We start from the raw sequence: 108,017 nt of genomic DNA, 5'->3' as shown, positions 1-108,017 counted from the left end.
CTCAGCCCGTGAGCGAGTCACTCACCACCGGCTGTGAATCCCTCGACGGGCTGCTGGCGGGGGGGCTCGAACGCGGCACCGTCACCCAGGTGTACGGACCGCCCGCCGCGGGCAAGACGAACCTGGCGCTGACGGCCGCCGTCGAGGCCGCCGTCGACGGCCGATCCGCCGTCTACATCGACACCGAAGGGCTGTCGATCGACCGCTTCCGCCAGCTCATCGAGGCGCGCGTCGACGGCGACGAGGGCGCGTTCGAGGAGGTCGCCTCCCGGCTCATCGTCACCGAGGCGTACGACTTCGAAGAGCAGGAGGAGGCCGTCCGCGACGCCGCCGAGTTCGCCCCGGAGGTCGACCTCATCGTCCTCGACAGCGCGACGGGCTTTTACCGCCTGGAGCGGACGGCGGAGGGCGACGACGGGGAGGCGCTCCGCCGGGTCGCCCGCCAGGTGACGCACCTTCTGTCTCTCGCGCGGAAGCACGACCTCGCGGTCGTCGTCACGAACCAGGTGTTCACCGATCCGGACAGCGACCGCACCAGGCCGCTGGGCGGGCACACGCTCCAACACTGGACCGGGGCCGTGGTGCGCCTCGATCGGTTCCGCGGCGGCAACCGCCGCGCGACGCTGGAGAAACACCGCGCCAAGCCCGCGGGGGAGATCACCACGTTCCGGATCACCGGGTCGGGGATGGAAGACGCGGACGAGATCTGACGGGGTCGAAGCCGGCGGGGACGGTGGCCCGGCGAGGCGTCGACCGTCGCGCTCAGAGTTCGCCGAGCTTCCGGAGGAGCTGTCCGCGGTACTCCTCGTCGCTGTTGATGCCCTTCAGTTCGAGGACGTTGCGCTCGAGCTTGTCGAGCGCGACGCGGAACGCGTGCTCCGCGCCGTACCCCTCGCCGGAGCCCGCGACCTGGCCGTGGCTCGTGCGGATTCGTATCTGACACTGGATCAGCGGCGTCCCGCGGAGCTTCTCCTTGTGCTCGTGGAAGCGCACGTGAGCGTGGTGGACCCGCATCTCCTGGTACTTGTCGACGACCTGGAGGATGCTCTCGACGAGCTCCTCGCGGGACATCGTGTCGAGCAGCCCGATGTTCGTGATCTGCACGTCCATCGTGTCCCGCTCGGTGTACGTGAGCGCGCGGAGCACGTCGGTCTTCGTGAGGACGCCGATGACCTCCGCGTCGCTGTCTGCCGGGGTGACGACGAGACCGGCGATGTCCTTCTCGAACATCCGTTCGACCGCCTCGCGGACCGACTCGCCGGGGTTCGTCGTGAAGACGGGGCTCCGCATCAGGTCGTAGACGGGGAGATCGAGCATCCGGTCGATGTCGCCGGAGCGGTCGCCCTTGCCCTGGCGGTGCATCTTGCGCGTCACGAAGTCGACGATGTCGTGGGTCGTGAGGATGCCCGTGAGCTTGCCGTTCTCGTTGAGCACGGGGAGCCGAGAGATGCCGTGTTCCCGGAGCCGGTTGATCGCCTGGCCGAGGCGGTCCTCTTCGCCGATCGTGACCACGTCGGCGGTGTAGATCTGCTCGACGGTGAGCGCGTCGAGGTTCTCCAGGACGGCTTCGAGGATGGCGTCGGTGGTGACGATCCCCCACAGGTTGTCGCCCTCGAACACCGGGGCGATCTGGGTGTCGCCCTCGATGAGCATCCGGGCGGTCTCGCGGACGTCCTCGTACCGGTCCACGCGCGGAGCGGACTTCATGAACGCGGCCGCCTTGGTCTGGTCCTCGATGTGGGACTGGATAAGCTGCTTCTCCGCGATGACGCCCGCGTACTCGCCATCGTTCAGAACGACCAGCCCCTTCGGGTTCTCCCGCTCGAAGATCGAGCGGACTTTCCCCAGGCGCTGGTCGGCGTCGACCGTGACGAACTCCGGGATGGCGATCTCAGTGATGTCCATAGTCCAAGTTCCACCTACTCTCTCGGCCGTCTTGAAAGTTGTTTCCGTCCAGGCCCGCGGAGTCGGTTGATTCGCCCGATCCGGACGGACGCGGGCGGCGAACGAAAAACGCGGAGAACTATGGTCCGTCCCGTCCGAAGAATCAACGACACCGCCGTCGCCCTCGACGGCGGGGAGGCACGGTCCATGCACTACGTCGACGCGGTTCCACTCCTGCACGGGGCCGATTTCGGTCACGCCGCGTACCTCGCGGCGGCGATCGCCACGCACGGCCTGATAGGGTACACGCTCGCGACCGTCGCGACGGACGCGCCGCCCGCGGTCGGCGCTCTCGCCGGCGTCGCCGCCGACGTCGACCTCCTCTTCCCCCACGCGTGGCCGTTCCCGCTCGTCCACCGGGGGGTCACGCACACGCCCGCGGTCCTCCTTTTGGCGCTCGCGGCGCTGTACGTCGGCGGCGTCGGGCGCGACGCCCGGACCGCCGTCGGCCTCGGCTACCTCTCGCAGCTCGTCGTCGACTCGTTCACGAAGAGCGGCGTGATGTGGCACTACCCGATCGTCCCGTCGTCATACGGCGTCGCGCTCGGGATCCACTCCCCGGCGCAGACAGCGGCGGTGTGGGCGGTCGCGCTCGGCGCGCTGGTCGCGCGGCGGCGGAGTTCGGCCGGGAGCGATCCCGCGGAGCGGATCCACCGGTGAGCGACGCGCGCGGAGATTTGGGTCAGAATCGGGTGAAAGTTCGAAAAATCGTCTTGAGTGCGTTCGACGAACAGCCGGTGTCCGCCGAACGGCGGAAGCGCACCCATGCCCGAACACGACACCGCAGACGACACGGGACGCACAGCGCGCGAATCAGTCGGTACTTCCGTCGACCGCACGTCGCGGCGGCGGTTCCTCACGGTGGCCGCGTCGGCCGGCGCGGCGCTCGCGTTGGGCGGCACGGCGATCGCCCAGGAGGACGCGCCGTCGGCGGACGTGACCTTCGAGGACCAGACGACGGACGGGAAGACCGTCGCGGTCGCGTCGGTGACGCTGTCCGAGGGCGGCTTCGTGGCGATCCACGACGAGCGGCTCCTCGACGGCGACGCGCTCGGAAGCGTCGTGGGCGTCTCGGAGTACCTCGACGCCGGGGCCCACGAGGACGTCGAGGTCCACCTGTTCGACGTGAAGGGCGCGGAGTTCGAGACGACGATGCTGGAGGGGGATCAGACGCTCATCGCCATGCCGCACCTCGACTCGAACGGGAACGGCGAGTACGACTTCGTCGCCACCGGGGGCGCGGAGGACGGCCCGTACACCGCCGACGGCGAGGCGGTGATCGACGACGCGAAGGTCGCGGTCGAGGCCGGCTCGTCGGCAGAGCCGACGGCGGAGGTCTGCTTCCGGGACCAGGAGTCCGACGGAAAGACGGTCGTGGTTCACGAGGCGATGCTGTCCGACGGCGGCTTCGTCACCATCCACGACGCGACGCTGCTCGACGGCGAAGTGTTCCAGAGCGTCGTCGGCGTTTCGGAGGCGCTCGACGCCGGAACCCACGAGGACGTCGAGATCCACCTGTTCGAGGGCGTCCCCGGCAGGGAGTTCGAGACGGAGATGCTGGAAGAGGACGCGACGCTCATCGCCATGCCGCACTTCGACTCGAACGGGAACGGCGAGTACGACTTCGTCACCTCCGAAGGCGCGGAGGACGGTCCGTACGCGGCGGACGGCGAACCGGTCGTGGACGACGCGACGATCGCGGTGACGCACGGCTGCTGAGGGGCGGTCGGATCGCCGTTCGGGAGGGAGGGCCGTCGCTCGCGGACGAAGTGGGAAGCCGGCTACGGGGTTACAACGCGTTCGAAGCGGCCTCCTCCTTCCACTCGTTCCACTTCCGGAGCTCTCTCTCGCCCCGATCGGTGATCGAGTAGGAGTTCGTCCGCCGGTCGATCGTCCCCTTTTCGATGTACCCCCGGTCGAGAAGCGTGTCGAGGTTCGGGTACAACCGACCGTGGTTGATCTCCCCCGAGTACACGGTTTCGAGCTCCTCCTTTACGTCCTGGCCCGACGGTTCTTCTGATCCCGCGATCACGACGAGGAGATCGCGCTGAAACCCGCTGAGTTCGAACATTGAAATAGAATAAGAAACCCGCGTAGCTATTGTTATTCACCCGTTTTTCGCCGTATCCCGGTCGTACTCCGCGTGAAAAAGTCGCGAACGCCACACCCGGACCGCGGACGACCGTCGGTATCGCCTGCGCCCGGACCGACGGCGAGCCGTCGGGGGATGATTCGGTCGACGTCATCGGCCCACGGCGCTGGGATCGCTCCCGGAGCGATCACGGGCGGAACCGACGGAATCCGAGCGCGAATTGGCTCGGATTAAATCGATTAAACTAAGATAATTTGTCCTTAATTTCTTTGTTATGGTCGAGAACCAATACGGCGAGTGCGACGTGTGCGGCGGCAGCGAGGAGAACGCGAGCGACATCTACGTCCACGAGATTCGACGAACCCTCACCGTCTGCTATCACTGTCACATCACCTCGGCGTGGCGGCGCGACCGCGCGTGACGTCGGTAGTCCGATAGAGAGCATCGCCGGAAAGCCGGCGATTCCCGACCTCAGTACGCCTCTTTCGCGACGAGGTCGCCGCTGTCGTCGCGGACGTAGATCGTGTCTCCGCCGTTGTTCCAGACCGCCGATCCGGAACCCCAGTACAGTTCCGTGGCCGAGTCGGTTCCGCTCCCCGTGTAGAGCGTCACTTCGGCACCGGGTTCCAGGGTGAAGCCTTGCGGGAAGCGGTACGTGTGGTCGGCCTCGTCCGAGACGGACCAGCCGCTCAGGGCGAGCGTCGAATCGCCGGTGTTCTCGAAGACGACGTACTCCCCGTTCAGATTGTCGTGGTCGTTTCCGGGCGCGTCCTCGCGGATTTCGGACACAGTCAGCTCGCCGGCCGATCCGCCATCGGGAATCGGCGTGGACGTCGGCGCTGGCGTCGGGGTCGGCGTTCCGACGTCGCGGCACTCCCAGACCCCGGCTCCCCGCTCCTGCGCCTTCGCTTCGGCCGCGTAGAATCGGTCGCGCTCCTCGAACTGGCTGTCGTACACCCGCGCGTAGCCCTCGTCGACGAGCCGGTAGTTGAACGACCGGCCGTCGTGCTCGACGTACACGAGCAGGCGGCCGTAGTATCCGCGCTTCCCCTCGTTCTCGTCGTAGGAGATCGTCGCCTCCTCGCCGAGCAGCCGCTCGCGAGCGAACGCCGTCGCGGCCTCGCCGCGCTCTCGAAGGCACCGCTCGCCGGCGTCGGTGTTCGGGACGCCCTCGAACTCCTCGGGGTCGTTCTCGCCGTACGTCTCGGGGGTGTCGACGCCGAGGAGGCGGGCCGTCTCCCGCGTTCCGTCCGCGAACCGGAGCTTCAACGTGTCCCCGTCGACGACCTCGACGACCGTCGCCCGGCGCGCGTCCGCGCCGCTCGACGGCGGCGCTTCGTCGCTCGACGCGTCGGAGTCGGCGGCGGTCTGCGTCTCCTCCGTCGGGGGTGCGGACTCCGTCTCGGAGCCGGACGCCCCCGCCGACGGCCCCCTCGTCTCCGTCGACGCGGCCGTCGACTGCGGGGAGCTGGCGTCGTTCGGCGACGGCGGTCCCTCCGACGATGACGACGTCTCGGATCGGTCCGCCGCCGGCGTACCGGAGGCCGACGAGTCCGACGCCGACTGATCCGATACCGACCGATCCGACGCCGGGGCGCTCGAAGAGGACGGGGTCCCCGTCGACGACAGCGTCGACGTACCGGCGGCGTTCCGGTCGGAGGCTTCGGCCGTCCCGGTCTCCGGCGCGTCCGAAGCCGGCGTTTCGGCTCCCGTCCCGTCCGACGGAAGCCCGGCGGCGAGAACCGCGAGCGCGACGGCGACGTACGCGAAGGCGACGACGCCGGTTTTCAGCCCGCCGCCCCTGCTGATCCCGGGCGCGCGGGCGAGCCGATCGGCGAGTCCGTACCGGTTCGTCCCGATCGCCCACGCGAGCGCGAACGGGAAGAGTAACAGATACCCGATCGCGACGGCGGCGTTCCGTCCGGTCGCCCCGGGTTTCATCCCGGGGATCCGCTCGGCGAAATTCACGGTCGCAACCAGACAACCACGGTGGATAAACACTTTTCATATTTTAACTGGTAGTTTGAAGTATACGTAATAAGACCTGATACGAGTAGTTCACGTCCGGCGGCCGCGGTCGGGATGCCTGATAGACCCCGTTCTCCGATCGCACCTACGGACCCGTCTCCGACGGGCGACGCGGTCCGAGCGATCGGCCGGGTGCGGCCGAACCGCGGCTTTCGAGCGCCCCGGCGCCCGGGCTACGGCTCCTCCGTGACGTCCAGGATCACCTCGTCGGCTTCGAAATCCTCGACGAACGCGCCGCCGCCCCCGACGGTGACGACGCCGTCGGCGGTTTCGAGAACCAGGGAGTTCTCGACCGGAAAGGAGTTGTTCGCCGGAGCGAGCAGCCCCTGGCGCACGTCCACGAGTCGCCCGCCCAGTTCGGCGGGATCGCCCTCGGGGAGTCGCCTCCCGCGCACGCGAACGAAAAGCGGTGTCTCCGATCGATGGTGGAGCGTCGCCTGCAGTACCGCGTGTCGGAAGTTGCGGTACGTTCGCGGGAGCGACGCCGCCTCGGTCGCGTACACCTCCTCGGCCATCGGCCAGTAGTTCCCGAGGAACGAGCCGACGATGACCGGACCCAGCCGTCGTTCGGAGAACAGGATCGCCCTCGCGTCGCTGTTCGTGCGAACGACCATCTCGGTCGGCGCAACCAGCCCCACGCGGCGATCGACGGTCAGCATCGTCGGCATCGGCTCCGTCCACGCGCGCACGACGCTCGCGATCCCGTCGAAGTCGAGTTCCGACTGCGGACCGACGCCGGTGACGACGAGCAACACGAGCACGCCGCGGTCGACCGCGGCCTCGAGCTCCTCTGCGACCTCGCCGAGGTGCGCGTTCGGGATCGACAGCGTCACCTCGTCGTCGGCGTCGTCGATGTGGCTCCGGATCCGCTTCAACACGGTCACGCGCGATTTGATGACTTCGAACCGATCGTCCGCCGGTTCGGTCTCCGAGTACCGCGCTTCGAGCGCCGGCTGCATCGTCTCGAGGTCGCGGCTCAGCGCGCCGACGACGTCCGCGGGCGGGTTCGCGCGGATGGTCGTCGGGACCACGTGATCGTTCACCGAGACGAAGCCCCGGTCCTCGAGCGTCTCGCTTATGCTGTACACGTAGCGCTTGGAGACGCCGGCGGCGTCGGCGATGGTGCTCGCCTTCGCTTCACCGTGCTCCAGGATAGTCAGATACGTGTCTATCGCTTTTCCGGAGAGCCCGAACTGCCGGAGAAGATCCGCGAGCGCCGTGTCGTTCATACGCGTACCAATTCAGGACTCTATTTACATCGGTCGGTCACGAGAGGCGCGCCGACCGGGGGAATCGGCGCACCGGCGTCGGGCGCGACGCCGGAAATCGCGCCGCGGCAGGGTCGTCGGGGATCGAACGGGGATCGAATGGGAACCGAACGGGGATCAAATTTGTGAACGACTTTTACATCACGCTTATATCCCTGCGGCGACGTTCGTCTCTCGATGCAATTGCGCGACGCCCTCGACGACTACAAGCGCAACGAGGGGCACGACACGCGGTTTCCGGGCGAGCGCCGGTCGACCCATGGGCTGTTTTCGGGGCTCGGCGGCCGGCTCGTCCACGTCGACCGAGACGGGTCGCTCCGCGACTTCGGGTATCCGCTGACGGGATTGAACGGCGTCGAACGCTCCCGATTCGGGCTTCGACGCGGCGGCGAGGTGACGTGGTTCGACGAGTTCGCGGTCGGCTCGCAGGCGTACCACGGCGACACCGCGCTCGTCGTGACGGAACACGTCGGCGAAGACGAGGCCGTGGTGCAGTACGATCTCGCGCTGGGCGACGCGCACCTGACGCGGTTCGAGTGCGGCGACGAGGCGCGCGACGCCGACGCGGAGCTCGTCGCGTACCTCGACCTCGCGCCGAACGCGCAGGACACCCGAATCGGGCAGCTTCGCCACGAGGACGCCATCGAGGTGTACCACACCGACGAGCACGACTTCGTCGGATCCGCCACCGGATTCGCGGAGGTTCGGGGACAGGTGCCGGCGCGGTTCGAGGAGGTGCTCGCCGCCGATCCCGTCCGCCTGCCGCGCCCGCTCTCGGAGGATCGCTACGAGGAGGACCGCCTCAGCGGCGGCCTCGTCGTCTTCCTCCCGCTCGAATCCGGCGGGTCGACGCTCGTGACGCTCCTCACGAACGAAACCGAGACGCCGCGCGAGCGGGCGCTGGCCCGGATCGCCGAGCTGACAGAGGCGTACGACGACGTCGACACGCTCCGGCGGGCCGCGGCCGCCGAGACGCCGGTCGAGGTACCGTCGGACCTTCCGTACGACGGCGCGTTGACGACCGATCTCAGGGTGTTGGGGCTGCTGTCGGCCGAAACCGGTCTCCGAATCGCCGGCCCCGACTTCGACCCGCACTTCGCTCACTCGGGCGGGTACGGCTACACCTGGTTCCGCGACGACGCCGAAATTTCGCTGTTCGTCCGCGACGCCGCCGAGCACTTCGGCCTCTCGCTCGACGGGTGGACCGCGCGTAGCGCCCGGGCGTACGTGGCGACCCAGCGCGACGACGGGACGTGGCCCCACCGCGTCTGGCCGTTCGACGGCAGTCTCGCGCCCGGCTGGGCGAACGGTCGCCTCGAAGCGGGTGACGATCTCGACTACCAGGCCGACCAGACCGGGAGCGTCATCGCGTTCCTCGCGGCGGTGCTCGACGACGTCGACGGCCGACTCGAAGCGGAGATCGAGGCGGCGCTCGTCGCGGCGCTCGACGGACTGGACGACACGCTCGCCGACGACGGTCGCCCGGTCGCCTGTCAGAACGCCTGGGAGGACATGATCGGCCGCTTTTCCCACACGACGGCGACGTTCCTCGAAGCGTACGCCGCGCTCGCGGCGACCGACCTCCGCGACGGCGACGCGGCGGCTCGGGCGGCCGATCGGGCCCACCAGGTGTACGAGAGCGTCGACGATCTGTGGGTTCCCGAACGGGGCGTCTACGCGCTCCGGGAGTACCACGAGGACGCCGAGAACGGCGCGTACGCGGCTGGAGACCTGGACGAGCGGTACGACTCCGCCGCGCTGGCGCTCGCGAGCGCGCACCTGACGTACGCGCGGGTCGGCGAGGTCGACGACGAGCGGATAGCGCGGCTCGTCTCGCACGTCCGTGAGACCGTCGACGGTCTGTGGCACGAGTCCGACGAGGGCGACGTGGCCGGGCTCGTCCGCTACGAGGGCGACGAGTGGAGACGGCGCGGGCAGGAAAGCGAGAAGGTGTGGACCGTCTCGACCGCCTGGGGCGCTCACGCCGCGGCGAGTCTCGCCGCGCTGCTCTCGGAGCGCGGCGACGACCGCGCCGCCGAGTTCGCCGGAATCGCCCGCGAACTGCTGGCGCTCGTCCTCCCCGACGGCCCGCTCTGCGCGGACACCGGCTACCTCCCCGAACAGCTGTTCGACGACGGCACGCCGGACAGCGCGACGCCGCTCGGGTGGCCGCACGCGCTCCGACTGGCGACGGTGGCGCTGATGGACGAGCGCGGAATGCTCGGCGGCACCGGCGGCACCGACGATATCGACGGCGTCGACGCCGACGAGGCGACCGTCCCGGCGACCGAGTAGCGTCGGTTACGCCGACGGCGCCGGCGTCGGCTCCCCGCGTTCGAACGCGAGCGACCCGCCGCTCCGAGCGTCGAAGAGGTGGACGTCCGACTCGTCAAAGCCGACGTAGATGACGTCGCCCGGGTCGGGTTCGACGTCGGAGTCGACGCGGGCGATGAAGTCGTCGCCGAGATCGAGGTAGAGGTAGTTGTCGCTGCCGACCGGTTCGACGACTTCGACGGCCGTCTCGATACCCGACGCCGGTTCGGCGGTGAACACGTCCTCGGGTCGGACGCCGAAAGTGAGCGCGTCGCCGTCCGATATCGACGGGTAGTCGGCCGCCGGGAGGCGGTACTCGAACCGCCCTGTCCCGTCGGAGAGGCGGACTTCGTCGCGCGTCACCGCCGCCCGAACGTCGACGAAGTTCATCGACGGCGAGCCGACGAAACCGCCGACGAAGCGGTTCGCCGGGTTCTCGTACACGTCCGTCGGCGCGCCGGTCTGCTGGAGTTCGCCGTCCTTCAGGATGACGATGCGGTCGCCCATCGTCATCGCCTCCTCCTGGTCGTGCGTCACGTAGATGGAGGTGATGCCGAGCTCGTTCTGCAGTCGCTGGATCTCGGTCCGCATCGTCGTCCGCAGCTTCGCGTCGAGGTTCGACAGCGGTTCGTCGAAGAGGAAGACGTCGGGTTCGCGGACGATGGCGCGCCCCAGCGCGACGCGCTGTTTCTGCCCGCCGGAGAGTTCGCCGGGCTTGTCGTCGAGCAGGTCCTCGATTCCCATCATCTCGGCCGTCTCGCGGACGAGTTCCTCCCGCTCGGCCCTGGGGAGGTCGGTGCTCATCCGAAGGCCGAACGCCATGTTCTGCCTGACGGTCTTGTGGGGGTACAGCGCGTAGTTCTGGAACACCATCGCCACGTCTCGCTTGCGGGCGTGGACGTCGGTGACGTCGTCGCCGTCGATGAGGATTCGCCCCGATGTCGGCTGTTCGAGGCCGGCTACCATCCGCAGCGTCGTCGACTTCCCGCAGCCGGACGGGCCGACGACCGTGACGAACTCCCCGTCTTCGACGTCCAACGAGAGGTCGTCGACGGCGACGATCCGGCCGTTGTCGAACTCCTTTCTGATACCATCGAGCGTGACAGTTCCCATTGTCTCCACGAGTGGAAATCCCGGAGTCTAATTCTTGCCCTCCCGATTCGATTTGTGAAGTACGATTTCGTACCGAATATACGACCGAGCGGCCAGACCGGTTTCCGAGAGCTCAACCGGTGTAATCCCGCGTCTCCGTTTTCCCGGTTGTCCACCCGTCCGGGAATAAAAACGGCGAATCGGCGCTTTCACGCCCTCAGCGCCCCGAAACGGAGCGTGACGAAAGATCGTGTCATACCCGAAGGTTTAATATGTGAACTAATTATTCATCCGATATTCACGCATGACAACGAATCGCAGAACGGTGCTCAAGAAGGTCGGCGTCGCGGGCGCGCTCGGCGCGCTCTCCGGGTGCGTCAGCGTACAGGAGCAGGGATCGGACGGTTCGTCCGGCGACGGAAGCGGCTCCGGTTCGTCCGGCCCGTCCGGCACCGCGACGGTGTGGTACTCGCTGTCCGAGTCGGAAAAGGACGAGCGCGAAGCGGCGATACGGCGGTTCGAGGACGAGACGGGCCACAGCGTCGACCACTCGGACATCTCGGACATGGCGAAGAAGACGACGAGCGCCATCCCCGCCGGACAGGGCCCGCACACCTTCGAGTGGGCCCACGACTGGGTCGGCGACTACTCCGAGCGCGGGTTTCTCGTCGACCGGAGCGACCAACTGAACGTCAGTCTCGACGAGTTCACCGAGGCGGCCGCGGACGCCGTCCAGTTCGAGGGGAACGTGTACGGCCTCCCGCACGACGCGGAGACGGTGGCGCTCATCTACAACGCGGACGTCGTCGACGAAGCGCCGGAGACGGTGGCGGAGATGAAATCGGCGATGGAGGAGTTCCACGACCCGGGGAGCAACCAGTACGGGCTGGGGTACCCCTTCGCCGACCCCTACTTCCTCAGTGGATGGCTACAGGCGTTCGACGGCTACCTCTTCGACCCGGAGCGCGACGACGAACTCGGCGTCGACAACCCGGCGACGATCCGGGGCGCGGAGTTCGCCGTGGAGAACTTCAACCCCTACATGCCGAACGATCCCGAGTACGAACCGCAGTCGTCCGCCTTCGCCGAGGGCAACGCCGCGTTCGCGTTCAACGGCCCGTGGTACCTCTCCACCCTCAACGAGAAGGACGTCAACTACGAGGTCGCGACGCTTCCGACTCCCGAGGGCGGAAGCCCCACCCCCTACACGGGCGTCACGATGTGGTACTTCGCCAAGGGGATGGAGGACGGCGGCGACGACGCGGCGGCCGCGTTCGACTTCGTCGAGTGGTACGCGACGAACGAGGACCTCATGCTGCGGAACGCCGAGGAGCAGGGGAGCATCCCGGTCCTCGAAAGCCTCGTCGAGGGCGACGAGCTCCCCGACTCGGTACAGGGGTTCTCCGAAACCGTCCAGCAGGGGGTCCCGATGCCGAGCGACCCGAAGATGAACAAGGTGTGGGACCCGGTGAAGAACGCGCTCACCAAGATGTTCAACGGCGACGCCGAGCCCGAATCGGCGATGAAGCAGGCCGCGAACGAAATCCGCAGTAACTGGGGGTGAGCGCGCTCGTGAGCACCGTTTCGCGCGTCGCCCGCCGCGTCGAGGAGGTCCCCTTCCTCGACAGACGAGACGCGTCCCTCCTGTTCGTCCTCCCCGGGTTGTTCGTCTTCTCGGCGTTCATGCTGTTCCCGGTGCTGTACCTCGTCGGCATCTCCTTTACGAACGCCGAGCCCGCGAACCTGTTCGCCGGCGAGGGTGCGCTGGCGGTGCTGACGTTCGGCGAGGCGACGTTCGTCGGGCTGGAGAACTACGTCAGCGTCCTCACCGATCCGACGTTCTGGAACTCCTTCGGCGTGACGTGGCTGATCGTCGCGACGAGCGTCACGCTGAAGCTGATTTTGAGCGTCGGCATCGCGCTCGTCGTCACTGGCGACCGGGTGCGCGGCAAGCGCCTCATGCGCTCTCTCATCATCCTCCCGATGGGGCTGCCGGCCATCTTCACCATCACGGTGTGGCGCGGCATCTTCAGCTCCGCGGAGTTCGGCCTCGCGAACCAGATACTCCGCTCGCTCGGGATGGGGACCGTCTCGTGGCTGAGCGAGCGCTGGATGGCGTTCGTCGCCTACAACGTCACCGAGGCGTGGCTCGCCTACCCGTTCATGGTCATCATCACCGTGAGCGCGCTGCAGGACGTCCCCGAGGAACTGCACGAGGCGGCGATGGTCGACGGCGCGGGCTACGTCTCGCGGTTCCTCCACGTGACGCTCCCCTCGATCAAGCGCCCGGTGCTTTTCGCCTCGATTCTGACGGCCGCGGCGTCGTTCCAGCAGTTCCTCATCCCGTACGTGTTCAACGAGGGGGGACCGGCGCGGCAGAACGAGCTCGTCGTCGTCTACGGGTACCGCGAGGCCTTCTCGTTCGCCGAGTACGGCGAGGGCGCGGCCATCTCCATCATCGCGGTCGCCTTCATCGGGGCGTTCATGTGGCTGAACGTCAAGCGCGGGAAGCTCGCCGACGGGGTGAGCGACTCGTGAGCCTCCTGAGCGGGGTCGGACGAAAGCTGAAGGAGGACGCCCGGAACGCCGCGTCGGCGCCCGTCGAGGTCGCGCGCGGTATCAGGTACACCGTCGGCGGCGTCCGCCGCGGCGAGATCCCCCCGTCGAAGCCGCTGAAGACGGTCGGCGCGACCCTCGGGGCGCTGCTGCTCGTCGCGGGGTTGATGTTCCCGATCTACTGGATCCTGATGGCCGCGCTCTCCGGTTCCGGCGGGTCGATCTACTCGTCGGGCGGGCTGCGGTTGCTGCCCGACGACCCGTCGCTGCGCCCGTTCCTCTGGGTCGTCGGCGACCTCGTCGTTCCGGCGTACGCCGTCGCCGTCAACGTCCCGCTGACCGACCTCGCGGTGGTGTTCGAAACCCCCGAGATCGTCTTCCTCGACGTCTCCGACTACGGCGTCGAGGGGGCCTCGGAGTTCAAGCGGTTCTTCTGGAACAGCCTCACCGTCTCGATTCCGACGGTCGCCATCGCGATGTGCCTCATCGTGCCGGCGTCGTACGCGCTGTCGCGGCGGAAGTTCATCTTCCGGCGGAAGATCCTGTTCACCTACGTCCTCCTGACGCAGGTCGGCGGCGGCCTCGGCATCGCGCTGCTCATCGGCCTCTACGCCGTGTACGTGCAGATCGGTCTCAACGACAGCAAACTCGCGCTCGCCGTCTACTACGCGGCGACGGCCGTCCCGTTCAACACGTGGCTGTTGAAGACGTACATGGACGGGATCCCGGTCTCCTACGAGGAGGCGGCCGTCGTCGACGGCGCGCCGCCGTGGCGCGTCGTCACGGAGGTCATCATCCCGCTGTCGGCGGCGGGGCTCGCGACGGTGTTCATCTTCACGTTCCTCACGGGGTGGACGGAGTTCGTCGTCGCCCAGACGCTGCTGTCGACGGAGAACTACACGCTCCCGGTGGGCCTGTTCTCGCTGGTCAGCGAGTACTCCATCCCCTGGGCGCGCTTTTCGGCGTTCGCCCTCACGTTCGCGGCCCCCATCGTGCTCGTCTACCTGTTCGCACAGCGGTACATCGAGGGGGGACTCTCCTTCAGCGGCATGGAGGGCTAGCGGCCGACGATCTCGACCGGCTCGCGGACGGTACGTCGCCCTCCTTCGGCCGCGACGGACCGGATGTCGGAGTGTTTCTCAAATTGGTCCGATTAATTAATACCTTATTTATTGGCTAGGAAATAGTTATAAACGTTGTACGAATTAGTTCTACATAGATTACGATGACATTCGATCGTCGAACGTTCCTCAAGGCACTCGGTCTGGGTACGGTCGGTCTCGTCGGCACGACGAGACCGCGGAAAAAGCGGATCTGGCGTTCGTCGCACAGACGGCGAGAGCGGCCGCGGCGGACCCCGGTAGCAGCGTCGACTACGCGGACGACGTCATCTACCAGATCGTCACTGACCGCTTTCTGGACGGCAACTCGGCCAACAATCCGGACGGAGAACTCTACAGCAGCGGCTGTTCGAACCTGCGGAAGTACTGCGGCGGCGACTGGCGGGGGATCGTCGAGAAGATCGAGGACGGGTACCTGACCGGGATGGGAATCACGGCCGTCTGGGTGTCCCCGCCGTTCGAGAACGTCACCTCGGTCGACTCCGACGCCGGAACGTCGTACCACGGCTACTGGGCGCGGGATTTCAAGGATCCGAACCCGTTCTTCGGTGACGCGGCCGCGTTCGAGGGGCTGATCGACGCGGCCCACGACAACGGCATCAAGGTCGTGATCGACTTCGTCCCGAACCACACCTCCCCGTCGACCGCCGACGGCGAACTCGAAGACGGGGTGCTCTACGACGACGACGCGTACGTCGCGTCCTACAGCGACGATCCGAACGGGTACTTCCACCACAACGGCGGGACCGATTACTCCAGCTACGAGGATCAGATCTACCGCAACCTGTACGACCTCGCCGACTTCGACCAGCAGGAGGCGTACGTCGACCGGTACCTGAAGGACGCGGTCAAGCAGTGGCTGGACGCGGGTATCGACGGAATTCGAGTCGACGCCGTCGCTCACATGCCGCCCAAGTGGCAGAAGACCCTGATGGACGTGATCTACGACCGCAGGCCGGTTTTCACCTTCGGCGAGTGGTTCCTCGGCGCGGACGAGTACAACCGGCGCTACTACGACTTCTCGAACGACAGCGGGATGAGCCTGCTCGACTTCCGATTCGGCCAGGAGATACGGCAGGTGCTGCGGGACTTCACCGACGACTGGTACGGGTTCTGGGACGTGCTCCGGGAGACGGCCGACGAGCACGACCAGGTCGTGGATCAGGTGCCGTTCATCGACAACCACGACATGGCGCGGTTCACGGTCGAGGGCGGAGAGACCGTCAACACCGACATGGCGCTGGCGGTGCTTTTGACTTCGAGGGGGACGCCGACCGTCTACTACGGGACGGAGCAGTACCTCACGGGCGGTGCCGACCCGGAGAACCGAAAGCCGATGCCGGCGTTCGACACCTCCACCACCGCCTACGAGGTGCTCTCGAAGCTCGCGCCGCTGCGTCAGTCGAACCCGGCCCTCGCCTACGGCGGTACCCGCCAGCGCTGGCTCAACGGCGACGTGTTCGTCTACGAACGCGAGTTCGGCGACAACGTCGCGCTGGTGGCGATCAACCGGAGTCGAGAGTGGTACGAGATAACCGACCTGTACACGTCGCTCCCCCCGGGCTCGTACGCCGACGTCCTGGACGGCGTGCTCGACGGGTTCGGCACGACCGTCAACGGCGACGGCTCGATCGACGCGTTCTCGTTCGGCCCCCAGACGGTGTGCGTGTGGGAGCACGCGGGGAACACGTCGGAACCCGCGCTCGGTCGCGTCGGACCGACGATGGGGCGGACGGGCCACACCGTCACCATCAGCGGCGAGGGGTTCGGCGACGTCGCCGGGACGGTCACGTTCGGCTCGACCGAGGCCGAGGTCGTCTCGTGGACCGACGCGCGAATCGAGGCGACCGTCCCGCCGCTCGCGGGAGGGTACTACGACGTCACCGTCGTCGACGCCGACGGCGCGCAGAGCGACGCCTTCGAGGGGTTCGAGGTGCTGACGGCCGAGCAGGTCTCCGTCCGGTTCGTCGTCGACAACGCGGAGACAGCGATCGGAGAGAACGTCTACCTAGCGGGGAACGTCCACGAGCTGGGCGAGTGGGACGCGGCTCGGGCCGTCGGGCCGTTCTTCAATCAGGTCGTCCACGAGTACCTGACCTGGTACTACGACGTCAACGTCCCCGCGGGGACGTCCATCGAGTTCAAGTTCGTCAAGATCGACGGCGACGGGACCGTGACGTGGGAATCCGGCTCCGACCGCCAGTACACGACGCCGAGCGACTCGACCGGCGAGTACGTCGGCGACTGGCGGACGTAGCGGCCGGGAGGGGGGGCGGCGGACCAGTCGGGTGACGCCGGACGGTCGAGAAGCGGCCGCGGGCGGAACGTTCGCCGCGGTCGCAACGCTCCCGCGCTCACCGAGGCGAGATCCGCGCCGTCTCTACCACGGCGGCGGAGTCGTCGACGGTCACGAGCAGCGTCTCGTCGCCGCGCCGGATCGGGACGCGGAGCCGCAGCGGGTCGTCCGAGGCGACGGTCACGTCGCCGTCGTCGAGGCAGAAGTCGAACTCCCAGAACGGGCGCTCGCCGAGGCGGACCCCGTGATCGTGGAAGAACGAGACGACGGCGGGATCGGCGAGCAGGCGGAGCCCGATCGTCGTGCCGATCGAGACGCCGCAGTCGCCGCACCGACTGACGGCCGGGTACGACAGGTACCAGTCCGGATCGACCTCGACGCGCGTCGCCGTTCGACCGCGGCAGTACGGACAGACGCCTTCGGAGGCCAGGGTGAAGTCCCGCCAGAGCTGCCTGGCGTACGCCCGAAAGAGGTCCGTCGGTTCGTGGGCGATCCGCGCGCGCGGCGGGAAGTAGCCCATGTGGACCGTCGTGGAGCAGCGCGGACACGCGACGAAGACGTTCTCGTCCTCGTATCGGGCGGAGAGCCCCTCGTCGCAGACCGGGCAGTCGGCGTCGATCGACGCCTCGACGGGCGACGGCGATTCGCCGAACCGCTCGTCGAAGACGATGTCGACGGCTTTCGCCCCGGCGGCCCGCAGCCGGTACGTCCCGTCGCGCTTCTCGACGAACCGCCCGAGAAGTTCCCCGAGGTGGTAGTTGAACCGGCCGCTGTCCTCGAACCCCGCTTTCTCCTGCAGGGCGGCGAACGGCAGCGTCTCGTGCTCCCAGAGCGCGAGGAGGATCGCGATCCGATTCTCGTCCGCGAGCGACCGGAACGCCGACGCCGCATGTCGGGCACTCGCGTCGTCGTCGGCGCTCGCGTCGGCCGTGAACTCGCCCATAGTTCGGATCGCGCGGCGCTCGGTAATGAGTGATGGTGTTCGACTCGAAGGCCCGGCCCGATCGCGTCCCGCGTCCGGTTGCGCCCCGCCGCCGGCGGCTTCGCGCCCCGCGCGCCGGCCGATCAGCACGGTGCCCCTCCCCAACGAGCGGCGGCAGAAAAAATCTTCGGCGGCTCGCCGCGCAGTAACGCCCCCGAGCGGCGGCCGTCGGACGCCGCACGGTCGTCCGCCGTTCCGGGCGCGTCCGCCCTCGCCGCCGCGGTCGGCCGAGCGCCGGCGATCGCGGAACGCCGCGGGCCGATCGCGGAGCGACCGCCGTCGATACCTGTCTTCCGGAGGACAGAACCGTTCTTCTGCTGATCCTTATGTGGCTGCCGCGGCTCCGACCCGATACCGTGCACCATCCCGGTCCTCCCCGATTCACGAGCGTCGGCGAACGGATCGAACTCGCCCCGCGCGACCCGAATCCCGACGCGACGTACGAGTGGCGGCTCGTCGACGCGCCCGCGGACAGCCGTGCCCTTCTCGGCGACGGCCCCGTCGTCCACCTCGCGCCCGACGTGCCCGGCACGTACGTCGCCGAACTGGACGCCCCCGACGGCACGCACGCAGTCACGGTGCGGGCGTTTCCGGACCCCCGACGGGAAGCCCGATTCCGCGTGGACGAGACCGACGCGAACGGCGACCTCGACGGCGTCGAACGCGCGACCGTCATCGGGGCGTTCAACGACTTCACGATGGGCGTCCACCGCGCCGAGCGCGAGGGCGACGCGTGGGCGCTCGACGTGCCGCTCCCGCCGGGCGAGCACGAGGCGATCTTCGTTTTCGACGACGAGTTCGAGCGGTACGCGACCGCGGAGGCCGTCGTCGAGGGGCCCGGCCGCCCCCGCGTCCGCCTCGACGGACGCCGCGACGGCGACGAGGTCGTCGTCGCCGCGACGGCCCGCGCCGCCCCCGACGGGAGCGATCCGACGGTCGAGTTTCACCTCGACGACAGGGACGCCCTCGGGCGCGACGACGCGACCGTGTACGAGATCTTCGTCCGCGAGTTCGCCGGCGAGTCGGTCGACGCGACGTTCGCGGAGATCGAACGTCGCGTCGACTACCTCGACTGGCTCGGGGTCGACGCCGTGTGGCTGACCCCCGTCTGCGAGAGCCCCACCCGCCACGGCTACCACATCACCGATCTGTTCGACACCGCTTCCGACCTCGGCACCCGCGAGGAGTTCGCGTCGCTGGTCGAGCGGCTCCACGAGGCCGACATCAGGGTGATCTTCGACCTCGTGATCAACCACACCTCGCGCGATCACCCCGCTTTCCAGCTCCACCGCGCGGGCGTTCCGGACTACGCCGACCGCTACGAGCGCGTCCCAGCCGAGCGGGACGCGTCGGGGGTGAACTGGGCCGGCGATGACGCGCCCGGCTACTACTTCAACTGGACGAGGATACCGAACCTGAACTACGACTCGCTGGCCGTCCGGCGGTGGATGCTCGACGTGATCGACGCGTGGGCGCCCCTGGTCGACGGCTTTCGCTGCGACGTGGCGTGGGGGGTCCCCCACGGCTTCTGGAAGGAAGTCCGCGAGCGCGTGAAAGCCGACGATCCGGACTTCCTCCTGCTCGACGAGACCGTCCCGCGGGACAGCGCCTTCCGCGAGAACGAGTTCGACCTCCACTACGACACCGACCTGTACTTCGCGCTGCGGGACGTGGGTACCGGCGACGCGCCGGCGCCGGCGCTCTTCGACGCGCTCGCGGACGCTCGACGCCGCGGCTACCCCGACGAGGCGGTCCACATGCGCTACGTCGAAAACCACGACGAGGAGCGGTACGCGACGGAGTGCGGCGACGGCAGCCTGCGGGCGGCCGCGGCCGCGACGTTCACCCTCCCGGGAGCGCCGCTGCTCTACTACGGGCAGGAGCGCGGCGTCCCCGAGCGGCGCGGGACGATGCGCTGGCACGACGGCGACGCCGGGCTGACCGCGTTCCACCGGCGGCTCGTCGAGCTTCGGAACGAGCAGCCGGCGCTCCGCGCCCCGAGCGTCGAACCGGTCGGACACGACGTGGCCGAGGGGGATCCCGATCGGGTCGTCGCGTACGAGCGCGCGAGCGGGGACGATCGGCTCGTCGTCGTCCTGAACTTCGGCGTCGACCCCGCGACGGTGACGCCGGCGCGGCCCGTCGACACCGAGAACCTGTTCGACGGGACCGACGCGAGCGACGACGACGGGGTTCGGGTCCGCGACGTCGCCGTGCTGCGCGCGCGATAGTCGGATCGGAACTCTCGACTGCGGCGGTCCGGCGGTCCGGCGGTCGTCTCGGTATCCTGCGATCGATGCAGTCGAGCGTCTCGATGAAGCAGAGTGACCCGACGCTATCCGATTGAGAGTCCCGTTCGGAACGAAGTGAGGAAGTGGGTTGGGGCAGATTTGAACTGCCGGCCTCCTCCATGTCAAGGAGGTGTCATAACCAGACTAGACCACCAACCCGGTTACGCGCTTTCCGAACGCACTCTAACGTATCGCAGCACAGTAATTGAACCTTTCGAAACGTCGTGCCGCCGGGTGGTTTCGACGAAACCGCCGCCTCCGGGTCGGAATCGTCGGTCCTTCCTCGACACCTGCGGCGTTTCCGAGTCCGGCCTCCGAACGGAGGAACGACGGTCCGACCGGCGACGCTTCGACTTCCCAACAGGCTTAAGTCGATGTACTCATTTGTACATTACAACTCGAATCCATACAACGGTGATACACAATGCAGGACTACATCGAACGCGTGGCGGACGGGGAGGATCTGACGCTCGCCGAGGCGCGCGAGGCGGCCGGCGCGATATTCGAGGGGGCGACCGAGGCGCAGATGGGCGCTCTCCTGGCCGCGCTCCGCGCCAAAGGCGAAACCGAGGCGGAGATCGCCGGCTTCGCGCAGGGGATGCGCGACGCCGCGCGGACGATCGAGCCGGATCGCGCGCCGCTCGTCGACACGTGCGGCACCGGGGGCGACGATCACGACACGATCAACGTCTCCACGACGAGCGCCATCGTCGCCGCCGGCGCGGGGGCGGCGGTCGCGAAGCACGGCAACTACTCCGTCTCCTCGTCGTCGGGGAGCGCGGACGTGCTGGAAGTCGCGGGCGTGAACGTCGAAGCCGAACCGGCCGCCGTCGAGCGCGCCATCGAGCGCGACGGCATCGGCTTCATGCTCGCGCCCGTGTTCCACCCCGCGATGAAGGCCGTCATCGGCCCGCGGAAGGAGCTCGGCATGCGGACGATCTTCAACATCCTCGGACCGCTCACGAACCCCGCCGGGGCCGACGCGCAGGTGCTCGGCGTCTACGACCCCGCTCTCGTCCCGGTGATCGCCCGGGCGCTCGCGCACATGCCGGTCGAGCGCGCGCTCGTCGTCCACGGCGCGGGCATGGACGAGATCGCGATCCACGCCGAGACGACGGTCGCCGAGATCGACGGCGAGGACGTCGCGGAGTACACCCTCTCGCCCGAGGATCTCGGCCTCGCGTCCGCGCCGGTCGAGGCCGTCGCAGGCGGGACCCCCGAGGAGAACGCCCGCGACCTCCGCGGGATCGTCTCCGGCGAGGTGACCGGCCCGAAGCGGGACATCATCCTGGCGAACGCCGGGGCGGCCGTGTACGTCGCGGGACTCGCCGACACCGTCGAGGAGGGCGTCGAACGGGCCCGCGAGGCCGTCGAGACGGGGGCGGCAGCGGCGAAGTTCGACGACCTCCGTGGCGCGACGGTCGAAGCGCCGCGGGGTGACTGACGGTGCGGGTCAAGATCTGCGGCGTCACGCGGGAGGCCGACCTCCGGGCCGCGGCGTCGGCCGGCGCGGACGCGATCGGTCTCGTCTCCGAGGTGCCGGTCGACACGCCCCGGGAGATCGATCCCGGTCGGGCCGCTGAGCTCGCCGCGGCCGCGCCGCCGTTCCTCGCGACGACGCTCGTGTCGATGCCGGAGTCGCCGGACCGGGCGGCCGAGCTGGCGAAGATCGTCCGCCCAGACGTGCTGCAGCTCCACGGGACAATCGACCCGGACGAGCTCCGGTTCGTCCGCGCCGAGGTGGAGACGAAGGTCGTCGTCGCCGTCGCGTGCGACGAGGCCGAGCGGGCCCGGGCGCACGACGGCGTCGCGGACGCGATCCTCGTCGACTCGGCGTCGGAATCGGGCGCTGGCGGCACGGGCGAGACCCACGACTGGGAGCGGACGCGCGACCTCGCCCGGACGCTCTCCTCGCCGGTGATCCTCGCCGGCGGGCTCACCCCCGAGAATGTCGCCGAGGCGGCGGCCACCGTCCGCCCGTACGCCGTCGACGTCGCCTCGGGCGTCGAAGCCGACGGCGGCGTCAAGGATCACGACGCGGTGCGACGCTTCGTTCGAAACGCCGGCCGCGAGTCCCTCACGGAGGTCGAGACGTGCCGTCCGGCGGAGTGAACGGCGCCGCGCTCGACCGATCGCGCGAGGAGTTCGTCGACCTCGCGGCGTCGGCCGACCGGCCCGCCGTGGTGCGCGTCGCCGCGGCGCTCGACCCCGAGGCGACGCCGCTCGCCGCCTACGCGGCGCTCGCGGATCGGAGCGAGTACGGATTTCTCCTCGAAAGCGCCGAGAAGGTCCAGTCGAGCGATCCGAACGGCGCGTTCTCGCCCGACGGGGCGGACGCGGACCGGCACGCGCGGTACTCCTTCGTCGGCTACGACCCGGACGCCGTCGTGACCGTCGGCCCCGACGGAAACGACGTGAAGGCGCTCGACGAGCGAACGGCCGAGCTGGTGGACTTCGCCGACGAGGGCGACGAGGCGGGCGACGGAGCGGCGGGCGAGGTCGAAGAATCGGAAGCCGACGGCGACGTGCTCGACGCGCTCCGCGACGCCCTGCCGGACGTCGAACGCGTCGGGTTCCCGGAGTCGGACCGCCAGCAGCTGGAGGGCGGACTGGTCGGGTTCGTCGCCTACGACGCCGTCTACGACCTCTGGCTGTCCGAGGTGGGCGTCGAGCGGCCGGATCCCGTGCTGCCCGACGCGCAGTTCGTCCTGACGACGAGGACGCTCGTCTTCGACGAGGTCGAAGGGACGGCCTCGCTCGTGTTCACGCCCATCGTCAGGCCCGGAGACGACGCCGGGGCGGTGTACGACGACCTCGCCGCCGAGGCCGACCGCGTGAGCCGAACGATCGCGGACGCCGGCGCGCCGGACACCGGCGGATTCGTCCGGTCGGGCGAGACGGCCGGACCGCGCGAGGAGTACGAGGCCGCCGTCCGGAAGGCGAAGCGACACGTCCTCGACGGCGACATCTACCAGGGCGTCGTCTCCCGCACGCGCGAGCTCCGCGGCGAGATCGACCCGCTGGGGTTCTACGAGGCGCTGCGCGGGATCAATCCCTCGCCGTACATGTACCTCCTGCGGCACGGCGACCTCTCCGTCGTCGGCGCGAGCCCCGAGACGCTCGTGTCGGTGCGGGGGCGGCGCGTCGTCTCGAACCCCATCGCGGGGACGTGCCCGCGCGGGACGAGCCCCGTCGAGGACCGGCGACTGGCGGGCGAGATGCTCGCCGACCCGAAGGAGCGGTCGGAGCACACGATGCTCGTCGACCTCGCGCGCAACGACGTCCGCCGCGTCGCCGAGCCCGGCAGCGTCCGGGTCGAGGAGTTCATGAACGTCCTGAAGTACTCGCACGTCCAGCACATCGAGAGCACCGTGACGGGGACGCTCGCCGAGGGGAGGGACGCCTTCGACGCGACGCGGGCGGCCTTCCCCGCCGGGACGCTCTCGGGCGCGCCGAAGGTCCGTGCGATGGAGATCATTGACGCGCTCGAAGGCGGTCCTCGCGGCGTCTACGGCGGCGGCGTCGGCTACTACTCGTGGACGGGGGACGCCGACTTCGCCATCGTGATCCGGACCGCGACGATCCGCCGCGGCGACGACGGCGACGAGGACGAGATCACCGTGCGCGCCGGCGCGGGCGTCGTCGCCGACAGCGACCCCGCGGCGGAGTACGAGGAGACCGAACAGAAGATGGGCGGGGTGCTCGCCGCCATCGAAGCGATCGAGCGCGAGCCGCCGCGGGAGGTGCCGAGGTGAGGCTCGTCGTCGTCGACAACTACGACTCCTTCACGTACAACCTCGTTGAGTACTTCTCCGAACTGCGGTCGCCCGCGTCGGGCGAGCCGGTCGCGGTGGAGGTGCTCAAGAACACCGCGAGCCTCGGGGACGTCCGCGCGGCCGACCCCGACGCGCTCGTCCTCAGCCCCGGGCCCGGCCACCCCGCGAACGAGCGCGACGTGGGCGTGACGGCGGGCGTGTTGCGCGAGCTGAGCCCGGAGATCCCGACGCTCGGGGTCTGCCTCGGGCTGGAGGCGGCGGTTCACGTCTACGGCGGGACCGTCGGCCGCGCCCCGGAGCCGGTTCACGGCAAGGCGTTCCCGATCGACCACGACGGCCGCGGGGTGTTCGCCGGGCTCGAACAGGGGTTCCAGGCCGGCCGGTACCACTCGCTCGTCGCGACCGAGGTGCCGGCGTGTTTCGAGGTCAGCGCGACGACTGAACACGCGACGAATCGGCAGAACCCGGACGGAGTTCGGGAGCTCGTGATGGGCATCCGCCACCGGGAGTTCCCGATCGAGTGCGTGCAGTTCCACCCCGAGAGCGTCCTCACCGCGGTCGGCCGCGAGCTCGTCGGCAACTTCGTCCGGTGCTGCGCCTCCGCGGCGACGGCGAGCGCCGAGACCCGGTGATCAGATTCCCGCCCCGAGCATCGACAGCAGGAGCAGCGCGCCGACGACGACCGCGCCGACGGTCACGACCCGCCACGCGACGCGGAGGACGAGCCGTCCCACCAGGACGACGACCCCGACGGCGACGAGAACGGCGAACGCCCGTCCCAGCGGCAGTCCCGACAGCACGGCGGACTGGAGGACTGACAGGAACGCGACGATACCGGTGAGCGTCATGTGGGCTAGAAGTACCATCTAGTAGATAAATCTGTGGGGTATCGCCGCTCGGCGGCGGTCGCCGTCGCCGCGGCGTACCTCCGGTGGCGCGGAGTCGTGTCCGTGAAAATTTCCCGTCATATCAGGTACGAACGGAATTCGGAGGCCGATTTTCGCCACCGACTCGCGGGGTCGTCGCTCGCCCGGACGACGCGGCGCGCGCGGGACCGCAACCCCCCTTTCGTTCCACTGGACGTCCCGACACCGTCTCTCGAATCTCGGGCCGAAAGGATCACTTTCGCCGCGCTCCAACTAGCGTTATGGGCGTTCCGTTCGACAGGGTTCTACGTACGCACCGCCGCGCCGACGGCGAATTCGGTCGAACAGACACATGAGTGATAATTATTCCCCGACTGATCGTCTACCGAGACCGAAGGATTAAGGGATCCAGTCCGACACAGGAACACCGTCATAAATGAACGAAACAGAGACAGTCACTTCACGCGGAATCGCCCGGCACCGAGCCGCCGGGCGGGGGGCACAGTGAGATGAGCCGCGCCGATCTCAGCGCCGACGAGCTCGTCCTGCCGATCAAGCGGACGGACGGCGAGACGCTGGAGGAGCGCATGACGTCGAACGCCTACAACAACATCCTCCCCGCGCGCTACCTCCGGAAGGACGCGGACGGGAATCTGATCGAGACGCAGGAGGAGTTGTTCGCACGCGTCGCGAAGAACATCGCCCTCGCGGAGGCGGTCTTCGAGGCCGAAAAGCGAGACGTCGAGGTCACCGTCCGCCCCGACCAGCTGAAACCCGGTCACCCGCGCCGCGACGAACTCGCCGCGGAGGTCTTCGGCGCGGGCGTCGCCGCGGACGACGAGGCCGAGACGGCGCTCTCGGTCTACAACGTCAACAAGTTCGCCTACGATACGGTCGTCCCCGAGCTCCCCGAGGAGATCCGCGCGGCCGTCGAGGAGACCCGCGAGGAGTTCCAGGAGCTGATGGAGATGCTCTCTTTCGTCCCGAACTCGCCGACGCTCATGAACGCCGGCGACGAGCTCCAGCAGCTCTCTGCGTGTTTCGTCGACTCCCCCGACGACGACATCACGGACATCCACCAGACGATGCAGGAGGCCGCCGAGGTCTTTCAGAGCGGCGGCGGCATGGGCTACGCCTTCTGGCGATTGCGGCCGTACGGCGACGCCGTCGGCTCCACGGGCGGCATCGCCTCCGGGCCGATCACGTTCATGCGCACCTACGACCAGATGTGCGAGACGATCGCGCAGGGCGGCGCCCGACGCGGCGCGCAGATGGGCGTGATGCGCGTCAGCCACCCGGACGTCATCCAGTTCATCCACGCGAAGAACAAGGACGTCTCGCTCGCGCACTCGCTCCGGCTCAACGACCCGGACGACTACACCCACACGACGTTCAAGGAGGCGCTCGAAGAGGCGCGCGAACTCATCGACGAGGAGGGGCGCGTCCCGAAGCACCTCCGCAACGCCGTCGAGGGCCACCTCTCGAACTTCAACATCTCTGTCGGCGTCACCGACGACTTCATGGAGGCGCTGTACGCGGACGAGGAGTTCGTCTTCACCAACCCGCGGACGGAGGAGCCGCACGTCGCCACGCCCCAGACGAAGGAGCTGTACGACATGTTCGGCCTCGGCGAGCACGTCGAGGTCGGCGAGGTGCTGTCGATCCCCGCGAGGGAGATCTGGCAGCACATCGTCGAGGGGGCCCACGAGAACGGCGAGCCGGGCGTGATCTACCTCGAACGGGTGAACAAGGAACATTCGTTCGACGTGGAGGAACATCCGGATCACAGGATCCTTGCGACGAACCCGTGCCTCACCGCCGAGATGGAAGTGCAGTTGGCTGATGGCACGACCGAGCCGATCGGTGAGTTGGCGGAGAGGGACGAACCGGTACACGTCCGTACGCTCGACGGAGGCGAAGTCAGCTCTCGTCCGGCGAGGGCGTTCAAGACGAAGGAGGACGCCGACGTGGTTCACGTCACGACGGAGTCCGGCGCCTCCATTCGCGTGACGCCGGACCACAGGATCCGCAACGCGGACGGTGACTGGATCGAAGCGGCCGACCTTTCGACCGGGGATTCCATCGTGGCCCTGTCACGGGTCCTGGCCACGTCGCAGGGACCGGTTCAGGAAACAATCGTCGAGACCGTCGAACGCGTCGAAGCCGACGGGAGCGAAGACGTGTTCGACCTCACCGTGGAGGGTACTCACAACTTCTTCGCAAGCGAATCCGGCGAGGTCACAATTAACGTCCACAACTGCGGGGAACAGCCGTTGGAGGAGTACGAGGCGTGCAACCTCGGGCACATCAACCTCTCGACGCTGGCGGCGCGCGACGCGCCCGACTGGCGCGTCTGGTCCGAGGCGCACCTCGACGAGTACGACAGCTACGAGGACGCCGTCGCGGCCTTCCTGGAGGAGGCGATCGACTGGGAGGAGTTCAACCACCGCGTCGAGTACGGCACGCGCTTCCTGGAGAACGTCGTCACGATGTCGGACTTCCCGGTCGACAAGATCGAACAGAAGGTCCGCGAGATGCGGAAGATCGGCCTCGGCGTCATGGGCCTGGCGCAGCTGTACATCCAGCTCGGCATCCGCTACGGCTCCGACGCGGGCAACGAGGTCGCCCGGCAGGTGATGACCCGCATCAACCACGGCTCGAAGTGGACCTCCCACGAACTCGCGAAGGAGCGCGGCAGCTTCGAGGACTGGGCCGACTCGAAGTACGCGAACCCGACGGAGTACCGCGAGTGGTTCGAACACCACACGGGGCTCGACGCCGACGACTGGGCGGACGGCTTCCCGATCCGCAACCACAACACGACGACCATCGCGCCGACGGGCACCACCTCGATGGTCGGCAACACGACGGGCGGCTGCGAGCCGATCTACAACGTCGCCTACTACAAGAACGTCTCCGACGACGTGCAGGGCGACGAGATGCTCGTCGAGTTCGACGACTACTTCCTGCGCGTGCTGGAGGCCAACGACATCGACGTCGACGAGGTGAAGCGCGAGGCGCAGGAGCAGATGGCGAACAACGAGTTCGACGGCGTGGACTCGCTGTCGACGGTGCCCGACTCCATCTCCGAGCTGTTCGTCGTCACGGCGGACCTCACCGGCATCCAACACGCCGCCGTGCAGTGCGCCTGCCAGGAGGGCGTCGACTCGGCTATCTCGAAGACCTGCAACTTCCCCAACTCGGCCACGGTCGAGGACATGGACGAGGTGTACCGGTACATCTACGACCACGGCGGCAAGGGCGTCACCGTCTACCGCGACGGGACGCGCTCGAAGCAGGTGCTCACGACCCGCGCGAAGAACGCGGAGTTCTCCGACGACGAGGAGGCCGCGGCGGCAATCGTCGAGGGGATTCGCGAGGTCTTCGGCGGCATCGAGGGCTTCCTCGACAGCGAGGAGGTCCGCGAGGCGCTCGGGGACGACCTCGACGCCCTCGGCGCGCGCGTCGGCGGGGACGGCAGGAGCGAGATGGGCAGCGGCAAGAAGCGGCCGCGCCCGGACGTGCTGTACGGCGTCACCCAGCGCATCGACACGGGCTACGGGAAGCTCTACGTCAACATCAACGAGGACGAGAACGGCGAGCCGTTCGAGCTGTTCGCCAACATCGGCAACTCCGGCGGCTTCACCGCCTCGTTCACGGAGGCGCTGGCGAAGACGATCAGCACGGCGCTCCGCTCGGGCGTCGACCCCGAGGAGATCGCCAGCGAGCTGCAGGGGATCCGCAGCCCGAAGGTCGCCTGGGACAAGGGCGAGCAGATCAACTCCATCCCGGACGCGATCGGCACCGCGATGCGCCGCTACCTCGACGGCGAGATCGAAAAGCCGTACCCGAAGCAGACGAACCTGAGCGAGGTCGAAGAGGAGGCGAGAAAGCAGGAGACTGACGGCGGCGCGGCGGTCGCCGACGGACCAGACGCGTCGACGGACGCCCCCGACGAGACGCACGACGCCACCCAGGACCTCCTCGACGCGGGCGAGAGCCCCGAGTGTCCCGAGTGCGGCAGCATGACGCTGTACTTCTCCGAGGGCTGTAAGACCTGCGAGTCCTGCGGCTGGTCGGAGTGCAGCTGAGCTAGCGCGTCCGACGGACCGACTCCGGTTTTTCGCGGCGTCGTCGATTCGAACGATCGGAAAAAGGGCGTTCAGCGGTCCTCACCGTCACTTCGTCGGCTTGCGCTCGGGCATCTCCGCGCCGGTCCGCGCGCCGTAGAGCTGGTACGCGAAGTACAGCTCGTACAGGCCGGCGAGCCCGACGACGACGTAGACGGCGGCTTCGATGGCCGGGACGGAGCCGAAGACGAGGTTCACCAGGTTCCAGTTGGAACCGGCGAACTCCCCGAGTCCGACGAGACCCCAGTTGATCGCGCCGACGATGACGAGCGCGAGCGAGATCCAGTCGAGGAAGGTCGCCCGGATTCGTCCTTCGTACTTCATCTGTGTTTCACCTCTCGGTTACTCTATTGGTCGCGTGACGGAATCAAGTTAACGCCGTCCGGCGATTCTGGGGATTCGACGGGGGCGACGGGCGCGGGTATCGAGACGAGAGGGAGCGGAGTCGGATGGACGACGGACGACGGACGGGCGGCAGTCGGACGACGGACGAGCGACCGCCGCGGGCGTAACAGTGATGCGCGAGGCGCGGCGTGTCCACGTATGGACGAAGAGCGGACCGAGGGGACGAGGGGTCGCCCGTGTCCCCTCTGCGGGGCGTCGATGGCCCGCCGCCACTGCAAGTACGTCTGTCCGGCCCACGGCGTCGTGTACGACTGCAGCGACACGTTCTGGTAGGGGAGGAGGGGGTCGCGGTCCTCACGCCGGACGGTCGGACGACCGACCGCCACCCCCGACGCTCCGCGGATCGGCGATCTGTCGCCCTCTTTTCGGAGCCGAAGAGCACGAAGCGTTATGTCAGTTGGCTCCCAACGACCCGACGTCAAAATGAGCGGTCGGAGCGACGCGCAGACGACACTGCCGCCCATCCCTCCACATGGTAGCTGACGAACGAGTCGAACGGAGCAAGACGATTCAGCGTCGGACCGGGAAAACCTTCCACCTCGCGACGCGGCTCCTGCCGAAGCGAACGCGGCGCGCGACGTACGTCCTGTACGCGTTCTTTCGGATCGCGGACGAGGTCGTCGACGGGGGGATGCCGAAGGCGCCCGAACGGCAGCGCGCCGAACTCGAACGCATCCGCGCCGAGGCGCTGGGCGAGCGCGAGGCGACCGATCCGGTCCTCGCGGCGTTCGCCGAACTCCGCGAGCGCTACGGGATCGACGACGAGGACGTGAACGCGTTCGTCGACGCGATGGCCACCGACATCGCGAAGCGCCGGTACGCGAGCTACGAGGAGCTCGAAGCGTACATGGACGGGTCGGCCGCGGCGGTCGGTCGGATGATGACGGCGGTGATGGGCCCCGAAGAGCCGGAGAAGGCGCTGCCGCACGCCACGGCCCTGGGCGAGGCGTTCCAGCTGACGAACTTCGTCCGCGACGTCCGCGAGGACGTCGAAGAGCGCGATCGGATCTACCTGCCCGCGACCACGCTGTCGGACCACGGCGTCACGGAGGGGCAGATACGGCGATTCGAGATGGACGATCGGTTCGCCGCAGCCGTCAGAGCTGAACTCGCGCGGGCCGAGGGCCTCTACAGGAAGGGCGTCACCGGGATCAAGTACCTCCCGCGGGACTGCCAGTTTCCCGTGCTCCTCGCGGCCGTCATGTACGCCGAGCACCACCGGCTCATCCGGCGGCGGAACTACGACGTGCTCTCCGAGACGCCGCAGCTCGGGACGCTCCGGAAGCTGACGCTGCTCGCGAAAACGCGCTGGCACTGGGCGTGGAGCAAGGATCCGGCGACCGTGTTCCGGAGGGCGAGCACCGTCTCGGACCGCGAACCGACCGCCGCCGGGCGCAAGTGCACCGAGTGGCTCCCGATACGGTAGTCAGCGGAACGGCGACCGTCGGACCCGGAGCAGTCCCGCGTCGAACCGCTCGGTCCGGAGGAGGCCCACGCCGAAGACGCCGGCGACGACGACCGGAATCCAGTTGTCGAACCAGGCGTTGATGCCGCCCCAGAGGATGACGAAGCTCACGAGGTCGTCGAGCACGAACTCGCAGTCTGCGAGCCGGGCGCGGAGCCCTCGCCGGTCGAACACCCGGTCGAGCGTGACCACCGCGACCGTCGCGCTCAGCACCCAGCCGGCGTAGTTCGACAGCGGAACGCCGTAGAAGACGCCGCCGCCGGGGTACACCCAGAAGCCGAGCGCGACCGCGCCGGGATCGAGCACCGCGTCCATCGCGAGCACGGCCGCGACGACGACGCCCAGACGGACCCCCGTTCGCTCCGCGCGCCCGCCGAGGAGCAACAGACAGAGCAGGTACGCGTTCATCACGAGGGGGAGGAAGAAGACGGGCAGGCCGACCGGAACGCCCGCCACGGTCGGCCCCAGGTCGATCCCGTAGAAGAACTCCCCGTAGGGGAACCCGGTCTCGATCCCGACGTACTCGACGCCGTAGGAGTAGAGCGCCAGCGCGAGGACTCCGACCGCCGCCCGGCGGTCGACGAGCGGGGCGACGCCGGCGACGAGCGGCGAGCGCATCACGACCGTTCCGAGGAGGATCAAGAGCGGATTGAACGCGAGCGGCGCCGGGAGCCACCCTTCGGCGCTCGCGACCAGAAGCACCGCGCCGTTCAGCGGGAAGAACACGGAGATCGTGAAGCGGTTCTCGCGGACGAGGCGGTCGAACCGGGCCTCCGCCTCGCGCCGGGTCGACGGCACCCGCTCCGAGAGCGCCCCGGCGTCAGCCATACGCGACTCTCCACAGGCCGCCGAGGGTCATGGCCATCCCCGCGACCGCGTTCAGCGCGGGGAACCACCAGTACGCCCGCTCGACGTCGACGCCGGAGCGGTAGACGAAGAGCGCGAAGAGGGGGTACGCGAGCAGCAGCGCGCCGAGACGGAGGTCGAGGAGGCCGAACGCCCCGGCCGCGAGGAGCCAGCAGCCGGCGCAGTAGGCGTACGTGCGGGACTCGCCGAGGACCGTCGCCGTCGTCCGGATGCCGGCATCCCGATCCGGGTCGATGTCGGGGATCGCCGAGAAGGTGTGCATCCCCATCGTCCAGAGCACCCCTCCGACCACGGCGAGCGCCGGCGGATGCGCCCCCGACACCGCCGCGTAGGCCGCCGCGCCCGGGAGGACGTACAGGCCGTTCGACAGCGAATCGAGAAGCGGCGTGGTCTTGAAGCGCAGCGGCGGCGCGCTGTACTCGACCGCGAGGACGAAGAAGGCCGCGAGCCACGGTCGCGCGATCTGGGGGACGACCGCGAGGAGGGCGACGCCGAGAAGGCCGCTCGCGGCGACCGCGAGGGGGACCGCCGCCCCGCCCTCGTAGCGGACCTCCCGGTCGTCCTTCTTCGGGTTCTCCGCGTCCGCGTCGGCGTCGAACACGTCGTTGACGCCGTACAGGAGGACGTTCGCCGGGACGAGGAAGTAGCCGAACAGGGCGAGCGCGACCGGCGCGAACAGGTCGGCGGCGGCGTCAGCGCCGAACGCGACGCCGACGAGCACGGGACCGGCGAGATAGAGCCAGAATCGCGGCCGCGAGAGCTTCAGCAGGTAGCGCAGACGGACCACCTCATCTCACTCCCACGTCGCGTTCGTTTCGCACTCGTTTCGTGTTCGTCTCCAACGCGTCGCGTTCGTTTCGCGTGCGTCTCGCTCCCGTCGCGTTCATCTCACACTCGTCCCGACTCTCGTTCGCGCTTCGCCATCGCCTCGGCGGTCAGCCGACCGCTGATGAGACACATCGGGACCCCGATTCCGGGCGTGGTGTACGATCCGGTGAAGTAGAGGCCCTCCATCCCCTTCGAGGCGCGGGGCGGGCGGAACAGCGCGGTCTGTCGGAGCGTGTGCGCCAGACCGAGCGCCGACCCCTTCGTGCTGTTGTAGCGGTCGGCGAAGTCGGACACGCAGAACGACTCCTCGAAGACGATTCGGTCGCGGAGGTCGACGCCGGTGTGCTCCGCGACGTCGGCGAGCACGAGGTCGCGGTACTCGCGCCGCCGCTCGGGCGCGTCGTCCAGCCCGGGGGCGATCGGCACGAGCACGAACAGGTTGCTGTGGCCCTCGGGGGCGACCGCGTCGTCCGTCTGCGACGGAACACAGACGTAGTAAGCGGGGTCTTCCGGCCACCCCGGGTCGTCGAAGATCGTCTCGAAGTGCTCGTTCCAGTCGGTCGGGAGGACGAGCGTGTGGTGCGCGAGCGGGTCCACGTCGCCCTCGACGCCGAGGTACAGGAGGAACGCCGACGGCGCGTAGGTGCGCGACTCCCAGTAGTCGGCGTCGTACTGGCGCTTTTCGGGCGGGAGGAGGTCCTGCTCCGTGTGGGCGTAGTCGGCGTCGGAGACGACGAGGTCCGCGAGGAACGACTCGTCGCCCGCCGTGCGGACGACGAACCCGCCCCGCCGACCGCGGATCTCGGTGACGGGGCGGTCCACGCGGAACTCGACGCCGAGTTCCCGCCCGAGCGCGGCCATGCCGTCGACGACCGCGCCGACTCCGCCCGCGGCCGAACTCCGGTCGGACTCCGACCCGCCCCCGTCGGTCGGGCGGGGGTAGTAGACGCCGAGGTTGAAGTCGACGTGGCTCATCAGGTTGTAGAGCGCCGGCGTGTTGTTCGGCGCGCCCCCGAGGAAGACGAGGGTGTACTGCACGATCTGCTGGAGCTTCGGGTGGTCGAAGTAGTCCTCGACGTGACCCTGCATCGACCCCACGAGCGACAGCCCCCAGGCGTGCCTGAGCACGTCGGGGTCGACGTAGTCGCGCAGTCGGGGGCGGTCCTCGTAGACGAAGTGGCGCATCCCGATCTCGTAGTTGCGCTTCGACTTGTCGAGGTAGCGTTCGAACGCCTCGCCCGCGCCGGGTTCGTACGACTCGAACGTCTCCCGGTTGGTCGCGAGGTCGGGGACCATGTCCACCCGGTCGCCGTCCTTGAAGAAGATGCGGTAGTGGGGGTCGAGCCGGACGAGTTCGTAGTAGTCGGACGGGTCCCTGCCGAAGTAGCCGAAGAAGTCCTCGAACACGTCGGGCATCAGGTACCACGACGGGCCCATGTCGAACCGGAAGCCGTCGCGTTCGAGCCGACTCGCCCGGCCGCCGAGCTGCTCGTTCTTCTCCAGCAGGGTCACGTCCGCGCCGGCGTCCGCGAGGTAGCAAGCGGTCGAGAGGCCGCCGAACCCCCCGCCGATCACGACGACCGACCGCCCGTCGAGCGACCGGAGTCGCTCGCGGAGCCGGCCCCGGTCGCCGTCCAGCCCGGAACCGAAGCGGGAGGAAGCATCGCCGGGGGGGGAGACAGACTCGGGGGCGTCGTCGCCGAGACCGAGGAACGAAAGCGGGTTCATGCGACCTGATAGGTGCGTCCGGAGCATAAAACGACTGACTGCGGGGCGGCGGCCGCCGACCGTAGCTTTAGGTCCGGACCCTCCCTACGCCGTCCATGGACGGGAAAACGGTCGTCGTCACCGGCGCGAGTCGCGGCATCGGCGAGCAGGTCGTCCGCGCGTTCGCCGCCGAGGGCGCCCACGTCGTCTGCTGCGCCCGAGACGTCGACGCCCTGGAGGCGGTCGTCGACGACGTCGAAACGTCCGGCGGGCGGGCGTCGGGCCTGCGGGCGGACGTGCGCGACGAGTACGACCTGGAGCGGCTGATGGAACGGGCCGCCCGCGTGAACGGGGAGATCGACGTCGTCGTCGCCTGCGCCGCGGTCGCCCACGGCGAGCCCGGAGCGACGCCACTCGCCGACGAGCCCTACTCCGGGTTCGACGACACGCTCCGGACCAACGTGCGCGGGGTGTTCGCGGCCGTGAAGGAGGCGCTGCCGCACCTCGCCGGGGACGCCCGCGTGCTGATCCCCTCCGGCTCGGTCGCGCGCGACGCGAAGCCCGGAACGGGCGCGTACGCGGTGTCGAAAGCCGCCGCCGAGGCGCTCGCGCGGGGGTTCGCGGCGGACGTCGAACAGGCCGTCGGGATCGTCGACCCCGGGCTCATCGGGACGGACCTCAGCGGCGGGCGGGGCCGCGATCCGGCCGACGTGGCCCCGATGTTCGTCTGGGCCGCGACCGAGGTCGACCCGGACGAGTTGAACGGCGGGCGGCTCGATCTGAAGGCCTGGCGGCGGGCGACGCGGTAGCCCGGCGTTCACCACGCCTCGGCGTACTTCTCGACGAGCGAGTCGACCGTCTTCGGCGGTTCGTCGAACCACCTGGCTTCGAGCGCCTCCTCGGAGTCGTTCTCCGAGGTTCCGCTCTCCGGCGTTTCGCCCTCGTCTTCCGGCGTCCCGTTCGCCGCCGACGCCGCGAAGAACGCGTCGAGGGTGTACAGCAGCCGCTCGTCCTCGTCGTCGTCCGGGAGGTACTGGAGCTGTCGGACGAGCCGGAGGCCGTCGATCTCGCAGGCGACGCCGGCCTTCTCTCGGACCGCGCGGACCGCCGCCTCCTCTAGCGACTCGTCCGCCTCGCACTCGTCGCCGGGGGCGGTCCACCGCTCCGGCCCCGACTCCGTCCGAACGAGGAGCACCCGCCCCTCGTCGTCGGTGACGAACGCGACGCCGGCGTCGAGAAGCCCCTCGGGCGCGACGCCGACCATGTCCTCGAAGCGGGTCACCGGCACCTCGACGCTCTCCTCCTCGACCGGGCAGTCCCCGTACTCCTCCCGCAGCCGCTCGCGCAGTTCGTCCGTACGCTGTTGCGTCCGCTCGCCGATGGACATACGACTAGTCCCGGCAGCCAGGAGCATAACCGCGGTGGCCCGTCCGACGAACCGCGCCTTTCGAACGGGTCGTCCGACGCGCGAGGAGCGCCGCGACCGCGTGGCGACGGGCTTAATAACGACCGGCGACGCGTTCACAACATGGCACGGCTCTCGGCCCTCGGACTCGGCGCCACGCTCACGCTCGTCGCGCTGTCGGCGGTCGCCGCGGCGGCCGGGTCGTGGAAGCTGCTCGGCATCTCCTGGGTCGCGTTCGCCGCGATGGCGGCGGCGGCGATCCTCGGCGCGCGGACGCGGACCGACCGCGCCGGAACGCTCGTCTGGGGGTACGGGCTGGCGAGCGGCGCGATGGTGACGAGCGCCGCGGTGTTCCTCCTCCCCGGGGCGATCGACCACCACGCGCAGTTCGGCGGCTTCGGCGTCGCGCTCGGCCTGCTCGTCGGCTTCGGCGCGCACACCGTCGGCCACCGCCTCTCCCACCTGGACCTCCCGATGGATCGGACGGTGGCCGAGCTGAGCGCCCACGCGCTCGCCGCGGGCGCGATCATCGGCGTCGTCTACGGCAACATGCCGGCGCTCGGACCGCTGCTCGGGCTGGCCATCGTCTCGCACAAGGGGCCGGCGGGCTACGCGGCCGCGAAGCGCCTCGCTCTGCGGGGGCGGTCCTGGTCGACCCTGCTGTTGCCCGCCGCGGGCGTCGGCGTCGCCGCCATCGGCGCGAGCGCGGTTCGGCTCCCCGCAGCGCCGGCCGTCCGGGGGCTGGTCTTCGGCTTCGCCGCGGGCGTGTTCCTCCACGTGGCGATGGACTTCCTCCCGCGCTGCGAGCTGGGGAGCGAGATCCACGAGGCGCTCTCCGTCGAGGGCGACGCGCACGCGCTCCTGGACAGGCTCCGCCTCCACGCGGTGGCGAGCACGGCCCTCGGCGGCCTCGCCGTGTTCCTCGCCTGGACCGCGGTGGCGTGAGCGTCCGGCCCCACTCGATCCGACGGAGCAGCCGCGAGAGACCGACGGCGGCGAGACGGGGGACGAGAGTCACTCCCCGCCGCGCGCCTCGTCGAGCACCTTGTCCGCGAGCGTCGGGACGAACGTCCCGATGTCCGTCACCATCCCGATGGCCTGCGAGCTCCCCCGGTCGAGCAGCTGCGTCACGGTCGCCGGGTTGATGTCGACGCAGACGACCCTCGTCGTCGACGGGAGGCAGTTTCCGACCGCCACGGAGTGGAGCAGCGTCGACAGCATGAGCACCAGGTCGGCCTCGTGGGCCTGCTCGCGGATGGCGTTCTGCGCCTCGACGGTGTCGGAGATGGTGTCGGGCAGCGGCCCGTCGTCGCGGATGGAGCCGGCGAGGACGTACGGCACGTCGTTCCTCACGCACTCGTACATCACGCCCTCGGCGATCAGCCCCTCATCGACCGCCTCGGCGATGCCGCCGGCGCGGATGACCTCGCTGATCGCGTAGATGTGGTGTTTGTGGCCCTTCCGCGGGTGTTCGAGCGTCTCGACGTCCATCCCGAGCGAGGTACCGTAGAGGCCGCGCTCGATGTCGTGGACGGCGAAGCCGTTGCCGGCCGAGAGCGCGTCGACGTACCCCTCGCGGACGAGGCGGGCGAGGTCGTCGCCCGCGCCCGCGTGGATGAGCGCCGGCCCCGCGACGACGAGCACGTTGCCGCCCTCCCGCTTCGTCTCCACCACCGCCTCCGCGATCTGCTGGATGAGCGAATCGGAGGGGCGCTCGCTGGAGACGCCGCCCTGCATGAACCCGAAGGGGCCGGAGGCGTCCCGGGGGCGCTCCGGCGGTTTGACCCGGATCCCGGCCTCGCCGGTGACGACCAGGTCGCCCTCGCGGATGGCGTTGAGCACCTTCGTGTACGCCCGCGGCCCGTCGGCGTCCCGCCGGCCCCCGCCGCTCGAACCGTCCGGGTCGTCCGATCCGCTCGATTCGCCCGTCGCGTCGCGGTCCTCGACGACCACTGCGCAGTCCATCTCCACGTTCTGCACGTCGATCCACTCCCCGTCGTACCGAACCTGGGTCGGGTGGTTGGTCGTCGAATAAAACCCGGCGGGGACGACCTGGTCCGCCGGGGCCGGGTCGAGGGTCGCGTCCACCGGGTCCAGGAGGTTCGCCCCGTTCTGGTGGAGCTCGTGGACGATCGAGGTGAGGTCGGCCTCGTCGGCGGCGTACACCTCCATCCGACAGTACGACTCGGCGTCCTTGTGTTTGCCGACGCGGAACTCCTCGACCTCGAAGTTCCCACCCATGTCCATCACGATGCCGAAACAACGCTGCATCATCCCGGAGTCGATGATGTGTCCCTCCAGTTCGACCGTGCGAGCGACTGCCATTGCTCTGTGGTGGGCGGAACGGAGTATGAGGGTTGTGGACTGACGGAACCTTGCGAGCGCGTGCCGCGGCCGGCGTCGCGGAGCCCCGACCGGGAGCGGCGAGGACGGGACGGTCGGGGGCGGAAGACGGCTACGTGCTAGAACAGGAGCCCCTTGGCGGCGTTGATCACGGTCCACTTCACCCGCTCGACGATCCGTCCTCTCTCCCCGCCGACGACGACGTCGCCCCGCGCGACCGCCCGCCGGAAGGCGGCCGACGGGTCGTCTGCGCCGGCGATTCCGCGGACGGTCGCCCTGTCGGTCGTCATCTTCAGGTCCGCGTCGGGGTGGCGGCCGTCGCGCAGATCGCTGATGCGGTTGTCCTCGTCCACATAGAACGAGTACGCGGCGGTCCCCCCGCTTCCGCGCACGTAGAGGTTCACCCGCCTGTCGGCGAGTTGCTCCCCGGCGACGCCGAGGTCGGCCGACGCGACGTTCGCGTTGTACAGGCCGACCATCCCGCGCAGATCGTCGTACAGGTCGTCGCTCCACGCTGGCTCTCCCTCCGCCGACTAGCCGCCCACGACGCCGCTCGCGCCTGCGCCCACCACCAGCACCGCGACGAACAGCGCCGCGGATCGAGAAACGGATCTCATGGTCGGTTGACAGCCGCTCCGAAAGTATATAAATTCTTCCTGATAGGTGCACCGTTTCACCTATCTGAGGTTCGCGTCGAGGAACGCGAACGCGTGGCCGAGCGTCTGCTCGAACAGCCGGCCGTGGTAGAGGCCGAAGTGATCGCCCGGCAGCCGGACGAGCGTGGCGTTCGAGATCCCGTCTGCGGCCGCCTCGATCGCCTCGGCGGGGGCGATCTCGTCGCGCGTCCCGGCCAGGAGCAGCGTCGGGCAGGCCACGTCGGCGGCGTCCGACGCCGGGCGGTACCGGAGGAGCGAGAGGAACGCCCGCGCGGGCGTCTCGTTCTCCCAGTCGGCGTCGGCCGGGATCAGGTCCTCGAAGCCGGCCCGCGCGCCGGGGTCGTTGAGGAGCGCGAACTCCTCCGGATCGCCGACGACGGGAACCGTGTACGGACCGAGCGGCACGAGCGGCAGCGACTGGAGGCGGTCCCGGACGCCGAGCGCGACGCCTTTCAGCAGGTAGCCGACCCCTCCGCGACGGACGAACGCCCGGCCGTCGAGCACGGGCGTCTGGGCGACGACGGCCGAGATCCGGGGGTCGTCCGCCGCGACCTCGACGGCGTGTCCGCCGCCGAGCGAGACACCCCAGAGCCCGATCCGTCCCGCGTCGACGCCGTCGAGGTTCCGGACCCTGGCGACGGCGGCCCGCCAGTCCGCCGCGTCGCGCTCCGGGTTCACGAGGTTCCGCGGTTCGCCCTCGCTGTCGCCGACGGTCCGGTAGTCGAACAGGTAGACTGCGTACCCGCGCTCCGCGAGCCGCTCGGCGACGGCCGGGAGGCCGAACGTCCGCTCGGCCGCCAGGCCGTGGGCCATCACGACGACCGGCGGGTTCGCGGGGCGGTCCGGGCGGTAGAGCCAGCCGGCGCACTCCGTCCCGCCGCTCTCGAAGTGGGCGATCACCTTCGAGAACTCGTAGCGCGAGGGTTTCGGGGCGGTCTCCGCCGGCCGGCGGCTCCGCCACGCCCCTCGGCTCATTCGTCCTCCGACAGCGTGTCGAGCACCAAGGAGGAGAACTCGACCTCGTTGAGGCGGTACTCGACGAGCCCGCGGAACCACTCGGGTTCGGCGCGCCAGGTCCCCAGCACGTCGTCCGTGGTGCGGACCACCGTCGCGTCGACGCGCGTCGGCTCCCACCGGCCGTCCTCGACGAGGTCGATGAAGACGTTCAGCGCCCGCCCCATCTCGCGGTGGTCGACGCGCTCGCCGGGGAAGGCGGTCATGTACGTCAACTCGACCGTCTCCTCCTGGCGGATCTCCTCGACGCTGATCCCGTTGCTCCGGAGTTCGCCCTCCAACCCCGTGATCGTCTCGGGCATGCGTCCGAATACGGGGGCCGAGAGTTAAAGCTTGGAGCCGTTTCGGACGGGCGGCGCACTTCGACCCTCCGCCCACCGGGCGGCTACTTCGGCCCCTTCGGCCCCTTCGGCTCCTCGCCGCCGTCGACCGCCGCGGGTCTCGCGTCGACCCGCTCGCCCGACCCGGCCTTGAAAGAGAGGCCCAGCCGATCCAGCGCGACCGCGCAGGCGTAGACGCCGATCGCGACGAGGACGATGGTCCCGCCGGCGGCGACGCCGTAGAAGTACGAGAGGGTGAGGCCGACGAGCACCGCGAGCTCGCCCGCGAGAACCGCGACGACGACCGACCCCCGGAAGCTCCGGGCGACCTGCGCGGCGGCCGCGACGGGGACGACGAGCATCGCGGCGACCAGGATGACGCCCATGATCTGCATCGCCGCGACGACCACCAGGGCGGTGAGCACCACCAGGAGGCGGTTGTACGTGGCGACGTTCAGCCGCGCGACGCGGGCGGCGGTCTCGTCGAACGTGATGAAAAGGAGCTGCTTGTACGTCGCCGCGACGACGGCCACCACGAACGCGGTCAGGACCACGAGGACGGCAGCGTTTTCGAGCGTGACCGTCGAGAGGCTGCCGAACAGGTACTGGCTGATGCTGACGGCGATTCCCCCGTCGGAGAGGCTGACGAGGACGGTCCCGAGGGCGAACCCGCCCGAGAGGACGATCGCCATCGGCACGTCGCCGTAGGCGTCGGTGTACTCGGAGATGAGTTCGATGAGCAGCGCCGCGATCACCGCGACGACGAGCGCCGTCAGGTACGGCGAGACGGAGATCGCCGACACGGACCCGACGAACAGGCCGACGGCCACGCCCGCGAAGGCGGTGTGCGCGAGCGTGTCGCCGATGAACGCCATGTCGCGGTGGACGAGGAAACTCCCGACGAGCGGCGCGACGAGGCCGACGCAGATCCCGGCGACGAACGCCTGCTGCATGAACGAGTAACAGAGCATGTCGACGCCGAGCGCGCCGCCGACGGCGCACAGTAGCTCGCCGACGAGCCGGATCCCCGCGCCGACGAGACCGACGAACCCCTCGAAGACCGCGGCGAGGCCGAGCCAGAGCGGCGAGAGGGCCGAGATGGAGGTGAGTTCGGTCGGGTTCACGAGTGATCGTGGTCGAGGAGCCGCTGGTTCGCGCCGTACGCCCGCGCGAGCGCGTCGCTCTCGGCGAATCCGTCCGGGTCGCCGTGGAAGAACAGCCGGCGGTTCAGACAGGCCACCCGCGAGGCGTGCTCGGTCACGACGCCGATGTCGTGGTCGATGAGGACGACGGTGATCCCCCGGCCGTTCAGCTCGTGGAGGAGGTCGTAGAACGCCTCGCGGGACTCCGCGTCGACGCCGACCGCCGGCTCGTCGAGCGCGAGCAGGTCAGCCTCGCCGGCCAGCGCCCGGGCGATGAACACCCGCTGACGCTGGCCGCCGGAGAGGTGCGCCAGCCGACGGTCCGCCAGGTGGTCGACGCCGACCGTCTCCATCGCCTCCGTCACGATCCGCCGGTCGCGCGACCCGACCCGCCCGAACCGGACGCGGGGGTACCGCCCCATCGTGACGACCTCGCGGACGGTGATCGGCATCTCTCGCGTTCCGCCGGTGACGTCCTGCGCCACGTAGCCGACGCGCTCGCCGTCGTCGAACGCGCGGGCGGGCTCGCCGAACAGCCGAATCTCGCCGCTGTCCGGCCGGTGCAGCCCCAGGACGAGCCGCAGGAGCGTGCTCTTGCCCGACCCGTTCGGCCCGACGAGGCCCAGGAACTCCCCCGCTTCGACGGTCAGCGACACGTCTTCGAGGACGGGCGACCCCCCGTATCCGAACGTGACGTTCGAAACCTCGATCACGGCCCCGTCGATCGACTCGCGCTCGCCTTCGGGACGGTCCGCCGTCCCCGCGTCCCCGCCGACGGCACCGGCGCCCCGCCGCGCCTCGTCGCTCGAACTCATTCCGCCCCGAGCGCCTTCTGCAGCGACGGCAGGTTGACGTTCCGCATCACGTCGACGAACCCCCAGCCCTTCTCGGCCCACTCCGCCTTCAGCGTCGGCACCGGCGTGAGCGGGACGGCCTCCGTCGCGTCGGTTTCTTCGACCAGCTGCTTCGCCGCGCGGTCGGACTCGAAGACGGGCGCGAGGACGTGGGTGATGCCGTGCTCCTCGATGAGCGCCTGCGCGCGGGAGACGTCGCGGGGCGACGCCTGCGAATCCGGCGCGAGGCCGGTCAGGGCGTGCACGGTGAAGCCGTACCGGTTCCCGAGGTACTGGAACGCGTTGTGCCCGGCGACGAGTACGTCGTCCCGCTCGCGGCCGTCGAGCGACGACCGAAACTCCTCGTCGAGCGCCTCCAGTTCGGACGCGTACGCCGCCGCGTTGTCGGCGAACGCGGATTCGCGGTCCGGATACACCTCGACCAGCCCCCGTCGGACGTTCTCGACCGCGGTCGCGGCCCGCGTCGGATCGAGCCAGAAGTGCGGGTCGTGCGGCCCGTGGTCGTGACCGTCGCCTTCGTGATCGCCGTGCTCTCCGTGCTCTTCGTGAGATTCCTCCGCGTGCTCGTCGTGGGACCCTCCCTCGTGGCCCCCGGTCTCGTTGCCGCCGGCTTCGTGGCCGTGGTCGGTCTCGTTGCCGCCCGCCTCGTGGTCGTGGTCGTCCTCGGCGGTGTCGTTGTGCCCGTGGTCGTCTTCGGCGTGATCGTCGTGACCGTGCTCGCCACCTTCGTGGTCGCCGTGTCCGTGATCGTCGCCCCCTTCGCCCGGCGGGCCGAGGAGATCGACGTCCTCTCGGGCCGCGATCACCGACACGTCCTCGTCGTTGTCCCGGACGTTCTGGACGATCTTGTCCGCCCACGGCTGGAACCCGTCGCCCATGTAGACGAGCGCGTCCGACCGGAGGACGGTCCGCTGGATGTCGGGGCCCGGCTCCCACCCGTGGCCGTGCTGACCGAACGGGACGAGGTTCCCGACCTCGACGGCGTCGCCCGCGACGCTGTCGGCGAAGTCCGACAGCACGAAGAACGACGCCTGCACCGGTTCTCCGTCGCCGCCCGTCGCGCCTCCGGATCCGTCGCCCCCCTCGCCCAGACACCCGGCGAACGCCGCCACCGCGACCCCCGCCCCGATGCCGAGGGCCCTCCTGCGAGTGTATCCGCTCATGCGTAGTGTTAAGAGATGCCTCAAGATTAATAAGAGCTACCATTCACGTTCTCGGAGTTCATAACGTTGGGGACGGCGTCGACGGCGGCGCGAGGGCGGAAGCCCACCTCGTCGGTCCGGTCGTCGCCGAGGAACGCCGGCAGACAGCGGTCGCCGCGCTCACCGAACGTCTTCGAGCGGGACCGCGTGGGACTCGTCGATGGTGATCCAGTTCGTCGCGAGGTCGCCCGACTCCGCCGGGAACACCGTCACCTCCGTCGGACGGCGCTCGTCGTCGAAGAGATACTCCAGTCGGAAGCGCGGGAGCTCGCGGAGGGCGGTGCCGTCGTCCGGATCGTACGTGTCGATCGCGCTCATGCGTCAATCACTCCTTCGCGACGCCGACGGGGCGACTGCCCGTCCCCCCGCCGCGCCGCGAACCGTTCTGAACGTACGGCCGGCCGGACATAAATCTGTGCCACTAATTCTCACACCGGAGAATCGGGGCGGTTCTCTTCTCCATTCGAGAGATACGGCCGTTTTGCGACGAAATCCCATAGGGAGGGTAACCCGTGAGACGCGGAACCCGCGAAGCGTTCGCTTGCGGTCCTCCGCGGCGGGAACGGCGGTTCAGTCGCCCCCGCCGAACACCTGGCGCATCATCGATGCAACGGGATCCTACTGGAGCCCCAACAGATCGAAGCCGTCATCTACAGCACGGGGAGCTTACGTGGCTATTTCCACCCGATCCGAGAGAATAACCGTGCTGAATACAGGGCGCGGATTTAACACCTCCGGGATACGGGTTAGCGATGGAAACGGCCTAACGATCAGCGTCACGGAGGGTGAGATATCGAGAAGACAGACGACTCGGTAGAGATTCTGGTTGACCGATCAAGGATGGTCAAAGAACAATATCTCAGATATCGGACTACGGCTTCGCTTCGAAGACCAGACTGGTCGGCGTTTCGGCCGCACGGCGGAAGCGCGCGAACCCACCTTCGGTGACGACCTTCCGGGTCTGCTCCTCGCCTGCTTGCGCGCCGAGCCCGTAGCCAACGTCTTGACTGAGCGAGTTCGGCGTACACGCAACCGTCGAGATGGAGTATGCGAGGCGGCCGAACGGGGTGAGGTTGTCTTCGACACGATCCTCAGCGTAGGGTTCGACGATCATCCACGTCCCGTCATCGGCCAACGTCTCCAGAACGTGGGCCGCCACACCGACGGGATCGCCCATGTCGTGGAAGCAGTTGAACATCGTGACGAGGTCGTAATCGGTCCCGCTGTACCCTCTCGCGGTCGCTACCTCGAAGGTGACGCGGTCGGCGACGCCCGCCGTTTCCGCCCGCTCGCGTGCCACTTCGATCGAAGCCTCGTGGTAGTCAATGCCGATAACCGTGGAGCTGGGATAGGCTTGGGCCATGCGAATCGTGGGTGCGCCATGGCCACAGCCCACGTCAACGATCTTCCCGCCTGCCTGCAATGTAGCATCGACCCCGTCAAGTGCCCCGATCCAGTCGATTAGGAAGGTCCCGTAGGATGGTCCGAAGAAACGTTCGGTACCGTGAAACACGTCCTCGTCGTGTTCGTGCCAGCCGATGCCCTCGCCCGTTCGAAAGGCCTCTCGGAGTTCGGGTCCGATCTTGGAGGCCGACGTCACCAGCTGGAACGCACCAGGCATGAACACGGGGCTCTCTCTATTGGCTAGGACGTACGCCTGCTCGGGGGAGAGATAGTAGCGGTCGGTCTCAGGGTCGTAGGTCACGTATCCACCGGCGGCCTGCGCTCGAAGCCATTCGCGGACATAGCGTTCCACGGTATCCGTCTCCTCGGCCAGCTCAGCGGACGAAAGCGGCCCAGCCTCGTCCAGTGCCGCATAAAGACAGAGTTCATCGCCGATGACGGCGAGCGCGGCGTGGACCGTCGCACCGAGGTCCACGAGAGACGTTTCTACCAGGTCGGTCAGTTTCTGTTCGTCGATCGAGTTCGTTTCAGTTTCCGTTGACATGGTTTCTTTCCTACACGATCCGCAGGTGTTCGCTCCGGAGTTCTTCGTCCGAGCAGTCCTTACCGTGGACGTCCCGCATGTGTCGCTTGGCAAGTTCGATCGCCTCGGCCTCGTCTTCCGATTGGATGATGAACCGGCAACCGACCGCTGCTGCTTCACAATCGAGGTTGTGGGCCTGTGCCACTGCTGTTGACCTCCAGAAACACCATCCGCTGCTACCGATATAGCTGTAATTAGAACTACAGTTCTATAGGAACGTCGATAGAACCCGTCTTCTATAAGGAGTGTGATGCGTGGCTCCGGGCTCAATGCCTTGAGAGAGTGAACTTACGTCGGCAGGCGACACTGGCTGGGGGATCCTCAAAGCCGTGTGGTATGATACCACGAGTAAGGGTCATTACGCACGTCCACCTCGTTACTGTATGGACCCCCCGATCCCAAGCCAGGCAGAACGGTCGGACCCATCCACCGCGAACGAGGCGTTCAAGCTCCTCTCGGACGAGACCAGACTCGAAATCTTACAGGTCCTCTGGGAAGCCCACGATCCGGTGGACGGAACCTCAATCCGGTTCGCCGAACTCCGCGAGCGCGTCGGCGTTGAGGACCCCGGCCGTCTGAACTACCACCTGAACAAGCTCATGGACACCTTCGTCCGGCGGACAGAAGACGGGTACGAGCTCATGGATTCGGGCAAGCGGATCGTCCGGATGTTACTTTCCGGCACCGCGATCGACGATCCAGAGATTGAGCCCGTGGCGGTGGATATCTCGTGCTGGTATTGCGGTGGACAACCGGAGTGGAGTTATTGGGAGGGATGGCGCTACTTGGAATGTACCAACTGCGAAGCGAGGTGTGTCGAGTCGTTCCCGCCGGGGGTGATCAGCAAGACCGAATTCCCTCCGTCGGGGTTGCGGGGTCGGACGCCAAACGAGATCAACGAGGCGGACCGGATTTGGGGTACTCATCGACGAGCGTCGGTGATGGACGGCGTTTGCCCCGAGTGTGCGGGTGAGATGCCCATCACCTCGGTCGATATCTGCGAGGATCACCAGCCAGATTGGAACGAGTACCAGTTCTGCGAGAACTGCGGGTCGATCTTCTGGATGCTGGTCTCGCACGTCTGCGAAGGGTGTAAATACCGGTGGCGGATGCCGACGTTGTTCTACCCGTCAAGACACCCGGCGGTGGTCGCGTTCTATTACGAACATGGCATTGAGTTCGACCTCGCTACCTACGAGCAACGCGCGTACCTCCTCGACTTCGAGGAGGAACTTCTTTCGGAGGACCCCCTTCGCATCCGCATCTCGATTCCGTTGGAGGGCGATGTGCTTGGGCTCACGTACGACGATCGGATGGAGGTGGTAGATGTGAATCGTGGCGGATGAGAGCACTGAGTCAGGCACTGAAGTGCAGTTCTCTCCGCGGATAGTACTCGGATTCCTGATTTGGTTACGTCCGCGGATCATCGGTACCCCATTGATGGACACATCCTCTGTGTGCAGCGCGGCGCTCGATTTCTGCGTCCGGGATGACGGGTTTGGAGACCGCTGTTAACTACGCGAATCCAGTTCGTAGCGGAGATTGTATCGTTCGCCGAATTCAGTCTCTCTCTCGGAGGCTCGCAACGTCCATCATCTCCGTGAGCGAACCCGTCTCGAAGTCGCTGTCCGAGACGACGAGTTCGTCCCCGGTAGATCGGGCGGTCGCCGCGATGAGCAGGTCACGCGCGGCCATTCGTTCCCCGTCGTCCATCAATCTGTCCTGCATCCGGGCGGCTTCCAGCGCGATCTGCTCGTTCAGGTCCAGCGCCCGAACGCCGCCGAACTGTCGGCGAACTCCGACGACGTCGGTCTCGCCGCTACCTACTCTCCCGTCTACGACCTCGAACACGCAGAGCGAGGACGTGAGGTACGGCTGGCCGCGCTCTTCGACGGCCGAGACGACCTCGGGGACGCCCTCCAGCATGTCGATGATGACCGAGCTATCCAGGAACGTCACCGCTCGAAGCTCCTCCGAGAGCGCTTCACGGCCGACCGCGCTCGTTCGGCCTCTTCCTCGCTCCACGCGCCGATTTCGATGGGGCGTTCGCTCTGTGCGAGCCGTTCGAGGAGTTCGTCGAACGTCTCGTCCTCCCGTTTCAGCCGCTCCAGCATCCGCTTGGTGTCGTCCGAGACGCGAATGGACGTGCTCACGTGTATACGGACTGCATACGCGCCTAACTAGCTTACGCTGCCCTTCCGCTCCGATGAGACGAGCGATTCAGGACGCCGAAAAGAGGTGAGTTAGCGCTCTACGGCAGTTCCATCAGTCGCCCCCGCCGAACACCTGGCGCATCATCGGGTGCATTTCCATGAGCTGCTCCTCCGCGATCTCCTCGTACAGCTTGTAGGTGATAGACACCGTGAGCAGCAGGCCGGTCCCGGAGACCTGCCCGATGGTGCCGAGCATGTTCGCCATGACGGCGAGCAGCCCGACGAGCGCCCCGCCGATGACGGTCACCTGCGGGATGTACCGCTCCATCACCTTCTCTATGACCTGCGGGTTCCGGCGGAAGCCGGGGATCTGCATCCCGGAGTTCTGGATCTGCCGGGCGGTCGCCTCCGGGCCCATTCCAGTGGTCTCGACCCAGAACACCGCGAAGATCGCCCCGCCGACGACCATGAACGTCAGGTCGACGCCGACGCGGAGCATCACCTCCCACGGCTCGGCCGAGGTCGTCCCGAGGAACCACGTCCACTGGTCGCGGCTCTGTATCGGGTTGAGGTAGTAGAACAGGCCGCCGACCGGCTGGCCCTGCTGGTTGTACTCGCCGAGCCACGCGGGCATGCCCTCGCCGAGCTGGCTCGCCAGGATGCGCCCGAGGAACTGGATGTTCGCCTGGAGCGCGCGGACGAGAATCATCGGCAGGACGGACGCGTAGATGAGCTTCACCGGGAAGCGGCCGCGCGCCCCCTTCACGCGGGCGTGCGACAGCGGGATCTCGACGCGGACGCTCTCGGCGTAGACGACGACGGCGAAGATGAGCACCGTCGTCACGAGCGCGAGCAGCTGTCCCTGGCCGAGGAACAGCGCCTGTAAGCCCTCCGCCGTCAGCGGCGAGCCGAGCGGGACGGAGCCGGTGACGATCCCGAACCAGGTCGGGAAGAACCCGGAAGCCTGGCCCAGCTCCTGCCAGCTGAACAGCCCGGCGACGAGCTGCTGGCTCACGCCGGCGATGATGAACAGGCCGACCCCGCTGCCGACCCCCCACTTGCTCACGATCTCGTCCATGAACAGGATGAGAACGCCGCCGACGAAGATCTGGACGAAGATGAGCGTCTCGACCCCGAACTGGCCGACGCCGAGCTGCTGGGCGACCGCCGGATCGGCGGGCAGAAAGCCCCCGGCGAACACCATCGGAAGCCCCGTCAGGCAGATCATCACGACCACCAGGAGCTTCTGGAGCCCCTGGTAGAGCACCTGGTCGCGCGGATCGTTCGTGTCCAATCCGAGCAGGTCGGCCCCGCCGAGCAGCTGGAGCACGATGCTCGCCGTGACGATCGGACCGATCCCGAGCTGGAGGATCGAGCCCTGCGACCCGGCGAGGATAGACCGGAACTGCCCGTAGAAGTCGTCAGTTCCGGTCTGGAGCCCGAACAGGGTGATGTTCGTCAGGAAGAAGTACATAACGAGGATGCCGGCGGTCCAGCCCAACTTCCGTTTGAAGGGGACGTGCCCCTCGGGACGTTGGACTGCCGGCATCCGCGTTAGCACGGGTTCGGCGGCTTCTTTCCATCCCATATACCCGCATACTTCGCACGTGGGTTTGTAGATGCTTCGTTTTGAGCGCCCGGAGTATCACACGAATTATGCGGTCGGCGACGCGCATTTTCCGTCAAAGTTGACACGACGGCCGGCGCGGTGCGGGGTCGCCACCGCGCACCTGGGGCCCGCGAGCGGCGCGTCGCGGCGAACGGCGGTCGGCGGCGGCGGCAGTCACATTCCACTCGGCGGAGAGATGTGAACGAGCGGCACTTGTCTACTTCCCGAACGGAGATCGGCCGGAAACAGCGCCGTCCGGTCGAGGGATCGCCGGCGATGCGAGCGGCGCGCCGACGGCGACCCGAGCGAGACGCCGACGCGTCGCTCGGGGATCGAACCGCGACGGAAAGAGGAACTCGGCGCGCGAAAACCGCCCTACTCCGCCTCGTCGACGGTCTCGCCCTCGACGTTCTCCGCTTCCTCGGCGCGCCGGGCGCGCTCCGAGAGTTCGGCGCTCCCGCCCGCCTCCTCGATGAGTTCGACGGCGCTCGCGGAGAAGGCGTCGGCGACCACGTGCAGCTCCTGTCGGACCTGCCCGTCGCCGAGCACCTTCACGACGTCCGCCTCGTGGCCGTCCTCGACGACGTCGCGGGCGTCGATGCGGTAGGCGTCGCCGTCCTTCTCGGCGAGGCCGTCGGCGGCGTACAGCGCCGCGTCCTCGTCGAGCTCGCGGACCGAGACCTCCAGGACGGTGTCCTGAACGCTCTGCGGCCGCTTGAAGCCGTGTTTGCCGAGCGGTTCGTAGTTGTGGAACTCGTGTTTCGCGCGCCCCGCGCGGCCGCGGCCGCCGCGGTGACCGGCGCCGCGCCGGTTCTTGTGCGTGCCGCCGCCGTGGGTGCGGGAGCCGCGCTGTCGTCGCTTCTTGCTCGTCATTATCGCATCGCCTCCAGGAGCTCGTCGATCTCCTCGGTGGTGTGCTTGCCGAGCTGGCCGCCCTCCTTGGTCGGGTGCTTGAGGCCGTTGTGCCCGCCGCGCGGCGGGTGCAGCCGGATCACCGGCGAGAGGCCCTGCTCGCGCAGCGTCGTCTCCTCGTCGACGATCGCGGCCGCGAGCGCCGCGACGTCGTCGTAGTCGGTGTTCTCGGCGACCCACTCGTCGTCGATCTCGGCGTCGCCCTCCAGGGGCTCCGCCCGCTTGCGGACGAGCGTCTCGACGACGTCCTGACTCGGCTCGCCGTGGGCGACGAAGTCGTTCACCTTCGTCACCATCCCCCGGTAGGTGTCCGTCCAGGGGACGAACGCGCAGTGGTTGACCGAGTGGATGTTGAGCATCGAGAGGGTGTCCTCGACGTCGCCGCTCATGTTCACGTCGCCGCGGATCTGGACGACCGCGCGCATCACTCGCGCACCTCCCGCTGGACTTCGCGCGCGCGCCGGGGCGTGCGCGACTGCGAGGCGTTCTTCAGCGCGTTGTACGTCGCCTTCGCGAGGTTGACGGTCGTCCGGGTGTTCCCGTTCGACTTCGTCCAGGCGTCCTCGACGCCGGCGAGTTCGAGGATGCTCCGGACGGTCGGCGCCGCCGCGAGCCCGAGCCCCATCGGGGCCGGGATGATCTCGACGGTGACGCTCCCCGCTTTCCCCTCGGCCTTCCGGCTGAGAGAGTGGGTGCCGCCGGGGCGGTCCTCCCAGGAACCGGAGCCGCGGTCCACGTGGATGATGTTCAGTTTCGCCACCTCGATGGCCTTCTGGATGGCGGAGCCGACCTGGTCGTCGCGGGCCTCGGCGTAGCCGAGGTAGCCGTCGCGGTTGCCGACGGCCACGACGCACCGGAACTTCACCCGGCGGCCGGAGTCGGTCATCCGCTGGACCATGTTGATGTCGAGCACGTCGTCGTCCAGTCCGGGGAGGAGCTGGTCGACGATCTCGGGCTCCTTCAGCGGCAGGCCGGAGTCGAGCGCCTGCTGCATCGAGGTGATCTCGCCCTCCTGTACCTTGCGGCCGAGCCGCGTCTGCGGTTCCCAGCCGTCGTTGTTTCTGCTCATGCGTCGTCCTCCATCTCGTCGGCGCCTGCCGGTGCGCCGTCGTCCCGTAGTCGTTCGAGCACCTCGTCGAAGTGCTCGGGCAGATCGCGGGCGTCGAACTCCCCGCTGTAGAGCGGCTCGTCGAGCCCCTCTGCGTACTCGGCGATGTGCTCGCCGCGCGTGCGCGACCAGTTGGCCAGCACGCTGTCGTTGTGGGGGATGTCGAGTCCCGCGTCGATCGCTCCTTCCTGTACCGCGAACACCTTGCCGCCGGGCGTCGCCGTGTTCAGACCGATGTCAAGGACTGCCTCCTCGACCCCGGCCTCGACGGCGCGCTTGCCCGCGAGGTACCCCGTCAGGTACGCGCTCGGGAGGTTGCCCGTGGGGGCCTCCCAGCCGTACTCGGCGAGGTCCTCGGACGTGGCGCTCGCGTGCGTTTCGTCGCCCTGCGGACCGGGTGTGATCAGCTGCGCCCTGACGTGCTTGTTGCTCACGCGAGCAACGAGGCGAGGCTTCCCCGATTTCAGCAGGCGCAACCTCTGGTGGTAGTCGGTCCGGACCTCGCGGCGACGCCGCATCGGTACCTTGTACCGTGGTCCTGTTGCCATTATTCGTCCTCCAGCGTGATTTCGTAGTTGTTCCGGATGTACGCTTCGAGCCGGTCCACGCTGTCGAACTCGCCGCCGCTCGCCTTGTTGTACAGCTCGCGGTACTGAGTCCGGTTCAGCGTGCCGTCGTCGCGCAGTTCGCGCAGGCGACGGCGCTGGGCGCGGATCCGGCTGATCCATGCTTTCTTCGAGTCCTGTCGGCCGCCCTTGCGTCCCTTGCGGGAGCCGGGGCCCTTGCGGTGACCGTACGCCCGCTTTTCGGCCCGCTCCCGGGCGCGACCGCGGGAGTTGCCCTTCGCGTCCTTGGCGCGGATGGTCCCCTGGTCGATCAGGTCGCGGACGTCCTCGCGCGTGATCGCCTCTGCGATGTCGCTCTGGGCCTCCGGGTCGAACCAGACGCGGCTCTTGCCCACGTCGAGAATGTCGGCGGCCATTCGCTTCTGTGCCTTCAGGTCGGTCATTCTTCCACCTCGACTTCGACGTAGGTGGGGTTGAGGACGCGGATCTCGCGGTCCTCGGCGACTTCCTCGATGCGCTCGCGCTTGCGAGCGCCGACTTTGCTCGCGATGCGGACGGCCTGCGTGGCCGGATCGACGCCCTCGAGGTCGTCCACGTTGTGCACGTAGACCTCCTCGAAGCCGCTCGGGTGCAGTCCCCGGGCGGCCTTCGGCGAGCCGTAGCCCGCCTCGACGGTGTCGCCCTTGCCCTTGATGCCGCGGCGCTGCTTCGAGAGGTTGCCGCGCGGACGGCGCCACGAGGTGGGCGTCCGCTTTTTCTTGTGGTAGTCCTGTCGGTAGAACTGCGGCTTGCCCTCGCGGTGCTTCTGGGCCAGCGCGCGCGCCTTCTCGTCGCTGAGGTCGGGCGTCTTGTCGGCGTGTCCGCGGGGGCGGAGCTCCGTCTCCGCCGCCTCCTCGGGTTCGGCCTCCGCTTCGGCCTCCTCGGTTTCCTCTTCGACTTCGACTTCGGCTTCGGTCTCCTCGGTGACTTCGAGGCCGCCGACGTCGGCTTTGATCCGCGCGGCGAGCGCGTTGCCGATGCCCTCGACCTCGGCCAGCTCGGACTGGCTCGCGGCCTTCACGTCCTCGACGGACTCGTAGCCCGCGTCGCGGAGCGAGTCGGCCTTGCTCGGGCCGACCCCGCTTATGTCTTCGAGCTCCTGAATGTCGTTTTCCTCTTCGGCCATTTAGACACCACCCGCCTTCGGCTTCTCGGTGATGTAGACGCCGTCCTGGAACACGCGCGTGTCCTTGTCGGTGACGCGCGTGAGCTGTTCGATGTCGGCGGCGGTCTGTCCGACGGCCTCCTTGTCGGGGCCGCTCAGGACGATCTCCTCGCCGTCGACCTGTACCTCGGTGTCGCCCCGGACCGGCGTCCGCCGCGGCGACTTCTCGCCGAGGAAGTTGTTGATGACGACCTCGTCGCCCTCGACGTTGACCTGCATCGGGAAGTGGGCGTAGTAGATCTCCATGCGGTACTCCCAACCCTCGGAGACGCCGTGGATCATGTTGCGGACGTGGCTCTCGAAGGTTCCGAGGGTCGCGTTCGTCTTCGCGTTCTCCTCGGAGCTTTCGACGACCACCGCTTCGACGTCGTCGCCGTCGTCGTTCTCGACGCTCTCGACGGCGACGGAGACGTTGGGGTACCAGAGGCGCTTCGTCACGCTCCCGTTCGGTCCCTCGACGGTCAGGTCGAGGTGGTCCACCTCGGCGGACACGTCGTCCGGAATTTCGATTTCGACTCTGCTCATGTTAGTAGACGTATGCGATGATCTGGCCACCGATGCCCCGTTCGCGGGCGTCGTAGTGGCTCATGACGCCGTGGCTCGTCGTGACGATGAGCGTCCCGTAGTCGCGGGCGGGGAGGAACCGCTTCTCCCACTTTTCGAACTCGTCCGCGCCCGCGGAGTAGCGGGGCTTGACGGCGCCACACTCGTTGATCGCGCCTTTCAGTTCGACCTCGAACTTCCCGGACTTCCCGTTGTCGACGAACTCGAAGCCGTCGATGTACCCGCGGTCGTAGAAGACCTCGAGTACGGAGCCGATGATGTTCGAGGCGGGCTGTACCGTGTGGTTCAGGTGCCCGACGCTCTCGGCGTTGTTCACGCCAGAGAGCGCGTTGCTGAGTGGGTCGTTGCCTGCCATGGTTATCGGTACTTCTTGAAGCCCATGCTGCGGGCGACCTCGCGGAAGCACTGTCGGCACAGGTAGATGTCGTACTTGCCGACGAGCCCCTGTTTTCGACCGCAGCGCCGGCACTCGTTCTCCTGGCCGGTGCGTCGGGTCGCGTGCTCGCCCGTGGCTTCGCTCTCGCTTTCGCTCATTCGTTCACCTCCACGTCAAAGGTCGATTCGAGGAACGCGATCGCGTCCTCGGGCGTCAGGCGGTGACCCGACGGAATCGGGCGGTTCGCCTGGTCGCGCTTCCGAACCCGGTAGCCGGGGCGGACGAGGTTGACCGTCACGTCCAGCCCGTAGATGCCGATGTTCGGGTCGTACTCCTGGCTCGGGAACTCCGTGTGCTCCTCGACGCCGAAGCTGAAGTTGCCGGTGTCGTCGAACTGCGAGCGCGACAGGTCCGCGAGCGGCAGTGCCGTCCGCAGGAACTCCTCGGCCGCCTCGCCGCGGAGCGTCACCTTCGCGCCGACCGGCGTGCCGGGGCGGACGCCGAAGTCCTGCCCGGCGCGCTTTGCGGTCGTTCGGACGCTCTCCTGGCCGGTGATGTCCTCCAGGATCTCCTCCGCGTTGGCGAGCGTGCGACCGCCCTCGCCGACGCCCATGTGGACGACGACCTTCTCGACGCGGGGCCGGCGCATCTCGTGGAACTCGGCTTCGGCTTCGGCTTCGCCTTCGCTCTCGCTCATTCGCTCTCACCTCCGGTGGTGACGGCGTCCTCGCCGCCGGTGAAGTTCTCGTCGATGACGACGACGTAGTCGGCGATCGTCTCGAAGCCGGCGTCCTCGCCTTCCTCGCCCTCCTGGGCGACGCGGACCGTGTTCGGCCCGCTGCCGGCGGTGACGGTGATCTCCTCGATCGTGCCGATCTCGCCGGCGTGAGCGCCCGCGACGGCGGTCACGAGCGCACCCTCCTCGTAGGAGAAGTGCGCGACGATCTCCTTCGTCTCGTTGTCGATGACGAGCGAGTCGCCGGCGCTGTACTCGCTGCCGTCCTCGACGCGGACGTTCGTCCCGTCGTGCAGCGACAGCTGGAAGTCGCCGCCGGTCACCTGGCGTTTGCCGACGACCTTCCCGAGGCGGCTGTCCGCCGCGTCGGCGTCGACGGGCGTCAGCGCGAGCCGACCGCCCTCGTCGGGGAACACGCGGTAGTACTCCTCGCGCTCCGTGAACGCCAGGATGTCGAACATCCCGATGGGTCGGCGCACGTCGGAGACGGCGTCGCCGTTGACCAGGACGGTGCCCTGGTTCAGCGCGTAGCGCGCCTCCTTCGCGGAGTCGACGTAGCCGAGCACGTCCCGCAGCAGGATGAGAAGCGGGACGCCGGCCGCGCCGTGCGGACCGGCACCGGCTTTGACCGTCCACGTGGCTTCCTTCCGTTCGACCGGCCAGGAGTTCGGTACCGAGAGTCGTTTCTGGTGCTTCGTCATTCGTTACCCTCCGATCCTTCGAGACGCGCTTCGCGGCGCTCGTCGTCCAGGTCCAGGTCGGTCACGCGGACGTTGCTCGCGTCGAGCGGCCGCGGCACCTCTTCGCCGTCGGCCTTCTCGACGACGACGCCCTCGACGTAGATGACCTCGCGCTTGAGGTCGACCTCGGCGACTTCGCCTTCCTCTCCGGCGAAGTCGCCGCGGAGGACCTCGACGGTGTCGCCCGCGTTGACGCGGACGTTCCGACGGCCGTACTCCTCGCGGAGGTCGTCGGAGAGCGTCGCGCGGACCTGCTTTTGCCGCTCGTGCAGCGGCGCGTCCCACTTTCGGGTTCGCTGTTTGCGTGGTTGTCTGCTCATGGTCTATACGATCATCGTCGCGGTGCTCGCGATGCTCCCGAAGCGCTCGGCGACTTCGCGCGCGATGGGACCCTTGATCTCGGTCCCGCGAGGCTCGCCCATCTCGTCGATCACGACGGCGGCGTTGTCCTCGAACTTCACGCGGGTGCCGTCCGGTCGGCGAATCGGCTTTCGCTGCCGGACGATGACGGCCTCCAGCACCTGGCGGCGCATCTCCGGCGTGCCTTTCGTGACCGAGACGGTCACCTTGTCGCCGACGCCCGCTTTGGGGTGTCGGTTCTTCGTTCCGGAGTACCCGGCGACGCTGATCACTTTCAGCTCGCGGGCACCCGTGTTGTCGGCGCACGTGATGAGAGAGCCGCGTTCCAGGCCCTGGGTGATGTCAGCTTTGAGCGCTTCCATCAGTCACCACCCTCCGGGCTCCGGTCGGCGGACGCCCCCTCGGTCACGTTGCCGGTCGTTTCCTCGACCGCTCCGGCGGCGTGCTCGGTGACCTGCGCGGACACCGAAGCATCCTCGGCCGCGAGCTTCTCGACGACCACGTGCGATTTGGTCTTCGAGAGCGGGCGCGTCTCCGCGATGCGGACGATGTCGCCCGTTTCCAGCTCCAGGCACGGGGGTGCGTGGGCCGGGACGCGGCTGCGCCGCTTCATGTAGCGGTCGTACTTGGGAACGCGAACGTCGTATTCGCGCTCCACAATGACGGTTTTCTCCATATCTGTGGAGGCGACGACTCCCTCCAGCGTCTGTCCGCGCACGGAAAGCGAACCGTGGAACGGACAGTGCTGGTCGGAGCAGGTCTCCTCCGGCTCTGGTACGTTCAGTCCTATCGCCATTTCGAATCACCTGCGTTTTCGGTGCGGTGGGCGGGTCGTGAGAGCAGTCGTTCGCCATCCACCGTAACGTAGACCGCGCCCTCGCAACCGCCAGACTGACCGGCGTTGACGCCGGCAGTATCCGACGGAAGTTCGGACGCGGACCCCGGGGCCTTTCGGCCGCCGGCGGCTTCATCTGTGCGAGCCGGCTCGTCGCCGGCGAGTTCGTCTGCGCCCGTTCGCGCCGACGACGGCTCGTCGCCGGACGCTTCTCGGAGCGCGAACTCGAACGTCGTGCCCCGCTTCGGCACCTGCCGCACCCGAGACCCGTCCGCGCCCTCGTCGCCGTCGCCGTCGCCGAACGCGCGGCGCGCCTTGGTCGCGCCGGTGTCGACGTGCAGCGTGTTCATCGTCTCGATGACGACACGGCCGGCTATCCCGACGAGGTCGGGGTTGGCGGCGTCGGCCACCCGCACCGGGAGGCCGTTGAGTTCGTGTCGCGTCAGGGTCTCGGGCGAAATCGGCATCCGCTTACTCGTTTTCTTCGTCCAGGTCGCCTTCTTCCCGCTGGATCGTCTTGATCCGCGCGATCGTCCGCCGCAGCTCGCCGATGCGGCCGGGGTCCTCCGGCGCGCCGCCGGCCGCCTGCACGGCCTTGGCGTTGAGGAGCTCGGTTTCGAGCTCCTCGAGCTCGGCTCGCCGCTCGGCGGGCGTCATGTCGCGGATCTCCTCGGCGTAGAGGATCGCCATTACTGTTCACCCTCCTCTTCGTCGGCTTCCATCTCGGCGACGAGGTCCGCCGCCTCCTGCTCGACTTCCTCGTCGAGCTCGGAGTACTCCGCGTCGACGTCGTCGGTCGCCTCCTCGTCCTCGTCGAGCGCCGGCTCCTCCGCCTCGACGTCGCCCGTCTCGACGGGTTCCTCCTGCGGATCCGGCTCGGCCGACTCGCTGCGCGACGCCACGTCGCCGGACTCCTCGACGATCTCCTCGACGACTTCCTCGTCGATGGCCTCCTCGGCCTCCTCCTCGCCGGCGTGTTCGGCCGGGACCTGCTCCTGGTCGGCCTCGGCGTCCGGGACGAGCTCGTCCTCGGGCTCCTCGAGGAGCCCCTCGACGCCCTCGGTCTCGGCGACCTGCTCGACCGCCTCGACCTCGGCGTCCTCGGCGATGGCGAAGTCGTCCGGGAGCTCCGCCCCCGGCGGGATGATCTTCACCGTCACGCCGATGGTGCCGAGCTTCATGACGGCGACGCCCTGCCCCTCGTCGACGACCTCCTGGGCCGGCTCGCCGTTGTGCTTGATGTAGCCGCGGTTGAACTTCTCCACGCGCGACCGCGCGCCCGTGACCTTCCCGGAGAGGACGATCTCGGCGCCGAGCGCGCCCGCGTCCATGATCCGGTCGATGGTCGTGTGGCCGGCCTTCCGGAAGTACCAGCCGCGCTCGAGCGCGTTGGCGAGGCGGTCCGCGACGATCCGGGCGTTGAGGTCCGGCTCGTCGACCTCCTGCACGTCGATCTGCGGGTCGTCGAGGTCGAACCGCTGTCCGAGCTCGCGGGTGATCTTCCGGATGTTCTTGCCGCCCTTGCCGATGACCATGCCGGGCTTTTCGGCCTTGAGGACGATCTGCGTCCCCATGGGGGTCTTCGCGACCTCCATGCCGCCGTAGCCGGCGCGGCCGAGTTCGGACGCGAAGAACTCGTCGATCTGGGACTTCTGGAGCCCGTCCTCGATGAACTGGTGTTCGTCCGCCATCAGGCCTCGACCTCCTCTGGCTCCTCGATGATCAGCTCGACGTCGCAGAGCGTCGTGTTCCACGGCGTCGCGCGACCCATGGCGCGCGGCTTGCGCCCCATGCGCTCGCCCACCTTGTGGGGGGCGACGTGCATGATGCGCATCGATTCGCCGTCGAACCCGCGCTCGGTCGCGTTGTTCTTCGCGTTCTCGATGAGCTTCAGGAAGTCCTTCGAGGCCTTGTTCGGGTAGCGCCCGGCGTCCCAGCCGTCGATGTCCTTCCGGTGACCGACGCCCGTGTTGTGCTGCTTGAACGGGACGGAGCGCTCGCCCGCGATGACCGCCTCGAGGTACTCCTCGGCCTCGGCGACGGTCATGCCCTTGATGGCTCGGGCGATGGCCTTGCTGTGCTTGAGGCTTATGGGCCGCTCCCGGAGCATGGCTTTCGCCGTCGTGTCCGGGTCGGCCTCGACGCTGTAGTTGATTCCCATGGCTTACTTGAGTGGCACGAACTTCGAGGACCGGGTCGCGCCGATGCCGGCCTGCCCGTGCTCGACCGACTGCCGGGTCAGCTGGAACTCGCCGAGGTAGTGGCCGATCATCTCCGGCTGGACCTTCACCCGTTCGAACTCCTGACCGGTGTAGACCGCGAAGGTCAGGCCGACGAACTCCGGCAGCACCGGCATGTCGCGCAGGTGCGTCCGGATCGGGTCGTTCGCCGTCTCCTCTTCGCTTTTGCCCTCGACCTTGGCGAGCAGTTTCTCGTGCTGGGTCGACAGCCCTCGGGTGATGGTTCGCCGCTGGCGAGCGGGGAGCAGTTCTGCGACCTCGTCAAGCTCCATGTCCTGCAGCTCGTCGAGCGTGTAGCCGCGGTAGGTGAACTCACCCTCGCGGCCGGTGCGGTAGTCCGAACTCATTTGTTGCCTCCTTTGCCGCCGCGGCCGGTGCGCTTCGAGGCGATGTCACCGACCTTCCGTCCCGGCGGCGCGTTGCGCGAGACGCTCTTCGGCTTGCCCGGGTGCTGGCGACCGCCGCCGCCGAACGGGTGGTCGACGGCGTTCATCGCCACGCCCCGAACTCGCGGGTACTTGGTGCCGCGCGCTTTCATCTTGTGGTACTTGTTCCCGGCCTTGACGAACGGCTTCTCCGTCCGACCGCCGCCCGCGACGACCCCGATGGTCGCCCGGCACTGCGGGTTGAGCCGCTTGACCTCGCCGCTCGGCAGCTTCACGACCGCGACGTGGCGGTCGTGGGTGAGAAGCTGCGCCGACGTGCCGGAGGCGCGGGCGAACTTGCCGCCGTCGCCGGGCTTGCTCTCGACGTTGCACACCGGGACCCCCTCGGGGATCTCGGCGAGCGGGAGCGTGTTGCCCGGCTTGATCTCGGCGCTGACGCCGACCTGGATCTCGTCGCCGACGGCGACGCCCTCGGGCGCGAGCACGAGGCGCTGTTCGCCGTCGTCGAACTCGACCGCCGCGAGCGGCGCGCTCCGGGCGGGGTCGTGCTCGATGTCGACGACCGTCCCGGAGACGACGTCGGTCTCCTCGGCCTTCTTGTGCGAGAGTTCCGCCTTGTAGCGGTGCGACGGCGCGCGGAACGTCGGGCCGCCGCGGCCGCGTCGTTGTCCCTGGATTCTGCGTCCCATTGTCAGAACACCCCGATGCGCGAGGCGATCTCGGTCGCGTCGTCGTCCTCGCCCAGCGTGACTGTCGCTTTCTTCGTTCCTTTCGGCGTGACCTGGGTGTTCACCTTCGTGACGGTCACGTCGTAGCGCGATTCGATCTCCGATTGGATCTCGGATTTGCCCGCGTCGAGGTGGACGACGAACTGGAGCTTGTTGTCGAAGTCCATCTCGTTCATCGCCTTCTCGGTGACGAGCGGGTGTTCGATCACGCTCATCGGCTCTCACCTCGCGTGAGAACGACAAGGTCGTAGTGCGCGACGCGTGCGACGGAACTCATCGGCCCGCCACCCCCTCGATCGCGCTCTCGGTGAAGATCGTCAGCCGGCCGGCGTGCGCGCCGGGCGCGAGATCCTCCGCGTTGACCTCCGCCGCGGTGGCGACGTCGGCGCCGGCGAGGTTGCGCGCCGCGCGCGACGGCTCTTCGCTCGTGACGAACAGGATCGACTTGGGGCGCTTGTACTTGCGCCCGCGCGTCTTGCCGCGGCCCGCCTTCACCTTCCTGTTGTCGTCGGCCCGCTCGATGTCGGCGTACACGCCGAGCGATTCGAGCGCCTCGACGACCTCCTTCGTCTTCACGAGGTCCTCGAAGTCGTCGCTCACGACGAGCGGGAGCTCGACGCCGTCGTCGAACCGGTGGCCGCGTTCGCGGACGAGCTCGGCGTTCGCCGTCGCGGCGATCGCAGAGCGCGTGGCGAGCTGACGCTCCTTCTTGTTGATTCCTTTGCCCTGGTCCTTCTCCGCCTTCGGCGGGTGCGCCTTGCGCCCCCCGACCGTCTGGGGGACGCGTCGGGCGCGGCCGTTCTCGCGCGGAACGTGCGCGAGGCCGCGGCCGCTGCCCAGAGACTCCGCCGGGGTCCGCATCCCGGCGTACGGGTCCGCGCCGTAGGCCTGCTTTCGGTTCGCCTGCGCGGCGAGGACGGCGCGCTTGATGAGGTCCGGTCGGTACGGCGTCTCGAAGACCTCGGGGAGGTCGAGCGCGCCCGCCTCCTCGCCGTTCAGGTCGCGTACTGTTGCTTCCATGTATCATTCACCCCTGGTTGGATGCTGTGGAGACGTAGCGCACCTCGGGATCGAGGCGCGGCTGGTCGTTCGGCCGGATGGCCGGTCGGAACCGGAGGAGCCGCTTGTTCGGGCCCGGCAGCGAGCCCTTGATGAGCGCGTACGGGCCGTCGACCTCGCCGTAGTTGACGAAGCCGCCCTCCACGGTCGCGTCGCCGTCGTCTCCCATGGCGACGAGCCGCTTGTTGAGCTCCGTCCGCTGGTGGTAGCCCGTCTGCCCCTGCTGGGGGACGGTCGAGCGCACGCGGCTCGGGTTCCACGGGCCGAGGTTGCCGATGCGGCGCCGCCAGCCCTGCCGGGCGTGCTTGCCCTTCCGTTTCTGGACGCCCCAGCGCTTGACGGGCCCCTGCGTGCCCTTGCCCTTCGTGACCCCGACGACGTCGAGGTACTCGCCGGCGCGGAACACGTCGGCCATCTCGTACGCGCCGCCCTCCTCCAGGAGGTCGAGCGCGAAGTCGACGCGCTCTTCGACGCTGCCGCCGCCGACGCGCGTCTCCATCACGTCGGGCTTCTTCTTCGGGACGTTCTTGAGTCCGCGCGGCACCGTGTGGGTGATGACCCGCACGTCGTCGATGCGCCGCTCGTCGAGGAGCGAGCGCAGTTCCTCCGCGTCGTCCTCGAAGGTGTCTTCCGCCGGCAGGTCGAGGACGCGTCCGAGATCGTCGTCGAGATCGGACGCCCACACCTCGGTCAGCGGCTTCAGTCCGTACGGCGTCTCCTCGTAGGCTCGCAGTGCGACCGCCCGCATGGCCGGCACCTCGACGACCGTGACGGGCACCGACTCCTCCATCCCCTCGCGCGGGGAGTTGGACTCGTCGTTGACCATCACGACGTGGGTCATCCCGGCCTTGTAGCCGGCGAAGCCCTGCAGCGCGGGCGACCCGTCGTCGTCGGGCCACGACTTGATGCGTGGAACCTCACTGGCCGCACGCTTGCGCGGGCCGTAGCCCAGCGAGCCTTTTCGTGGTCTGCTTGGTTGTGGCATGGTTTCACTCCGTGAGTGTCAGACAGCCGAGGGAGGCGAACATCGCTTCTTCGGTCCGCACGACCTCGCTGCCCTGTCGCGGAATCGTATTCAGCCAGAGGTCGAACCCCGGATCGGGTTCGACGCTTCGCCCGTCGCTCTCGTCGACGGGGCTGAACCCCTCGCCGGTCGGGCCGGCGGGGATGTCCTCGACGGCGACGCCGAGGATCTCCGGAAGCCCCCGTTCGGGCGCGCCGAAGGCGACTGTCATGCCGCCCGCGAGGCGCCCGGCCAGGTCCGACAGCCGCGAGACGGACAGCTTCCGTCCGTGCCGCGACGTGGCGATTCGGACGCCGGCGTCCTCACGGCCGAGCGCTTCCGGAAGGTCCACGCGCTCGACGACGAACCCCGGCGGGGCCTCGTCGACGATCCGCGCGCGGACCGGCTCTCGCGAAGAGATCCTGACGGTGACGCGCTCCCCCTCCTCGACCTCCATTCCCGGAGGGGCGATGAGGGAGATCGGGTGTTGCAGTCCGCAATTGACCCGGACGCGGCCTTCAGGTCCGACCTCGGTCACGATTCCCTGTCTTAACGACCCCGAACCGTCGGGTTCGGAGCCGGTCTGCGGCGAGACGAGCAGGGGCGGGAGCACGCCGACGGACCGCAGTTCGTCGCGCTTTCCCCACGCCTCCTGTCGGAGGTAGGGGGGCGTCGCAGCGTACTCCAACACGGTGGCGACGAACTCGCCGCCCCAGCGTTGCCTTCGTTCGCCTTCCCGGTCGGGGAAGACGACCAGTCGATCCGCCCGGAACACCGCCGCCGCGCGGGCGACGTAGCCGAGTTTGCGAGTCGCCTCGCGCTGGTCCTCGGCTTCCCGGGCGAGCGAGGACGGGACACAGACGGTGAGCGTCATGCCCGTCCTTCGGCGTCTCGCCACTAGACTGTGGCGATTGTACCGGATACGCCCCTAAAAGGGTAGCGAATTGGAGACGCGCCTGGCAGACCGTCACACGACGGAATACGGGACATTCTTCCGTTTCAGCGAGTGAGAGCCACCCCCACGCCGCCTCTCGATTCGCACAGATTTCGGAACCCTTAATACTCGAACGCCAGTTAGGGTTGAATGCAGCAGCACGGCGCTGCGAAGCGCGACGCGCGCTGGTAGTGTAGCGGTATCACGTGACCTTGCCATGGTCGCAACCTGGGTTCAAATCCCAGCCAGCGCACTTCTCTGACGCCAGAACCCCGAGCGGTGAGGTTCGTCTCGCCGCGAGGCTGTGGTTCCGTGTATGCGGAGCACTGGGATTTGAATTCTGCCGGTCGCAGCCCGCACAGGCGAACGAAGTGAGCCGAGCAGGACGTGCTCGCTCACGCCTTCGGTGGTGACCCACCTCGACGGCCGAGCGGCTCGCCGGCGTCGAGTTCCCGCTGCCGAACGCCGGACGAGCGTTCCTCTCGTCGCGACGCTCGCCACCACCGTCCGGGCGGTGTTCGAAGCGGTCGAGCGCGCGTACCGTCGGTGAGAATCGACGGTTTCGGCCGAAACGCTCCGCATAACGTGCTGTAAGTCCCTCCTATCGGCGCGCCTCTCAGCGGCGTCCGACGTCTTCGGAGCGGAAAACCGCCGGACGTGACGAAGGTCCCGCGGTCGATCCGCCGCACCTGACACTCGGAACGACTGTCTCCCGAGACCGTACGACCGAGATTCGATAGCCTGCTGATAACTATGTGCACGACCGTCCAATCCGGGGAACATGAGTCTCTTCGAGTTGAGCGGATTCCAGCGGGACCTGCTGTACGTGATCGCCGGGAAGGAAAACCCCTCGGGACAGGACGTGAAGGAGGAACTCGAACGGCACCTCGGCGGCGGAATCAACCACGGTCGGCTGTACCCGAACCTCGACACGCTCGTAAAGCAGGGCTACGTCGAGAAGGGGACGATAGACCGGCGGACGAACTCGTACAGCATCTCCGAAAAGGGTCTCGAAGAGCTCGAAGAACACCGCGAGTGGAAGCGACAGTACTTCCCGATGGAAGAGGCCTCGGAAGCCTGAGTCGATCGGCACCCGTTCGGCCCGAATCGCATCTCCGAACCCGTCGTCCACCGGGCGGCGACGAAACCGCTGTATTCTCGGGAGGCTAACCCACCGCGTACGGATGGATCCGACCGACGAAAACGCCGGACGGACGAAGGACGGCCCCGATCCGACGAGCCGCGAGAATCGGCAGCTCGGCCGGGGGCTATTCGACGAGGACATGGGTCCCGGCTCGGCGATGGCACACCTGTACCGCGGCGAGATCCACCGGATGAAGTTCTGGCGCGAGCGCCTCGACCGGACGACGTACTGGGCGGTGACCGTGATCGCCGCCATCCTCACCTGGGCGTTTTCGAGCCACACGAACCCCCACTACATCGTGCTGATCGCGGTAGCGATCCTCAGCGTGTTCCTGGTCATCGAAGCGCGCCGGTTCCGCGGCTACGACATCTGGCGGTCGCGGGTCCGGCTGCTCCAGAAGAACGTGTTCGCCTACGCGCTCGACCCCTCCCGGAGCGTCTCCGACCCGCAGTGGCGCGCGGAGCTGAGCGAGGACTACCGCTCGCCGAAGATGAAGATCAGCTTCGAGGAGTCTCTCGCCCACCGGCTTCGACGCGTGTACTTTCCGCTGTACGCCCTGCTGCTCGCCGCGTGGCTCATTCGCGTCACCGGGTACGCCGCGAGTCCGTGGCCCTCCAGTGCGGCGATCGGGCCGGTCCCCGGCGTCGTCGTCGTCGGGATCGTTGCCGCCTCCTACGTCGGTCTCGCGGTGATCGCCTACCGACCGCGCCAGTGGCGCGTGGAACGCGAACTCGAAGGCTACGAGATCGACCCGTGGGAGTAGCCGACGGCCGCGCGACCGCTAAGTGACGGCGCGTCGTACCTCCGTCCATGGCAACGATCGTTTTCGAATCGCCGGACGGTGTCGTCGAACGCGAGGTCGAGGACGGCGAGCTCCGCTACAACGACGCCCGGGAGGTGTGGTCCTTCCCGATCGGCGAAACCGACGACGGCGACGCGATAACCCGAAACGTCCCCCGAGAGCGGGTGTACTACACCGACGCGGTGCGCGACAGGACGTCGCCAGCGTCCGACGCGCTGTAGCCGAGGTCGGCGACGGCGGCGAGCGGGCAGACGAGTGGATTTGGATCGGGAATCGGCCGATTGTTTCTTCGCGCGCGAGCCGGGGCGATCAGCGCTCCTCGCGCCCGGCCCCGGAGTCGGTTCCGCCCTCGACCTCGGGATCCAGCCCGAGCGAGATGGTGTTCGCCGTCTCGATTCTGTCCGCGTCGGCGCGCTCCGCGAGCGCCGCGACCGCCGTCTCGGGGACCGTCACCAGCACCGCGTCGAACCCCAGGTCGCGGTCGACGCTGCCCCCGAGATCCGACACCGCCTCCTCGATCGTCTCCGCGCCGGCGGACTCGGAAGCCTCGACGACGAGCGCCACCGACTCGCCGGGCGTCGGGTCGTCTCTGATCCGGCGGACGGGGTGAGAGAGGTACATGCGTTGCGTTCGGCGGACGAAGGACAAAAGACCGGCGTTCGGTCCGCCCCGGCTTCCGAGACGCGGTCCTCGTCGACGTGCGAGACTCAGTCCTCGGTCCAGTAGTAGAGGTCCTCGCGACTCGCGCCGCAGTTCGGACACGCGGCCGGGAACGCCTCGAGGTCGCCCGTCTCGCCGCAGCCGAGGCAGCGCCAGACGAGGTACGCCTCGCCGAATTCGTCCACGAGGCGCTGGTTCGCGACCGAAACGCCGCGCGGGATCGCCCCCGCCGAAGTGCGGTCGCTGGTCGTGGCGGTTCGTCGGGCCGATCGGGTAGTGAGCGTCTGAGGCGTGGCCATTCGCGTCTAGACGCGCGCCGAGAGCATAACGGTCGCTGACGAGAGACTGATCAGTTCCGTCCGGTTCACGGGCCGCGGCCCTCGGCGCGCCCCGCAGACTTAGGCCGCTGGCGGTCGAGAGTCGACGTATGACAGTGATCGCGCTCCTGAGCGTCGCACCGGTCACCGAGGGCAGCATGTCCGGCGAGGTCGCGAAGGCCGTCGCGGCCCTGGACGACTTCGACGTCGGCTACGAGACGAACCCGATGGGGACGGTCATCGAGGCCGACGACGTCGACACGCTCCTGGAGGCGGTCGCGGCCGCGCACAACGCCGTCGACGCCGACCGGGTGAGCACGTTCCTCAAGATCGACGACAAGCGGACGTCGACCGAGAGCGCGCGCGAGAAGGTCGAAGCCGTCGAGCGGGAGCTGGGCCGGGAGGCGAGGAAGGAGCGGTAGCGCCCGCGCCCTTGTGAATGCCGGCACAGCACTGAACTCCCCGGCGGACGAACGCCGACTATGGCGGACAGCCGAACGAACTTCACGGTCGAGGGCGTGGCGTCCGAGGACGACGCGCGGACGATCGAGCGGGAACTGCGGGAACGAAGAGGGGTCCAGTCGGCGACCGTCGACCCGGAAAGCGGCGACGTCGAGGTGCGATACGGCGAGGAGTTGCTCTCGGCGGAGGCGATCAAGTCCACGGTGCGGGACGCCGGGTACGAGGTCGAGTGAGCGGCCGTCGCTTTGAACGGCGTGGCGGCCGAACCGTCGGGCATGCACCGGACGCGACTGCGCGTGAGCGGCATGGAGTCGGAGAACGCGGCGCGGCTCGTCGAAAACGAGCTCCTCGGGATCGAGGGCGTCGACGAGGTGCGGACGGACCGCTCGACCGGCACGGTCGTCGTCGACCACGACGCCGACGAGGCACCGACGGGGGACCTCCACGACGCGGTCCGCAACGCCGGCTACGAGGTGAGCGGGAGCTAGATCCGCGGCGGTGGCGGCGGCCTCGGACGGGACCGCCGCCGCGTCGGGCCCGGTGACGCCGTCACGCCGGAAGTAGTTGTCGTCGCCTCGGGCGCTGTGACCGTCGGGTCAGGCGTAGTGGTCCTCCAGGTACTCGACGATGTCGTCGCTCTCGTACATCGCCTCGCCGCGGCGGTGGTCGACGAGGAACGGGATCTGGTCCGCTCCGCCGAGCGCCGTCAGCTCCCCGTGGGTCTGCTCGTTCAGCACGTCGCCGTCGTGCGTCCGCGGGTTGTGGACGACGTAGGAGACGCCGAGTTCGGTCAGCTTCTCGCGCACCGTCTCCGAGTAGGGACAGCCTTCCGCCTGGTACAGTTCGAGCATCGTCCGGACCCCCGTACGCCGCGCGCGCCGATAGGTTCGGCGGCCGACCGCCGGGGGAGGAGGCGGTGTTCGGACAACGGTTGCGGGCGAACCAGCCACCGCCGCGGGTGGGACTTTCAAGCCCGTCTCGACAGCTCACTCGACCGAATCGGGCTCATGTAACCAGTACTCGGAGGGGGACTGACAAACCCTTTAGGCGGACGCGAACAACCCCCGGCATGGACAGCATCAACCGGATGGCGATCGAACTCGTCGACGAGGCGCTCGACTTCGCCGACGAACTCGGGATCGAGTCCCGCGAACTCGACTCGGGGGCGACGGAGCTCGACTTCGGGATCGACGCCGACGGCGGCATCGAGGCCGGGCTGCTGCTCGCGGAGATTCAGACGGCCGGGCTGGCGACGATTCAGACCCGCATGGACGAGGTGGCGGGCGCGCCGATGCCGCACGTCGAACTCGCGACCGACCACCCCGACGTCGCGCTGCTCTGCTCGCAGAAGGCCGGCTGGGAGCTGGAGTTCGGCGACTTCGACGGCCTCGGCAGCGGCCCCGCCCGCGCGCTCGTCGGCGAGGAGTCGGAGTTCGAGCGCGTCGGCTACTACGACGAGTTCGACCTCACGGTCCTCGCCGTCGAGAGCATCGACCACCCGACCGACGAGGTGGCGGCGCACGTCGCAGAGCTCGCGGGCGTCGAGGAGACGGCGGTGTTCCTGCCGACCTACGCGACCGGAAGCGTCGCCGGCAGCGTCTCGATCGCCGCGCGCGCGGCAGAGCTCGCCGTCTTCCGGCTCTTCGAACTCGGGTACGACCCGCTGGACGTGCGCTCCGTCTCGGGGAGCGCCCCCGTCGCGCCCGTCAGCTACGACGAGGGCGTGGCGATGGGGCGGACGAACGACGCGCTCGCCTACGGCGGGCAGGTGTATCTCCACGTCGCGGAGGAGTTCGACCGCTTCGACGAGGTCCCCTCGACCGCGACCGACGAGTACGGCACGCCGTTCGAGGAGATCTTCGAGAGCGTCGGCTGGGACTTCTACGACCTCCCCGAGTCGGTGTTCGCCCCCGCCCAGGTCACGATCGACGTGGCGAACGGCCCGACGCACGTCCTCGGCGAGACGAACGAGGAGCTGCTGGCCGACTCGTTCGGCCTGCGGTGAGGCTGGATGCGGTTCAAGCTCGTCCCCGAACCCCCCGCCTCGGTCGAGGTCGTCGCGGAAGCGCGGCGCGCGATCCCGCTCGTGCCGGGGTCGGAGGACGACTGCACGGCGCGGTTGCTGCGGCGGCTCGACCTCACGAGCCCCGACGTCGCCCGGACGTGGCTCACGTTCCTCCGGGCGCTCGACCTGGCCGAGCGAACGCCGTCGGGGTTCAGGCGGACCCGGACCGACCCGACGCCGGAGCACCTGCGCGGGGCGTTCCGACGCCGGGTGTTCGGCGCCGACGAGGCGCTCTCGGCGCTCGCCGAGGCGGACGGCCCGCGCTCGGTCGACGAGGTGTACGAGACGTTCCGCGATCGCGTGCCGACGTGGGAGCACTACAAGAACCCCTCCAGCTGGGAGGAGATCTGGCACGACCGGATCGGGCGCGTGCTGGAGTGGTCGGTGCTCCTCGGGCTGGCGGACCGCGCCGACGGCGGGTACGCCGCCGCCGGTGGGTAGAGCGCGGGAAAACGAGCGCGAGCGCGGCGGTAGGGAGGGTTGCACCCCCTGCGTCGCTTCGCTACTCCCGGTACACCTTCGTCACGGTCCCGACGCCCTTGCTCTGGCCCTCGCGGAAGACGAACCGCTGGCCCTCCTCGACGAGGTAGGGGCGGAACTTGAACTCGACGCGGGCGCGTCCGGTGTCGCCGGGGAGGAGCTGTCCGCCCTCGGGGTGGAAGACGGCCGCCTCGCTGACGGTTTCGAGGTGGATGACGGGTTCGTAGCCCGAGCCGATCCGGGTCGGGTGGTTGAGCACCATCACGTCCGCCTCGAACGAGCGGACGGGGCGCAGGTCCGACTCGCGGGGCGCGAGCACCATCCCGCGTTCGATCTCGGGCTCCTTGACGCCCTTCAGGGCGATGCCGACGATGCGGCCGGCCTTGGCCCGGTCGACCCGGTGGTAGTGCATCTCGATGGACCGGACCTCGACCTCGCGGAACCGGCCGTCGGGCATCGGGCCGAGCAGGAGTTCGTCGCCGGCCTCGACGCTCCCGGACATCACCGTCCCGGAGGCGACCGCGCCGACGCCGGTGACGCTGTAGGTGCGGTCGATGTACATCCGGAAGTCGCCGCCGCCGCCGTTCGTCTTCGGCAGCCGCTCGAACAGCTGGTCGAGGGTATCGAGCCCCTCCATCGAGACCGCGCTGGTCCGGAGGATGGGGACGACCGCGTCGCCGATCTCCTCGACCGCCGCGTCGACGCCGTGGCGTTCGATGCGCAGCGGCGTCTTCCGCACGTCGCGCAGCAGGCGCTCGACCTCCCGTTCGACCTCGACGATCCGCTCCTCGGAGACGACGTCGACCTTGGTGATGGCGACGATGGTCGGCAGCTCGGTCGCAAGCAGGATGCCGAGGTGCTCGCGGGTGGTCTTCGTCGGGCCGTCGTCCGCGGCGACCGTGAGCAGGCCGTAGTCGAGCTTCTGACCGACGAGCCCGCGGATGGTCGTCCGCAGCCACGGCTCGTGGCCGACGGTGTCGACGAAGGAGACGAGGCGGTCGGCCTCCTCGACGACCCTGGCGCGGTCCGCCTTGCGGTGCGGGTTCATCGTGTGAACCGGACCGTCGTCGCCGAAGCCGTAGACGGCGTAGGAGAGATCGGCGGAGAGCCCCCGCTCGACCTCGTGGGGCTGTACGTCGAGGAAGCTCCGCGTGCCGCCGTCGCCGTCGTCGGCCCGTCCGGTGACGAGCGAGCCGACGAGCGTGCTCTTGCCGTGGTCGACGTGACCGGCGGTGCCGACGACGATGTGCTCGTCGTCGGTTTCGAGCATCGAACCCTCGCGGACGGTGGCGACGCCGACGAGCCCGCGGTCCGGTCCGTCGCCGACCCCCCAGGTCTCCACGTTCTCGATGTGCGCGCCCGCCTCCTCCGCGAGCAGCGAGAGGACGTCCATCGACTCGGAGAACGCCGACGGCGAGATGCCGGCGATTCCGCCGTCGTCCGTCACGCCGACGACGTAGGTCGCCTCGCCGTTCCCGGACAGCACCCGGTGGCGGAGCTGCGCCGCGAGACTCTCCATGCGTCCGTCCGCGAGGTGAACGCCGCGAGAAAGTCGCTCTTTGAATTCGATCGGCCCGCCCTCCTCTTCGCCGCGCTCTAGGGCCTCCTCCAGGATGGCCCGATCCGCGCTCATGGGCGCGGGTAGGGAGCCGTTTCGTATAACGCTTTTCGTGATGTGTATTCTCATGACACGGGAGGTCTCGGGAGCGGTATTTATCAGGTTCTCCGAGATTCGGGGCGGTCGACGGTGATCGACCCGGCGGGAACGGGACGGAAACCGCGACGAACGCGGGCGGCGGGGACTGATCCCCGAACGCGCCACCGCCCCCGCCGCGTCACTCGACCAGGGTTTCGTACGCCCGGTTGACCCGCTTGAACGCCTCTTCGCTCCCCGATTTCGTGTCGGGGTGGGCCTCCTTCACCTTCGTCCGGTAGGCGCGTTTTATCTCCTGCGGGCTCGCGCCGGGATCGAGACCCAGCGTGCGGTACGCCTCCGCGGGAGTCGGCGTCCGCCTCGACCGCGCGGTTCGCGCCCGGCGGTCGTTCCCCCGAGTCCCGGCGCCGGCCGCGTTCCGGTGAGCGTCCGACCGACGTGCGCGGGTCCGGCGGACGCGGCGGCGCGTGCTGGCTTCCAGTCTGCCGGTGGCCTGATACCACATGAAGTAGGTGGTCGCGCCGAAGGCGGCGGCGACGACGAGCAGGAACGGCTGATAGACGAACGCGAGCACGACGAGTAGGACGGTGAGGCCGGCGAACACCGCCGCGAGTCCGAGCACGAGTCGATCGCGATCCACGCGGACGCCTTGGAGACGCACGGACGTAAGCGTCCCGTCCGGGGGCGGCGGATGCCTGTCCGGGCGCACCGAACGCCCGGACAACCGGCAGTGTTCAGATAGGCGATTGCAGGCCGGACACCCGGCGCGGGGTGGGAGTGAAGGGGGCCGCCGTCTCGACGACGGCCGACGAGGGAAGAACCGCAGACGGAGTCCGAGGACCGCAACGAGTCGCCCAAGTCGAGACGGCGGGGGCGTTCGAGGAGGTCTCTGTCTCGCTGTCGACTCCAACCCTCTGAGCTGAACAGTACCCGGACAAACGGGCCGAGCGCTCAAGTGGGCGGGGGACGAATCGCGGGTATGAGCGTCACCGGCGTCTGTCAGATCTGCGAGGCGGCCGAGGCCACCCACGCCTGCGACCAGTGCGGCACGCTCGTCTGCGAACGCCACTACGACCGCGAGCACGGCGTCTGCGTCCGGTGTGCGGCGTCGCTCGGCGGGGAGGACGACGTCGGCCCCGGAACCGGGATGCGGTGAAGCCGCTGAGCGGCCTCAGTCCTCTCCCTTGGGCGTCGGATCGTCGTGCGTCCTCGGGTCCGGCACGCTGACGTCGGGGTCGTCACCGTCGAGGTCCCGCTGTCGGACGTGCGAGAACTGCCCCTCGCCGTCCATCGAGGTCCCCCGCGTCCACGGCGCCTCGTAGTCGGCCTGTCCGTCCGCGTCCGTCGTCATGAACGCGTAGTTGAACTCCTGATTCTCCTCTCCGTCGGGGAAGCTGTCCGGGATCGGGAACGCCTCGAAGGGGTCGTCGGTCTCGCCGAGGTCCTGGAGCACCCTGAGCCACTGGTTCTGATGCATCGTGTCGCGCGCGATCAGGTACGAGAGCATGTCCCTCATGCCGGGATCGTCGGTCATCTCCCAGAGCCGCGTCGCGAGCAGGCGGCCGGTCGACTCGGCCATCACGTTCGCCGTCATGTCGGCGGCGAGGTTGCCGCTCGCCACGACGTAGTTCCCGTTGAACGGCACGCCGTCGCTGTCGACGGCCATCGCGTGCAGCCCCGACGAGAGAATCTGGCGGGGCTGGACGCCGTTCATCGTCCCCGCGCCGACCGCTTGCGTCATCTCCTCTCTCAGTTCCAGCGGCGCGCCTTCGAGGTTCTTCGCGACCGCCGTCGCGAGCATCTCGATGTGACCGAGCTCCTCGGCGCCCGTGTTCAGGAGCATCCGCCGGTACTTCTCGTGCTCCGGCGGCAGCGACCACGCCTGAAACAGGTACTGCATCGCGACCCGAATCTCCCCCTCGACCCCGCCGATCGCCTGCTGCAGCATCTTCGCGAACACCGGGTCCGGTTCCTCCACCCGCACCTCGTACTGTAGCTTGTTCTCGTGGTAGAACATGGGTTCCGTCAGAAGTTGACGTTAGACGCGCGAATAAATTTAGTCACTTAAATAAGTAGTGAAAATTTCTCGGGGGAGGAGAGTCCGGAGGCGGACACCGCCCCCGGATCGTGAACGTCGGCGGGACGACTTTCCGGAATCCGCCCCGCGTCACTTCGATCCCCCGACCCGCGCGAACGGAGCGATCGGGGACGGCGGCGTCGCGTTCGGCAGACGACGGCGTCCGCGCGCAGGAGCGACGATCACGATTCCTTCCGCGGACGGACCCGCCGCAGTATCTCCTTGAGTTCGCGGACGGAGAGGTCGTAGTCCGCCGCGATGTCTTCGAGCGACTCCTCCGTCGACTGCCGTTCGACCGGGACCTTGGCCGAACAGCTCGGGCACGTCGCCTTCTGGAACGTGCCGCTGTACTCCCAGATGTACCCGCACCGGTGACATTCGAGTCGTCGGGCCACGACGGTCGTAGTTGGCGTTCCGACGCAATGTTTCTTGTTGTCGTTCGCTGATCCGAATTCGACGGCCGAGGGAACGGGGAAAGCGCAGCGACCGAACGTCGCACGGTCCGGTCAGCCGCGAGGGACGCGAGGCGTTGTCCCCTCCGGACGACGGGCGGCGCTGATTCCTCCGCGCCGTCGTTCTCCGACCGAGAGGACGACGCGGAGGCCGCGCTCACCGGAACCGGTTCAGCCGGTCGCGGAGCCGCCGGGCCGCCCGGCCGGCCGCCTTGTCGAAGTTCTCCCCCTCGCCGGCGAAGATGATGCCCCGCGAGGAGTTGACGAGACCGACGCCCGACGCGAGCCCGTACTCGACGGCCGCCTCGGCGTCGCCGCCCTGCGCGCCGACGCCGGGGACGAGAAACGGGAGGTCCGGCACCTGCCCGCGGAGGGTTTCGAGCTCCTCGGGCGCGGTCGCGCCGACGACGAGGCCGACGTTGCCGCGTTCGTTCCACAGGTCGGCGAGCGCGGCCACCCGCTGGTAGACGGGCTCGCCGGAGGCGAGTTCGAGGTCCTGTAAGTCCGCCCCGCCGGGGTTGGAAGTGCGACAGAGGACGAACACGCCCCTGTCGGGGCGGTCGAGAAACGGCTGGAGCGAGTCGCGCCCCATGTACGGGTTCACGGTGACGGCGTCCGCGTGGTCGAGGAGCTTCGCGTACTGCCGGGTCGTGTTGCCGATGTCCGCGCGCTTCGCGTCGAGCAGGACCGGCACGTCCTTGCCGCGGGCGTAGGCGATCGTCTCCCGGAGCGAGCGCCACCCGTCCGGGTCCTCGTAGAACGCGGCGTTGGGCTTGTAGACGGCGGCGTACTCGTGGGTCGCGTCGATGATCCGGCGGTTGAACGCCCAGCGCGGGAGGTCCTTCTCCCGGAGGTGCTCGGGGATGCGCGCCGGGTCGGCGTCGAGGCCGACCGAGAGGACGCTGTCCGCGCGTTCGATGCGCTCTCTGAGGCGATCGAAGAACGTCATTGTCCGGTTCTCGGGCGAGCGGAGGCTAAGTGTTCTCCTTTTCGACCGACCCTCCGGCGGGGTCTCGTCCGTCGTTTTTTCCGCGCCGGTCTCGGTCGTGCCTCCCGGATCGGTCTCAGTCGTCCCCGTCGGAACCGTCCGCGCCGGAGCTGATCGCGTCGGAATCGTCCGCGCCCGAGCCGATCGCATCGGAATCGTCCGCTCCCGCGCCGGTCCGGCGACCGTCCTCGACGCGGCGCTCCAGCTCCGCCACTCTAGCTTCGAATTCGGCGACGCGGACGTCGTCGCCCTCGCCGCGTCCGTCGCGGTCGAAGTACCGCAGGAGGGCGACGACGGCGAGCACGACGGGGCCGAACAGGAGGAGCGTCGCCGCGAGGACGATCAGGAGTTCGGGACCGCCGGGGACGCCGGGAAACTGCGCGAGGGCCATGCGGGAAGGTGAGCCGAGCGCGACAAAACAGTTCCCTCTCGCGCCGACCGGGGCGCGTCGCGGGCCAGCGGTCGCTCCCGCAGCCTCGCTTCCTGAAATCTTTTTTTGTAGCGACGGCGGGGTACAGAACTGTTTTGTTCGGGGGCACGGTAGCCTCTCACATGAGTCAGCCCGCCAACAGCGCGGCGAGCGATCCACCCGAGGCGGCGAGCATCTCGCCGGCCGAGGCGTTCGCGCTGCTCGGCAACGACACGCGAATCGAGATCCTGCAGGCGCTCTTGGACGCCGGCGGCGACGAGCGGCCGGTCCCCTTCTCGGAGCTGTACGAGCTGGTCGACATCGACGACAGCGCCCACTTCAACTACCACCTGAAGAAGCTCACCGACCACTTCGTCCGGCGGACGGACGAGGGCTACGAGTTCCAGTACCCCGGCCGGAAGGTCGTCCGCTCTGTCTTCGCCGGCACGTTCACCGACCGCGCCCGCCTCGACCCGTTCGAGACGGAGGGGTCGTGTTACGACTGCGGCGGCGGCCTGCGGGCGTGGTACGCGGACGAGCACCTCACCATCGAGTGCGGGGAGTGCGGGGCGGTCCACGTCAGCTACTCGTTCCCGCCGGGCGGCCTGGACGATCGCACCCCCGAGGAGCTGCTGCAGGCGTTCCACCACCACGTCCGCCACCACTACTGCCTCGCCGCGGACGGCGTCTGCCCCGAGTGCATGGGGAAGATGGAGACGACGCTCACGACGGAGACCGACTACCCGGGGCTCGACGTGCAGGTCGTTCACGAGTGCACCCGCTGTCGGAACCGGCTCCACTCGTCGGTCGGGCTCAACCTCCTCGACAACGCCGACGTGCTCACCTTCCACGCCGAGCGTGGCGTCGACCTGAGCACCCGGCCGTTCTGGACGTTCGACTGGTGCGTGAGCGACGCCAGCACGACGATCGTCTCCGAGGACCCCATCGAGGTGCGGCTCGACATCCCCTGCGGCGACGACTCGATGTGCATCGTCCTCGACGGCCGCCTGAACGTCGTCGACGCGGACGGCTGCGCGCGGCCGATCGAGACGAACGGTCAGCGCCCGTCGTAGACGATCTCCCCGTCCACGACGGTCATCGCCACGCCGACGTCCGCGATCTCCGTCGGGTGCTCCCACGGCGACCGCTCCAGGGCGACGAAGTCCGCGCGCTTTCCGGGCTCGACGGTCCCGACGCGCCCCTCGTCAAACCCGGCGTACGCCGCCCCGAGCGTGTAGGCGCGGATCGCCTCCGTCACGCCGAGCCGCTGGCTCTCCGCGGGGGCGTTCACGGCGTAGTGGACGCCGAGAAGCGGATCGAGCGGCATGCAGTCGGAGCCGAACGCGAGCGGCGCGCCCGCCTCCAGGAGCGCGGGGTACCGGTTCGTCTCGGTGCGGCGGTCGCCGAGGCGGGCGTCGTAGAGGCCGCCCTCGCCGGCCCACTTGAGGAAGTTCGGCTGGACCGAGGCGACGACGCCCATGTCGCCGAAGCGCCGGATCGCCTCGTCGCTCGCCAGTTCGACGTGCTCGATCCGGTGGCGCGACGTGCCCGGATCCTCGCAGTCGGCGTAGGCGTCGAGCGCGGCGTCGATCGCCTCGTCGCCGATGGCGTGGGCCGCCACCTGGAACCCGGCCGCGTCGGCGCGGGCGACGAGGTCGTTCAGCTCCCCCGGATCGACCACCCACTGGCCGGTCGCGCCGCCATCCTGACCGGTCCCGTCACCGTCGCCGGTGTCCGAGTCCGCGCCGGCGTCCGCGTCCGAACCCACGTCGGCGTACGGCTCCGAGAGCTTCGCCGTCCGGCCGCCGAAACTGCCGTCGGTGAACGTCTTTATCGCCCCCGTTCGGACCATCCCGCTCCCGTGGTTCGTGCGCAGGCCGGCCTCGATCAGCGCGTCGAGGTGGTCAGACCAGTAGTTGAGGCGCACGCGGAGGGTGAGTTCGCCCGCGAGATCGAGTTCCCGGTACACCCGCGGGGCGTGGGACCTGCGGACCATGTCGTGGACGCCCGTCACGCCCCGCTCGTTGGCGGCCCGCTGGGCGGCCCGTATCAGCTCGGCCGTCTCTCCGGGGTCCGGTTCGATGGCCCGGTACACGACCTCGGCGGCCTCCTCGACGACTACGCCCGTCGGCTCGCCGCCCTCGCGGCGCACGTCGCCGGTCGGCATGTCGTCGGCGAGTCGGTCGAGCGCGGCCGAGTTGAGCGAGGCGACGTGCATGTCCTCGCGGAAGGCGACGACAGGGCGGCCCTCGGAGACGGCGTCGAGGTCCTCGCGGCGGAGGTAGCGCCGGTCGTCCCACGCGCTCTCGTCGTAGCCGAAGCCGAGCACCCACTCGTCCTCGCCGACGTTCGCCGCGCGGTCGCGGAGGCGCGCCCGGCACGCCGCCGGCCCGTCCGCCCCGGAGAGGTCGGCGTGAACGAGCGCCCGACCGGTCATGAGCAGGTGCGTGTGCGCGTCGACGAACCCCGGCAGGAGGACGCGGCCGTCGAGGTCGATCACCTCGGTCTCGACCCCGGCGAGGAACTGGAGGTCGTACGCGGAGCCGACGCGGACGATCCGCCCGTCGCGGACGGCGACGGCCTCGCGAACCTCGTCGGCGTCGGGGGCGGCGGTCGTTCGACCGGTGACCCGTGCGCGCGGGCCGGACGTCGCCCCGTCCGGAGCCGCGAGCGTGTGAACCTCCGCGTTCGTCAGGAGGAGGTCGGCGGCGTCTGTCATACGACGGTCGGGGACGTGAGAGGGCAAAACCGTTCGGGAAGCGGGCGGTCGCCCGCGGTGGACCGGCGCGGGCGATCGCGCGGACAGTCAGCGCGGGCGGTCGCTCCCGCCGCGAGAGACCGCCTCGATTCGGTCGCGCCGACGCGCCCGCGCCCGGCTACGGCTCCTCGCCCGCGAACTCCTGTTCGTCGAGCGCCTCGCCGCTCACGTGGTCGAAGTTGTCGTACGTCGCTCCCTCGTCGCTCCGCCCGACGACTTCGACGGTCACGTCGCCGTACCGCCCGACGACCCATCGGAGCCGATCCCCGGGGGCGACCGCGCCCGCCTCCCGGACCGCGGGCGGCACCGCGACCGAGTAGTCCTCGCCGACCGCCGTCTCGCGCTCGATCGGATCGCGCGGCATGTCCGCGAGTCGGCACCGAGCGCACAAACGTGTTGTGAACGGTTGGCACGGTTGAACGTCGAGCCGGTTGTCCGCCGTCCGCCGGACCCCCGGCGACGCACCGAACGTCGGCGGCGCGAACGCGGTGAGAGCCGGTGGCGCGGACGAGCGCCCTCGCGGCCCGCCGCGCCGCGAGCGGTCCGACGGGACGCGGAACCGACAACCCTTAGCGACCGCCGGAACGACCACCCGCCATGACCGACACCGCGGACTCCGAGGCGGCGGACGCGGGCGCGCTCGCCGACCGCGTCCGGGACGGCGACCTCCGGTTCCACGAACTCGAAGCGCACGCGGACGCCGACGCGGCGGCGGCGGCCAGACGCCTGCTCGTCGAGGAGCGGTCGGACGCGACCCTCGACGCCGTCGGCTCGTACGGGTTCGACGCCGCCGCGGCCGAGTCGAGCGTCGAGAACATGATCGGCGCGGCGCAGGTGCCGATGGGCGTCGCCGGCCCGGTCACGATCGACGGCGGCGCGCTCTCGGGCGCGCGCTACCTCCCCCTCGCGACGACCGAAGGGGCCCTCGTCGCCAGCGTCAACCGCGGCTGCTCCGTCGTCGAGCGGGCGGGCGGCGCGACCGCGCGCGTCCTCAAATCGGGGATGACCCGCGCGCCCGTCTTCCGCGTCGCGGACGTCGCCGAGGCCGAGGCGCTCGTCGAGTGGGTCCGCGGGCACGGGGACGAACTCGCCGAGGCGGCCGAGTCGACCACGAGCCACGGGGAACTGCTCGGCGTGACGCCCTACGTCGTCGGCAACTCCGTCTTCCTGCGGTTCCGCTACGACACGAAGGACGCGATGGGGATGAACATGGCCACGATCGCCACGCAGGCGGCCTGCGACCTGATCGAGTCCGAGACGACCGCCTCGCTCGTCGCCCTCTCGGGGAACCTCTGCACCGACAAGAAGCCCGCCGCGATCAACGCGGTCGAGGGGCGGGGGCGGAGCGTCGCGGCCGACGTGACGATCCCGCGCGGGGTCGTCGAGGAGCGCCTGCACACGACGCCGGAGGCGGTCGCCGAGATCAACGTCCGGAAGAACCTCGTCGGCAGCGCGAAGGCCGCGAGCCTCGGCTTCAACGCCCACGTCGCGAACGTCGTCGCCGCGATGTTCCTCGCGACCGGGCAGGACGCCGCGCAGGTCGTCGAGGGGGCGAACGCGATCACGACGGCGGAGGTCGATCCGGACGGCGACCTGTACGTCTCCGTCTCGCTTTCGAGCCTCGAGGTCGGCACCGTCGGCGGCGGGACGAAGCTCCCGACGCAGGCGGAGGGCCTCGACGTGCTCGGCGTCCGCGGCGGCGGCGACCCGCCGGGGTCGAACGCGGACGCGCTCGCCGAGTGCATCGCGGTCGGGGCGCTCGCGGGCGAACTGTCGCTGCTCGCGGCGCTCGGATCGCGGCACCTCTCCAGCGCCCACGAGAATCTGGGGAGATAGCCGCCGTCGGCCCGCCGTCGCCTCGCGCGAGCCGATACCGTCCTCGCGCCGACTCACACCAGCCGATACCGGCCCCGGCTCTCGCTGACCTCGCCGCGGCGCGTCAGCGCCTCCAGCAGCCTCCGGGCGGCGTCCGCCGGGACCCCGCGGTCCGTCGCGTAGGCGACAACCTCCTCCTCCGTCGGCCGGTCGCCCTCGCGAACCGCGTCGACGACGATCTCCTGCCGACTCCGCGACCGACCGGCGGACGCGTCGCCCGCCGCCGCGACCTCGTCGGCGTCGACGCCCGACCGTTCGAGAAGCTCCCGGTCCTCGACGCCGACGTCGTTCAGCCGCGCCTCCATCGTCGCCACGTCGTCGAGGTCCGCGAAGGCCTCGTCGTGGCCGCCCTTCCTGGCGAGCATCGCCGCGCGGGCCTGCCGCGCCGCCTCCCTGTCGTCCGATTCGAAAAAGCGCCTGAGCTTCCGGGTCCGGTGTCGCTTCCCGCAGCGCGAACACTGCGCCGTCTCGCCGGGATCTTCGAGGAGCCAGAGGTTGCCACAGTCGGTGCAGCCGACGACCGCGTACATACCCCGGCTTCGCGGTCGCCGGGTTTGAATCTGCTGTCCCGTCGGTCCCGGCGCGCCGAAAAGGACGACGGACCGCCCGTCGCACGCGGCGAGAACCGCGACAAACCTCTTGGTCCCCACCGCCGCGTATCGACCCGCGTGAGTCCGATCGTCGCGGCCGACACCGTGATCGAGGTGGTTCGAACCGCCCGGGAGCGCGAGATCACCTTCATGGCGGCGAGCTTCGCGCACTACGCGCTCGTCTCGCTCGTGCCGCTGGTCGTCATCGCCCTCGCCGTCGCGACGACCGCCGGCGAGGGTCAGCTCGTCCCGCGGCTGGTGGCGTGGACGGAGCCGTATCTCACCCCGAGCGGTCGCGAGGTGCTCGCGCAGGCGTTGCGGAACTCCGAGGTGCGAACCGGGGCCGGCGTCCTGAGCCTCCTCGTGTTGCTCTGGAGCGGACTGAAGGTGTTCCGCGGGCTCTCGATCGCGTTCGCTGAGGTGTACGACGCGGGGCTGTCGATCCCGCTCTTCGTCCAGCTCCGGAACGGCCTCCTCGTGCTCGGACTCGTCGCGCTCGCCGTCGCGCTGATGGTCGCCACCGGCGTCGCGCTCGCGGTGCTCGATCCCCCGATCGAGAACCCCGCGATCGCGGGGAGCGCCGGCCTCTTTGTCGCGCTCGCCGTCGTCCTGCTGCCCGTGTACTACGTGCTCCCGCCGGTGCCGGTCACGGTTCGCGAGGTCGTCCCCGGAGCCGTCGTCGCCGCCGCGGGGTGGCTCCTCCTCGAAGTCGTCTTCCTGTACTACGTGCAGAACGCCGCGCGGTACCGGGCCTACGGGCTGCTCGGCGCGGTGTTGCTGTTCGTCACCTGGCTGTACTTCGGCGGCCTCGTCATCCTCCTCGGGGCGGTCGTCAACGCCGTACTCGCCGGGGAGGCGGCCGCCGAGCGTCGCGGCGAGTCGCGGTAGTCGCCCGCGGACGCGGCGGGTTCACGATCCCGCCCCGGGAAGGCGGCGATCGAACGACGCCGCTTCGCCGCGCCGCGAACCGCCTCGTTCGCCGCGGTGCGGAGATTTATGCTCCGGGGGAACACGCACCACGCATGGAGTGCGTTCCGACGGATGCGGTCGAAGCGGTCGAAGCGGTGCCCGGCGTCCACCTCTCGCAGTTGGCGGCCGGCGAGGAGATGAGCGTCCAGCACTTCTTCATCGAACCGGGGGCGACCGTGCCGGAGCACAGCCACCCGCACGAGCAGACGGGCTACATCGTCGAGGGGACCCTGACGTTCGTCGTCGACGGGGAGGAGGTCCACGCCGGCCCGGGCGACTCCTACGCGGTCCCGGCCGACGAACCCCACGCCGCCGAAAACCGGGGTGACGTCCCGGTGAAAGGCGTCGACATCTTCAGCCCGCCGCGGACGGATCCCGACTGGGGCGAGTAGTTCCGAACTCGGCCCGAGGCGAGTGACTCGGATCGGTCGTATCCCGCCCCAGCGACCCTATTTTCTGTGATAGAGTCGGAGAAACGAACGGCGTACCTTAATGGTCGATCCAGTGGTATCCCTGCGACGGGGTGTGCCAAGTGCCAACACAAAGCGAACTCGTGGAGATGTTCTCCGACATGGTGACCGCTCGGTACTACGAGGAGCGGTTGCAGGAGGAGTACCTCGAAGGGAAACAACCGGCGTTCGACATCTCCGCCGGACCGATTCCGGGGGAGTTACACCTCGCCGCGGGGCACGAAGCCGCGGCGGCGGGGGTCTGTCAGCACCTCCGGGACGACGACACGGTGACCGCGCCGCACCGGCCGCACCACGTCGCCATCGCGAAGGGCGTCGACCTCGATCGGATGACGGCGGAGATCTTCGGTCGGCGGACGGGCCTCTGTAAGGGCAAGGGCGGACACATGCACCTGTTCGACCCCGACGTGAATTTCGCGTGCAGCGGGATCATCGCACAGGGGTGTCCGCCGGCGGTCGGCGCGGCGATGGCGGCGAAGAAGCGCGGAACCGACGGTGTCGCCGTCGCCTACCTCGGCGAGGGCGCGATCGACCAGGGCGGCTTTCTGGAATCGCTCAACCTCGCGAGCGTCCACGACCTGCCCGTCGTGTTCGTCGTCGAGGACAACGACTGGGCGATCAGCATGCCGAAGGAGCGCGTCACGGACGTGAAAAACGGCGCCCAGCGCGCCGACGGCTTCGACATGCCCGGCGTCCGCGTCGACTACAACGACGCCGTCGCCGTGTACGAGGCCGCCGCGGAGGCGGTCGGGCGCGCCCGTGCCGGCAACGGACCGACGCTCCTGGAGGTGCAGGTCCACCGCCACATGGGCCACTTCATGGGCGACGCCGAGGCGTACCGCCCCGACGACGAGGTCGAGCGGCTGAAGCGCCTCGACCCGATCGACCGACTGGCCGACCGCCTCAGGGCCGAGGGGGTCGACGAGGAGCGACTCGGGGAACTCCGCGCGGCGGCCGAACGGCGCGTCGAGGACGCCATCGCCTTCGCGAAGGAGCAGCCCGAACCCGATCCCGAGGAGGCGTACGACGACGTGTTCGCCGACCCGCCGGAGCCGGCGGCGAAGCCGGGGACCGCGGCCGCGGACGGGGGAGGTGACGAGTGATGGCGACGACGGAGCCCGAACCCGTCGCGGAGCGGGACCTGACGATGAGCCGGGCGATGGTCGAGGCCGTCGCGACCGAGATGCGCGAGAACGACGAGGTGTTCGTGATGGGCGAGGACGTCGCCGACTACGGCGGCATCTTCGACAGCACGCAGGGCCTGCTGGATGAGTTCGGCCGCGATCGGGTGATGGACGTGCCGATCAGCGAGACGGCGTTCATCGGGGCGGCCGTCGGCTCCGCGCAGGCGGGGATGCGGCCGATTGCGGAGCTGATGTTCGTCGACTTCTTCGGCGTCTGCATGGATCAGATCTACAACCAGATGGCGAAGAACGCGTACATGAGCGGCGGGGCGGTGAACGTCCCGATGGTGCTCACGACCGCCGTCGGCGGCACCTACAGCGACGCCGGCCAGCACTCGCAGACGCTGTACGGCACGTTCGCGCACCTCCCCGGGATGAAGGTCGTCGTTCCGAGCACCGCCTACGACGCCAAGGGGCTCATGCACAGCGCGATCCGCGACGACGACCCCGTCGTGTACATGTTCCACAAGCGACTGATGGGGCTCGGGTGGATGCCCGCCCCGCCCGGACCGAAGACGCCCGTTCCGGAGGAGGCGTACGAGATCCCCTTCGGCGAGGCCGACGTGAAGCGCGAGGGCGACGACGCGACCGTCGTCACGCTCGGCCTGCACGTCCACCGCGCGCTGGAGGCCGCGGCGGAACTCGCCGACGACGGCGTCGAGGCGGAGGTGATCGACCTCCGAACCCTGGTTCCGCTCGACACGGAGACGGTGGTCGAGTCGGTCCGCAAGACCGGTCGGCTCGTCGTCGTCGACGAGGACTACCGGTCGTTCGGCGTGACCGGGGAGATCGTCGCCCGCGCCGCCGAGGGGGCGCTATCCGATCTGGAGGCGGTCGAGCGGCTCGCGATCCCGGACGTGCCGATCCCCTACGCGCGGCCGCTGGAGGAGGAGGTCAATCCCGCGACGGAGGACATCGCCGCGGCGGTCCGCCGGACGCAGGGATGAGCGAGGAGCCCGGCCTCGTCGCGGTCGACTCGGCGGCCGTCTGGCCCGACGACGCGGCGGACGTCGACGAGGGCGTCGTGGCGAACTGGTTCGTCCGCGAGGGCGCGCGGGTCGCCGACGGGCAGACCGTCTGCGAGATCCAGATCGAGAAGGTGAGCGTCGACGTGCCCGCGCCCGCCCCGGGCGAACTCGTCGAACGGCTCGTCCCCGAGAACGGGACGTTCCGCCGGGGGGACCCGCTGGCGCGGGTCAGACCGGACTGACGGATCCCCCGTCGCCCGGCGCGCGGGTCCGCGGCCGACCGAGCGGCAGGGGTGCCGGGGCGGTCACTCCACCCGGAAGCCCATGTCTTCGAGCACGCCCGGAACCCGGTTGCGGTGGTCGCCCTGGAGTTCGACGGCGTCCCCCTCGACCGTGCCGCCGGTCGCGAGCTTCCGCTTCAGCTCGGAGGCCACCTCGTCGATGTCGATGACGCTGGTCTCGAATCCCTCGACGATGGTCACGGGCTTCCCGTACCGGCGGCGCTCGACGCGCACCGAGAGGCGCTGTTCGGCGCGGTCGAGGTCGGCCATGGGGTCGAAGTCGTCGAAGTCGTCGAACGGATCGCCGTTTGTCACGACGTACCGTAGGGGACGGACGGCAAAGAATGTGATGCGGGCGCGCCGCCGCGGACCGTCGCGCTCGCGCCCCTGGCCGTGGACGGACAGCCGCGCCTCATTCGTTGCGGGCGGCCGGGCACCCTCCGCCGCCTCCGCCGCCGTTCGAGTCGCCGACGGGATCGACACCGAGGCCGAGTCGGATCCCCTGCGCGAGGACGTAGAGGAGAACGCCCGCCGCCGCGACGACGGTCGCGCCGGCCGTGATGAGCGTCCCGAGCCACCAGATGAGGCTGCCGGGCTCGCTGTAACCGACGTTCTTGACGCCGAACTCGCTGAACAGGACGACGGCGGCCCACGCGAGCACGAGTGCCCCGACGGGTCGCAACGATCTGATCAACTGACGGCCGGATAGGGGGACCATAGACCGGAATCTCTCGGGACGAACGAAAGGTATTTCGGAAAACAGGTTCGTCGGCCGAACGGTCGAGGTCCGTCTACGCCAGCTTCTCGATGTTCTCGACGATCTTGTCAGCGAACTCGCTGGTGGCGAGCTTCTCGCCGCCCTCGATCTGGCGGTGGAGGTCGTAGGTGACCTCCTTGGAGGCGATCGTCTCCTCGACGGCGTCGCGGATGAGCTGGCCGGCGTCCTTCCAGCCCATGTACTCGAACAGGAGGCGGCCCGAGAGGATCATCGCCGTCGGGTTCACCTTGTCCTCGCCGGCGTACTTGGGCGCGGAGCCGTGGACGGGTTCGGCGAGACAGCGGCCGTCGCCGAAGTTCGCGCCGGGGGCGATGCCGAGCCCGCCGATCTGCGCGCCGGCGGCGTCGGACATGTAGTCGCCGTTGAGGTTCATCGTGGCGATCACGTCGTACTGGTCGGTTCGCGTCAACAGCTGCTGGAGCATGTTGTCCGCGATGCGGTCCTTGACGACCAGCTTGTCCGCGGGCTTCTCGCCGTCGTACTCGTCCCACAGCTCGTCTTCGGTGATGGTGACGTCGCCGTACTCCTCCGCGGCGAGTTCGTAGCCCCAGTCGCGGAACGCGCCCTCGGTGAACTTCATGATGTTGCCCTTGTGGACGAGCGTCACCGAATCGCGGTCGTTCTCCAGGGCGTACTCGATCGCCTGGCGGACCAGCCGCTTCGTGCCGAACTCCGTGATGGGCTTGACGCCGATCCCAATGGGGCCGTCGTGCAGCTTGTCGCCGACGCCCATCTCGTCCGTGAGGAACGCCTCGACCTCCTCGACCTCGTCGGTGCCGGCCTCCCACTCGATGCCGGCGTACACGTCCTCCGTGTTCTCGCGGAAGGTGACCATGTCCATCTTCTCGGGGCGTTTGACCGGCGAGGGGACGCCCTCGATGTGGTAGGTGGGGCGGACGTTCGCGTAGAGGTCGAGCTTCTGGCGGAGCGCGACGTTGAGCGAGCGGAAGCCGGCGCCGACCGGCGTCGTGAGCGGGCCCTTGATCGCGACGCGGAACTCGCGGATGGCGTCGACGGTGTCGTCCGGGAGGTTCTCGTCGTACTTCTCTCGGGCGCTCGCGCCGGCGTAGACGCGCATCCAGGAGACGGATCGTCCCGTCGCCTCCGCCGCCGCGTCGAGCACCTTCTGGGCCGCCGGGCCGACGTCCGTCCCGATCCCGTCGCCGTGGATGATCGGTACGATCGGGTTCTCCGGGACGTCGAGCTTCCCGGTCTCCTCGTCGGCGAGCGTGATCTTCTCCCCCTCCTCGGGGACCTCGACCTTGTCGTAGCTCATGAACGATCGGGTGTTTCCCGACCAGCGTAAAAGGCCTGCCGTTCTTCGGTTCGAAGAGCAAATATCGCCGCGGGAACGCGCGAGACAGCACGGCGCACGGGACGAGACGGCACGCCGCGGCGACGAGCGGCGCGGACGCCGAGAACCGACACGCCCATGCCCCGCACGCCCGACGGCGGAGGCATGCACGTCATCGTCCACGGCGGCGCGGGCGGCGTCCCGGACGACCCCGAACCCCGGCAGCGGGTGCTCGACGAGGCGGCCGAAACGGGCGCGGCGCGATCGACGCCCCTCGACGCCGTCGAGTCGGCCGTGAAGGTGCTCGAATCGAACGGGCGGTTCAACGCCGGCGTCGGCGGCGCGGTCCAGTCGGACGGCGTCGTCCGGACCGACGCGGGCGTCATGACCGACGCCCGCGCGGTCGGCGCGGTTGCGAGCGTCCCGGGCGTCGAACACGCCGTCTCCGCCGCGCGGGTCGTGATGGAGGAGACGCCGCACGTGTTCGTCGCGGGCGAGCGCGCCGCCGCCCTCGCCGAGGACTTCGGCGTCGAGACCGGCGTCGATCTGCTGACGGAGCGCAGCCGCGAGCGGTGGGCCGAGGCGGATCCGCCGGGGAGGGAACTGGGTCCGAAGGCCCACCTCGCGTGGTTGCGCGAACGGTGGGGCCGCCACGACAGCGCCGAGGGGGAGTCGGCGGCCCGCGACCCGACGGATCACGACACGGTCGGGGCGGTGGCGACCGACGGCGAGGCGTTCGCCGCGGCGACCTCGACGGGCGGCCGCTGGTTCGCGCTCGCCGGCCGCGTCGGCGACGTGCCGCAGGTCGGATCGGGCTTTTACTGCGCCCCGGCCGGCGGCGCGAGCGCGACCGGGAGCGGCGAGGACATCGCCCGCGTCACTCTCTCGCGGCGGGCCGTCTCGCACCTGGAGCGAGGGCTCGACGCCCAGCGGGCCGCCGAACTCGCGATCGAGGAGTTCGGCGAGCTCACGGGGTCCGAGGCGGGGGTCATCGTGCTCGACCGCGACGGAGCGGGGAGCGCGTACAACAGCGACGGGATGCAGACGAGCGTCGCGCGGTCCTGACTCCGGCGGCCTCCCTTCGGGAACCGAGGGACCGGCTCACCGCTGGTCTGTGAACACGTCGTCGAGGTCGATCGACGGTTCGCGCCGCCCCCTGGACGGTACCGGTCGGGGCTCCTCGTCCGGCGCGGACTCAGCCGCCCGCCGCATCAGCCGCTCGTGGGTGTTGACGACGGGCTCACCCTCCGCGGGACGGACCTGGTCGTAGCTGCCGTCGGCGTTCATCACCCAGCGCTTGCGGTTGTCCGAGAGCGTGACCTCGAGGATCGCCCGCAGTTCCTCGCGGAGCGCCTCGTCCTCGACCGGGGCGACGGCTTCGACGCGGCGGTCGAGGTTGCGCGTCATCCAGTCGGCCGAGCCGACGTAGTACTCCGGGTCGCCGTCGTTGCGGAAGTAGAAGATCCGCGAGTGTTCGAGGAACCGACCCACGACGCTGTGGACGGAGACGGTGTCGCTCACCCCCTCGACGCCAGGTCTGAGCCGGCAGATCCCCCGGACGACGAGGTCGACGTCGACCCCGGCCATCGACGCCCTGTAGAGCTCCTTCACCATCTCGGGGTCCTCCAGCGCGTTCATCTTCGCGACGATCCGGGCGTCGCGCCCGTCGCGGGCGTGTTCCGCCTCACGCCGGATGAGCCGGGAGAACGCCTCGCGCATGTTCTCCGGCGCGACCAGGAGCTTTCGGTACCGCTCGTGCAGCGCGTGGCCGGTGAAGAAGTTGAACAGCTTCACGAGGTCCTGCCCGACGTCGCGGTCGGCGGTCAGGAGGCCGAGGTCGACGTACGTCTTCGCCGTCTCGGAGTGGTAGTTACCCGTCGCCACGTGAGAGTAGATCTGCACGCCGTCGTCCTCCTCGCGGACGACCAGCGCGGTCTTGCTGTGGGTCTTGAGCCCGATGGTGCCGTAGGCGACGTGGATCCCCTCCTCTTCGAGGCGCTTTACCCACCGCAGGTTGTTCTCCTCGTCGAACCGCGCCTTCAGTTCGACCATCACCGCCACCTGCTTGCCGTTCTTGACGGCCTCGATGAGGCTCTCTATGACCTGCGAGTCGCTCGCCGTCCGGTAGATGGCGGCCTTGATCGCGAGCACGTCGGGGTCGCTCGCCGCGGCGTCGAGGAACGTCTGGACGGTGTTCGCAAAGGAGTGGTACGGGTGGTGGACGAGGACGTCGTCCCGCCGGATCTCGTCGAACAGTTCGTCGGGACGGTCCGCGTCGAGGCCCGCGAATCGGGGGTGGACCTTCGGCGTCCACGGGTCGAGTTTCAGCTCCGGCCGGTCGAGGTCCGTCAGGTCCATGAAGTCGCGAAAGTCGATCGGCTCGCGCAGGTCGAACACCTCCCGCTCGTCGACGCCGAGCTGGTCGATGAGTAGCCGTCGGACCTCCGGCGGCATGTCCGCGGCGACTTCGAGGCGGACGACCGTCGCGAACCGCCGCTGGCGGAGCACGTCCTCGATCATCTCGATGAGCCCCTCGGCGACCTCCTCGTTCCGCCTGACCTCGGCGTTGCGCGTCACGCGGAACAGGAAGGCGTCGACGATCTCGACGTTCGGAAACAGGAGGTCGAGGTTCGCCTCCACGATCTGTTCGATCGGCACGAACGTCGGCTCGCCCTCGCCGACCCGAACGACCCGCGGCCGGTTCTTCGGGATCTTCACGCGGGAGAACTTCGGGTCGTCGTCGCCCTCGCGCGTCAGCACCGCGAGCGAGAGGCTGAGGTTCGAGATGAACGGAAAGGGGTGGGCGGGATCGAACGTGAGCGGCGTCAGCGTCGGCAGGACCGAGCTCTCGAAGTACTCGCGCAGGCGCGCCCTGTCGTCGCCGTCGAGGTCGTCGTGGTCGGCGATCTCGATCCCCGCCTCGGCGAGGGCCGGACGGATCTCCTCGTGGTAACACCGGTTCTGCTCCTCGAACAGCTCCCGGGCCGTCGCGAGGATCTCCCGCCACTGCTCGTGCGGCGTCCGCCCGTCGGCGGTCCGCTCCGTGACGCCCGCGTCCATCTGCTGTTTCAGCCCCCCGACGCGCTTCATGAAGAACTCGTCCATGTTCGTCGTGAAGATGGCGAGAAACTTCACGCGCTCCAGGAGGGGGTTCCGCTCGTCGAGGGCCTCGAAGAGCACGCGGCGCTGGAAGGCGAGTTCGCTCAGCTCGCGGTTCAGGTAGTACTCGGGGCTGTCGAGGTCGACGTCCGCGGCGGCCGTCGCCTCCTCGTCTCCGCCGCCGTCGAGGTCAACGCCGTCTCCGACGCCTCCGCCGACGGCGTCCTCGTTTCCGTCGGCATCGGCTCCGTCCCCGTCGGCCCCGTCCCGGTCCGAGTCCGGCCGCGACCGATCGTCGTAATCGAGCGCCGGCGCGCCGTTCGATTCCTCCGATCCGTCCGCCCCGTCGACCGAGGTTTCTGTCGGTTCCCTGTCCGACTGTTCTTCGTCCCCCCGCTCCTCTCCCGTCCGGTCCGCGGTCACGCCTCGTTCCCCCTCAGTTGGCCGCGGTCCGGCGGGGCGTGACGATCTTCGAGTCCTTCCGGGACTGGACGGTCCGGTCCGCCTCGACGCCGACGAACTCCCCGCACCGCCAGTCGTACGCGGTCAGCGCTCCGCCGTAGACGCAGCCGGTGTCGAGCCCGACCGCGTGCTCGCGCACGACCGGTCGTTCCATCACCGTGTGACCGAAGAACACCCGCTTCGGACCGTCGTACCGCTCGAACCAGAAGGGTCGGTCGTAGCTGCCTCCCGGCGCGAGCGATCGGGTGGTCTGCAGGTCGTCGACCGTGTGCTCCGCGAGCGGCTTCCGCGGGTCGACGCCCCCGTGGACGACGAGCGCGTCGTCCCAGGAGACGGCGACGGGGAGCGACCGGAGCCACTCGACGTCCGCCTCGGCGAGGCCGGGAACCGTCTTCTCGCCGCGCAGCACCTTCTCCTCGTTGTTGCCGCGGACGGCGAGCATGTTGGGCGATCCGCGGACCAGGTCGACGACGCCGCCGCTGTTCGGCCCTTTCCGGACGAGATCGCCGACGAACACGACGAGATCGTCGTCGCCGGGGCGCAGCTTCCCGAGGAGCGCGCGCAGTTCCGCGAGACACCCGTGAACGTCGCCGACGACGTAGATGTCGTCCCAGTCGTCGGGGTCGACGCGGCGGTGTTGTGCTTCCAGGGGTTCGGTAAAGCGGACGGTCATGTGGGTGTGAGTCCCTCCTTATAAACGGACTCTGCGGGAGTAAACGGTTGCTAAGAGGTCTACCGAGTGATATATAGACAGCCGCCGCGTCCGGGGGCGGTTCTGGCGTTATTCGGGCGTCTCGCCCGCGGGAATCCCGCAACCTCTTTCCCCCGGACGGCCGAAGCACCGCGGCATGAGCACTGGACCTCTCGACGACGAGGCCGTGGACAAGTACCGGGAGGCCGGCGACGCCCTCCGAACGGTGATCGACGAGGCGGCGGCGCTGATCGAGCCCGGCGCGACCCACCTGGAGGTCGCACAGCACGCGGAAGCGCGCATCGAGGAACTCGCCGACGGGTGCGCGTTCCCCGCGAACATCAGCGTCGACGAGGAGGCGTCGCACGCCACTCCCGGGGCCGACGACGAAACCGAGTTCGGCGAGGAGATGGTCTGTCTCGACCTCGGCGCGCACGTCGACGGGTACATCGCCGACGCCGCCGTGACGGTCGACCTCTCGGGCAACGACGAGCTCGTCGAGGCGGCCGAGGAGGCGCTGGCGGCCGCACTCGACGTCATCGGGCCGGGCGTCGAGACCGGGGAGGTCGGCGCCGAGATCGAGGACGTGATCCGCGGGTACGGCTACACGCCCGTGCTCAACCTCTCCGGGCACGGCGTCGAGCGGTACGACGCCCACACCGGGCCGAGCATCCCGAACCGCGGGACGGACCGGGGGGTCGAACTGGAAGTCGGCGACGTGGTGGCCGTCGAGCCGTTCGCGACCGACGGCCGGGGGAAGGTGAGCGAGGGCGCGAAAGAGGAGATCTACGAACTCGTCGACGAGCGGTCCGTCCGGGACCGCCGGGCGCGACAGGTGATCGAAACGGTGTCGGAGCGGTACAGAACGCTCCCCTTCGCGGCCCGGTGGCTCGACGGTCCCCGAACCGAGATGGCGATCCGCCGCCTGAAACAGCAGAGCGTCCTCCGCGGGTACCCCGTGCTGAAAGAGGAGGACGGGCGGCTGGTCAGCCAGGCCGAACACACCGTCATCGTCACCGAAAGCGGGTGCGAGATCACCACTCGATGACCTCGTGACGTCGGTCGAATAACGCGAAAGCGAGGAAGCTTCGCCGACCCGCGTGCCGTTCGCGGGAACCGGTCGCCGCGTTCAGGCGTTGTTCATCCGCTGGATCGTCTCGCTGCCGCACTCCATGCACACCGCGACGCGGTAGGGCTCGCGGGAGAACTCCGCGTTCTCCGTTTTCGAACTCTCCGTCCGTAACTCCACCCGCACCTTGTGAAGCGTCTCGCTGCGGCAGTCCGCACAGGGTTCCGTAACTCCGTCAAGGTCGGATGGTTGTGTCGCCATAGTATCCGGTCGGACGGCGGGCGAGAGAATAAAAGCCGATCTCCGTTCCGGATTATTTCGACCGTTCATCCCACGATTTACGGCTCAGAACCGTCCGCGTCGCCCGAATTCCGACGTTCGCCGTACGACGTCCATACGAACCGTTGTTTTCGTTCAATCTGCGGTTATTACCCTCCTAAGCCCCGATATACGACCGCGTGAGACAAACGATAAACGAGTGGGGTTCGTCCCCCCCGTATGGAGCAGATCTTCGCCCCGTGGCGGATCGAGTGGGTCGAGCGCGAGGGCGGCGACGGCGACGGCTGTCCGTTCTGCGCGCTCCCCGAGCGGGGGAACGATCGCGAGAGCCGGATCGTCGCCCGGAGCGAGCGGAGTTTCGTCCTGCTCAACAACTACCCCTACAACCCGGGCCACGCCATGGTCATTCCGCTGCGGCACACCGGCGAGTACGCGGAGCTTTCGGACGCGGAACTTCTGGACCACGCCCGGTTGAAACAGCGGACGCTGACCGCGATCGCGGACGCGCTGGATCCGGACGGCTTCAACGCCGGATTAAACCTCGGGCGGGCGGCCGGGGGATCGATAGGCGACCACCTCCACACCCACGTGGTCCCCAGGTGGGACGGCGACACGAACTTCATGCCGGTCGTGGGCGACACGAAGGTCATCGTGGAGGCGCTGGACGACACGTACGAACGCGTCCGCGGAGCCTTCGCCGAACAGGGCGGCGCGACGACCCCGGCCGCGGACGGGGCCGTTCGGCTGCGCTTCGACTGACGTGGCGAGCCGTCGAAACGTTTCGGCTGACGCGGCGGACGGACCGAAGACCCCGAAGGGCCTTTGGAGGCCGACGGCGAACCCCCGGTGATGGAGCGAAAGACGGCCGTGAGGCGGGTCGGGCTGGCGGTGCTCGCGGTCAACGTCGTCCTCCTGCTGGGAAAGGCGGCCGTGTGGTCCGTCACCGGGAGCCTCGCCGTCGGTTCCGAGGCCGTCAACAGCCTCGCGGACGCCGCGTACAGCATGGTCATCCTCGCGGGGCTGTACGTCACGACGCAGCCGCCGGACTTCGAACACCCCCACGGTCACGAGCGGATCGAGCCCTTCGTCTCGCTGTTCGTCGCGGTCGGGGTGTTCGCCGCCGGCGCGGCGGTGCTCTGGCAGGCGACGACGGCCGTCCTCGCGGGGCCGACCGCCGACGGCGCGAGCCCGATCGCCGTCGCCGTCCTCGCCGCCACCGCGGTCACCAAGTACCTCCTCTACCGGTACTGTCTCCGCGTCGGTCGCGAGCGGAACTCGCCCGCGGTCGTCGCGACCGCGCTCGACAACCGGAACGACATCCTCACCGCCGGCGCCGCGCTGATCGGGGTACTCGGGGCGGGGGCGGGGTACCCGATCCTGGATCCCCTGGCGGCCGGCGTCGTCTCCCTCGGCATCCTCTACACCGGGGTCGAGATCGTCCGCGACAACGTCAACTACCTCGTCGGGGCGGCCCCGCCGGAGGAACTCCGGGCCGAGATCGTCCAGCGGGCGCTCTCGCACCCGGAGGTGAAGGGGGCCCACGACGTGGTCGCCCACTACGTCGGCCCCGAAATCGACGTGAGCCTCCACATCGAGGTCGAGGGGGACATGACGATCAGGCGGGCGCACGCGCTCGAAACGGCGGTCGTCGAGTCGGTACGGGAGATTCCGGGCGTTGACGACGTGTTCGTCCACGTCGATCCCCGGGAGCTCGGCGAGTGGAAGGAGGACGCCGAGGCGGATCGGCTCGCAAACTACGCGCCCGCGTCCGGGGCCGAGTCCGAGGACGACGCCGAGACGACGGTAAAGCGGAGGCGGTCGTGAGGCTGAACCGGCCGGAGAGCCGAGACGAGTGGGGAGAGGCGGCGACGGCCTCGGTCGGGGGATCGGAGGCCGGAATTAGCCCCGTCCGACCACCACCAGGCGGATCCATCCGAGCTCCGGCACCCGGAGCCCCGCTTTCGATTTGATCCACTGGGGACGAACCGGCGGCGCGATGCCGGACACCTGGTCGTAGTACGGGTTGGCGTCTCCCTTCGTGATGTATCCCCCGTGCGGCGCCGGGCAGTTCCGCAGGTCGTCGCACCCGTCGGCGTCCGGCGGGAGGTACGACTCGTTCGCCCGGTCGTACCAGTTTTCGCCCCGCTCGACGCGGAAGTGCGCGCGGTGGATTACCGACGTTCCCCTGCTCGGAACGTCGTAGATTATCACGTCGCCCGGCGCGCCGAACTTCGGATCGCCGTCGGGCGAGCGGACGGTGTCGATGTCCGGTCCGTCGGCCGCCGCGACGGTCCACCCGTCGGTGTCGGTGACGACGACCAGGTCGCCCGTCTGGATATTCGGCGACATGCTCCCGCTCTCGACGGCGACCATGGGCGGCCAGACGCCGCAGGTGGCGAAGAGAGCGAGCGTCAGAACCGCGACGAAGAGGAAAGAGCGCGCGAGCGTGCGCGTCCAGGAGCGTCGGTCGTCAGACATGGACACTCGTACACCGATCGGCGGTTAGTAGATTCGCGTCGTTTGCAGGCCGTGAGACGGCCTCCTATGGCAAACGAGGCGAGATGAAACGGACGAAGTGAAGCGGACGAAATGAAACGGACGAAATGAAACGGACGAACCGAAGCCCCGGTCCCGTCCGATGGCGTCAGACCGGCTCGCCGAACGCGTACACCGTCTGCTGGCCCGTGACCTCCACGTCGAGGAAGTCGCCGGGTTCGATGCCGCGCTCCGAGGCGTTTCGGACGATGATCTGCCTGTACGCGCCGTCCCGGCACTTGACCGAGTCGCCGGTCCCCTCCTCGACGACGAGCACCTGACGCGTCGTCCCGACCATCGACTCGTACGCCTCGCCGACGATCTCCATCTTCAGCTCGCTCATCTCCTTCGAGCGCTCCTTCTTCACCGCGCCGTTGAGCCCCTTCAGCTTCGCGGCGTCGGTTCCGGGCCGCTTCGAAAAGCGGGTGACGTTGATCTTCTCGGGGCGGACCTCGCGCATGAGCGCCAGGCTCTGGGCGTGGTCGTGTTCGGTCTCGGTCGGGAAGCCGACGATGAAGTCGGTCGAGAGCGTCCAGTAGTCGAGCCGCTCGTCGAACGTCTCCACCACCTCGACGAACTCGCGGACCTGGTGCTGGCGGCGCATGTCGCCGAGCACGTCGTTCGACCCGGACTGGACGGGCGCGTGGATGAAGTTGTAGAGCTCGTCGTTCTCCGCGAAGACCCGCGCCAGTTCGTCGCGGATGCCGTGGATCCCCTTCGGATTCGCCATCCCGACGCGGACGCGGAAGTCGCCGTCGATCCCGCAGATCCGTTCGAGCAGTTCGTGGAGCTTGCGCTCGCCCCTGTCCCAGCCGTAGACGCCGGTGTCCTGCCCCGTGATCCGGATCTCCTTCGCGCCGGCGTGGACGAGCGCCCGCGCCTTCTCGACGTTCTCCTCGATCGGCGGGGAGTCGATCCGCCCGGTCGCCTTCTTCGTGATGCAGTACGAGCAGTCGCTCATGCAGCCGCGGGCGATGGGCAGGATGCCGATGACGCCGTCGAGAACCGGCTCCGCGTCGGGCGTCGGCGTCGGGCACTCGCCGTTCATCGCCGCGACGGGCACCTCGTCCCAGTGGAGCACCTGCGCGTCGACGCCGGCCTTCACGAACTCCTCGCCCTGCGCGAGCGCCATGCAGCCCGTGACGATGAGGTCCGCCGTCTCCTCCTGCAGCTCCTTCGCCCGGCGGATCATGTTGCGCTCGGTCTTCTCGACGACCGTGCACGTGTTGAGGATCGCCACGTCGGCGTCCTCGGGCCCGTCGGCGCGGTGGTGTCCGCCGTCGCGGAGCGCCCGCTCGATCTGACGGCTCTCACCCCGGTTCGCCGTGCAGCCGTAGGTCTCGATGTGATATCGGGCCATTCAGTTAGCGGACGTTTCGGGTGCGCGGGCAAAAGCGCGACGGTCCGGGGCGAAGGCGGCGAGGAACGCGCCGGCCGGCGTGCGTTCGGGCGATCTCTCTCGACCGTTCCTGCGGTCCCCACCCCACCTCACCCCGGCGGGTCACTCCGCGCGAGATTCGACCGGGACGCCCCGCAGGAGCATCGGGAGGATCGTGCGCGCGAAGTGCAGAAACAGCACGAGGACGATCGGCCCCAGGAAGATGCCGTACCAGCCGAACGCGACGGAGCCGAAGACGTACGACATGAGGACGAGGCCCGCGTGGATGTCGCCGGACGAGACGTACGAGCGGATGAAGAAATCGGGGACGGTGTCGACGACGACGAGCGTGACGAGGAAGAACGCGACGGGGAACCACAGCGGGGCGGCCTCGCGGGTGACGGCCACGAGGAGCAGGTAGCCGGTCATCGGGAAGTAGAACAGCTTGATGCCGACGACCGGGACGAGGGTGAAGATGCCGGTCAACGCGGCGGAGAGGACGACGTACGGCACGGTCACCCCCTGGGGTGAGATCGACCGCAGGCCGTAGTAGGTGACGCCGGCGATGAGCGCCGTGATGCCGACGACGACCAGGTTGCCCCAGTAGATGCGCTCTAAGTCCGCGTCGACGCTCTCCGCGAACGCGACGACGCTCCGCTCCCGCTCGAAGGTCCGGCGGAACCACCGCCCCACGGCGTCGTCCGCCTGGAGGAGGTAGAACGCGACGAGGAGCATCACGAACGCGTCCAGCAGGACGCCGAAGATCACGCTCGCGTACCGTAACAGGGCGCTCAGATACCGCCGGATCGCCGTCCACGAAACCGGACCGAGCGGTCCAGATCGCCCCTGCTGGATCCGTTCGGACAGTCGTTGCAGGTTCGAAATTCGCGCGAGATCGACGTGCGGCCGCAGGTAGGAGCGATACCGCCCGAGGTCGTTCGACGCGAGAAACTGGTTCAGTTCGCCGAGCCCCTGAAACAGCCCGTACCCGACGACGAGGAGCATCGGCAGTCCGACGGCGAGGAGCGTCAGCGCCGCCGTGGCGTCCGAATTATCGACGTACCTGTCGAGCCGGCGGGAGATCGGGCGCGTCGCGTAGTACAGGAAGATCCCGAACACGAGCGCCCCGACGAGCGAGTAGAGCGCGAACGCGACGACCGCGACGATCCCGACTCCGGCCGCCCACCACAGAAGCTGCACTCGGGTGTGGTTCCAGCGAGCCATCCACTGCTAGCAGTCGGTACCGACGCGCAAAAGTGTGGACCCGGTCGGGGGTGGCTCGCCCCTCCGACGCGGAGTTCCCGCGAGGGATCACCGCCCGAACAGCCGCGAGAGGAACGACCGCTTCCGGGGGCGTTCGGCCAGGAGCACCGAACACTCCACCTCGTTGACGACGTCGTAGACGAGCGAGCCGCCGAGCAGCCGAGAGAGCAGGCCGCGCTCAGTCGCGCCGATCACGACCATCGTCGCGTCCTCCGAGTGGCGGGCGATCGCCCCCTCCACGTCGCCCGAGGCGTCGACCACGAGCTCGGCGTCGCCGAGGTCGCGCTCGGCCGCCCAGTCGCGGAGGAACGCCTCGCCCGCCTCGCGTTCGTCCTCGCCGTCGGCGACGTACAGCAGCGTGACGTCGGCGCCGCGGAGGTCCTTCAGCACGCGCGTCACCTCGGCGCTGAGGTCCGAATCGGCCCCGCCGGCGGTGGGGAGGAGCACGCGCGAAGGGTCGAAGCCGCGGTCCTTGAGGACGAGGAAGTCGCAGGGCAGGTCGCTCGTGAGCTCGTCGAACGTCCCCTCGACGCGGCCCGCCGACCAGTACGCCTCCTCGCTCCACCCCATGACGACCAGGTCGGCGGCGGAGGTTTCGGCGGCGTCGAACACCTCCTCGAACAGCCGGTGCGAGATGATCGTCCGCGTCTCGACCGGCACGCCGAACGTCTCGGCGTCGTCGCGCGCCGCGTCCAGGAGCGCCGCGGACTCGGCGTCGATCTCGTCCACGCGCTCCGCGCCGGCGGACAGCGGGATCTGGTCCGGGACCTGCACGATGTGCGTGGCGACGACGGTGCCGCCCCGGGCCTTCGCCACCAGGCTGGCGAGTTCGATGAGGTCCTTTTCGGTGCGGGGGTTTGCGAGCGGGACCATCACCCGGTAGTCCCCGCCGTCGGGCTGGACGGTGCTCGCGGCGGACACCGCGGCGTCGGGCATCTCGTCCGCCCGAGCGAGGATGTACCGACCGAGAACCCCCTGTCTGTCCGTGTTCCCCCGCGCGTAGACGAAGTACCAGACGACGGCGAGGGCGACGAACACGGCCGAGAGCGCGATCTCCACGGGATCCATGAACGCGACCAGCCCAAGCGAGACGACCGCGCCGACGATCGGCGTGACGGGGTACAGCGGGACGCGGAAGTCGGGATCGTAGTCGGCGAGGTCCGCCTCCCGGAAGACGATGAGCGCGAGGTTCATCAGCGCGTACACGATGAGGTGGAGGACGCTCGCCGCCTTGGCGAGCGTCTCGACCGTTCCGAGTGCGATGAACGTGACGATGATGAGCCCCGTGACGAGGATGGAGCGGTACGGGGTCGCAAAGCGCGGGTGGATCTCGTTGAGCGACGCGCTCACGATCCGCTCGCGCCCCATCGCGAAGTTGATCCGGGCGGACGCGAGGATGGACGCGTTCGCGCTCGAGGCCGTCGCGAGGAGCGCGCCGAAGGTCATCATCGTCACGCCGAGCGCGCCGAGGTTCCCCGAAAAGGAGATCGAGGCGACCTGCGAGACGGGCGTGTTGAGGTCGAGCTCCGGCCAGGGGACGATGCCGAGCATCACAACGACGAGGATCGCGTAGATGACGGTCACGACGGCGACGCTGCCGATGACGGCGATCGGCAGGTTCCGGCCGGGGTTCTTCAGCTCCTCGGCGACGGTCGCGATCTTGGCGTAGCCGAGAAAGGAGACGAAGACGAGGGCCGTCCCGGGGAGGATCGCGGCGGGGCCGAACGGCGCCAGTCCGCCCTCGTCGACGAGCGTGCCGTAGTCGAACTGCAGGAACCCCGCCGCGGCGAAGACCGTGAGAATCGCGAGGAGCGAGAGCACGATGACCGTCTGGATCCCGCCCGTCTCCTTCGCGCCGATGTAGTTGACGCCGACGAAGGCCACGCCGGCGAGGAGCGCGCCGATCTGCACCGGGTCGAGAAAGAGGACCCCCGGAATCGGGAGCAGCGTCGAGAGGTAGCCGCCGAAGCCGATGCAGTAGAACGCGGAGGCGAACGCGAGCCCCATCCAGTCGCCGAGGCCGGCGATCGAGCCGAAGAGCGGGCCGAGCGCGCGGTTGACGTAGTAGTAGCCGCCGCCGGCTTTGGGCATCGCGGTCCCGAGTTCGCTCACCGAGAGGGCGTTGACCATCGCGATGAACCCGCCGACGATGAACGAGACGACGACGATCGGCCCCGCCTCGCGGGCGGCCACGCCGGGCAGGACGAAGATGCCCGCGCCGATCATCGTGCCGATGCCGATCGTGAGCGCCGACAGCAGGCCGAGGTCCTTCGCCAGTTCCTCGTCAGCCATCGCTCATCACCGTCCCGCGGGGCGTCAGCCCCCGGCAACCGCGGCCGTCGACGGACGTTCCGTCCGGCGTTTCCGTCTGTCGGAGAGAGTATCGTGGGCTCATGTGTGCGAAGAGCAGAGAATCAGGGGCGGTGTCCCGCCGGCGCACCGAGGCGAAGAGCCCGCGCGGCGGACCGCGGACGTACCCCGTTTCCGATCACGATCCCCGCTTTCGCCCGCGCCGACTTAACTGATTCGACATCAGAACAGAGCTGAACTTCCCGATTCGAGAACGGTCGTCGGTTCCGACCGGTTGCGCGCCGAGATCGTCCGTCGCGGAGCCGCGGACGCGGACCGGGCGCTCCGCCGGACGACACGGCGGACCCGCGCCTCACTCCCCGGGGAACCCCTCGACGATCTCGACGCCGCTCGACGCCCCGATGCGCTCCGCGCCGGCGTCGAGCATCGCCCGCGCCTCCTCGTAGCTGCCGATCCCGCCGCTCGCCTTGACCGGCAGGTACTCGCGCATCAGTTCGACGTCCTCGACGGTCGCGCCGCCCTCGGCGAACCCCGTCGAGGTCTTCACGAACGCGGCGCCGGCCTCGGCCGCCGCGCGGCAGGCCCGATGCTTCTCGTCCACCGAGAGGAGCGCCGTCTCGATGATGACCTTCACCGGGATCGGGACCGCGGCGACGACCTCCGCGAGGTCGGCCTCGACCGCGTCGACCCGCGGGGCGACGCCGTCCGCGCGGTCCGGATCGGCGTGCGTGTCGTCGCCTCCCCGGTCCTCGCCGTCTTCGCCACCGGTACCGTTCCGGCCGTTCTCGCCGGCCTTCAGGCGGCCGACGTTGATCACGACGTCGAGTTCGTCCGCCCCGTTCTCCCACGCGTCCACCGCCTCGGCGCGCTTCGCCGCCGTGCTGTGCTGACCGTGGGGGAACCCCACGACGGTCGCGAGCGTCACGTCCGGGGCGTGTGCCGCCGCCTCGGCGACGTAGCACGGCGGAACGCAGGCGTTCATCCCGTACGCTGCCGCCTCGTCGAGGACGCGCTCGACGTCGGCCGGCGTCGTCTCCGGACCCAGCACCGTGTGGTCGATGCGCGCGACGAACTCCCTTCGGTCCATGCGCGGTCCCACGGGGTGCGGGGGCAAAAACGCGCCGAAGCGCGGGTCGCTCCCGCGGCGGGCCGAGAGACTGACGGCCGCCTCGTCCCGTTGTCGCCTCGTCCCGTCGCCGCCCTCGACGGGGACGCGCCGACGCCCGCGGTCGGTTCCGCGGACAGGTTCGCCCGTCAACCTAATCGCAAGGCTTTCCCGCCGGCCCGACGGCCGTTCGCGCATGCAGCTCCTCCCGGAGGGGTTCGCGCTGCCGCCGGCACCGTACCTGCTCGGACTGCTCGTCGGTCTCGGCGCCGTCGGCTGGGCGTTCGCCCGCCGCAGGCCGCCGGTCACCGACCGGCACGTGGTCGCGCTCGCGCCGTGGATGTGCACCGGGGCCTGCCTGCACGTCCTGTACGTCCTCGACGCCCTGCCGCCCGCGGTCCGGCCGCTCGCCGGGACGCCCGCCGTCTACCTGACGGTCGCGCTCGTCGCCGGAGCGATCTGGATCGGGGCGGACGAAGGGACCGGCCGCGCGCCGCGGGCGCTCGCCGTGACCGGCGCGTTCGCGCTGCTCGCGGCGCTCGGCCTCGCGCTGGCGGTCGGGTCGGCCCGGGGAACGCTCCACCCCCGCTGGCCGGCGCTCGGGCTGGTCGCGTCGGCCGTCGTCGCCGCCGCGGCGTGGGTCGGGCTGGCCCGCCTGCGGCCCCAGGCGGCGATCACGGGCGGGGCCGGGGCGCTCGCGATGTTCGGCCACGTCCTCGACGGCGTCTCGACGGCCCTCGGCGTCGACGTGCTCGGCTTCGGCGAGCGGACGCCGCTGTCGCGGGTCATCATCGAGTTCGGGGACGCGCTGCCGACGGCCGAACTCGTCGGCGCGGGATGGCTGTTCGTGCTCGTGAAGCTCGCCGTCGCGTCGGTCGTCGTCGCCCTGATGGCCGATTACGTCCGCGAGGAGCCGACTGAGGGGTACCTCCTGCTGGCGCTGATCGCCGCCGTGGGGCTCGGTCCCGGGACGCACAACCTCGTCCTCTTTTCGATCGCGTGAGCGCCGGCGGGTCCCGTCGAGTCGGCCGCGTACCCGTCCGCCAGTCCGCCGAAACTGGTTCCCCCGATCCGTTTGATCGGTTCGCCGACGGCTACAGGTTTTTTTCCGGACCGCCGCGTCGGTTCGGCCATGCCCCGCGTTATCTGCGCCGGCCACGTCAACTGGGACGTCACGCTGTACGTCGACCGCCTGCCCGAACCCGACGGCGAGGCGGTCATCGAGGCCCAGACCGGCGCTGGAGGGGGAAGCGCGGCGAACGTCGCGTGCGGGCTGGCGCGGCTCGACGTTCCCGTCGCGCTCCTCGGGAGCGTCGGCGAGGACGACCACGGGGCGGCCGCGCGGGCTGAGTTGATCGACGCCGGGGTCGACTGCGGGACGATCCAGACGGTGCCCGACGGCGAGACGGCGGTGAAGTACCTCGCGGTCTCGGCCGCCGGCGAGGTGATGGTGTTCGGCCGCGACGGCGTGAACGAGGCGTTCACCGCCGGCCACCTGCCCGAGTCGACGCTCGCGTCGGCGGAGCACGTCCACCTCACGAGCCAGCGTCCGAACACCGCCGCCCGGCTGGCCGACCGCGCGAGGGAGGCCGGCGCGACCGTGAGTTTCGATCCCGGGCGGCGGCTCGACGAGCGGGACTTCTCTGGCGCGCTCGCGCGCGCGGACGTCGTCTTCCTCAACGACCGCGAGGCGGCCACGGCGCTCGGCGACGCGCTCGACTCCGAGAACCGGACGCTCGTCCTGAAGCACGGACCCCGGGGGGCGGAGGTCCGGACGGGGACGAGGACGTACACGCACCCCGGCTTCGCCGTCGAGACGGTCGACACGACCGGCGCGGGCGACGCGTTCGCCGCGGGGTTCATCGCGTCGCTGCTCCGCGGCGACGGGTGCGAGGAGGCGCTCGCGCTCGCGAACGCCTGCGGCGCCCTCGCCGCGCGGACGAGGGGGGCGCGGACGCCGCTCGACTGGGACGGCGTGTCAGAGCTACTCTCGCGCTGATTGCCCGCAAACTTATCTCGCTGCGCGGACTGTTCGGAGATAATGAATCCGGGCACGGTTCCACAGCTGGCGGCGCCGGCGCTCTCGTTCGCCCTGAACCTCGGTATCGGGGCGTTAGCGGGGCTGGCGGCGGCGCTGGCGATGACGCTGCCGGTCCGCCGGCAGTCGGAGGGATTCTCGCCCGCGTACGTCGCCGCGTCGGTGTTCAGGCGGAAGAAGCCCGACGAGGTGAGTGCCCGCGACGCGAACGTCGCCCACCACGCGACCGGCGCGGTCGCCGGGGCGCTCTACGCCGCCGTCTTCTCCGCGCTCTCGGTCGTCGTGCCGGGGCTTGGTCGGGTCGCCGGCGTCGCGCTCCTGCCGCACCTGCTGGCGGTGGGAGTCGTCGTCCTCCTCGTCTACGCCTCGTACGCCTACGTGGTGCTTCCCCGGGCAAAGAGCGCGATCTACGAGGACCAGTCCACCGCGGTGCGCGGCCAGTGGCTCCGCTCGTCGCTCGTGTTCGGCGTCACGCTCACGCTGATCGCGCCGGTCCTCTGGTCGATCGCCGCGTGAGCGTCGGAAGCGGTACGGGCTTCGACGAGACGATCGTCCGCCGGACGGCCGATACGCTCGGTCCGTCGTCGACCGGATCTAAAAAACGGGGTCGGTTACCGATTACGCGCTGGCGCTCTGGCTCTGCGTGGCGGAGTTGGACGCGGAGGCGCTGCCGGTCTGGCTGTTGTAGTTGGCCTGGCTGTTGCTCTGGCTGACCGACTGGTCGCCCTTGTTGAACACGCCCACGGACGCGCCAACCTGCGTGTTCTCGTTAGACTGGTCGACGTCCTGGTCCTGGTCGACGCTCGCCTCGGCGTTCTGGTAGTTCTCCTGGTTCTGCTTGATCGTGGTCTTGTCCTTCGCCTTGTCCTTCATCTTGTCTTTCCAGTCGCTGTGGTCCGCGGCGACGGTTCCCGCGAGACCGGCGCTGAAGACGGTGCCGACGACCACGAGGGCCATCAGGATGCGTAGTGCCTTTTTCATGGGTATCACGAGCAGGAACGCCCGGACGAAGGCCCGATTCAACCGGCCGAGCGGTCGAGTCAGATTCAACCACCGCACCGAAGGCCGAGCGGTCGAGTCAACCGCACCGAACGAACTCCGTCCGAGCGCTCGTCGCTCGCTCGGTACTGTCGACAGAACCCGTATTCAACGCCGACGGTAGTTGCATCGGGAATATTGTACGTTTTCCCGATCATCGCTCAATTGACAACGATCGTTCTCGCTGAGCGGTCGTCGCGAGGCTTCAAAATCCCGTTACTCGCCGAAAGCGCGCTAAACTGTCGGGCGCCCCCGACGCGGGTCCCGGCGTCCGATAAACGATAGTAAACGAGAGTTCCGTTTCAACCGTTCACACTCTGTCGATCGGACGCCCCGCGACGGGTTCGTTCGGCCCGCGAAGGGAGGTAGCGGGCGAACTGGCGGCGGCAACACCGCGTTAGGCGATCGGGACCGATAAACAGTCGGGATCGCGGGGACTGAACGGCCGGCTCGAACGGGCCGGAACGTCGGACGGCGCGAACGTTTCGACAGCCGAGAGGCGAGCGCGCGGACGCGGCTCGTCGGGAGCGACGCGCCGCCGATCGTGACCCGCGGTCGACCCAACCGCGTCATTTTTCCCGCCGACGCGAGAGCCGACAGTATGGCAAAACAGCCCCACCTGCTCGTCGAGGAGGGAGACGTCAACGAGATCGCGCTGGTGCCCGGCGATCCGGGCCGCGTCGACCGGATCGCGAGGCAGTGCGAGAACGTCGAGGAGGTGTCGCAGAACCGCGAGTACAAGATCGTCAACGCCGAGTACGAGGGCGTCGGGCTCACGATCTGCTCGACCGGCATCGGCTGTCCCTCCGCCGCCATCGCGATCGAGGAGCTCTCGCGCGTCGGCGTGAACACGGTCGTCCGCGTCGGCACGATCGGCGCGCTCCAGGAGCGCGTCGAGATCGGGGACATGATCGTGGCGACGGGCGCCGCGAAGGAGGAGGGCACCTCGAAGCGCTACGAGTCCGCGGTGTACCCCGCGGTCCCGGATTACGAGGTGCTGACCGCGCTCGTCGATGCGGCCGAGGAAAACGAGGAGCGCGCGGCCTCGAACGAGGCCGCGGAGGGGGCGAGCGGCGACGCCGCGGGCCGAGTCCACGTCGGCCCCATCGTCAGCGACGACGCGTTCTACAACGAGAGCGACGAGTACGTGAGAGACTGGAACGAGGCGAACCTGCTCGCGATCGAGATGGAGGCCGCGACGGTGTTCGCGCTGGCCCGCCGGAAGGGCATGCGCGCCGGCGCGATCTGCACCGTCGACGGGAACCTCGTGAAGGGAACGCAGAAGGGGGCCGACGGCGACGAGGAGCTGCCCGAGAAGGCGAAGAACAACGTCGAGCGCGCCATCGGCATCGCGCTCGACGCCGTCGCGCGCATCGCGTAGGCGGCCCAGCCCCGCACGAAGATGCTGGACCGACTCGAAGCGCGCGCCGCCGACCTCGTTCGACGGGCGCGACGGCTCGAACGGCGTGAGGTCGCCGAGTTCCGGCGCTGGGCGGAGGACACGAGCAACCTGCTCCACCTCACGATCCTCCTCGTCGTGCCGCTGCTCATCGCGCTCGTGACGGTGCTGTCGAACGCGCTGCCGGGGCTGACCTTCCTGCTGTTTCCGCCGCTCGCCGCGGGCGCGTACACGCTCTTCGCCGACCCCGAGGGGCGCTACGCGTCGCCGGCCAAGTTCGTCGCCGGCCTCACCCTCGGCGCGGTCTGCGGGTGGGCCGCGGAGGAGGTCGTGGCCGCCGCGGTTGGCGTGACTGCGCCGCTCCCGGGCGTGAGTCCGGCGAGCGCCGCCCTCAGCATCTTCCTGACCGGCGCGGTCACGTGGGCGTTCAGCGTCGAAGAGCCGGCCGCGTTCTCGACGGCGCTCCTCGTGCTTCTCACGGACGGCGCGAGTCCGTCGGCGTACGTGGTCAGCATCGCCGTCTCCGGGGGCATCGTCGCCGCGGCGTTCGCCGTCTGGCGCTCGCGGTTCTACGAGCGGCGGGCGCGCTACCTCTACGGAACCACCCAGAGCGACGACCACGTGCTCGTGCCGATGCGCGGCGACGATCCCGAGACGGCGGCGCTGTTCGGGGCCCGGCTCGCCGCGGCCCACGAGGCCGGGAAGGTCGTCCTGCTCGACGTGGTCGACGACGACCGGCTCGCCGCGGCCGAGCGAGAGGTGCTCGAAGAGCGCGCGGCGGCCGAGGGCGTCCCCGTCGCGGACGAGACCGTCGGTACGGGGGACGGCGAACTCGCCGACGAGGCGGCGCGGCGCGCGGCCGCGGGCGCAGCGGCCGACCTCGAAGCGCACGCGGCGACGATCCGCACCCGGGTGGGCGTCCCCTGCGAGGTCGTCGTCGCCAGCGGCGATCCCGGAACGACCATCGTCCGGACGGCTCGCGAGGCCGGCTGCGACCTCGTCGTGACGCCCTACGAGGAGGAACGGGGGCTGCTCTCCGGGGTCGTCCGGGCCGTCTTCGACGGGCCGACCGACGCGATCGCCTTCCGCTCTGCGACCGGCAAGCGGCGCTGGCGACGGATCCTCGTGACCGTCTCTCGGCCGGGCGATTCGGCCCACGCGATGATCGACTTCGCGACCCGGCTGGCCGGCCCCGTCGGGAGCGTGAGCGTCTGCACCTGCATCGACACGGAGGTCGAGCGCCGCCCGGCCGAGACGCGGCTCGCCAACCTCGTCGAGACCGCGGAGGGGAACGTCGAAACCCGGGTGGCGCGCGCGAAGATCGAGAACTTCATCGAGGCCAACGCCGGCGCGTACGACCTCGTGATACTGGGATCGAGCCGCGATCGAAGCGCGGCCTCGCGGTTCGTCTCGCCGCCGACGTTCGAGCGCCTCCGGTCTGTCGAGTGCGACGTCGCCGTCGTCGACCGCGGCGGCGTCTGACCCGAGGGGGGCGGCTCAGGATTCCCGCGACGGCTCCTCCGACATGATGCGCTCCGCGACCGTCTCCGCCCCCTCGCCGCCGAGCGCGGATTCGACGAGCAGGTGCCCGCCGATGCTGGCGGGACTGATGACCGTGTCCGCGCCGGCGCGGCGGAGTTTGGCGACGTTCTCCCTGTCGGTCGCGGCGGCGACGATCCGGATCTCGGGGTTGAGCTGTCGGGCCGTGAGGATCGCGAGCGCGTCCTCCGCGTCGTTGTTCGTGGCGACGACGACGGCGCGCGCGGCGTCGATGCGCGCGCGGCGGAGCGGCTCCTCGTCGCTCGGGTTCGCCGTGAGCACCCTGATCCCCCGCTCCGTGAGCTCCCGCGTCCGCTCGGGGTCGTTCGTGACGACGAGGAACGCCGCCTGCGGGGCGAGCTCGTCGACGATCGGTTCGGTCAGCTCCCCGTGCCCGAGCACGAGGATGTGGTTTTCCAGGAGTTCGAGGTCGGTGTCTGTCATTCGTCCGAGTGCTTTCGAGAGTCGGGCCTCGATGGCGGGCGTCAGGAGGACGCCGAGGGCGACCGCGAAGCTCGACACGCTGACGAGCAGCACGGAGATCGCGAACAGCTTCGCGCGGGGGCTGTCCGGGACGGGCGTCACGTCGCCGTAGCCGACGGTGCTCCCGGTGACGATGGTGTACCAGAACGCGTCGACCAGCGTCGAGACGCCGGTGAAGTCCTCCCGCAGCGCGTAGGTCCCGACGGTTCCGTACGTCTGCGCGCTCACGAACGCCACGATCGCCGCCAGCTGGGTGCCCGTCAGGTCCAGGCGGCGGTCGAACTGCCGACGGTTGAGGAGGGCGACCGGGAGCGACACGAGCGACAGGACGACGAGCGGCACCGAGTAGGCGCTCGACTGCAGCAGCCCCTGGGCGGCGGTGAGCGGAAACAGCACGAGCGAGGAGTACCACGCCGCGCGGAGTCCGCGTCGGAGCCCGATGGCGCTCACGAGCATGAGAAACCCGGTCAGCGCCCCCGTGAACCCGACGGTCTGCTGGACGACCGCCGGGACGTAGCGCGCGAACGGACCGCTGGCCGGCAGGGTGATGTTGGCGATGCCGGTGACGACGGACAGCACCGCGACCGTGAAGGTCAGAAGCACCGTCGCCCGGGTCCCGATCCACTCCCTGCCCCGCGCCATGTCACACCTTTGGCCGGTCCGCGTATAAATACCGGCCGGATCGCCCTCCGCGACGGACGGACGGACGGGCGGGCGCGTTGCGAGCGTCCGAGGCGACGCGGTTCGCAACGCGCCCGCCTGGCTGCGGTAGTTGTTTATCGGCCCGGCTGCGGTAGTTGTTTATCGGATGAGGGTCTGGTGGCTCACATGGCATCGCTCCCCGTCGAAATCCTCTACGGCATCTATCTGGGGGTTCTGACCGGCATCATCCCCGCGCTCGTGGCCGGCGCGCTGGGGTTCATCTTCAAGTACTTCACGGACGTCACCATCCCCGGGTTCGGTGTCGTCGTGCTCTCGCTCGCCATCGCGGGCGTCAACGGCGGAATCCTCGCGCTCTACGATCAAACCGTCCTGAACAACGAACACAACATCGCGCTCGTGGTCGCCATCCTCGTCGTGCTCATGCTCTCCCTGTACGCGCACGCGCAGGGCGACAAGCTCGGCGATACTCTCCCGCGGCGGGTGTCGCTCCAGCAGCTCACGGGGCGCACCCTGTCGGCGGACGTGATCGAGTTCGTCGGCAACCGGCGGCAAGTCAGGGTGGAGGTCGCGTGCGACGTGGACGACATGGAGGGGTACCCGCCGCTTCCGGCGGCCCTCCGGACGGAGATCCGAGAGGGGACGTGGACGTTCCCGGCGGACGTCCCGCTGAGCGAGCTCGAAACGCGGCTCGCCGACCGGCTGCGGAACGAACACGAACTCGCGGACGTGTCCGTGACCCTCGACGAGCGTGCGCGCGCGACGATCGCCGCCGCGCCGCCCGTCGGCGGGCTCTCGAAACGAGTGCCGCCCGGCGAGCGGGCCGTGTCGCTCGAGGCGCTGATTCCGACGGGGGTCGCCCGCGGCGAATCCGTGCGCGTCGTCACGGCCGAGGGCGCGGTCGCGGGGACCGTCGTCAGCGCCCGGACGGACGACCGCGCGGCGGAGAGCGCGCCGTCCGAGACCGTCGGCGAGCCCCCCGCGGCGACCGACGGCGGCGCGGACGAAGGGGTCGAGGAGACGGAGAAGTCCCGGAGCGCGCCGGTCACGACCGGCGGGGAGGGGCGGATCACGGTCTCGATCGATCGCGCCGACGCCGGGGCGCTGCTCCGGGCCGAACGCGGCCGGGTGATCGTGCTCTCGCGCGGGACGCGGCGGGAGTTCGAACTGCTCTCGCTCCTCCGGCGGGCCGGCAAGCGCGTTCGGAAGGCGTCGGTCAGGCCCGGCGGACCGCTCGACGGCGCGACCATCGGCGAGGTGAAGGTGCGAGACGCCTACGGCGTCGGAATCCTCGCGGTCCGGCGCGACTCCTGGGAGTTCGCCCCCGACGGGGAGACGCGGCTTTCGGCCGGCGACGAACTGTTCGTCGTCGGAGGCCGCGACGAACTCGACGCGTTCGCGGAGGTGGCGGCGTGATCGGGGACGCGGTCCTCCAACTGAACGTCTCGCTCGAGGATCCGCAGCGGGCCGCCACGGCGGTCCTCCTGCTCATGTTCCTTTCGACGGCCGCCGCGGCCGCGGCGGCGCTC

Annotated in this window: 121 protein-coding genes and 2 tRNA genes (1 of these 123 cut by a window edge); 48 read left to right on the top strand and 75 right to left on the bottom strand. The window is 69.1% G+C overall.

Translation table 11 applies throughout. The annotated features are described in order from the left end of the window. Positions 1 to 8: 8 nt before the first annotated feature. Positions 9 to 710, top strand: coding sequence for a DNA repair and recombination protein RadB (gene radB / locus CNO20_RS02815; protein ID WP_101294493.1), 702 nt, complete (start codon positions 9 to 11; stop codon positions 708 to 710). A 52-nt stretch (positions 711 to 762) separates the two neighbouring features. Here the strand turns inward: radB and CNO20_RS02810 are convergent, their stop codons facing one another. Then, the gene (locus CNO20_RS02810; RefSeq protein WP_101294492.1) at positions 763 to 1,905 is read right to left on the bottom strand and encodes a CBS domain-containing protein; all 1,143 of its coding nucleotides are present in this window, start codon (positions 1,903 to 1,905) and stop codon (positions 763 to 765) included. A gap of 120 nt (positions 1,906 to 2,025) precedes the next feature. On the opposite strand from CNO20_RS02810, the gene CNO20_RS02805 reads away from it, so the two are divergent. Next, entirely contained in the window at positions 2,026 to 2,604 is a 579-nt protein-coding gene (locus CNO20_RS02805) for a metal-dependent hydrolase (protein ID WP_101294491.1), read from the top strand. 105 nt (positions 2,605 to 2,709) lie between these two features. Then, positions 2,710 to 3,663 (top strand): DUF7282 domain-containing protein, encoded by a 954-nt coding sequence (locus CNO20_RS02800; RefSeq protein WP_101294490.1) that lies wholly within the window; start codon positions 2,710 to 2,712, stop codon positions 3,661 to 3,663. 70 nt (positions 3,664 to 3,733) lie between these two features. Here CNO20_RS02800 and CNO20_RS02795 read toward each other — a convergent pair whose 3' ends face one another. Continuing rightward, positions 3,734 to 4,015, bottom strand: a complete 282-nt coding sequence (locus tag CNO20_RS02795) for a PadR family transcriptional regulator (RefSeq protein WP_101294489.1) — start codon at positions 4,013 to 4,015, stop codon at positions 3,734 to 3,736. 295 nt (positions 4,016 to 4,310) lie between these two features. Between CNO20_RS02795 and CNO20_RS22875 the strand changes: the two genes are divergently transcribed. Beyond that, complete coding sequence (locus tag CNO20_RS22875; protein WP_158237355.1) at positions 4,311 to 4,457, top strand: hypothetical protein; 147 nt, start codon at positions 4,311 to 4,313, stop codon at positions 4,455 to 4,457. Positions 4,458 to 4,507: 50 nt separating this feature from the next. Here CNO20_RS22875 and CNO20_RS23175 read toward each other — a convergent pair whose 3' ends face one another. Continuing rightward, complete coding sequence (locus tag CNO20_RS23175; protein WP_233203884.1) at positions 4,508 to 6,004, bottom strand: lamin tail domain-containing protein; 1,497 nt, start codon at positions 6,002 to 6,004, stop codon at positions 4,508 to 4,510. Positions 6,005 to 6,237: 233 nt separating this feature from the next. Beyond that, positions 6,238 to 7,293: a TrmB family transcriptional regulator sugar-binding domain-containing protein gene (locus CNO20_RS02785; RefSeq protein WP_101294488.1), complete on the bottom strand. Its 1,056-nt coding sequence runs from the start codon at positions 7,291 to 7,293 to the stop codon at positions 6,238 to 6,240. A 216-nt stretch (positions 7,294 to 7,509) separates the two neighbouring features. Here CNO20_RS02785 and CNO20_RS02780 point away from each other — a divergent pair, with 216 nt between their 5' ends. Further along, positions 7,510 to 9,627: a DUF7997 domain-containing protein gene (locus CNO20_RS02780; protein WP_233203879.1), complete on the top strand. Its 2,118-nt coding sequence runs from the start codon at positions 7,510 to 7,512 to the stop codon at positions 9,625 to 9,627. Between the two features lie 6 nt (positions 9,628 to 9,633). Here CNO20_RS02780 and CNO20_RS02775 read toward each other — a convergent pair whose 3' ends face one another. Further along, positions 9,634 to 10,758 carry an ABC transporter ATP-binding protein gene (locus tag CNO20_RS02775; RefSeq protein ID WP_101294487.1) on the bottom strand — a complete coding sequence of 375 codons (1,125 nt, stop codon included), beginning with the start codon at positions 10,756 to 10,758 and terminating at the stop codon, positions 9,634 to 9,636. Between the two features lie 283 nt (positions 10,759 to 11,041). Between CNO20_RS02775 and CNO20_RS02770 the strand changes: the two genes are divergently transcribed. The 4 genes from CNO20_RS02770 to CNO20_RS02755 all read left to right on the top strand — a co-directional run bounded on the left by CNO20_RS02770 (position 11,042) and on the right by CNO20_RS02755 (position 16,671). Beyond that, positions 11,042 to 12,301 (top strand): extracellular solute-binding protein, encoded by a 1,260-nt coding sequence (locus tag CNO20_RS02770; protein WP_101294486.1) that lies wholly within the window; start codon positions 11,042 to 11,044, stop codon positions 12,299 to 12,301. 8 nt (positions 12,302 to 12,309) lie between these two features. Continuing rightward, positions 12,310 to 13,275 carry a carbohydrate ABC transporter permease gene (locus tag CNO20_RS02765; protein ID WP_101295008.1) on the top strand — a complete coding sequence of 322 codons (966 nt, stop codon included), beginning with the start codon at positions 12,310 to 12,312 and terminating at the stop codon, positions 13,273 to 13,275. Continuing rightward, complete coding sequence (locus CNO20_RS02760) at positions 13,272 to 14,354, top strand: sugar ABC transporter permease (protein WP_101294485.1); 1,083 nt, start codon at positions 13,272 to 13,274, stop codon at positions 14,352 to 14,354. Before CNO20_RS02765 ends, CNO20_RS02760 begins: the two co-directional genes overlap by 4 nt. 154 nt (positions 14,355 to 14,508) lie before the next feature. Beyond that, positions 14,509 to 16,671 (top strand): alpha-amylase family glycosyl hydrolase, encoded by a 2,163-nt coding sequence (locus CNO20_RS02755; RefSeq protein WP_449405036.1) that lies wholly within the window; start codon positions 14,509 to 14,511, stop codon positions 16,669 to 16,671. Positions 16,672 to 16,768: 97 nt separating this feature from the next. Here CNO20_RS02755 and CNO20_RS02750 read toward each other — a convergent pair whose 3' ends face one another. Next, entirely contained in the window at positions 16,769 to 17,653 is an 885-nt protein-coding gene (locus tag CNO20_RS02750) for an ArsR/SmtB family transcription factor (RefSeq protein ID WP_101294484.1), read from the bottom strand. A gap of 395 nt (positions 17,654 to 18,048) precedes the next feature. Here CNO20_RS02750 and CNO20_RS02745 point away from each other — a divergent pair, with 395 nt between their 5' ends. Further along, positions 18,049 to 19,923 carry an alpha-amylase family glycosyl hydrolase gene (locus CNO20_RS02745; protein WP_101295007.1) on the top strand — a complete coding sequence of 625 codons (1,875 nt, stop codon included), beginning with the start codon at positions 18,049 to 18,051 and terminating at the stop codon, positions 19,921 to 19,923. Positions 19,924 to 20,067: 144 nt separating this feature from the next. Here CNO20_RS02745 and CNO20_RS02740 read toward each other — a convergent pair. After that, positions 20,068 to 20,142 (bottom strand) — tRNA-Val (locus tag CNO20_RS02740). A gap of 265 nt (positions 20,143 to 20,407) precedes the next feature. Here CNO20_RS02740 and trpD point away from each other — a divergent pair. The 4 genes from trpD to trpG are packed head-to-tail and all read left to right on the top strand — an operon-like array spanning position 20,408 to position 24,391. Beyond that, entirely contained in the window at positions 20,408 to 21,427 is a 1,020-nt protein-coding gene (gene trpD / locus CNO20_RS02735; protein WP_101294483.1) for an anthranilate phosphoribosyltransferase, read from the top strand. A 2-nt stretch (positions 21,428 to 21,429) separates the two neighbouring features. Further along, positions 21,430 to 22,095, top strand: coding sequence for a phosphoribosylanthranilate isomerase (locus CNO20_RS02730; RefSeq protein WP_101294482.1), 666 nt, complete (start codon positions 21,430 to 21,432; stop codon positions 22,093 to 22,095). Then, complete coding sequence (gene trpE / locus CNO20_RS02725; RefSeq protein WP_101294481.1) at positions 22,077 to 23,738, top strand: anthranilate synthase component I; 1,662 nt, start codon at positions 22,077 to 22,079, stop codon at positions 23,736 to 23,738. The genes CNO20_RS02730 and trpE overlap by 19 nt, the downstream gene beginning before the upstream one ends. Then, a complete protein-coding gene (gene trpG, locus CNO20_RS02720) occupies positions 23,735 to 24,391 on the top strand; it encodes an anthranilate synthase component II (protein ID WP_101294480.1) in 657 nt (218 codons plus the stop codon). Before trpE ends, trpG begins: the two co-directional genes overlap by 4 nt. On the opposite strand, the gene CNO20_RS02715 is transcribed toward trpG, so the two are convergent. Then, the gene (locus CNO20_RS02715) at positions 24,392 to 24,607 is read right to left on the bottom strand and encodes a DUF8029 family protein (protein ID WP_101294479.1); all 216 of its coding nucleotides are present in this window, start codon (positions 24,605 to 24,607) and stop codon (positions 24,392 to 24,394) included. Between the two features lie 527 nt (positions 24,608 to 25,134). On the opposite strand from CNO20_RS02715, the gene CNO20_RS02710 reads away from it, so the two are divergent. Continuing rightward, positions 25,135 to 28,716, top strand: a complete 3,582-nt coding sequence (locus CNO20_RS02710) for a TSCPD domain-containing protein (protein ID WP_101294478.1) — start codon at positions 25,135 to 25,137, stop codon at positions 28,714 to 28,716. A gap of 87 nt (positions 28,717 to 28,803) precedes the next feature. Here CNO20_RS02710 and CNO20_RS02705 read toward each other — a convergent pair whose 3' ends face one another. Further along, complete coding sequence (locus tag CNO20_RS02705) at positions 28,804 to 29,079, bottom strand: DUF378 domain-containing protein (protein ID WP_101294477.1); 276 nt, start codon at positions 29,077 to 29,079, stop codon at positions 28,804 to 28,806. Between the two features lie 219 nt (positions 29,080 to 29,298). Here CNO20_RS02705 and CNO20_RS24020 point away from each other — a divergent pair, with 219 nt between their 5' ends. Both CNO20_RS24020 and CNO20_RS02700 read left to right on the top strand, forming a co-directional pair. Next, a complete protein-coding gene (locus CNO20_RS24020) occupies positions 29,299 to 29,433 on the top strand; it encodes an HVO_2523 family zinc finger protein (RefSeq protein ID WP_269844113.1) in 135 nt (44 codons plus the stop codon). Positions 29,434 to 29,632: 199 nt separating this feature from the next. Further along, positions 29,633 to 30,586: a phytoene/squalene synthase family protein gene (locus CNO20_RS02700; RefSeq protein WP_101294476.1), complete on the top strand. Its 954-nt coding sequence runs from the start codon at positions 29,633 to 29,635 to the stop codon at positions 30,584 to 30,586. On the opposite strand, the gene cruF is transcribed toward CNO20_RS02700, so the two are convergent. The 3 genes from cruF to CNO20_RS02685 all read right to left on the bottom strand — a co-directional run bounded on the left by cruF (position 30,587) and on the right by CNO20_RS02685 (position 34,048). Next, a complete protein-coding gene (cruF, locus tag CNO20_RS02695; protein ID WP_101294475.1) occupies positions 30,587 to 31,453 on the bottom strand; it encodes a bisanhydrobacterioruberin hydratase in 867 nt (288 codons plus the stop codon). Further along, positions 31,446 to 32,279, bottom strand: a complete 834-nt coding sequence (locus CNO20_RS02690; RefSeq protein ID WP_101294474.1) for a prenyltransferase — start codon at positions 32,277 to 32,279, stop codon at positions 31,446 to 31,448. Before CNO20_RS02690 ends, cruF begins: the two co-directional genes overlap by 8 nt. A 101-nt stretch (positions 32,280 to 32,380) precedes the next feature. Further along, entirely contained in the window at positions 32,381 to 34,048 is a 1,668-nt protein-coding gene (locus CNO20_RS02685; protein WP_101294473.1) for a phytoene desaturase family protein, read from the bottom strand. Between the two features lie 95 nt (positions 34,049 to 34,143). Here CNO20_RS02685 and CNO20_RS02680 point away from each other — a divergent pair, with 95 nt between their 5' ends. After that, positions 34,144 to 34,836 (top strand): SDR family NAD(P)-dependent oxidoreductase, encoded by a 693-nt coding sequence (locus CNO20_RS02680; RefSeq protein WP_101294472.1) that lies wholly within the window; start codon positions 34,144 to 34,146, stop codon positions 34,834 to 34,836. An 8-nt stretch (positions 34,837 to 34,844) separates the two neighbouring features. Here the strand turns inward: CNO20_RS02680 and CNO20_RS02675 are convergent, their stop codons facing one another. Next, a complete protein-coding gene (locus tag CNO20_RS02675; protein WP_158237354.1) occupies positions 34,845 to 35,414 on the bottom strand; it encodes an NUDIX domain-containing protein in 570 nt (189 codons plus the stop codon). A 141-nt stretch (positions 35,415 to 35,555) separates the two neighbouring features. Between CNO20_RS02675 and CNO20_RS02670 the strand changes: the two genes are divergently transcribed. Continuing rightward, entirely contained in the window at positions 35,556 to 36,377 is an 822-nt protein-coding gene (locus CNO20_RS02670) for a ZIP family metal transporter (protein ID WP_101294470.1), read from the top strand. A gap of 69 nt (positions 36,378 to 36,446) precedes the next feature. On the opposite strand, the gene CNO20_RS02665 is transcribed toward CNO20_RS02670, so the two are convergent. The 10 genes from CNO20_RS02665 to CNO20_RS02620 all read right to left on the bottom strand — a co-directional run bounded on the left by CNO20_RS02665 (position 36,447) and on the right by CNO20_RS02620 (position 45,095). Further along, a complete protein-coding gene (locus CNO20_RS02665; RefSeq protein WP_101294469.1) occupies positions 36,447 to 37,757 on the bottom strand; it encodes an ornithine cyclodeaminase family domain in 1,311 nt (436 codons plus the stop codon). Positions 37,758 to 37,894: 137 nt separating this feature from the next. Further along, positions 37,895 to 38,254 carry a hypothetical protein gene (locus tag CNO20_RS02660; RefSeq protein WP_233203874.1) on the bottom strand — a complete coding sequence of 120 codons (360 nt, stop codon included), beginning with the start codon at positions 38,252 to 38,254 and terminating at the stop codon, positions 37,895 to 37,897. Between the two features lie 198 nt (positions 38,255 to 38,452). Continuing rightward, positions 38,453 to 39,406 carry an alpha/beta hydrolase gene (locus tag CNO20_RS02655; protein WP_101294468.1) on the bottom strand — a complete coding sequence of 318 codons (954 nt, stop codon included), beginning with the start codon at positions 39,404 to 39,406 and terminating at the stop codon, positions 38,453 to 38,455. Continuing rightward, positions 39,403 to 39,747 carry a DUF8159 domain-containing protein gene (locus CNO20_RS02650; protein ID WP_101294467.1) on the bottom strand — a complete coding sequence of 115 codons (345 nt, stop codon included), beginning with the start codon at positions 39,745 to 39,747 and terminating at the stop codon, positions 39,403 to 39,405. The genes CNO20_RS02655 and CNO20_RS02650 overlap by 4 nt, the downstream gene beginning before the upstream one ends. Before the next feature lie 83 nt (positions 39,748 to 39,830). Next, the gene (locus tag CNO20_RS02645) at positions 39,831 to 40,889 is read right to left on the bottom strand and encodes a metal ABC transporter permease (RefSeq protein WP_233203872.1); all 1,059 of its coding nucleotides are present in this window, start codon (positions 40,887 to 40,889) and stop codon (positions 39,831 to 39,833) included. After that, positions 40,886 to 41,722: a metal ABC transporter ATP-binding protein gene (locus tag CNO20_RS02640; RefSeq protein WP_101294466.1), complete on the bottom strand. Its 837-nt coding sequence runs from the start codon at positions 41,720 to 41,722 to the stop codon at positions 40,886 to 40,888. Before CNO20_RS02640 ends, CNO20_RS02645 begins: the two co-directional genes overlap by 4 nt. Beyond that, positions 41,719 to 42,924 carry a metal ABC transporter substrate-binding protein gene (locus tag CNO20_RS02635; protein WP_101294465.1) on the bottom strand — a complete coding sequence of 402 codons (1,206 nt, stop codon included), beginning with the start codon at positions 42,922 to 42,924 and terminating at the stop codon, positions 41,719 to 41,721. The genes CNO20_RS02640 and CNO20_RS02635 overlap by 4 nt, the downstream gene beginning before the upstream one ends. Before the next feature lie 159 nt (positions 42,925 to 43,083). Next, on the bottom strand, positions 43,084 to 43,281 hold the full coding sequence (locus tag CNO20_RS02630; protein ID WP_101294464.1) for a DUF7511 domain-containing protein: 198 nt from the start codon (positions 43,279 to 43,281) through the stop codon (positions 43,084 to 43,086). Positions 43,282 to 43,834: 553 nt separating this feature from the next. Next, positions 43,835 to 44,911: a methyltransferase domain-containing protein gene (locus CNO20_RS02625; RefSeq protein WP_101294463.1), complete on the bottom strand. Its 1,077-nt coding sequence runs from the start codon at positions 44,909 to 44,911 to the stop codon at positions 43,835 to 43,837. Between the two features lie 10 nt (positions 44,912 to 44,921). Further along, the gene (locus CNO20_RS02620; protein ID WP_101294462.1) at positions 44,922 to 45,095 is read right to left on the bottom strand and encodes a DUF1059 domain-containing protein; all 174 of its coding nucleotides are present in this window, start codon (positions 45,093 to 45,095) and stop codon (positions 44,922 to 44,924) included. Between the two features lie 238 nt (positions 45,096 to 45,333). On the opposite strand from CNO20_RS02620, the gene CNO20_RS02615 reads away from it, so the two are divergent. Next, complete coding sequence (locus tag CNO20_RS02615) at positions 45,334 to 46,296, top strand: DUF7351 domain-containing protein (RefSeq protein ID WP_101294461.1); 963 nt, start codon at positions 45,334 to 45,336, stop codon at positions 46,294 to 46,296. 214 nt (positions 46,297 to 46,510) lie between these two features. Here CNO20_RS02615 and CNO20_RS02610 read toward each other — a convergent pair whose 3' ends face one another. The 27 genes from CNO20_RS02610 to CNO20_RS02480 form a co-directional block, all read right to left on the bottom strand. Continuing rightward, entirely contained in the window at positions 46,511 to 46,909 is a 399-nt protein-coding gene (locus tag CNO20_RS02610) for a PIN domain-containing protein (RefSeq protein ID WP_101294460.1), read from the bottom strand. After that, a complete protein-coding gene (locus CNO20_RS02605; protein WP_101294459.1) occupies positions 46,906 to 47,103 on the bottom strand; it encodes a DUF7557 family protein in 198 nt (65 codons plus the stop codon). Before CNO20_RS02605 ends, CNO20_RS02610 begins: the two co-directional genes overlap by 4 nt. 112 nt (positions 47,104 to 47,215) lie before the next feature. Continuing rightward, on the bottom strand, positions 47,216 to 48,691 hold the full coding sequence (gene secY / locus CNO20_RS02600; RefSeq protein ID WP_101294458.1) for a preprotein translocase subunit SecY: 1,476 nt from the start codon (positions 48,689 to 48,691) through the stop codon (positions 47,216 to 47,218). Between the two features lie 396 nt (positions 48,692 to 49,087). Beyond that, positions 49,088 to 49,585, bottom strand: coding sequence for an uL15m family ribosomal protein (locus tag CNO20_RS02595; protein ID WP_101294457.1), 498 nt, complete (start codon positions 49,583 to 49,585; stop codon positions 49,088 to 49,090). Next, positions 49,585 to 50,049, bottom strand: coding sequence for a 50S ribosomal protein L30 (gene rpmD / locus CNO20_RS02590; protein WP_101294456.1), 465 nt, complete (start codon positions 50,047 to 50,049; stop codon positions 49,585 to 49,587). Before rpmD ends, CNO20_RS02595 begins: the two co-directional genes overlap by 1 nt. Beyond that, on the bottom strand, positions 50,049 to 50,693 hold the full coding sequence (locus CNO20_RS02585; protein WP_101294455.1) for a 30S ribosomal protein S5: 645 nt from the start codon (positions 50,691 to 50,693) through the stop codon (positions 50,049 to 50,051). The genes rpmD and CNO20_RS02585 overlap by 1 nt, the downstream gene beginning before the upstream one ends. Further along, positions 50,690 to 51,280, bottom strand: a complete 591-nt coding sequence (locus CNO20_RS02580) for a 50S ribosomal protein L18 (protein ID WP_101294454.1) — start codon at positions 51,278 to 51,280, stop codon at positions 50,690 to 50,692. The genes CNO20_RS02585 and CNO20_RS02580 overlap by 4 nt, the downstream gene beginning before the upstream one ends. Then, complete coding sequence (locus tag CNO20_RS02575) at positions 51,280 to 51,741, bottom strand: 50S ribosomal protein L19e (protein ID WP_101294453.1); 462 nt, start codon at positions 51,739 to 51,741, stop codon at positions 51,280 to 51,282. Before CNO20_RS02575 ends, CNO20_RS02580 begins: the two co-directional genes overlap by 1 nt. Continuing rightward, entirely contained in the window at positions 51,738 to 52,463 is a 726-nt protein-coding gene (locus tag CNO20_RS02570; protein ID WP_101294452.1) for a 50S ribosomal protein L32e, read from the bottom strand. The genes CNO20_RS02575 and CNO20_RS02570 overlap by 4 nt, the downstream gene beginning before the upstream one ends. Beyond that, complete coding sequence (locus CNO20_RS02565) at positions 52,464 to 53,027, bottom strand: 50S ribosomal protein L6 (RefSeq protein ID WP_101294451.1); 564 nt, start codon at positions 53,025 to 53,027, stop codon at positions 52,464 to 52,466. A 1-nt stretch (position 53,028) separates the two neighbouring features. Further along, entirely contained in the window at positions 53,029 to 53,421 is a 393-nt protein-coding gene (locus CNO20_RS02560; protein ID WP_101294450.1) for a 30S ribosomal protein S8, read from the bottom strand. A gap of 2 nt (positions 53,422 to 53,423) precedes the next feature. Continuing rightward, positions 53,424 to 53,600, bottom strand: coding sequence for a 30S ribosomal protein S14 (locus CNO20_RS02555; protein WP_101294449.1), 177 nt, complete (start codon positions 53,598 to 53,600; stop codon positions 53,424 to 53,426). Then, the gene (locus CNO20_RS02550; protein WP_101294448.1) at positions 53,597 to 54,139 is read right to left on the bottom strand and encodes a 50S ribosomal protein L5; all 543 of its coding nucleotides are present in this window, start codon (positions 54,137 to 54,139) and stop codon (positions 53,597 to 53,599) included. The genes CNO20_RS02555 and CNO20_RS02550 overlap by 4 nt, the downstream gene beginning before the upstream one ends. Further along, positions 54,136 to 54,879, bottom strand: coding sequence for a 30S ribosomal protein S4e (locus CNO20_RS02545; protein WP_101294447.1), 744 nt, complete (start codon positions 54,877 to 54,879; stop codon positions 54,136 to 54,138). The genes CNO20_RS02550 and CNO20_RS02545 overlap by 4 nt, the downstream gene beginning before the upstream one ends. Further along, on the bottom strand, positions 54,876 to 55,238 hold the full coding sequence (gene rplX, locus CNO20_RS02540; protein WP_101294446.1) for a 50S ribosomal protein L24: 363 nt from the start codon (positions 55,236 to 55,238) through the stop codon (positions 54,876 to 54,878). Before rplX ends, CNO20_RS02545 begins: the two co-directional genes overlap by 4 nt. A gap of 3 nt (positions 55,239 to 55,241) precedes the next feature. Further along, positions 55,242 to 55,640, bottom strand: a complete 399-nt coding sequence (locus tag CNO20_RS02535; RefSeq protein ID WP_101294445.1) for a 50S ribosomal protein L14 — start codon at positions 55,638 to 55,640, stop codon at positions 55,242 to 55,244. After that, entirely contained in the window at positions 55,640 to 56,074 is a 435-nt protein-coding gene (locus CNO20_RS02530) for a 30S ribosomal protein S17 (protein ID WP_101294444.1), read from the bottom strand. Before CNO20_RS02530 ends, CNO20_RS02535 begins: the two co-directional genes overlap by 1 nt. Further along, positions 56,065 to 56,580, bottom strand: coding sequence for a ribonuclease P protein component 1 (locus CNO20_RS02525; protein WP_101294443.1), 516 nt, complete (start codon positions 56,578 to 56,580; stop codon positions 56,065 to 56,067). Before CNO20_RS02525 ends, CNO20_RS02530 begins: the two co-directional genes overlap by 10 nt. Before the next feature lie 4 nt (positions 56,581 to 56,584). Then, on the bottom strand, positions 56,585 to 56,803 hold the full coding sequence (gene rpmC, locus CNO20_RS02520; RefSeq protein WP_101294442.1) for a 50S ribosomal protein L29: 219 nt from the start codon (positions 56,801 to 56,803) through the stop codon (positions 56,585 to 56,587). After that, the gene (locus tag CNO20_RS02515; protein ID WP_101294441.1) at positions 56,803 to 57,804 is read right to left on the bottom strand and encodes a 30S ribosomal protein S3; all 1,002 of its coding nucleotides are present in this window, start codon (positions 57,802 to 57,804) and stop codon (positions 56,803 to 56,805) included. The genes rpmC and CNO20_RS02515 overlap by 1 nt, the downstream gene beginning before the upstream one ends. Further along, a complete protein-coding gene (locus CNO20_RS02510) occupies positions 57,804 to 58,274 on the bottom strand; it encodes a 50S ribosomal protein L22 (protein ID WP_101294440.1) in 471 nt (156 codons plus the stop codon). The genes CNO20_RS02515 and CNO20_RS02510 overlap by 1 nt, the downstream gene beginning before the upstream one ends. A gap of 3 nt (positions 58,275 to 58,277) precedes the next feature. Continuing rightward, positions 58,278 to 58,700 (bottom strand): 30S ribosomal protein S19, encoded by a 423-nt coding sequence (locus tag CNO20_RS02505; RefSeq protein WP_101294439.1) that lies wholly within the window; start codon positions 58,698 to 58,700, stop codon positions 58,278 to 58,280. Then, positions 58,697 to 59,428: a 50S ribosomal protein L2 gene (locus tag CNO20_RS02500; RefSeq protein ID WP_101294438.1), complete on the bottom strand. Its 732-nt coding sequence runs from the start codon at positions 59,426 to 59,428 to the stop codon at positions 58,697 to 58,699. The genes CNO20_RS02505 and CNO20_RS02500 overlap by 4 nt, the downstream gene beginning before the upstream one ends. A gap of 2 nt (positions 59,429 to 59,430) precedes the next feature. After that, positions 59,431 to 59,682, bottom strand: coding sequence for a 50S ribosomal protein L23 (locus tag CNO20_RS02495; protein ID WP_101294437.1), 252 nt, complete (start codon positions 59,680 to 59,682; stop codon positions 59,431 to 59,433). A gap of 58 nt (positions 59,683 to 59,740) precedes the next feature. Continuing rightward, on the bottom strand, positions 59,741 to 60,487 hold the full coding sequence (gene rpl4p, locus CNO20_RS02490; RefSeq protein ID WP_101294436.1) for a 50S ribosomal protein L4: 747 nt from the start codon (positions 60,485 to 60,487) through the stop codon (positions 59,741 to 59,743). A 7-nt stretch (positions 60,488 to 60,494) separates the two neighbouring features. Next, complete coding sequence (locus CNO20_RS02485) at positions 60,495 to 61,511, bottom strand: 50S ribosomal protein L3 (protein WP_101294435.1); 1,017 nt, start codon at positions 61,509 to 61,511, stop codon at positions 60,495 to 60,497. Between the two features lie 4 nt (positions 61,512 to 61,515). After that, positions 61,516 to 62,403, bottom strand: coding sequence for a putative RNA uridine N3 methyltransferase (locus tag CNO20_RS02480; protein ID WP_101294434.1), 888 nt, complete (start codon positions 62,401 to 62,403; stop codon positions 61,516 to 61,518). A gap of 242 nt (positions 62,404 to 62,645) precedes the next feature. Here CNO20_RS02480 and CNO20_RS02475 point away from each other — a divergent pair. The 4 genes from CNO20_RS02475 to CNO20_RS02460 all read left to right on the top strand — a co-directional run bounded on the left by CNO20_RS02475 (position 62,646) and on the right by CNO20_RS02460 (position 64,630). Next, a tRNA-Gly gene (locus tag CNO20_RS02475) sits at positions 62,646 to 62,716 on the top strand. Positions 62,717 to 63,244: 528 nt separating this feature from the next. Next, the gene (locus CNO20_RS02470) at positions 63,245 to 63,544 is read left to right on the top strand and encodes a PadR family transcriptional regulator (RefSeq protein WP_101294433.1); all 300 of its coding nucleotides are present in this window, start codon (positions 63,245 to 63,247) and stop codon (positions 63,542 to 63,544) included. A gap of 103 nt (positions 63,545 to 63,647) precedes the next feature. Next, a complete protein-coding gene (locus CNO20_RS02465) occupies positions 63,648 to 64,370 on the top strand; it encodes a DUF2270 domain-containing protein (protein ID WP_101294432.1) in 723 nt (240 codons plus the stop codon). A 47-nt stretch (positions 64,371 to 64,417) separates the two neighbouring features. Next, entirely contained in the window at positions 64,418 to 64,630 is a 213-nt protein-coding gene (locus tag CNO20_RS02460; RefSeq protein WP_101294431.1) for a hypothetical protein, read from the top strand. 88 nt (positions 64,631 to 64,718) lie between these two features. On the opposite strand, the gene CNO20_RS02455 is transcribed toward CNO20_RS02460, so the two are convergent. Both CNO20_RS02455 and CNO20_RS02450 read right to left on the bottom strand, forming a co-directional pair. Beyond that, the gene (locus tag CNO20_RS02455) at positions 64,719 to 65,030 is read right to left on the bottom strand and encodes a hypothetical protein (protein ID WP_101294430.1); all 312 of its coding nucleotides are present in this window, start codon (positions 65,028 to 65,030) and stop codon (positions 64,719 to 64,721) included. Between the two features lie 86 nt (positions 65,031 to 65,116). Further along, positions 65,117 to 65,368: a DUF7130 family rubredoxin-like protein gene (locus CNO20_RS02450; RefSeq protein WP_101294429.1), complete on the bottom strand. Its 252-nt coding sequence runs from the start codon at positions 65,366 to 65,368 to the stop codon at positions 65,117 to 65,119. 128 nt (positions 65,369 to 65,496) lie between these two features. Between CNO20_RS02450 and CNO20_RS02445 the strand changes: the two genes are divergently transcribed. Genes CNO20_RS02445 through CNO20_RS02435 form a run of 3 tightly spaced genes read left to right on the top strand, consistent with a single transcriptional unit; the run spans position 65,497 to position 66,336 of the window. Continuing rightward, positions 65,497 to 65,808 carry an MTH1187 family thiamine-binding protein gene (locus CNO20_RS02445; RefSeq protein ID WP_101294428.1) on the top strand — a complete coding sequence of 104 codons (312 nt, stop codon included), beginning with the start codon at positions 65,497 to 65,499 and terminating at the stop codon, positions 65,806 to 65,808. Positions 65,809 to 65,868: 60 nt separating this feature from the next. After that, positions 65,869 to 66,081: a heavy-metal-associated domain-containing protein gene (locus CNO20_RS02440; protein ID WP_101294427.1), complete on the top strand. Its 213-nt coding sequence runs from the start codon at positions 65,869 to 65,871 to the stop codon at positions 66,079 to 66,081. A 42-nt stretch (positions 66,082 to 66,123) separates the two neighbouring features. Continuing rightward, complete coding sequence (locus tag CNO20_RS02435; RefSeq protein WP_101294426.1) at positions 66,124 to 66,336, top strand: heavy-metal-associated domain-containing protein; 213 nt, start codon at positions 66,124 to 66,126, stop codon at positions 66,334 to 66,336. A 108-nt stretch (positions 66,337 to 66,444) separates the two neighbouring features. Here the strand turns inward: CNO20_RS02435 and CNO20_RS02430 are convergent, their stop codons facing one another. Then, positions 66,445 to 66,699, bottom strand: a complete 255-nt coding sequence (locus CNO20_RS02430; protein ID WP_101294425.1) for a glutathione S-transferase N-terminal domain-containing protein — start codon at positions 66,697 to 66,699, stop codon at positions 66,445 to 66,447. Positions 66,700 to 66,917: 218 nt separating this feature from the next. Between CNO20_RS02430 and mch the strand changes: the two genes are divergently transcribed. Both mch and CNO20_RS02420 read left to right on the top strand, forming a co-directional pair. Further along, positions 66,918 to 67,853 carry a methenyltetrahydromethanopterin cyclohydrolase gene (gene mch, locus CNO20_RS02425; RefSeq protein ID WP_101294424.1) on the top strand — a complete coding sequence of 312 codons (936 nt, stop codon included), beginning with the start codon at positions 66,918 to 66,920 and terminating at the stop codon, positions 67,851 to 67,853. Between the two features lie 6 nt (positions 67,854 to 67,859). After that, the gene (locus tag CNO20_RS02420) at positions 67,860 to 68,354 is read left to right on the top strand and encodes a double winged helix-containing putative transcriptional regulator (RefSeq protein ID WP_101294423.1); all 495 of its coding nucleotides are present in this window, start codon (positions 67,860 to 67,862) and stop codon (positions 68,352 to 68,354) included. A 61-nt stretch (positions 68,355 to 68,415) separates the two neighbouring features. On the opposite strand, the gene CNO20_RS02415 is transcribed toward CNO20_RS02420, so the two are convergent. Both CNO20_RS02415 and CNO20_RS02410 read right to left on the bottom strand, forming a co-directional pair. Further along, positions 68,416 to 70,026, bottom strand: a complete 1,611-nt coding sequence (locus CNO20_RS02415; RefSeq protein WP_101294422.1) for a GTPBP1 family GTP-binding protein — start codon at positions 70,024 to 70,026, stop codon at positions 68,416 to 68,418. Positions 70,027 to 70,228: 202 nt separating this feature from the next. Beyond that, positions 70,229 to 70,687 carry a J domain-containing protein gene (locus tag CNO20_RS02410; RefSeq protein WP_101294421.1) on the bottom strand — a complete coding sequence of 153 codons (459 nt, stop codon included), beginning with the start codon at positions 70,685 to 70,687 and terminating at the stop codon, positions 70,229 to 70,231. 339 nt (positions 70,688 to 71,026) lie between these two features. Here CNO20_RS02410 and CNO20_RS23170 point away from each other — a divergent pair, with 339 nt between their 5' ends. Continuing rightward, positions 71,027 to 71,203: a hypothetical protein gene (locus CNO20_RS23170; protein ID WP_199174700.1), complete on the top strand. Its 177-nt coding sequence runs from the start codon at positions 71,027 to 71,029 to the stop codon at positions 71,201 to 71,203. Positions 71,204 to 71,218: 15 nt separating this feature from the next. Here the strand turns inward: CNO20_RS23170 and CNO20_RS02405 are convergent, their stop codons facing one another. From CNO20_RS02405 to CNO20_RS23165, 4 genes are all read right to left on the bottom strand, one after another. Next, entirely contained in the window at positions 71,219 to 72,064 is an 846-nt protein-coding gene (locus tag CNO20_RS02405) for a manganese catalase family protein (RefSeq protein WP_101294420.1), read from the bottom strand. A 242-nt stretch (positions 72,065 to 72,306) separates the two neighbouring features. Next, positions 72,307 to 72,519, bottom strand: a complete 213-nt coding sequence (locus CNO20_RS02400) for a hypothetical protein (protein ID WP_101294419.1) — start codon at positions 72,517 to 72,519, stop codon at positions 72,307 to 72,309. Positions 72,520 to 72,733: 214 nt separating this feature from the next. Next, complete coding sequence (pyrF, locus tag CNO20_RS02395) at positions 72,734 to 73,525, bottom strand: orotidine-5'-phosphate decarboxylase (RefSeq protein WP_101294418.1); 792 nt, start codon at positions 73,523 to 73,525, stop codon at positions 72,734 to 72,736. Positions 73,526 to 73,640: 115 nt separating this feature from the next. Continuing rightward, entirely contained in the window at positions 73,641 to 73,955 is a 315-nt protein-coding gene (locus CNO20_RS23165) for a preprotein translocase subunit TatA (RefSeq protein WP_199174699.1), read from the bottom strand. A gap of 161 nt (positions 73,956 to 74,116) precedes the next feature. On the opposite strand from CNO20_RS23165, the gene CNO20_RS02385 reads away from it, so the two are divergent. Then, positions 74,117 to 75,046 (top strand): winged helix-turn-helix domain-containing protein, encoded by a 930-nt coding sequence (locus CNO20_RS02385; RefSeq protein ID WP_101294417.1) that lies wholly within the window; start codon positions 74,117 to 74,119, stop codon positions 75,044 to 75,046. Here the strand turns inward: CNO20_RS02385 and CNO20_RS02380 are convergent. Both CNO20_RS02380 and CNO20_RS02375 read right to left on the bottom strand, forming a co-directional pair. Beyond that, positions 75,031 to 76,692, bottom strand: coding sequence for an amidohydrolase (locus tag CNO20_RS02380; RefSeq protein ID WP_101294416.1), 1,662 nt, complete (start codon positions 76,690 to 76,692; stop codon positions 75,031 to 75,033). The genes CNO20_RS02385 and CNO20_RS02380 overlap by 16 nt on opposite strands. Before the next feature lie 157 nt (positions 76,693 to 76,849). Next, on the bottom strand, positions 76,850 to 77,095 hold the full coding sequence (locus tag CNO20_RS02375; RefSeq protein ID WP_101294415.1) for an AbrB family transcriptional regulator: 246 nt from the start codon (positions 77,093 to 77,095) through the stop codon (positions 76,850 to 76,852). A 233-nt stretch (positions 77,096 to 77,328) separates the two neighbouring features. Between CNO20_RS02375 and hmgA the strand changes: the two genes are divergently transcribed. Beyond that, positions 77,329 to 78,567: a hydroxymethylglutaryl-CoA reductase (NADPH) gene (gene hmgA, locus CNO20_RS02370; RefSeq protein ID WP_101294414.1), complete on the top strand. Its 1,239-nt coding sequence runs from the start codon at positions 77,329 to 77,331 to the stop codon at positions 78,565 to 78,567. A gap of 53 nt (positions 78,568 to 78,620) precedes the next feature. Here hmgA and CNO20_RS02365 read toward each other — a convergent pair whose 3' ends face one another. After that, the gene (locus tag CNO20_RS02365) at positions 78,621 to 79,136 is read right to left on the bottom strand and encodes a DUF5817 domain-containing protein (RefSeq protein ID WP_101294413.1); all 516 of its coding nucleotides are present in this window, start codon (positions 79,134 to 79,136) and stop codon (positions 78,621 to 78,623) included. 138 nt (positions 79,137 to 79,274) lie between these two features. On the opposite strand from CNO20_RS02365, the gene CNO20_RS02360 reads away from it, so the two are divergent. The 5 genes from CNO20_RS02360 (at position 79,275) to CNO20_RS02340 (ending at position 83,029) form a co-directional block, all read left to right on the top strand. Next, positions 79,275 to 80,084, top strand: coding sequence for a YihY/virulence factor BrkB family protein (locus tag CNO20_RS02360; RefSeq protein WP_233203870.1), 810 nt, complete (start codon positions 79,275 to 79,277; stop codon positions 80,082 to 80,084). Between the two features lie 134 nt (positions 80,085 to 80,218). Further along, on the top strand, positions 80,219 to 80,557 hold the full coding sequence (locus tag CNO20_RS02355) for a cupin domain-containing protein (protein WP_101294412.1): 339 nt from the start codon (positions 80,219 to 80,221) through the stop codon (positions 80,555 to 80,557). A gap of 167 nt (positions 80,558 to 80,724) precedes the next feature. Next, positions 80,725 to 81,738, top strand: a complete 1,014-nt coding sequence (locus CNO20_RS02350; protein WP_101294411.1) for a thiamine pyrophosphate-dependent dehydrogenase E1 component subunit alpha — start codon at positions 80,725 to 80,727, stop codon at positions 81,736 to 81,738. After that, positions 81,738 to 82,766: an alpha-ketoacid dehydrogenase subunit beta gene (locus CNO20_RS02345; RefSeq protein WP_101294410.1), complete on the top strand. Its 1,029-nt coding sequence runs from the start codon at positions 81,738 to 81,740 to the stop codon at positions 82,764 to 82,766. Before CNO20_RS02350 ends, CNO20_RS02345 begins: the two co-directional genes overlap by 1 nt. Then, entirely contained in the window at positions 82,763 to 83,029 is a 267-nt protein-coding gene (locus CNO20_RS02340; RefSeq protein ID WP_101294409.1) for a lipoyl domain-containing protein, read from the top strand. The genes CNO20_RS02345 and CNO20_RS02340 overlap by 4 nt, the downstream gene beginning before the upstream one ends. Positions 83,030 to 83,092: 63 nt before the next feature. On the opposite strand, the gene yciH is transcribed toward CNO20_RS02340, so the two are convergent. The 3 genes from yciH to icd all read right to left on the bottom strand — a co-directional run bounded on the left by yciH (position 83,093) and on the right by icd (position 85,122). Continuing rightward, entirely contained in the window at positions 83,093 to 83,383 is a 291-nt protein-coding gene (gene yciH, locus CNO20_RS02335) for a stress response translation initiation inhibitor YciH (RefSeq protein WP_101294408.1), read from the bottom strand. Between the two features lie 97 nt (positions 83,384 to 83,480). Continuing rightward, a complete protein-coding gene (locus CNO20_RS02330; RefSeq protein WP_143423136.1) occupies positions 83,481 to 83,786 on the bottom strand; it encodes a hypothetical protein in 306 nt (101 codons plus the stop codon). Between the two features lie 73 nt (positions 83,787 to 83,859). Further along, positions 83,860 to 85,122, bottom strand: coding sequence for an isocitrate dehydrogenase (NADP(+)) (icd, locus tag CNO20_RS02325; protein ID WP_101294406.1), 1,263 nt, complete (start codon positions 85,120 to 85,122; stop codon positions 83,860 to 83,862). Positions 85,123 to 85,305: 183 nt separating this feature from the next. Here icd and CNO20_RS02320 point away from each other — a divergent pair, with 183 nt between their 5' ends. Beyond that, positions 85,306 to 86,205: an isoaspartyl peptidase/L-asparaginase gene (locus CNO20_RS02320; protein ID WP_101295004.1), complete on the top strand. Its 900-nt coding sequence runs from the start codon at positions 85,306 to 85,308 to the stop codon at positions 86,203 to 86,205. A gap of 36 nt (positions 86,206 to 86,241) precedes the next feature. Here the strand turns inward: CNO20_RS02320 and ppk1 are convergent, their stop codons facing one another. Together ppk1 and CNO20_RS02310 are read right to left on the bottom strand one after the other, a co-directional pair. Next, positions 86,242 to 88,662, bottom strand: a complete 2,421-nt coding sequence (ppk1, locus tag CNO20_RS02315) for a polyphosphate kinase 1 (protein WP_101294405.1) — start codon at positions 88,660 to 88,662, stop codon at positions 86,242 to 86,244. Positions 88,663 to 88,675: 13 nt separating this feature from the next. Continuing rightward, positions 88,676 to 89,374, bottom strand: a complete 699-nt coding sequence (locus tag CNO20_RS02310) for a metallophosphoesterase family protein (protein WP_101294404.1) — start codon at positions 89,372 to 89,374, stop codon at positions 88,676 to 88,678. 175 nt (positions 89,375 to 89,549) lie between these two features. On the opposite strand from CNO20_RS02310, the gene map reads away from it, so the two are divergent. Next, positions 89,550 to 90,440, top strand: a complete 891-nt coding sequence (map, locus tag CNO20_RS02305) for a type II methionyl aminopeptidase (protein ID WP_101294403.1) — start codon at positions 89,550 to 89,552, stop codon at positions 90,438 to 90,440. Positions 90,441 to 90,521: 81 nt separating this feature from the next. On the opposite strand, the gene CNO20_RS02300 is transcribed toward map, so the two are convergent. Next, complete coding sequence (locus CNO20_RS02300) at positions 90,522 to 90,722, bottom strand: DUF7835 family putative zinc beta-ribbon protein (protein ID WP_101294402.1); 201 nt, start codon at positions 90,720 to 90,722, stop codon at positions 90,522 to 90,524. A 237-nt stretch (positions 90,723 to 90,959) separates the two neighbouring features. Between CNO20_RS02300 and CNO20_RS02295 the strand changes: the two genes are divergently transcribed. Together CNO20_RS02295 and CNO20_RS02290 are read left to right on the top strand one after the other, a co-directional pair. Further along, entirely contained in the window at positions 90,960 to 91,499 is a 540-nt protein-coding gene (locus tag CNO20_RS02295; RefSeq protein ID WP_101294401.1) for an HIT family protein, read from the top strand. Positions 91,500 to 91,589: 90 nt separating this feature from the next. Further along, positions 91,590 to 92,564 (top strand): cation diffusion facilitator family transporter, encoded by a 975-nt coding sequence (locus CNO20_RS02290; protein WP_101294400.1) that lies wholly within the window; start codon positions 91,590 to 91,592, stop codon positions 92,562 to 92,564. 75 nt (positions 92,565 to 92,639) lie between these two features. Here CNO20_RS02290 and CNO20_RS02285 read toward each other — a convergent pair whose 3' ends face one another. The 5 genes from CNO20_RS02285 to deoC all read right to left on the bottom strand — a co-directional run bounded on the left by CNO20_RS02285 (position 92,640) and on the right by deoC (position 99,313). Next, the gene (locus CNO20_RS02285) at positions 92,640 to 93,218 is read right to left on the bottom strand and encodes a S24/S26 family peptidase (RefSeq protein ID WP_101294399.1); all 579 of its coding nucleotides are present in this window, start codon (positions 93,216 to 93,218) and stop codon (positions 92,640 to 92,642) included. A gap of 166 nt (positions 93,219 to 93,384) precedes the next feature. Then, entirely contained in the window at positions 93,385 to 94,635 is a 1,251-nt protein-coding gene (locus CNO20_RS02280; RefSeq protein WP_101294398.1) for a tRNA (N(6)-L-threonylcarbamoyladenosine(37)-C(2))-methylthiotransferase, read from the bottom strand. A 141-nt stretch (positions 94,636 to 94,776) separates the two neighbouring features. Further along, the gene (locus CNO20_RS02275; RefSeq protein ID WP_101294397.1) at positions 94,777 to 95,877 is read right to left on the bottom strand and encodes an AI-2E family transporter; all 1,101 of its coding nucleotides are present in this window, start codon (positions 95,875 to 95,877) and stop codon (positions 94,777 to 94,779) included. An 87-nt stretch (positions 95,878 to 95,964) separates the two neighbouring features. Continuing rightward, entirely contained in the window at positions 95,965 to 98,208 is a 2,244-nt protein-coding gene (locus CNO20_RS02270) for an amino acid permease (RefSeq protein ID WP_101294396.1), read from the bottom strand. A 370-nt stretch (positions 98,209 to 98,578) separates the two neighbouring features. Then, positions 98,579 to 99,313, bottom strand: coding sequence for a 2-deoxyribose-5-phosphate aldolase (deoC, locus tag CNO20_RS02265; RefSeq protein WP_101294395.1), 735 nt, complete (start codon positions 99,311 to 99,313; stop codon positions 98,579 to 98,581). Between the two features lie 214 nt (positions 99,314 to 99,527). Here deoC and CNO20_RS02260 point away from each other — a divergent pair, with 214 nt between their 5' ends. The 3 genes from CNO20_RS02260 to CNO20_RS02250 all read left to right on the top strand — a co-directional run bounded on the left by CNO20_RS02260 (position 99,528) and on the right by CNO20_RS02250 (position 101,885). Continuing rightward, a complete protein-coding gene (locus tag CNO20_RS02260) occupies positions 99,528 to 100,334 on the top strand; it encodes a DUF63 family protein (RefSeq protein ID WP_101294394.1) in 807 nt (268 codons plus the stop codon). 129 nt (positions 100,335 to 100,463) lie between these two features. After that, entirely contained in the window at positions 100,464 to 101,330 is an 867-nt protein-coding gene (locus CNO20_RS02255) for an ATP-dependent ribose-1-phosphate kinase (protein WP_101294393.1), read from the top strand. 42 nt (positions 101,331 to 101,372) lie between these two features. Next, positions 101,373 to 101,885 carry a hypothetical protein gene (locus CNO20_RS02250; protein WP_101294392.1) on the top strand — a complete coding sequence of 171 codons (513 nt, stop codon included), beginning with the start codon at positions 101,373 to 101,375 and terminating at the stop codon, positions 101,883 to 101,885. Between the two features lie 102 nt (positions 101,886 to 101,987). On the opposite strand, the gene CNO20_RS02245 is transcribed toward CNO20_RS02250, so the two are convergent. Then, entirely contained in the window at positions 101,988 to 102,350 is a 363-nt protein-coding gene (locus CNO20_RS02245; RefSeq protein WP_143423135.1) for a hypothetical protein, read from the bottom strand. Positions 102,351 to 103,008: 658 nt separating this feature from the next. Here CNO20_RS02245 and CNO20_RS02240 point away from each other — a divergent pair. Further along, positions 103,009 to 103,788 (top strand): nucleoside phosphorylase, encoded by a 780-nt coding sequence (locus tag CNO20_RS02240; RefSeq protein ID WP_101294390.1) that lies wholly within the window; start codon positions 103,009 to 103,011, stop codon positions 103,786 to 103,788. Positions 103,789 to 103,809: 21 nt separating this feature from the next. Next, a complete protein-coding gene (locus tag CNO20_RS02235) occupies positions 103,810 to 105,288 on the top strand; it encodes a universal stress protein (RefSeq protein ID WP_101294389.1) in 1,479 nt (492 codons plus the stop codon). Positions 105,289 to 105,303: 15 nt separating this feature from the next. Here CNO20_RS02235 and CNO20_RS02230 read toward each other — a convergent pair whose 3' ends face one another. After that, positions 105,304 to 106,470 carry an NAD-binding protein gene (locus CNO20_RS02230; protein ID WP_101294388.1) on the bottom strand — a complete coding sequence of 389 codons (1,167 nt, stop codon included), beginning with the start codon at positions 106,468 to 106,470 and terminating at the stop codon, positions 105,304 to 105,306. A gap of 186 nt (positions 106,471 to 106,656) precedes the next feature. Between CNO20_RS02230 and CNO20_RS02225 the strand changes: the two genes are divergently transcribed. Together CNO20_RS02225 and CNO20_RS02220 are read left to right on the top strand one after the other, a co-directional pair. Further along, positions 106,657 to 107,904: a potassium channel family protein gene (locus CNO20_RS02225; RefSeq protein ID WP_101294387.1), complete on the top strand. Its 1,248-nt coding sequence runs from the start codon at positions 106,657 to 106,659 to the stop codon at positions 107,902 to 107,904. Further along, on the top strand, positions 107,901 to 108,017 hold the beginning of the coding sequence (locus CNO20_RS02220) for a DUF8167 domain-containing protein (protein ID WP_101294386.1). The gene runs 1,062 nt beyond the window's last position; the window shows 117 of its 1,179 coding nt (coding positions 1–117); the start codon lies at positions 107,901 to 107,903; its stop codon lies beyond the right edge, outside the window. Before CNO20_RS02225 ends, CNO20_RS02220 begins: the two co-directional genes overlap by 4 nt.

The organism is Halegenticoccus soli, from assembly GCF_002844195.1.
GTDB classification, from domain to species: Archaea; Halobacteriota; Halobacteria; order Halobacteriales; family Haloferacaceae; genus Halegenticoccus; species Halegenticoccus soli.
The sequence above is the reverse complement of the archived record's forward strand: the minus strand, read 5'-3'. Positions and strand labels throughout refer to the sequence as shown.

Bases quoted from the DNA above. Each gene is read 5' to 3' on its own strand.
- CNO20_RS02810 (WP_101294492.1), bottom strand. From the start codon at position 1,905: ATGGACATCACTGAGATCGCCATCCCGGAGTTCGTCACGGTCGACGCC.
- CNO20_RS02805 (WP_101294491.1), top strand. From the start codon at position 2,026: ATGGTCCGTCCCGTCCGAAGAATCAACGACACCGCCGTCGCCCTCGAC.
- CNO20_RS02800 (WP_101294490.1), top strand. From the start codon at position 2,710: ATGCCCGAACACGACACCGCAGACGACACGGGACGCACAGCGCGCGAA.
- CNO20_RS02795 (WP_101294489.1), bottom strand. From the start codon at position 4,015: ATGTTCGAACTCAGCGGGTTTCAGCGCGATCTCCTCGTCGTGATCGCG.
- CNO20_RS22875 (WP_158237355.1), top strand. From the start codon at position 4,311: ATGGTCGAGAACCAATACGGCGAGTGCGACGTGTGCGGCGGCAGCGAG.
- CNO20_RS02785 (WP_101294488.1), bottom strand. From the start codon at position 7,293: ATGAACGACACGGCGCTCGCGGATCTTCTCCGGCAGTTCGGGCTCTCC.
- CNO20_RS02780 (WP_233203879.1), top strand. From the start codon at position 7,510: ATGCAATTGCGCGACGCCCTCGACGACTACAAGCGCAACGAGGGGCAC.
- CNO20_RS02775 (WP_101294487.1), bottom strand. From the start codon at position 10,758: ATGGGAACTGTCACGCTCGATGGTATCAGAAAGGAGTTCGACAACGGC.
- CNO20_RS02770 (WP_101294486.1), top strand. From the start codon at position 11,042: ATGACAACGAATCGCAGAACGGTGCTCAAGAAGGTCGGCGTCGCGGGC.
- CNO20_RS02750 (WP_101294484.1), bottom strand. From the start codon at position 17,653: ATGGGCGAGTTCACGGCCGACGCGAGCGCCGACGACGACGCGAGTGCC.
- trpD (WP_101294483.1), top strand. From the start codon at position 20,408: ATGCAGGACTACATCGAACGCGTGGCGGACGGGGAGGATCTGACGCTC.
- CNO20_RS02715 (WP_101294479.1), bottom strand. From the start codon at position 24,607: ATGACGCTCACCGGTATCGTCGCGTTCCTGTCAGTCCTCCAGTCCGCC.
- CNO20_RS02710 (WP_101294478.1), top strand. From the start codon at position 25,135: ATGAGCCGCGCCGATCTCAGCGCCGACGAGCTCGTCCTGCCGATCAAG.
- CNO20_RS02705 (WP_101294477.1), bottom strand. From the start codon at position 29,079: ATGAAGTACGAAGGACGAATCCGGGCGACCTTCCTCGACTGGATCTCG.
- CNO20_RS24020 (WP_269844113.1), top strand. From the start codon at position 29,299: ATGGACGAAGAGCGGACCGAGGGGACGAGGGGTCGCCCGTGTCCCCTC.
- CNO20_RS02700 (WP_101294476.1), top strand. From the start codon at position 29,633: ATGGTAGCTGACGAACGAGTCGAACGGAGCAAGACGATTCAGCGTCGG.
- cruF (WP_101294475.1), bottom strand. From the start codon at position 31,453: ATGGCTGACGCCGGGGCGCTCTCGGAGCGGGTGCCGTCGACCCGGCGC.
- CNO20_RS02685 (WP_101294473.1), bottom strand. From the start codon at position 34,048: ATGAACCCGCTTTCGTTCCTCGGTCTCGGCGACGACGCCCCCGAGTCT.
- CNO20_RS02680 (WP_101294472.1), top strand. From the start codon at position 34,144: ATGGACGGGAAAACGGTCGTCGTCACCGGCGCGAGTCGCGGCATCGGC.
- CNO20_RS02675 (WP_158237354.1), bottom strand. From the start codon at position 35,414: ATGTCCATCGGCGAGCGGACGCAACAGCGTACGGACGAACTGCGCGAG.
- CNO20_RS02670 (WP_101294470.1), top strand. From the start codon at position 35,556: ATGGCACGGCTCTCGGCCCTCGGACTCGGCGCCACGCTCACGCTCGTC.
- CNO20_RS02665 (WP_101294469.1), bottom strand. From the start codon at position 37,757: ATGGCAGTCGCTCGCACGGTCGAACTGGAGGGACACATCATCGACTCC.
- CNO20_RS02660 (WP_233203874.1), bottom strand. From the start codon at position 38,254: ATGGTCGGCCTGTACAACGCGAACGTCGCGTCGGCCGACCTCGGCGTC.
- CNO20_RS02655 (WP_101294468.1), bottom strand. From the start codon at position 39,406: ATGAGCCGAGGGGCGTGGCGGAGCCGCCGGCCGGCGGAGACCGCCCCG.
- CNO20_RS02650 (WP_101294467.1), bottom strand. From the start codon at position 39,747: ATGCCCGAGACGATCACGGGGTTGGAGGGCGAACTCCGGAGCAACGGG.
- CNO20_RS02640 (WP_101294466.1), bottom strand. From the start codon at position 41,722: ATGAGTTCGAGCGACGAGGCGCGGCGGGGCGCCGGTGCCGTCGGCGGG.
- CNO20_RS02635 (WP_101294465.1), bottom strand. From the start codon at position 42,924: ATGAGCGGATACACTCGCAGGAGGGCCCTCGGCATCGGGGCGGGGGTC.
- CNO20_RS02630 (WP_101294464.1), bottom strand. From the start codon at position 43,281: ATGAGCGCGATCGACACGTACGATCCGGACGACGGCACCGCCCTCCGC.
- CNO20_RS02625 (WP_101294463.1), bottom strand. From the start codon at position 44,911: ATGTCAACGGAAACTGAAACGAACTCGATCGACGAACAGAAACTGACC.
- CNO20_RS02615 (WP_101294461.1), top strand. From the start codon at position 45,334: ATGGACCCCCCGATCCCAAGCCAGGCAGAACGGTCGGACCCATCCACC.
- secY (WP_101294458.1), bottom strand. From the start codon at position 48,691: ATGGGATGGAAAGAAGCCGCCGAACCCGTGCTAACGCGGATGCCGGCA.
- CNO20_RS02595 (WP_101294457.1), bottom strand. From the start codon at position 49,585: ATGACGAGCAAGAAGCGACGACAGCGCGGCTCCCGCACCCACGGCGGC.
- rpmD (WP_101294456.1), bottom strand. From the start codon at position 50,049: ATGCGCGCGGTCGTCCAGATCCGCGGCGACGTGAACATGAGCGGCGAC.
- CNO20_RS02585 (WP_101294455.1), bottom strand. From the start codon at position 50,693: ATGAGCAGAAACAACGACGGCTGGGAACCGCAGACGCGGCTCGGCCGC.
- CNO20_RS02580 (WP_101294454.1), bottom strand. From the start codon at position 51,280: ATGGCAACAGGACCACGGTACAAGGTACCGATGCGGCGTCGCCGCGAG.
- CNO20_RS02575 (WP_101294453.1), bottom strand. From the start codon at position 51,741: ATGACCGACCTGAAGGCACAGAAGCGAATGGCCGCCGACATTCTCGAC.
- CNO20_RS02570 (WP_101294452.1), bottom strand. From the start codon at position 52,463: ATGGCCGAAGAGGAAAACGACATTCAGGAGCTCGAAGACATAAGCGGG.
- CNO20_RS02565 (WP_101294451.1), bottom strand. From the start codon at position 53,027: ATGAGCAGAGTCGAAATCGAAATTCCGGACGACGTGTCCGCCGAGGTG.
- CNO20_RS02560 (WP_101294450.1), bottom strand. From the start codon at position 53,421: ATGGCAGGCAACGACCCACTCAGCAACGCGCTCTCTGGCGTGAACAAC.
- CNO20_RS02555 (WP_101294449.1), bottom strand. From the start codon at position 53,600: ATGAGCGAAAGCGAGAGCGAAGCCACGGGCGAGCACGCGACCCGACGC.
- CNO20_RS02550 (WP_101294448.1), bottom strand. From the start codon at position 54,139: ATGAGCGAGAGCGAAGGCGAAGCCGAAGCCGAAGCCGAGTTCCACGAG.
- CNO20_RS02545 (WP_101294447.1), bottom strand. From the start codon at position 54,879: ATGACGAAGCACCAGAAACGACTCTCGGTACCGAACTCCTGGCCGGTC.
- rplX (WP_101294446.1), bottom strand. From the start codon at position 55,238: ATGAGCAGACAACCACGCAAACAGCGAACCCGAAAGTGGGACGCGCCG.
- CNO20_RS02535 (WP_101294445.1), bottom strand. From the start codon at position 55,640: ATGGAAGCGCTCAAAGCTGACATCACCCAGGGCCTGGAACGCGGCTCT.
- CNO20_RS02530 (WP_101294444.1), bottom strand. From the start codon at position 56,074: ATGGCGATAGGACTGAACGTACCAGAGCCGGAGGAGACCTGCTCCGAC.
- CNO20_RS02525 (WP_101294443.1), bottom strand. From the start codon at position 56,580: ATGCCGATTTCGCCCGAGACCCTGACGCGACACGAACTCAACGGCCTC.
- rpmC (WP_101294442.1), bottom strand. From the start codon at position 56,803: ATGGCGATCCTCTACGCCGAGGAGATCCGCGACATGACGCCCGCCGAG.
- CNO20_RS02515 (WP_101294441.1), bottom strand. From the start codon at position 57,804: ATGGCGGACGAACACCAGTTCATCGAGGACGGGCTCCAGAAGTCCCAG.
- CNO20_RS02510 (WP_101294440.1), bottom strand. From the start codon at position 58,274: ATGGGAATCAACTACAGCGTCGAGGCCGACCCGGACACGACGGCGAAA.
- CNO20_RS02505 (WP_101294439.1), bottom strand. From the start codon at position 58,700: ATGAGTTCGGACTACCGCACCGGCCGCGAGGGTGAGTTCACCTACCGC.
- CNO20_RS02500 (WP_101294438.1), bottom strand. From the start codon at position 59,428: ATGGGACGCAGAATCCAGGGACAACGACGCGGCCGCGGCGGCCCGACG.
- CNO20_RS02495 (WP_101294437.1), bottom strand. From the start codon at position 59,682: ATGAGCGTGATCGAACACCCGCTCGTCACCGAGAAGGCGATGAACGAG.
- rpl4p (WP_101294436.1), bottom strand. From the start codon at position 60,487: ATGGAAGCAACAGTACGCGACCTGAACGGCGAGGAGGCGGGCGCGCTC.
- CNO20_RS02485 (WP_101294435.1), bottom strand. From the start codon at position 61,511: ATGCCACAACCAAGCAGACCACGAAAAGGCTCGCTGGGCTACGGCCCG.
- CNO20_RS02480 (WP_101294434.1), bottom strand. From the start codon at position 62,403: ATGACGCTCACCGTCTGTGTCCCGTCCTCGCTCGCCCGGGAAGCCGAG.
- CNO20_RS02470 (WP_101294433.1), top strand. From the start codon at position 63,245: ATGAGTCTCTTCGAGTTGAGCGGATTCCAGCGGGACCTGCTGTACGTG.
- CNO20_RS02465 (WP_101294432.1), top strand. From the start codon at position 63,648: ATGGATCCGACCGACGAAAACGCCGGACGGACGAAGGACGGCCCCGAT.
- CNO20_RS02460 (WP_101294431.1), top strand. From the start codon at position 64,418: ATGGCAACGATCGTTTTCGAATCGCCGGACGGTGTCGTCGAACGCGAG.
- CNO20_RS02455 (WP_101294430.1), bottom strand. From the start codon at position 65,030: ATGTACCTCTCTCACCCCGTCCGCCGGATCAGAGACGACCCGACGCCC.
- CNO20_RS02450 (WP_101294429.1), bottom strand. From the start codon at position 65,368: ATGGCCACGCCTCAGACGCTCACTACCCGATCGGCCCGACGAACCGCC.
- CNO20_RS02445 (WP_101294428.1), top strand. From the start codon at position 65,497: ATGACAGTGATCGCGCTCCTGAGCGTCGCACCGGTCACCGAGGGCAGC.
- CNO20_RS02440 (WP_101294427.1), top strand. From the start codon at position 65,869: ATGGCGGACAGCCGAACGAACTTCACGGTCGAGGGCGTGGCGTCCGAG.
- CNO20_RS02435 (WP_101294426.1), top strand. From the start codon at position 66,124: ATGCACCGGACGCGACTGCGCGTGAGCGGCATGGAGTCGGAGAACGCG.
- CNO20_RS02430 (WP_101294425.1), bottom strand. From the start codon at position 66,699: ATGCTCGAACTGTACCAGGCGGAAGGCTGTCCCTACTCGGAGACGGTG.
- mch (WP_101294424.1), top strand. From the start codon at position 66,918: ATGGACAGCATCAACCGGATGGCGATCGAACTCGTCGACGAGGCGCTC.
- CNO20_RS02420 (WP_101294423.1), top strand. From the start codon at position 67,860: ATGCGGTTCAAGCTCGTCCCCGAACCCCCCGCCTCGGTCGAGGTCGTC.
- CNO20_RS02415 (WP_101294422.1), bottom strand. From the start codon at position 70,026: ATGAGCGCGGATCGGGCCATCCTGGAGGAGGCCCTAGAGCGCGGCGAA.
- CNO20_RS23170 (WP_199174700.1), top strand. From the start codon at position 71,027: ATGAGCGTCACCGGCGTCTGTCAGATCTGCGAGGCGGCCGAGGCCACC.
- CNO20_RS02405 (WP_101294420.1), bottom strand. From the start codon at position 72,064: ATGTTCTACCACGAGAACAAGCTACAGTACGAGGTGCGGGTGGAGGAA.
- pyrF (WP_101294418.1), bottom strand. From the start codon at position 73,525: ATGACGTTCTTCGATCGCCTCAGAGAGCGCATCGAACGCGCGGACAGC.
- CNO20_RS23165 (WP_199174699.1), bottom strand. From the start codon at position 73,955: ATGGCCCTCGCGCAGTTTCCCGGCGTCCCCGGCGGTCCCGAACTCCTG.
- CNO20_RS02385 (WP_101294417.1), top strand. From the start codon at position 74,117: ATGAGTCAGCCCGCCAACAGCGCGGCGAGCGATCCACCCGAGGCGGCG.
- CNO20_RS02380 (WP_101294416.1), bottom strand. From the start codon at position 76,692: ATGACAGACGCCGCCGACCTCCTCCTGACGAACGCGGAGGTTCACACG.
- CNO20_RS02375 (WP_101294415.1), bottom strand. From the start codon at position 77,095: ATGCCGCGCGATCCGATCGAGCGCGAGACGGCGGTCGGCGAGGACTAC.
- hmgA (WP_101294414.1), top strand. From the start codon at position 77,329: ATGACCGACACCGCGGACTCCGAGGCGGCGGACGCGGGCGCGCTCGCC.
- CNO20_RS02365 (WP_101294413.1), bottom strand. From the start codon at position 79,136: ATGTACGCGGTCGTCGGCTGCACCGACTGTGGCAACCTCTGGCTCCTC.
- CNO20_RS02355 (WP_101294412.1), top strand. From the start codon at position 80,219: ATGGAGTGCGTTCCGACGGATGCGGTCGAAGCGGTCGAAGCGGTGCCC.
- CNO20_RS02350 (WP_101294411.1), top strand. From the start codon at position 80,725: ATGTTCTCCGACATGGTGACCGCTCGGTACTACGAGGAGCGGTTGCAG.
- CNO20_RS02345 (WP_101294410.1), top strand. From the start codon at position 81,738: ATGGCGACGACGGAGCCCGAACCCGTCGCGGAGCGGGACCTGACGATG.
- CNO20_RS02340 (WP_101294409.1), top strand. From the start codon at position 82,763: ATGAGCGAGGAGCCCGGCCTCGTCGCGGTCGACTCGGCGGCCGTCTGG.
- CNO20_RS02330 (WP_143423136.1), bottom strand. From the start codon at position 83,786: ATGGTCCCCCTATCCGGCCGTCAGTTGATCAGATCGTTGCGACCCGTC.
- icd (WP_101294406.1), bottom strand. From the start codon at position 85,122: ATGAGCTACGACAAGGTCGAGGTCCCCGAGGAGGGGGAGAAGATCACG.
- CNO20_RS02320 (WP_101295004.1), top strand. From the start codon at position 85,306: ATGCACGTCATCGTCCACGGCGGCGCGGGCGGCGTCCCGGACGACCCC.
- CNO20_RS02310 (WP_101294404.1), bottom strand. From the start codon at position 89,374: ATGACCGTCCGCTTTACCGAACCCCTGGAAGCACAACACCGCCGCGTC.
- map (WP_101294403.1), top strand. From the start codon at position 89,550: ATGAGCACTGGACCTCTCGACGACGAGGCCGTGGACAAGTACCGGGAG.
- CNO20_RS02300 (WP_101294402.1), bottom strand. From the start codon at position 90,722: ATGGCGACACAACCATCCGACCTTGACGGAGTTACGGAACCCTGTGCG.
- CNO20_RS02295 (WP_101294401.1), top strand. From the start codon at position 90,960: ATGGAGCAGATCTTCGCCCCGTGGCGGATCGAGTGGGTCGAGCGCGAG.
- CNO20_RS02290 (WP_101294400.1), top strand. From the start codon at position 91,590: ATGGAGCGAAAGACGGCCGTGAGGCGGGTCGGGCTGGCGGTGCTCGCG.
- CNO20_RS02285 (WP_101294399.1), bottom strand. From the start codon at position 93,218: ATGTCTGACGACCGACGCTCCTGGACGCGCACGCTCGCGCGCTCTTTC.
- CNO20_RS02280 (WP_101294398.1), bottom strand. From the start codon at position 94,635: ATGGCCCGATATCACATCGAGACCTACGGCTGCACGGCGAACCGGGGT.
- CNO20_RS02275 (WP_101294397.1), bottom strand. From the start codon at position 95,877: ATGGCTCGCTGGAACCACACCCGAGTGCAGCTTCTGTGGTGGGCGGCC.
- CNO20_RS02270 (WP_101294396.1), bottom strand. From the start codon at position 98,208: ATGGCTGACGAGGAACTGGCGAAGGACCTCGGCCTGCTGTCGGCGCTC.
- deoC (WP_101294395.1), bottom strand. From the start codon at position 99,313: ATGGACCGAAGGGAGTTCGTCGCGCGCATCGACCACACGGTGCTGGGT.
- CNO20_RS02260 (WP_101294394.1), top strand. From the start codon at position 99,528: ATGCAGCTCCTCCCGGAGGGGTTCGCGCTGCCGCCGGCACCGTACCTG.
- CNO20_RS02255 (WP_101294393.1), top strand. From the start codon at position 100,464: ATGCCCCGCGTTATCTGCGCCGGCCACGTCAACTGGGACGTCACGCTG.
- CNO20_RS02250 (WP_101294392.1), top strand. From the start codon at position 101,373: ATGAATCCGGGCACGGTTCCACAGCTGGCGGCGCCGGCGCTCTCGTTC.
- CNO20_RS02245 (WP_143423135.1), bottom strand. From the start codon at position 102,350: ATGAAAAAGGCACTACGCATCCTGATGGCCCTCGTGGTCGTCGGCACC.
- CNO20_RS02240 (WP_101294390.1), top strand. From the start codon at position 103,009: ATGGCAAAACAGCCCCACCTGCTCGTCGAGGAGGGAGACGTCAACGAG.
- CNO20_RS02235 (WP_101294389.1), top strand. From the start codon at position 103,810: ATGCTGGACCGACTCGAAGCGCGCGCCGCCGACCTCGTTCGACGGGCG.
- CNO20_RS02230 (WP_101294388.1), bottom strand. From the start codon at position 106,470: ATGGCGCGGGGCAGGGAGTGGATCGGGACCCGGGCGACGGTGCTTCTG.
- CNO20_RS02225 (WP_101294387.1), top strand. From the start codon at position 106,657: ATGGCATCGCTCCCCGTCGAAATCCTCTACGGCATCTATCTGGGGGTT.